Consider the following 88620-nt stretch of genomic DNA (forward strand, 5'->3'; position numbering starts at 1 on the left):
AAACATTTTCTATCTACATCTGTAAAAAATGCCTATTTGATCACTAAGGCATCCAACCTGCAACTCTTTTATACATTTTCGTGGGGATAAATCAGATCCCGAGCACAGCGAGGGATCTCCCTGCAGTTGCACGCACTCCGCTCGGGCTGACGTGGGGAGTTACAATGACAGTTTATTGTTAAATTTCATATCAAATTTGCACATCATTTGACTAAGAATTATAAAATAAATACAATATGCCTGTCCTCGACTAACCAGACTGGCTAAGATGATTGAATTACTGATTGAGGCTGCACACGCGCTGGGTCACTTTTTGTTTGTTGTATTAAGTGGATTGAAACGAATTGGAGAAATTTGCTTTTATTTTACCCGGGATACATTTAGAGCACACTTCAACCTGATTGCTCAAAAGACCGCACCATTTGAGCAGGAAATTCTCAGGAAAACGCCTCCCAAGCCGTCTGACTTAAATATTTTGGGTCAACTTGCGCTAACCATCATTCCGGTAACCATTGTGAGCTGGATATTGGCATTAACCCTTGCACCGCTTATTTATAATTCAAGCCTGCTCCTCATCAGTTTTTTCATCCGGGCAACCAATCTGGCTCTTCTGGATATACCAGAGAAAAAATTACCTTCGCCCGAAGGCAGCATGCCCTGGTATCGGGTAGTTTATGGCCTGCCAGGATTGTTATTCGGCACAGCACTAGGCCTTGTATCAGCCGGAATTATCGGTCTTGCTCGCAGCGTTACCAACAGTTTTAAAACGATTCCGCATAGCTTTGCTTCTGTTGTCAATCTGGCCCTTGACGAAGACGATGAGTTTAAGGAATGGGGATTAAACCAGGACAAACGCCCTTTTGCCCAGAAATATATCCTGGGGGCTTTGGGCCTCCTCCTTGGAGGAATGGCGGGAGTCATTGGATTTGGAGTTGTCGGTATTGGGCGGGTTATTAGTAATTCCTTTAAAACCACGCGAGCTATTTTCATTTCAGAAATCAACCTGGTTCTGGATTCCGAAATTGAGGTAAAGGACAATCGTTCCTGGACGCAAAAATACTTATTAGGGGCGATGGGAATTCCATTTGGAGTTTTTTTAGGCACTGTGGGCTTCCTCACCATTGGTTTTTCTCGAATTATCAGCAACTCATGGCAAACAACTAGAGGTCTTGCGATTTCCGGCGCCAATCAGCTAAGACATTCCGATGAACAATTGTCGGGCGGATTATCAGACGATCACCGAAGTGCTCTGCATCGATACATTCTGGGCTTTCCGGGGCTTATCATTGGTGTCTTTGCCGCCCTATTGGCCATTGGCGTCAGCAGCATCAGGCGGATAATTATTGAAAGTGCCAAAACAACAGCTGCCGTTTTTATTGAAATAAGCCAATTCGCATTGGAAGAAGAGGAGGACGCCCATTCCCTTCTCCCCGATCTTCGACCCGAACGGCGCTTTGTTGATCGCTTCCTGTTTGGCGCTCCGGGGCTGGTGCTGGGTACTATCGCCGGAAGTTTATCTTTCCTCGTAATTATTGCTGCCCGAATAATAAAAAATTCAGCAGAAAGCGCAATCCTTAGCTTTGCCGCAGTGACCAATCTCGCACTGGATAAAGAGGACGAATTGGATGAAGGTAAACTTGTTAATGACAAACGAAGCTTTGCCAATCGATATATTTTAGGTGGATTTGGTCTTCTTTTAGGGACGGCTGCTGGAACACTCGGTTTTACAACCGTCCTTTTGGGCAGAATCATCCATAATTCAATTCAGACAGCAATTAGCGTCAGCGGTTCTGCTTACAAATTAGCCTTCAATCGTCAGAGCAATGCTGTTGAAGAGGATCAAAGACCAGGTTTTCATAAATATATCCTGGGTTTCCCCGGCCTGATAATGGGTTTGTTCACAGGTACACTGGCCTTTACTATCGGCTGCATCCAGCGAGTGATAAGCGAAAGCATCGTCTCACTGCAGGAAGCGTTTATTGTTGTGGTGAATCAGGCATTACCAGAGGCTGTGGAGCTTGACGATAGCAAACGACATCCAGTCGATCGTTTTATCTTTGGAGCTTTAGGTTTAGCCAGCGGGGCTATACTTGGTTTTGCAGGCTTTCTGGCCATTGGAATTGCCCGTGTCATCGTCAGCTCCGCAGAAAGTGCCGCGCATAGTTTTGCATCGGTAACTAATCTGGCACTGCATAAAGAAGACCGCTTTAAAACGTGGGGGTTAAAACAGGACAAACGTCCTCCTCATATCACCTATGGGCTGGGATTTCCCGGTATTATTATGGGTGGAATTGCCGGTATGGTCGGCTTTATTGATGTCGCTTTCGGGCGAATTATCAGCAATTCATTTCAAACGGCGTTCAGTCTCAGCGTTTCAGCAATTAATATCGTAGTGCATAAAGAAATTAAAGCCGGTCTGCAACATGAAACCCGCTCTCCCTTCCGTACCTATGTACTCGGCCTTCCGGGCTTAATCATTGGGGTGATTCCTGCGGCAATCAGTTTTCTAATCGCCGGTTTAAGACGAGTGATTATTGAAACCGCGAAGACCGGTAAAGAAGTTGCCGAACTCATTGTCGATAAAGCGCTTCCCGAAAACTTAAAGAATAAAAAATCAGCGCAGCAACGCCTGTTCTACGATATCTATCTTTTTGGTGCAGCGGGTTTTATTGTCGGTTCAGTCATCGGAGGCATGGGATTTCTTGCCGTCGGAGCAATTCGTGTTATCAGCAATTCACTGGAAAGCGCTTTTCGTCTGACGATAAGCGCTATCAATGCCGTGAATTATGATGAGGAGACTATTGCAGACGATTTGCAGCATGACCCTCGCAGTGGGGCACGCAAGTTTGGCTTTGGATTCCCCGGTTTAATTTTAGGAGGCATCACTGCGTCTATCGCCATACTATTTACAATCGCCAGGCGTATGGTGATTGAAAGCGCTATTTCTGGCAGTGTCGTATATGAAGCCGTGGTCAATGAAGCACGTTCGGTAAGAGTAAAAGATAGCGCGAAAACAGAAAGATCCTTAGTCAATCAGGTTTTAGGGCTGCCAGGCATCCTTGCAGGACTGGCAGTTGGTGCAATAGGTTTCTGTCTGATTGGAGCCAGACGCATACTGTCAAATAGCGCGGCAAGCTTCGTTCATGTCCTGATCTCTACGACTAATCTGGCACTTGATCCAGAAGACGAGAATACTGAATATGGATTAAAGAAGGACTCTCGCCCCTTTTTCCACACCTATGGTTTAGGATTATTTGGAGTAGTTCTTGGCGGGCTCGCCGGCGGATTGTCATTTTTGGCAATTGGCATGGGCCGGGTTATAAGCAACTCTTATACAACCGCAGTCAGTTTAAGCCTTTCAGCCTATTATCTGATAACCCCTGCTAACGGGAAAAAAGCAGGCCTTGATGATGACTCCCGCTCTGTTTTTAGAAAATTCATTCTAGGCTCTCCGGGTTTACTCATCGGAAGTATCAGCGCAGGACTTGCTATCCTGGCTGCAGTGACTCAACGAATCATTGTGGAAAGCGGGCACACCGCGGTTGAAAGCTTTATTTACCTGCAGAACTCCACCGTTCTTCCAGAGGAAGAAATTCCGCCGCCAGCAATTCCGCGTTCGTTCGCCAATCGCTTTATATTCGGTGCTCCGGGCCTCTTGCTTGGCGGAATCCCGGGCGCCTTTTTTGTAACGTTGTCCATTATGTCCCAAGTGGTCGCTAATAGCATTCAAAGCGGGAAATGGACTTACATTGTCGTTGCCAATCTGGGGTTGAGTAAAGAAAATGAATTCGATTATCCCGATAGACAAGAGGAAGCCAAGCGTTCTTTACTCAGTAAAAGTCTTCTCGGCTTACCGGGAATCGTTATCGGTTCGATTTTAGGAGCTATCACCCTGTTAACGATTGCCAGCGCTAAACTCGTCTACCATAATGCGCGAAGTTTTCTAAGCCTTTCCGGCTCGATCCTCAATGGCTCACTTGAATTACCTGTTTTCTCCGGCTTAGCTGGCGATAAGCGTGATAACTTATCCAAATCAGTGGGGGTCTTCGGCTATGGACTCGCTTTGGCCGCTGTCTTACCTGTTGGCGCCACCATTTTATTTTTCAGAAAAGTGGTGCCGGTGATCATAGCACTGGTGCTTGGCTTCGTTTGCGCGCCGTTAGTTGCCGCATTGAAGGGATTAGCTCTGGCCGCGAAAAAGCCGCGTTTTCAGCCAGACGTCCCTGCTGAAGATCTTAGAGAGCAGCAATTTAAAAATATTTACTCCTCATTAACTCCCTGGGGACAGCTTCCAGAGAACAGCCAGATTAAAAGCGATGGAAATGGCCGCAAAGGCGCTGTTTGCTTTACCCGTAAAGCATTAACCTTTAACACCTCAACCATGACAGAATACTGTCTTGATCAGTTGCTGGAAGCCTACCGGCGGAGCGCTGACAAAGAGAATTTCTTTGAACAGGAATTTCCACAGGAAGTTCAGAAAATCAAAGCGCATTATCAGGTATTCAGCTTTATTGAACTACAACAGGAAGTCGAGATGCGTGAAAGACAGATTGACGAGATTGCACAATTTGTAAAGGACTATGTGAACAGAAAGGTATCCCAGGTTCCCAACATCTATTCCAAACCCGAAAATTCCTGGTCCTCAGCATTCTGGGGTAAAGCCACTGCCGAGGAAGTTGAAGCGGATTCCGCTTTGCAATCAGGTGTTTTTATCTAATTTTCGCACACTCAGGTATCACCACTCTCAGCAAGGATGGTGATACTTGGCCTATAATAAAATACAACAGAGAAAGTTAATCGCTTATCAGGTCACTATAAAATTAAAGAAAAATAATTATCAGGGAAGACAATGAACGATTTTTTCTTGGGAATGATGTACCTGCCTATGGGTTTTCGCAGCCTTTTGACGAAAGGTTTGAAGCGTTTTGTTATATTGCCTGTATTGTTCAATTTTCTGCTTTTCTCAGGGTTATTTTTCCTTCTTTATCACTATCTTTTTCCCTATGCCTATTATTACCTGAACCAACTGCCAGCCTGGCTTCATTTTTTAAATGTGCTCTTTTTAATTATCTTTTGCATTAGCTTCTTTTTGCTTTTTCTCTCCATGTTTACGGTGTTTTTTAACATCATTGCGGCCCCGTTTAATGGCTTGCTCGCGGAAAAGGCGCAACTGCTGCTTTATGGACGCACTATTCCAAGCCTGGCCTTTAAAGACATTGTAGTTCGTACTATCAAACGTCAGGTGCAGTTTCTGGCTTATTTCTTGCCACGGTTCCTGGGAATGTGTCTGTTATTCTTTGTTCCGGTAATCCATCCGGTATATCCCTTTCTCTGGTTTTGGTTTAACGCCTGGATGCTAAGCGTTCAATATCAGGATTTTGCTATGGACAATAACCTCGTTGATTTCAGGGAAATGCGGCAAAAAATGAGGGGCAATCGCTTACTAAGCTTAGGTTTTGGCTTTTCAATAAACCTTGCCAGCTTTATCCCCCTTCTTAATCTTTTTTCCATGCCCGCCGCAGTGATAGGCGGTGTGATGCTTTTTTGCGAGCGTCATCCAGAATTTTTTGGAAAACACCTTGTATCTTCTAAATATGAATCATTTGAAAATCAATAATATTAAGGCAATTGTGCATTAGGTATTTAAATTGTCTCATATTTGATCTAAAATTAGGAGTATTACATTCTATAGGTTAGTCCAATGGCAATTCCAGATTTTTCTTCGCCGATTGCAGAAATAGCTAATTTTATCGGCCAAGAGGTCTATAAAAAAGCGTTTCCAACGCATAAAAAAGTCAATACCCCATTTGGTCAAGTTTTAGATAGAACCACCACGATTACGCCAAATACTCCAAGAGCTATACATGGTTTTGATAATGCAAATCGAGCTGCTGCCTTAATTCCTCATATTATCGACCTGATGAAAAGAAACATGGAGGCACTTCCAACTGACTGGCGTCACCAATTAGTGGAACTGAATGATGAAACGGTTAAGGCGCTGCAAATTGCAGCGTTGATGCGAGCAAGCGGGCGCCATTTTCTACCAGGTACTACTGAAAAATTTCAAAATAATCCTGATTATGGTAATGGAACCAACTATGCAGAGTATGGAGAAACCGAGTGTATAGCTATGCTAAAAAAGCTAAACACCCCATCTTCCATTGACTCTGCGGCCATTGCTCATGCCATTGTTGGTAATGAGTATGTGGGGGCCCATAATGCCAATAATCAGGTTGAAAAAATAAAAGCCGAGCACCAGACAAGTAAAAATGATATTTTTTCTTTAATACTCAATGTAGCAAACGTGCTTGAAACTACCAGGGACCGCTCTAAAAAAACTGTGGATCTCAATTGGACGCCCATTTTCAGAGAAATATCCAGGAATCCTCAAGGAAGAGCAGAATGTATGGATTTTGCCCGCCGCCATATTCAGCTTATTAGACAACAGCAGGGTTTTCTGATGACCACGGTTACGATGGACAAAGAAATTATCGCAAAAGGCACAGATAATCCTAATTATTACAATGGTCAGTCCATTCAAGATGCTCACGAGATGTTCGAGGCAGTAAATACTACCCATCATTATGCTCACAGTACAGCAATCGAAGAAGAGGAACAATTTGAGGATAGCAACTCACGTACCCCTCTTTTAACTAAAAATCTTAGTGTTAATGTTGATCCAGAGGAGGTCAGTGAGTTAAAGAAGTTTTATAAATATGCCGTAGCTCAGCAGAGTGCGGGACGCTCAAATCATAAGTTTGAGGCACAATCAGAAAATTATCAGGGCGCGAAAGGTGATTTCCTCAAAACAATTATTCTTATTAAATTAAAAAAGATTTTGGAAAAATGTGAGAATATCGATGCGTTTGAATCTAAATTAAGTGAAATAAAAGGGGAGAGGATTTAAAAATATTAAAAACTTCTCAAGGCTCTTTTTATTCCTTTTTTAATATTAAAACGACTTCTCTAACCGCGTTTGAAAAAATTGAACGTACTTTAAGAGAAAATTTCGAGAATCAGGCTAAGAGCACAGCCTCTGTAGATAAAAGCCTGTAATTCACTTTTGAAAAGCGCCTGTTTGCATGTAGCTTTCTTTAGCCCAGGAAATTATCTCCAGCCTTTAGTCAAATCAAATAGGGATTTTGATCATTGGCTGATGGCCTATCTTCTGACACAAAGCAAGCTCTGCCAAGATCCTGGTTAAATATAATATCATCAACATGTAAATGTTGTTTTATACCATTAACCTGAAAATTGTAATTATCATCCGATAGCAGTAATGTAAGTTTTGGCCCAGGAAAAAAGCTGGGAAACCCATGATGATTATTCCCATGAGCAAGTCCTGAATAAAAAAGATAGGGCTTGGATTGATGCTCGTTAATAAATATTCTGCGTGCATTTTCGTCAAAGATGGCATCCCTTTTTTTGTAATACGCATCCCAATCTTCTTTTGTGGGATGCCGAAAATACTCAGGGCTTCCCTCTCTGGCCTGCTTGCAGTCCAGTGCAACGACTCTGATTCCAGCCTGAATTGCTGCGATAGCAACAGTTCTTGTTTTATGATTGCCGCGAATTACGACAGAGTCTAAAGCGGCGACTCCTTCACTATTCAGGGCGCTATCAAACAGGTGTTGATCCTCATCGTCGGCAAATTCAAAGAAAAATGTCTCTATACCCATTTTCTTAAAATACTGAAAATTGGCGATCAGGAATTCTTTAGGGAAATTATGATCATGATGTTCATTAATGAAAATTCCTGGCGGAAACCCTTCGACAGAACTACTCTGAGTTAACTTTGCGATACATGCATCCAATTGTTTTAATTTCCGTACTTGCCCATCGGCAGCATTAAAAAAACGGTCTTTTGAAAATTTGGATTTCATGATAATGATCTCATTAATTAATGAGCGCTTTATCTTGTATTGGGCAGAAATGATCGGTTAGCGCCATTTAGAATTACTTCCCCAAACACGAACAGTGTCCAGGCAGCGCATCAAAGTTTGTGAGTGCAATTGCTTCATAATTCGAGCACAAATGAATTTAAAAAGACATTATGTAATTAAATTATGCTTAAAATCAAGTTTTTATAGAATTCAAACGCAAAGCTATCCCCCGCTGGCTCCGGGATTGAGATCAAGCGATTGTTCCTCGATAAGCTCTGGATTTGATTTGGTAATTTCTTCCCTGGCGGTTTTAAAGAAGGCATGGCCTGAGCTTTGGCCAAGAGAATGTCCTTTGGCTAGCGCCATTATGCCTAGTATTGCCAATCCGGGTAAGATTCCGGCTGCAACTACAAAGACAACAGCCTTCGCAACAAAATGATTCCAGCGTTCATCCCGATGTTGGCTTAACGACTTGTGACTGGAATCCAGCATCGTATAAAAATTGCTGACTCGTTCGCTATGATCAGGGGTTGACTCTCTATCATTGAGCTTCTCCAACAAGTTAACGGTTATGCTAAATTTTACAAGCAATTTATTATCTACCCCTGGATAATCTTTATTCAGAGCCTGTCTCCAGTTGTTTGGAACAGGCTCATTGGTTTTAGCTTGCTTTTGGATATCTTTCCATAGGTGCTGAAGGTAATTCTGCGTCAGGGGGGAAAGTTTTTTTTCAATCAGGATCAGACACTGGGCTTCTTCAATATCATTATATTTTGCTTTGAGCTGCGTATTGGCAGCTTTTTCCAGACCCAATGCCGCCACATTCACTTCTAAAACAGCGCTTTGTTTTTTAAGCTCTTCTTCAATGATTCCAATATGCTGATCCCTTCGATTGATTTTACCCTCCTGCTCCGCAATTAATTCCTCATTTTGTGCCAGAGAAGCTTGTTGCTCTTCTATTTTCTGTTGTAGCCTGGCAGTAACTTTTTCGAGTTCCCCTACTCGCTCATACTGCTGTTCAACCTCTCTTTCTTTGGCCAGCAGAGCCGGGTCAGGAGTTCCCAAAGCAATAGCCTGATAAGCCACATTGCTGTAAAACGTCTTATTAGTCTCTCCACAAATAGCCTCTACTTTCTTGAGAGGTATTTTTTCTTTGAAAATATAGTCCGCGGTGGACTGCTTCAGAATGGCCTGCTTATCAGATAATTCCCTTTGCATTTCTTTTAGATCGAGATCAAGATTAAACTCCTGGAAATCATCCAGACCGCGGATGAAATCATCCAGGGCCCGGTAAGTTTCCAGACTTTCCAGGATCTTTCTTTCCACAGAAGTACTTTCAGCCCGCTGATTCTCCAGGGTTTCCAGCATCAGCATATTGATTTGATCGATATACGGTAAGACTTGCGGGGACGAATGTCCTGTGCGGTAGGCATCCAGTTTCAGGTAATAGGTTTCAGTCAATAGCGCAAGCTTGCTGGCGGAAAACTGCTGCACTCTTGCAGATGAAATTTCCTGCTGCATTTCACGCAAAATTGCCTGAATTTCTTTTAGCTCTGCATTGTCGAGTTTAAGAACGGGTTCTAATTGTTTGAACAAATTATCCAGATGATAAAAGCGGTCAATCTCTTTGAACACCTTGGAACTTTGCTCAATAAGCATGGCCTGTTTGGTTTGAAGTGTTCCTTTTAATCCTTTTTGCAGCTCATCCAGAATATTCGCGGCAAGCGGATATTTTGTCGCTTCTTCACTAAAGGTTGCAAATGCCTGACTCACCGCATTAAACACCTCGCCACGCTCCTGGGCATTTTTAAATTCATTATTTAAATAGGCCTCACTGACTTCACGAATCAGAAACTTCAGTGCGTCTGACAACAGCTCTTGTCCTTGTTTTTCTTTCAATGCTAAGGCGAATTGATCCTGATGAACTGATTCTGAGATTAACTGCGGCTGGGACAACTGGTGCACATGCCTTGCCATAGTACTAAATTTCCTGGATGCATTTTCAATCATAGCGGCCAAAGTCGAATCTTCACCCAACTTCAGGAGATCATTTAAATAAAGCTGAGCATGTTCGTAATTGAGAAAATTCTCACCTATTGCTTCTGAAGCCACTGTACTTAGAAAAGTATCGTTATGGCCCTGATAGTGAATGATGCGATCATTTTTATTCAAACCGAACAGAGCCCAAATCCCCTGTTCCTGACCCAATACCGCATAGCCCGTATTATCAAAATGTTTGTAGGCCTCTCGATTTTTTACAATTTCGCTATAAGCAGCCAGGTATTCTTTTTCCAGTCTGGCTTTATATTTCGCCGGATCATTCCTTAAGGCAAGCAAGGGCGAAATCAGTTCTTTCATTTCCGCACTAATCGGCGCATTCTTAAGGTCCGTATCGGATTTAAACTCCACATTATTTCTTCGATAAAAGTCCAACAGTTTTAATACCAGCAGATCCTGAACATGTGTGGTCACCCCCTTCTCTTTGGGCACATCTCTGAATTGCTGATCCTTGGCATTCCCCGAGCCGGTTCCATGATGTCCTGGTAATGATGTAAGCTTAAATACGGTGTCTGGTGAATCACAGGCAGGAACGATGGCTTTAAAACAACGAGTCCGTTCATTTTGATACACATATTGTTCATAGTGCTTAACAATGGCCGGTATTCGATAAAAGCGAGGGTCAACCCAGGCAACTGGAGCTCCGTGATAACGGCCGCCAGGTACAGGATCAATAGTGAACATGGAAATTTTAGCGTCCTGGATATGCTTTCCCACATTTTCCAGATTGATCTTGCCTAGCCTTTCGGATAATTGCGTTGTGTTAAAAGCAGCTCGTGTATAGGGACAAGGGCTTTTTTTAATTTCCTCGATGAGATTGACAGGTAAAGGGTCTTGCTTGAATAAATTCTGAATGCGCTCCATTTCATGCGCTGATAAAATTCCCTGAACCGCACCACGACTGTGGGCTGCAATAGCGAAGTCTTTCTCGCCGCGGCTCAGCGCATCAATCATTGCGAGTACTCCGCGAGCGATGCGATCGCCCACTTCAGTACCTAAAGTCGTTGGCCCATCGATAAGAATTTGTTCATCGCTGACTAGATGCTCTACTTCATCGCTCATCAACTCATCACGCGGCGTGCCTGCCACCGCATTGGCACCACCGCTTAAACTTTCACCTCGCGGGTAAAAGGTATTAGTCCTTTGAGTATGTTTTGTATCGGTGCCCAGATAGGTGACTAGAAATGTCATGATGTACTACTGAATTACTATTTGTATTTATTTTAGTACTTTTTATAAAGAAAGACACAAATTAAGGCTGTAGACTCTCCAACCACATCAGAAATAAATTATCTTTATTGGCTTGTCTGATAGACTCAGCATTCACATTTAACCAGCGTTCTAATCGGCCATCACCCCAACTCGTGATAATTTCAGGAAAAATATAGTTTTTTTGACAAATCGTGGGCGTATGGCCTAATAATTCGGCAACTTCTTTTATTATGGATTTAATTATTGCAGCAGAGTCAGTCTCTGAAAATGAGGCGGACAGCAATCGGCAAAAGCTTTCCCGACTGGCAATCCAGGTGCGAAAATCCTTGGCGGTCAAAGGTAAACCAGTTAACGATTGAAGATAATAATTGATATCCTGGGAGGTGATACAGTTGACATTGTTATTTTCATCATAATATTTAAAAATTTCGTAACCAGGAATTTCTTCGCATTTTTTAAGGATTTTAATAATTTTTTTATTATCCAGAACTATTTCCCAGGCTTTGGAATTTTTCCCGGTGAAACTAAAGATAGCCTTGGAGCCATTGATGGAAAGATGTTTTTTTCTTAAGGTGGTAATCCCATACGTTTTGTTCTCTTTTGCATAGATTTTATTACCAATTCTGACCCCTGATTTATCCAGAAGATAAATGATGGCACAAATGATTTGCTTTTTATTTAGAGAAGGCGGTTTTCTTAGTTCATAGGCGATATGACTGCGGATGGTGGAAATAGCACGTCCAAAATCTGTCATGGAGGTGAATTTTAACCTGTCTCTGACCTCTCGCCACAAGGGATGATAATGATATTGTTTTCGATTTCGCGCATCCCGGCCAGTCGCCTGAATGTGCCCATTCGCGAAGGGACAGATCCATACGGAATGATAGGCAGGAGGAATTCTTAATGACTTAATCCGCTGTAATTCATCGCTTTGGGTAACCCGACTGCCATCGGGATAGTAAAATGCATAGCCTTTACCGCATTTTCGACGCCTTATTCCAGGAATTGAATCATTGACATAGCGAAGAGCCGCCATTCTGGCAATTTTTTCGCACTCCTCACTTGAATAAATCGAGTTGTCGCTAATGATATTCTCCGGTAATTCCTTAAATTAATTTTAGGCAATTCAGGCTTATCGGACAAATGAATGAGGACAAAAGGTGCTACTGGTAATGGCAGCCATTACCAGTCATGAAATTATTTCGAGCCGGCAGGAACCCAGGTTACTGTGCAATTGGTATAAACTGCTTCGGGTGCCGCTGGAGAATGATCCTTAATTGTTATATTGGCATCAACAACTAACTTGCCATCGCCTGCGGGGGTTCGCGTAGTCATATGGAACAAGGCATAGCAGCTATCGAGATAGGTTTGATGGTAATAATAACCATCTCCTATTAAAAACCAGTTTTTGGGCCCGTGACTATAGGAATTACTGGTTTGCGTCTTGTTTAATGTCGCGCAATGAGCGAGATCAAAAAAATCTGTAGTTGAAAAACATACTCTTAAGTAAGGGGGTCTGATAATCTCAGAGCTGGGATGAATGTTAAATTCTATAGTTTGTTTGAAATTGCCAGCAAATCCGGTTGTGGCAGCCATGAGTAAAGCGACTGAACTAAATTTCTTCATGATCCTTGAATTACGGCTTAATGGGTGGGATTAAAAATATAACAGCTAACTGAATTGTTTAGCAAGTAGATTCAGCGATGTGCTTAAAGTTCTATATCAGACTTGCAAATTTACTAGTATAATGAATATAAATCATTTTTATGCAAGGATTAGCGATGGAGTATCAAAAACTTAATCCGCTGGCATTGGCTATAACCACGAGTATGCTCGCGGGAATAGCAACTTTCTGTGCAGGCTTGCTGGCATTCTGGATGTATACAGGCAAACCCCTGGTGGCCATGTTTGGGAGCATGTACATTACTATCATCCCCACAATTACCAATGTCTGCATTGGAACTGCTTTAATTATCGTGGCAGGATTCCTGGCTGCTTATATTTTTTCCTGTGTTTATAATCTGGTTCTCGATTTTCTCTGATTCTTAAAGTCTTTTTTCCTGAAAAATTGTTAAGGTGTGTTGAGAGTTGCTCCTACCCTTAACATGTTGGGTCCTTGGCCCATAGCTTCAGGCTAAGAAGTAATGTTATCCCCTCTCCACCGCGCCCAGCGTGGGGGAAATGAATCGCTACGCGACCTTGTTTATAGCCCCCTCACCCTAACCCTCACTGCCATTAAGTTAAGCTCAATTGTATATTAAACTGTCATCCCCGCGAAAGGCGGGGATCCATCTCTGAGCTAGCCACAATGCCGACTGAGGAATAGATTCCCGCCTTTCGCGGGAATGACAGAAGTCCTTAACTTAATGGCAGTGCCTTCGGACTTTAGTTCTGATGAGTAAGTTCTTCCCATTCCTTTTCTTCTGGAATTGGCAAGGTGACCCAAAAAGTAGAACCAATACCAACCTCACTTTCCAGAGATATATTCCCCCCCATTCCTGTAACAATCTGGTTGACTATATAGAGCCCTAATCCAAGACCTCTTACTGCACTTTGATGATTAACTCGTTCAAACTTTTTAAATATCTTTTCTCTATTCTCTGGAGCTATACCAATTCCGAAATCCTGCACCATTATTTTTAATGTTCCAGCCTTATCAACAAGCAGCTGTACATTGACCGGATCCCCTTTTCCATACTTTAAAGCATTAGTAATTAAATTGGTTACTATCTGCTCCATCCTAAATGGATCCCAAGAGCCGACCACTGAAATGCCTTTGTAAGAAACTTTATTATCAAATCTTTTGGTTATTTTTAATAATAATTCATTAAGGTCTATTTTTTGAGGTTTGAAAAATAAAAACCCTTCTGAAATAACTGTCGTATCTAAAATTGATTCAATCAGGTTTTCGAAAGTTTCTATTTGTTCGAGCCAGGTATCGAATAATTTATTGCGCTTTATTTCCTCGAACTTTCCTTGTTCTATTAATATTTTACCTATCTGAGCATTCATTTTACTGCAGGTTAAAGAATTTTTTAATTCATGGCTTAAGAGTGATATCGCCTCTTCCCTTATACAAATCTCCTCTTTCAGCTCTTTTTGACCTTTCATAAGTGTTTTCTGCATTTCAATAGCTATATCAATAACACGAAGAAGTATTGGCTCTACAATTAAAAGCTCATCTTTGAAATTTGTCATTTGTACTCTTTGTTTTCTGAATTTAGTGGGACGTTTTCCAGCTACAGAAAACTGATTTTTTAGCATCTATCTACTTACATTGCAGTATGACGGATTAGGGAAAGTTTAAGAGGCTTATGTTCCGGAATAGAGTATTCTTTGGAGAAAATCGGGAGCTTTTGGGGTTTAGAAAACAAAAGATTTGAGCATCTGGAGATAGATTTTAAGATTCGCTTAAGATAAAAAATTGAATGATTAAAAAAACCGCCTTTTAAATATATAATGGCTGTCAAGTATACCCTTTTATCGAGATTGAATGATTAGAGTATACTAAAACAACAGGCATGTCTCGTTTCATTCTTCCCGAGTAACTATGCTGACACTAGCTCAGGGATGCGCTGGCTGGTTCCGGTAAATAAATATCTACTGACTTTGCGAGATCCGGACGGTCGAAAAAAGTTTTGTATTGTCGTCTATTCCATTGGTCCAAAAAATGATGAAGATGTCCGTCCAGCACGTTTTCAGTGTTTTTGAGCACCTGTTTTGCCATTATCAGAAAATCATCCATGCTTGCAAACTTGCCAGGAAGCGTCAGGAGCCTTCTGCCAATTTTTGCAGGCGTCCATTGCTTCCCTCTGGCAAGGTCTTTTTCCAAATCATAAATCAGCTGGCTAGTAGCGCAATTAATGAGTGCACTAATAAGAAAAGAAAAGCTCAATCCAAGCGGTGATGCCCCTAACAGCAAACGAACAGCCAGACAACTGGTATTAATTGCCATTGCACTGCCAAGAAGATAATTGATTATTGTCAATACAATCTGCTTTTTAAAAGCAGATACAATCTTTGAATCCTCCAATTTATAAGCGCCTATTAATGCTTTACACAGGAATAAAAAATCGTCTCGTTCAGGCTCTTGCTTTATATAACGAAGAAATTGTTTGCAAGAGCGTGCCTGTTCATAGCGGTATTGCTGTTTAATAGCTTCGAAGTGCTTAACCAGCTCGATTTTAAGGGGAGAGATCATTTTGGTATTGTCTATATAAAATTCCTTATATACCGCAATCTCGCTGTTGAATAAAGTATTTAGTCATAATTTAAACATGCCAGCGCTTCTTCTTGCAGCTCTACTTCATTTATTGCTAATGCACTGCAATAATCTAATGAGATTAAATCCCTCACATCTGGAATATACCGTTCGATATAAGCACATAGTAGATCTGCACGAAAATATACCTTATTGTCTCCTCTAATATTAAAGAAAGGAGAATTACATTGGGTATCGTGAAAGGCAAGAGGGTTGGGTTTGTTTTTATTAAATGACTCCAATTCTTGCTCTTTGAATACCAGGGGAGGAGAAATCAATCGCAACATAAAAGGCATCTGGAGCGGGGATTGAATTTCCTAAAGTATGGATTAAGTAATCCTTATTTATCATCGAAATTAATATTTGCCGGAATTGAACATGAATAGTAATGAATTGAAATCATTTTTAATGGTTTATGAGTATCGCTCGTTTTCTCTGGCGGCAAAGCGTCTTTATGTGGCGCAATCCACAATTAGTAAGCGCATTAATAATCTGGAAAATGAATTCAAAGTTAAACTATTTGAAACCAGGGGAAACATGCTTTTCCCAACACTCGAGGGGGAGCAGCTCATACCTTATGCTCGCTCGCTACTACATACGATGTGCAACGCGCTTGATAATTTTAAAAATCCAGACCTCTCTCAGATACCTGTAATTCTGGGAACCTCATCTTATCCCTCATTACGGTTTTTACCTTTATTTATCAATTATTTGATCAAAAATCAGATTTATTTCCCAAATTTTCAAATTAAGCAAATGCCCAAGTTAAATCTGGTATCCGCGTTACAAAACGGATTACTCGACATTGCCTTAACCTCAGAAGACTTAATGATTGACAATGAAATTCTATCTAATCAGCTCGAGGAAGAAGAGGTGTTTTTTATCGTATCGCCTACTCACGAATTGGCAAAGGAAAAAAATACCAGTTTACAAAAGCTATCACAATATCCATGCATTTTAACCGAACGAGGGTATTTTATTCGCGATAATTTGGAACTTACTCTCCTTAGTCAGGGGCTAAGTCTCATTGTGGAGCATGAGTTGCTTTCTTTAGATGCAATAAAACAACTTGTGAAAACTGGTCTGGGTTGGAGTGCTTTACCCGCCCAGTATTTCGATGACGATTTGGTTAAACTAAACATTAAAGATTATTCTCAAAAAATAAAACTAACCTGGTACTGTCACAAAAATCGCGCCAGCTCTAAAATCATTCAATATGTTGGCCAATTGCTAAAAGAATCCCTTGAGCATATTTACCCCAAGGGAAATAGCAGCACGGTTATTGCTCAAACACATTTAGAGATTAGAACTATTCCTGAAAGGAATTCAACGACTTATTAAATGCACCCACTTTAGTTGACATCACTCGGCAAACAAAGCTGGATGAATTACCTCCCAGTCCTCATACCATAGTGAATACTATCGCTTTCATCAGAATCCAAATCACATTGTTCTTTTTGGTCTAGTTCAATCGGTTTAATGCACTCGGGCGGGATATTATCGAAACAGATATAACTGTCGTCGTCTTCCGGATCTGTTTCTACATCGTAATGCTCAGGATCAATATCGATTTCTAAATATTTAACCCCTACGTTAAAACTGTCTTTTATCAGTTCACTATAGAAAGTAACATTACTCTTACTTGTGAAGTGAATACAGGGTTTTTTCCTATAGTGACTTGCTTTTGGTTCAGAGCCGTAAATATGAGCATAGTCGATTTTATGGTCTAAACCATATTTATTTTTGCCGCGCTGATTTATACGTAAGCCTTCGTTTTTGATTTTTTTGTAATTAGCAAGAGCAGTTGCATGGTAAAATTTCATTATAGAGACCTCAAACACCCAATAAGATCTATTTTAATTCTATTTGACTAAATATCATATAGACAAATTACAAATAAAATGCCAGATAAATTGAGTATTTTCTCCCGATATCGAAACCTGGCTTGTGAATACATAGAAATGAGGTGCCTAGATGTTATATTTTAGAGAGCTTTACTAAGTCAGGAAGAGAACCAATGTCAACACGCCCTATGTCTATTAAAAAAATCAATAGACCAAATACCGAGTTCATTAATAAAGCGCTTCCAGGGTTTCACTATTCCGATACATTTTCAGGAGTACTTTCTGCTGACTCAAATCATTCCATTGAAAGCATAGCAAAACTATTTTTTAATTCTTCACCTCAATGGGCACGAAAGCTGCTGCATCTCAGAAACAGGCTAGTAGGCTGGTGCGGTTTGAAAACAAGGGATATACCATTAAATAAAGAGCTCGAGATTAATTTGATCATCGGAAAAAGGGTCGGACTCTTTAAATTGCATGACTTTACCGACGATGAGTTACTTTTTGGGGAAGATGACAAACATTTGGATGTGAGGATGATTATCCAACGAACAACCCGAAGCATTCAGCTAACTACCCTTATTCAATATAAAAATGCCTGGGGAAAGCTTTATTTCACTATAATCAGGGTTTTTCATCAGCAGATTATTAAATCCCAGCTCAGAAATCTGATCACACAATTGAATTATGACGAGAATAAAAAGGTATAGGTCCAGGAAAATCTCTCATTAGATTGACTTATCCCATTAGAGAGTGATATTCTAACACTAGCTTGAAAATGTCTATTTTATACTCTCAAATCGTCGATTTATTCATTTAATCCCTCATTCGTTAGTTTTTAATTTTTGATCTGTTCCGGCTAAAATTCGCCTTTACGGCATTATAAATAAACACTATTAAAGGATACTTATGTCTAAAACAGTAACTGGAGTCGTTAAATGGTTCAACGAATCTAAAGGATTTGGTTTTATTGAGCAAGAAGGCGGCCCAGACGTCTTTGCTCATTTTAAAGAAATTCAAGGTTCTGGATTCAAAACTCTAACTGAAGGTCAGCGGGTACAATTCGTTGTTACGCAAGGTGCCAAAGGTCTTCAAGCGGAAAATATAACAGCTATTTAATTAGTTATGCCCTCATTCCGCTGTAAAGCTTTAGCCGAACCATTGAGATTCGGCTAAAACTTTTTATCGCTTCAATTGCGCGAATAAACAGCAACCATGAGCTCATGGTTGAGACTTATTTTGATCAATATTTTGTTCTTCACTCTCTTTCGGTGACACCTTTTCTGCTACTTGTTTCCATATCGTAAATGTTAAACTTTTTTTCTTCTCTAATGTATGAATAAATTTTTCTTTGGCTTTTTCCAGGTCCTCACAAAAAATAGGGTCTTTATCGAGTTGCTGGATGACAGGAGTAAGCAAATCAGGGTTGGCTTTATATAAATTGGAAAGTATGTAGAAGACAGTTGACGCCTTCGCTTGATCAAGCTGGCTGAATATTTCTTTGAACGCTTCGATTACTGCTGGATTTTTAGCAAATTCTTCGCGATCACTCAGGGAGTCAGGCATTAAATTCTCGGAAGAAATTTCATTGATATACTCAAAAAAAATCTCCGATTGTAATGCCAGTAATTTACTAATATGCTCATCCGTCATCTTGTTCTGAAGACGCAGCATTTCTGTTTGTAAAAGTGATTTATATCTAGATAGACTAGTAGAATAGTAAAGCGTCGCATACAGCGGTTTATAGTCCAATTCCCAATACTTAGGCACATCTATAAATCGGTGTTTGCAGCGTTTATTTAACTCTAGTGCTTCACCAAGAAATTTCCTGGTTATTGTACTGTTCTTAACAAATGTGTTGGCTTTCTTTTTGCCAAGGTATTCTCTTAATCTTGACAAGCCGGGAACCTGAGAAGCCCCTTGTTCCATAAATTTCGTCATTGAATGGACAAGGCGCTCGAAGTGCTTTGGATTACTCGGCATACCGTGGCCTTTATTAATATGAGAATTGAGAACAGCTGCACTCCCTATTGGTGTGGTAACCAGGGTGGCCAGCTCGGCTGTATTTTTCTGACGAAATTTTTTATAAAAATCCAGGGTCACACTGACGACAACATTATTATCATCCATATTATGCAGTAACAAAACAGGTTCAGTGATTTTTTCAATTTCATTATCTTCTGCAGGATTCAGATAAGCAGCGAGTTCTTCCCTTGATAGAAAATCCATTTCGCCCTCCTTTTGACCAGACAGGACTCCACTCCGTGAAATATAACCATCAAATGTTTTTGGATACAGTTCAGCATGTCTCATCGTCATTAATCCACCGAAACTAGCACCTGTGAGAAAAAGAGGTTTATCCCTTAAAGCGGATAAGCGAGTATCAATTGATTCCGGTTTATCTTTGATAACAGTATAAAAATAATTCACACAGGCCTGGATTTTCCTGAAAAGTTCCTCAGGCATCTGCCCTTGAAAGACCTCCAGTTCTAATAAATCAGGTAAGTTCAACATTATAATGACTACATTTTTCTCAAGCAAAGCCTTATTTAAAGCCTTATTTGATGGTGATAAGTTAGAACCCATAGGTGTATAAGCAAATTCCTGTTTATCATTGGTTTGGTGACCTCCATATATTACTACCAGAATTTTTTTTGTTTCATCATTACCATGTGGAAAGCGTATATTGTATCCAATGGGTGTATCGTTAAACTTCAGTGCTGCTCCCTTTCTACAGCTAATATCAGGATACAGCGATAGGTTCTTTAATTCATTATTTAAGTCATAACCATCATTATTGTAGATAACATCAAAAATGACTTTTCCTTCTTCTGCAGAGGAATCCTGCTTGTTGGTGTTTGCTTCGTCCTCATTCTTTTGTTCTGTAAGAAAAACCATTTGAGGTATCCGACTAGTAAACTCTTTATAAAGATACGCTTGAATCTGTATAAAAACTTTTCTATCTACCGGCTTTTTTTCTTCATTCAGTACGCTAAGTAAATAGGATAAATCGGCCTCACTAAACGAAGCGGGAATTTTGGCACCTTTTTCGAGTAATCGGAGAATAAGTTCCTTATCTTTCTTTTCCAGAGCATGAATTAAGGGTTTATGATTAGGAACATTAACATCAATATCACTTCTGGCAAGCAGACGTTTAATACTATCATCCACCCAGGGTTTATATTGGGATTTTTCTTTTATCAGATAGCTTAATAAAGACTGCTGTGCCACCTCCAATCCGAAAAAATTGGATGTATAAACAGTATTTAAGCCAGGATAATTTTCATCGCTAAGCAGTCTCTGGAAAAATGGCTCGGACTTCGTACGAGATTGAAAGCTATTCACTTTCTCATACAATTGAAGTACTAGCGGCTTTGTATCATTTCTGGACGATATATTCTGCTTAAGGGCAGAAAATTTTACCAGGGTAGCGAAGGTATTATCGTCATAGTTTTCAAATAAGTGTTTCTCAAGATCAGGCATTAAGAATTGCAGGACATCAGCATCAACCGGAATCTCCCCTGTTTCCAACTTCTTCCTGACAAAATTTATCGCATCTATCTGTTCTCTACGCTTCAACATTAATAATACAGGCACCCCTAAAACCCCTGACCTGAAATATCCAAGTAAGGTTTCATTTGTTAATTCGTTATTGTTTATAATTTTCCTTAAGGCGAGTGTATTTGATACTTTCGGGCCAGGAGCCTCTTTAAGAAAAGATGCAAATATCGCGGCGGCCTTTTTTTGTTCTTGACTGACCATTTCATCTGGCAGCGTGGAATCTCTTTGAATGGCATAGTGGAGGTAGTCACTGACTCCTGACTCCAGCTTTAACTGACTAAATAACTCGGCAAATTGTTCAATCTCAGGTGTTTGCGCAGTCTTTGGCAATTTTTGGTAGAAAAATTCGATAAGCGGATAAGAAGGTAGGGAGGGCGTTTCAATTTGCGAAAGATACTCAACAAAGACTTTCATTTCCTCTTGTTTGTCTTTAAATCTATCCAAATATAGAATTAAGGAACCCTTCTTTTCATCCTTGTCATTTTTTTCAACCTCTTTTTGTATGCTTAATAAATTAGCCAGCGGATATCCGGCATCTAAAATAGCATTAACTATAATCGTATAGTGATCATCCCAGGGACGTCTCCCCTGACCAGGATATTGGCGTGACTCAAGTATAAGCTTTACCATATCATCGGTTGGCTGCGTACCGCCCCATAATGAAATAATCTTCTCTGCTATCTCAGGAGAATTGGAAGCACGAAAGTGAGAAATAAGGTGTTTTAAATCCATCGTTACCACTGCTTTTCAGAGCACTATGTATTGATTATATACAATTGCCCGCATTTAACACCATGTTAGTCATATTGACTATAATCAAACCAGTTATTTTTATCCTGACGATATACAGCAGACATCTCATTTAAGTGATGGGCTAAAATCATCAATACGTTCTGCCCCAGTGAAGTTAGCCGAACCATTGAGATTCGGCTAAATATGCTTACCTCTTCAATTGCGCGAATAAACTCAAGGTTTCCCCCTTGGAAATCAATCCTACTGAACTTAAATTGCCAAGCAATTGCCCTTGCTCATCATAAAATAGCATTGTCGGAGTGCCATAAATGTGAAACGCTTCGCGAATTTTAGCAACTTCTTCTGATTTCTCACCGATTTCCACCCGCAAATTGACAATGCCTTGCATGGCATCAATAACGTCGGCCTGGCTGAATACCTGCTTATCCATCTCCTGGCAATCGCTGCACCAATCTGCTGAGAAATCTATGAATACCTTATTATGACTTGCCTTGGCATCAGCCAGCCTGGTGTTAATTGCATCAAGCGTGGACACCCTGATAAAGGGAGACTGACTAATCGGCTCGGCAACTGAAACAGGCGTAAGCAGTTGATAGGCTATTGCTCCCGACCCCATCAGCGATAGTAAGGCAAATCCTTGTAGAATCCGCCCTCCCAAGCGGGTTTCCTTACGAAAGGCGCCCAAAATCCATCCCGCAATTAGCAAAACCAGGATCCAGAGTAAATCAGCCCAGAAGCTTGGCACGACACGACTTAACAGCCAGACCGCCATAGCAAACATCATAAGCGCAAACAGTTGTTTGATGCGAATCATCCAGGGGCCCGAAGCAGGTAAAAAACGGCCATAACCTGCACCGACAAGCAACAAAGGCAATCCCATTCCCAGAGCCAGAACAAAGAGTAAAAGCCCTCCCTGCGCAACCTGCCTGCTTTCTGCAATATACGTTAAAATCCCAATCAGAGGCGCTGTTACACAAGGCGATACAACCAGAGTTGAAATCGAGCCCATTAAAGCTGAGGAAATGATTCCTTTACGACCTGAACTCTTGTGAGAAAAGCGCATGAAAGCTGGAAGTCGAAATTCAATGACTCCCAGTAACCACAGGCCCATTAGCGTCAATAAGATACTAAAGCTTCCAATAACCACAGGCTGCTGCATTAAGGTTTGCACTGTTGCCCCAAACCAGGCAGCCAGCATTCCCGCCAGCGCATAAGTAAGCGCCATGCCCAGCACATAGGCTAAAGACAACTTAAACGCTTCACGCCCGCTGTTAGCTCCCTGCCCGGTGATAATACTGGATAATATTGGCACCATCGGTAAAACACAGGGCGTAAATGCCAGCAGCACACCTAAACCAAAAAAGACACTTAGATACAATACGGGACTATTATTCTGGATGAAACCCACGGCAGCCATAGGATTTCCAGCAAAGCCTGTCGCAAAAGCAGAACAAGAGAGTAATGCCATACATAATGACAAAATCAGTTTTTTCATTTTGATTCCTTAATAAATTATTTTCATTATTTTGTAACTCCCTGGTTGTGGATAAGTTTGATGTTTAATTCAATCAAATCGTCTCAACGTCATCCTGAACGCAGTGAAGGATCCCTGAGTCTGGTTCAGCTCTAAGCAGTTTGAGATCCTTCACTAGCTCATGATGACGTACTGGGGGAGTTACATTATTTTGAATAAAAGGAATCAAATCGGCGGGCGGTCAATCTCATCCAGGGGAGAAAGATATTTTGAAAAAATCAGCAGAAAACTTAAGAGACCAATAAGACTTTGCAATAGCATTTGTTGCAGGGATTGAGATTCTTCTTCAAGCCAATAATAAACAGAGCCGCAACCGCTGCTCAAAATCTGTTGAACGGAACAAGGCGTCATTGCAAAGGAATGAGGAGATGCATCCGCGGCTCGAATACAAGAGGGCTGCCTGAGTGGTGCAAGAATGACAGCACTCAAGAGTATCAGCATGATTAGGGAACGAAATTTGTTCATTTGATGACCCTATCATAATTTAAAGGACTAAATCAATGCATGAACAAAAACTATCCCTGGCGCAACTGTGTCATTACTCACAGACACGCCGTCATCTCGAACGCAGTGAGAGATCTCCCAAATCTTGGTTTGTGCCAGCATTCGTAGATCTCTCACTGCGTTCGAGGTGACATGGCATGACACAAGTCAATGCCCGATAGTTTTTTTTATCGACGTTTCCCAGTTAAAGACCAGGAATCACCGTCCAATTCAGGAAGCTAATCGATATTTGTAGACGCAATACTTCATAGGGATGCTACACATATTTTGGGTATAGGATTAAGATTGTCTTAATACTTACTGTTTATAATGGAGCCTCCAACCTCTTAATACAAACGAAGGAGATTTCTATGAAGTCGTCTTACCGAGACCATTTAAAAGCTAAATTCAAGCCCACTTTTTTTGGCATATTTGAAAAACAGGATGCCGCACTCTTAAGCCCTGGCGCTCAGCTTTCAAGCTGAAGGATTTTCCTAAGGCATAAAATGTACCAAGGTTTACATTGTCGCGCTGGACATTTGAAACTCCAATCCTTTAAGGCTAATTAAATAACAAATTACAATCGTTTGGCTCAATAATTAATCAGTGAATAATAATCAAAACAACTCTTGTTTTTGAATATTGACATCAAGAAATTATTTGATTTTAATCGCGATAAGAACGCTTGGTAATTTAGCTGCTAAGGAAACTAATTTGACGATATTTATTGGTATTGCAGGATATTCTGCATCGGGAAAAACCAAAGCAAGTAAGTTAATTCAGGAATATTACGGAGATAACTGTGTCGTTATTTCTTTCGACAATTATTATTTCGGTGTAGACACTCTTCCTGCCGGAATAAGCTTTGATGATCCTCGAGCGATTGATTTTAAATTATTTGCTGAGCATCTTGAGCAGTTGGGAAAAGGTGAGCCCATCCAAATGCCTGTATATGATTTTTCAACGTCACTTCGCACTTCTCAAACCATTAAAGTTGAGCCTAAAAAAATTATTGTAATTGAGGGTATCTTGGCTTTACATGACCCTGCCCTGCGAGCGTTTTACCGCTATAGTTTTTTTATCGAGAGTGATGAAAAAGAATGTTTTGACAGACGTTTGAAACGTGATCAAATGAAAAGGGGGCGTACAGAAGAAAGTATCAGAGATCAATGGCCAAGTGTTGCCTTATCTCATTCTCAGTTTGTTAAACCAACTAAAGAATTTGCTAACAAAGTTATCTCAAATACAAGCGATAAAATTAACTTTGAGCGTGCAGTACGCTGTGAGCTGGGTACTCTTTCAGAATGCCGCAAGTTAATGCCCGATAGTTTTTTTTATCGACGTTTTCCAGTTAAAGACCAGGAATCACCGTCCAATTCAGGAAGCTACAATCGATATTTGTAGACGCAATACTTCATAGGGATGCTATTCGTCTTAAGGATTGTTTTTTACACAAAATGTCTTATTTATGATAAGATGCCTTTTTTCCTCACGGTTAATTTTATGAGACAAGACCAAATTGATATGGCAGCCAGTGTTGGTATTCATTTTCCCAGTATAAAGCCCTTATTTTCCTGTCCACCAAATCCGGAAGTGTTGAAAGCATGGCAAGCCTATCAATGCCAATTTGAGCTGCCGGAGAGCGCATCAATTTCTCAGAAAATTATTGATAATGTCAATTATGTTTCTTTTGAAACGTTCATGACTCAATTACAAGCGACCATTACTTCTTTTAATCAGGCCTGTGATGAGCCTTATATCTTGCTCATTACGCAGGATACCCTGGGTAAACTGGATGAGGGAGCCAGTGAGCAATGGGTTTCTGGCCTTGCCCTGGAAGAGTGTGGCCTACGATGGCCCACAGCAATAGCCTCAAGCTTGAATCTGGACGCCTGCCTTGCCCGGCATCCGCAGGTCAGAAAGATATTAATTCTGGATGATGCCGCATATAGCGGTACGCATATGGCGCGAGAGTTATCCAATTTAAGAAACCTGAGAAATGTGAATTCGAGCTCACAGTATACCTTTTATTTTGGTATACCCTTTATGAGTAAACAAAGCCGAAGGATTGTCGAAGCAGGTCCAGTCTCTTGCCATTCAAATTTCTCAAGTGTGTGTTTACCCCATCAGACGATTCCTATGCTTGAAGATCTGCTCACGGAAGAAGAAAAAAAAGTGGCTCCCATGCTGGATAATCTTCAGTTAACGGTAGGTTTGACTTATTTTGATCACAAAATGCCTGATTATAGATCTGCTTCAACCCTCCTGGAACAAGGAATTTTCTTAAAGCCTACAATGGATTGTCTGATAGAAATTGAACACATAATTCCCGGAAACAGAGCTCCGAGACCAGGTAAAACTCGAATTGAGACTCCAGAGGAGTGGAACATACGTTATAATCAATTTGCAGCCAATCGATATATTCCCTGGATGCCGAAAGTGATTTGTCCCTATAAACTAAAAAATGACGAGGAACAGCAAGCCTTAAGAAAAGCAGTTGACTCGAAACGAGTTGGTAACCGAACCTCATACTCACTACCCGAGCGATTCAAAGTTGCCAGGGAAATTTTAGGTGAAGAAACAGTTCAGGAACATGTGGGCGGCCCCTCTAAGGAATTTTCGCTACCCGAACAAGGGGCCGCTCCCTCCAGGGAATTTTCCCTAAATGATATTCGCCAAAGCTATTCAAAACATGCCTCCTGGTACAGTTTAAGAAAATACAGTTTATTTTTCTTTAATACCACTAAAGACGCAGTGATTGAAAATATGAAAAACCAGGCCAGATTAAAACCTCATGGTGCATCTGAAAAGACGCTCATTGAGTTTGGTCTTATTTAATGCAGGCGATTGCCCGTCTGATTATTAATATTTTTATCACCTGAAAAGCATGTATAATTCATCTTTTCAGGAGATGTTATGTTTGCTTTTAATAAAGTAATTCAACTATTCAAGGGGCCGAAGAGACCGACAACCATCCATGCGGATGCTCAACCTATAAGCGTGGAAACAATACCCACAGATAGTGATTTTATTCGCGAAGGTAGCGGCACAACGACTGTTACAGGAAAAATTGAATACGTACACGTAACTGTTCGCGGCAGTTCCAGCCTGAGAATAGAAGGAGAAGTAGGTCGAGGCTGTACATTTTATAAAGATGGCAATGGAATACTCAGCTTTGCAGGCACTGTGGCAAATGATTTGAAATTAACCGTCTTCGGACAAGGAAACATTGTCTTTACCCAGGAACCACCTCAAGCTGTTATTAATTCAATTGAAAATCCAATAGGTAACGCCCAGATCACTTGTGCAGGAAGGATTTTACCTCAGTTGCAGCCCGGGTATCGTCGACACAATCTGGGGCATCCTGCTGGGCAAACGGTAACTGAGCCATTCAGGCAAACCAGTGTGGCTTTGAGCCGCCTGTCCACCGAACGCTCTTCACCAGCTGAACTGTCAGAAAATGATTTCAATTCAGGTACCAGAAAATATATTGAGGACTATAAAGATCGTGAACTAATCGCTGATCGGATCGAAAAACTTAATCTGACTCCAGAAGAAGAGCATTTATTTAAACGCTTCGAGGATGCAATTTCTCGTTGTTATTTTGATGATGTTCCTGTGAAGTATGGGAACAGTTACTATGGTAAAGCCAATTTATTAGCATGGTATAAATTAAATAAAACGGATCCTGTCACCAGAGACGAAGTAAAACTGGATGCTTATGCATCTGCCTTTCACTTATACGGCGAGTTGGATGATGTGATTATCGAGCTCAATAAACTTCGGGCAGCAAAAAAAGACGCCGTTACTGCAGAATTGCCCCATGATGCTAATGAACAAAAATCTAACGTGGGCCTTTCAATGTAACTTCAAGAGGCCTGACAATATCCGCGGCAGGAATTTTTTCTCTGACGCGGTGCAGTGCCTGCTGCATGGTAACAGAGTATTTACACAGTGCTTTGACTGCTACTTCCCGGTCTTTCTGCTCAGCTGTCGAGGTGATGACATTTCTGTTTTGAACCACAACCCGTAATAGTTTCTGCATTCCAGTATGTCGAACAGGTTCCACTTGGGGCGTTAATCCCTCCAATGCGTGCAGAATATGCTGGCAACGCCATGCAGCCAAATCAAGTGAACCAGCCTGCTCAACTTGCTGTCTTAATAGCGAGCGTATCTCATGCGGAGTGCTGCTCAAGTGACTCAACCATTGCACAATAGCTTCTGACTCATGCAAGCGATTGCCTAATTCCCTGTCGTTAATCCAGGTTATTTGATCCAAAAGAAGATTCATGAATGCATTCATCGTCACATTGACCCATTCACGCAAAGGACTTCCCAGCCTGTATTGGCTCTGCATTTTCATGGACATTTCATAAAACGCGTCAAATGCACTGGAACATCCGGGATTTCGCAGGGCCTCTTTATAAAGGACGAAAAGATCATCAACCATTGAATGATTTGAAAAGCCAATCTGATTTTTTATCTCATCAATCATTGATTGCAGCTGCTCGCTCCCCAGCAGTTTGTGCTGCCATTCACGTTGAACAAACTGGGTTAATTTTAAGTGCTCGCGTGTTTTTGTACTTAAGGAAGCCTCATTGTTTTTATCGATACGTGTTTGCTCCAAAACAATTGCTCGTTTATCTGGAGAAATAATTGACTTGTAGCAGTTAGAGCATCTTAAAAGAAAGGCTTTTTCTATTTCATTTAATCGATGGCAAAGTCATTTTCTTTAGCAGGCTCTGAGTGTCCGCAAAATTCGCAGAGGGCTCACGCTGGCAATCAGCACTATTTGCCAAAGCGTCTATATCTGATTTTGAACTGCCACTAAAAAACATATCCGCCAGCTTAAAGGCACAAACGGAACTCTCCACTATCAAACAGTGCCCGGCATAGGGATGTTCCCAGAATAATGATTGAGGAATAAGCTGATGCATTTCGCGCATCGCCTGAATTGGCGTAACCGGATCAAATCGTCCGCCCCAAATAAAAACAGGAACATTCAGCTTTCTAAGTTCCTCAGCAAAAGCCATCGGTTTACGGTGTTTTTCAAATGCTCCGCAGTCGCCAAAAGAGGAAAAATAATAGGCATTGGCATCCTGGTCAGCTGAGTAATCCCATATTTCTTCGCAAATAATATGGCGCGACATACCCGTCATCGGAAAATCAGGCTGACTCCCGATTATTTTCTCAGCTTCTTCCCTGGAGCCAGTATTCAGAAGCCGCTCCAGAAAAATGCGCGTTGCTCTGGTGCGTCCATCATAACCATAACTGTAGCTAAAAATAGTACGAAGAACAGCGGATCTCAGATCGCTGTATTTTTGAATCACCCGGTCATATAAATTACTGATAGCCTCATCACTACGGATATATAAAGGCATAAATTGCTGCCGGGCAATATCAATGGCCTGGCTGTCATGAAATGCTGAATCTAATATCATCGCCTCAATGGATTGTGGATATTTTATTGCATACTGCTGCCCTAAGAAGGTTCCATATGAAATTCCATAGACAAACCATTTACCGTCCTCTCCCAAAAGATCCTTGCGAATAGCCTCTATATCATCAGCAGTTCTGCTCATTGAATAGATACCCTCTTCATACCAGGCCTTCCACGCAGAAAGAAAAGCTCAATCAAATTATGATCGCCGCCAGGCCCGCCATTGATAACCAAAAGTGTGGGTTTTTGCGGGTCAAAGGAATGAAGGAGCTTATAATACACGTGAATCAGACCCGCAGTATCCTTTCGTTGTTCGGCGCGCAACTTGGTAACAACATAACGATCTTTTTGCACCTGCAGAGGGACAGGTTTCTGTTTTGGCAGTTGAAGTAAATGACAAAGAATAAAGCAGTAAATAGAGATAAATCCGAAAGTTTCTCATAGAGTGCATGTCAGGCATAAATCGATTACAGCATTATATAAACAAGCGCCCCTTTCTCATACAGCTCATTGAAAATTAAAATCTCCCACTCTTTAAGGTTTTTCGCTCATCTGAGTTTAATTGTCGGGCGAAAGCGCCCGACCTACGCTTAAGATTTGTATCAATTATTTCATTGAAAGCGTGGAACCAGCTTTTTCTTCATCAGAGTCGCTGTCAGCAGCAAAATTAAAGCAAAGAAAATCTTCTTTAATACTGCCACCTACTGGAGCAGTAATCGTGATTTCACTGCTCAGTGACTGCAAAAGTTCATTCCTTTTTGTGAACATTTTTTCCATTTGCTCGGGGGAAGTTTTTTTGGAAACTCCAGAGATACTACCAACGGAAAACTGTACATTGCCAGCGACGGGCTCAGTTATTACGCGCTGATGTTTGACTTGTGGTTGCGTTGAAGCTCCTTCCTCACTTTTCTTTTCTACAGTTGTGCTTTCATTCATCTTTTTTTCTATTTTTAAATAACTCATAGCTTCTAACCCTTTTTTAATAAACAAGAACAATGGTTACTTGTACAAACAAGTGGCACCAAAGCGGCTTATTTTAGATGAAAATTGTGTGAAGGGAAGAGTAATCTCAATATTTCAAACATTGAAATTATTGGCTGGTGGTTTGTCGCGGCCTGTGAAAAATAGAATACAAGCCGGGTAAAACCAGCAAGGTTAGAAAGGTTGATGAGATAATGCCGCCGATAACCACTGTCGCCAATGGTCTTTGCACCTCAGAACCGGTTCCGGTTGCTAAAGCCATTGGCACAAACCCCAGAGAGGCGACCAGAGCGGTCATCAGAACGGGGCGTAGCCGCGCCAGGGATCCTTGCAGGATGGCTTCTTTTAAACTGAAGTGTTTTTGCTCGCGCAGTTTATTGATAAACGTAATCATTACCAAACCATTGAGCACCGCAACCCCGGATAAAGCAATAAATCCGACACCCGCTGAAATGGACAAGGGAATATTGCGCAGCCACAGGGCAAACACACCGCCGGTTAAAGCAAGAGGAATCCCGGTAAATACCAGTAAGGCATCGCTGATTCGGCCAAAACTCATAAATAGTAACAGAAAAATACCGAGCAAAGTGATTGGAACGACCAGCTCAAGCCGTCTTGAAGCAGATTGCAACTGCTCAAACTGGCCTCCCCAGCTAATCCAGTATCCACTCGGTATTTTGACTTTTTCATCAATACGTAATCTTGCTTCATTGACAAAGGAGCTCAGATCCCTATTCCTGACATTGGCAGTCACAACGACGCGGCGCTTTCCGCTCTCGCGGCTAATCTGATTAGGTCCTTCGCTGCGTTTCATGGAAGCTACTTCACTTAATGGAATAAAATGCCGCTCATTGTCTTTGGCAAGCGGTAAGGGGATGAATATTTGCCGCAATACATCGGGATCTGAACGTAAAGTCTCGGGTAGACGAACGACAATATCAAATCGTTTATCGCCATCAAAAAACTCCCCGCCTTTTTTTCCACCAGTCGCTATGACAATAGCATCCTGTACGCTTCCAATCTGCAACCCATACCGAGCGAGCGCATCGCGATTAATTTCTACGGTTAGCAGCGGTAAACCGCTCACTTGCTCCACTTTGACATCTGCGGCACCGGGTACTTTTTTGAGTTCAGAACTGATTTGCTCACCAATTTTCAGCAAGGTTGGCATATCGTCGCCGAAAACTTTTACCGCGACATCACTACGAACCCCGGAGATTAACTCATTGAAACGCATTTGTATGGGCTGCGTAAATTCATAATTATTACCGGGAATTTTTTTCAAAGCGCTTTCCATTTCGCCTACCAGAACCTGTTTGGTCTTTTTAGGCTCAGGCCATTCATTGCGAGGTTTTAACATAATGAAGGTATCAGCAACACTGGGCGGCATTGGATCAGTCGCTACCTCGGCAGTACCGAGTTTGGAAAATACTCTTTTGACTTCAGGAAACTGTTTGATTCGTTTTTCAACCAAATCCTGCATGGCAATAGCCTGGGTTAAACTGGTTCCAGGAATTCGCATGGCATGCATGGCAATATCGCCCTCATCAAGGCTCGGAATAAACTCTCCCCCCAGATGGTAAGCAATAATAATACTGATCAGTACCAGAATTGCCGCAGCGCCTATGACCAGTTTTCGCGCTTCAAAACAATAGCCAAGCGCTTTGGCATATACGCTTGAAAGATGGCGGACCAGCCAGTTTTCTTTTTCCTGAATACGCCCGCGAAGAAATATGGCTACAGCAGCGGGAACAAAGGTTAAAGCAAACAGCATGGAGGCCATGAGCGCAATAATGACTGTTTCCGCCATCGGCAAAAACATTTTTCCTTCCACGCCGGTCAAGGTTAAAACAGGCAAATAAACAATGGTGATAATGAACACCCCAAAAATACTGGGTCTGATGACTTCAGTCGTGGCGGTGGCAATGACCCTAAGCCGCTCCTCGAGAGTCAGAACGCGATTGAGCGCATGCTGCTCTTCACCGAGATGCTTCATGCAGTTCTCAACAATGATGACTGCGCCATCTACAATCAGTCCAAAATCCAAAGCCCCAAGACTCATTAAATTGGCGCTGATTTGGTTACTGACCATTCCGGTGATGGTCAGTAACATCGACAAAGGAATAACTGTCGCGGTGATAAGCGCTGCTCGAATGTTGCCTAAAAATAAAAACAGAATGACGCAAACCAGCAACGCCCCTTCCAGAAGATTTTTCCTGACGGTATCAATGGTTGCATTGACCAGCAGGGTGCGATTGTAAACAGTAACCGCTTCAACCCCTTCTGGCAGCGATTTGTTAATTTCAGCCATCTTCGCAGCAACTCGCTCGGAAACACTGCGGCTGTTTTCACCCATCAGCATAAACACAGTTCCCAGGACCACTTCCTTGCTGTTTTCAGTCGCAGCGCCGGTGCGTAATTCCTTCCCTAACGCGACTTCGGCCACATCACGAATCCGCACAGGCGTGCCCTCGAAACTGGCAATTACAATATTTTCAATATCGGCAAGGCTTTGCACCTGCCCCGGCACGCGAATTAAATTCTGTTCGCCATTGGTTTCAATATAACCCGCACCGACATTGGCATTGTTGCGTTGCAGAGCCTCCACCACATCACTTAAACTCAGGCGATAACGAACCAGCTTCATTGGATCCGGAGTGATATGAAACTGCTTTTCATAGCCCCCGACAGTATTTACTTCGGCAACTCCTTCCACATTACGCAGCTGTGGTTTGATGATCCAGTCCTGAATGGTACGAAGTGCGGTGGGATTATAAAGCTGGCTTTGCAACGTATTGGGTTTATTCGTCACCGTATACATGAAAATTTCGCCAAGGCCAGTGGAAATCGGACCCAGCGTGGTTTCTGCCTCAGGCGGTAATTTATCTTTAACTTCGCGCAGCCGCTCATTGATCAATTGACGCGCGAAATAAATATTGGTTCCCTCTTTAAAAACCACAGTAACCTGGGATAAGCCATAACGGGATAAAGAACGGGTATAATCGAGATTAGGCAAGCCGCTCATTGCCAGCTCAACCGGAAACGTGATGCGCTGCTCCACTTCGTAGGGGGAATAGCCGGATGCCTGGGTATTAATCTGCACCTGAACATTGGTAATGTCAGGCACGGCATCAATAGTGAGGCGCTGAAAATTGTAAACTCCAAGCACCACAATGGTTAATGTGAATAACAACACAAACCAGCGGTGTTTCAGAGAACCCTGTATAATTCTTTCAAGCATTCCAGTCCTTTATTCAAAATGCCTAATGGTCATGGCTCGCCCCTTCCTTGCCAATTTCAGCTTTCAGAAAGTAGCTGTTCTGACTTACATAATTCTGACCCGCATCAAGGCCTGAAAGCACTTCGACCCATTGATCATCCTTTTCTCCCAGCGTAATCGGGGTGGCTTCAAAATAATTTCCCTGTTGCACAAATACCACATCCTGGCCATTCATCTGCTGGATAGCGGAAAGCGCCACCGCCACAGGCACTTTTTTTTCTTCAATAATAATTGCACCATTCACATACATTCCGGGTAACCAGGAGCGAGTTTCATTCGGCAGTATGGCGCGGGCAAGTGTGGTTTGGCTGTCCTCAATCCCCAGAGGTGAAATATAAGTCAGAGTGGTGACTGCACTGGCATTGCCGTCATCGCCGCTGACAATAACCTGCATTCCAGGCTTAACCAGCGGAGCATCCTTTCGGTACAGGGTAAAATCCGCCCAGACATTGGCGAGATTGGCAATTTCATAGATAGGCTTGGTATCCTGCGCCAGTTCACCATTGGTTGCATACTTTTGCACTACAGTTCCGGCAATAGGCGCCTTGATCGTGTACTCCTGCAAACTTTCATTGCTCTCAATAACAGCCAGTGTATCGTCTTTCTTCACCTCCTGGCCCAGATTTTTAGTCAAGGACTTGATAATTCCGGAATAACGCGCATAAATGGGCGCGAGGGTATCTCGATTTGGAACTATTTTCCCATACACTTTTAAGCGTGTTTTTATCGTTTTTTCCTGGGCTATAGAAAGCTTAATCTCGGCAGCTTTAAGCAGTTCGGGCATAATTTTTACACGCCCTTCATAGGTCGAATAATGCCAGCTGAATGGTTTATCCTGCCATTGCAGTTGAACTGCGACATCAAATGAATGAGGCTCTGAAATGATTTCCTGGCTTTGTAGAAAATTGTCAATGGGTACAAAACGGATTTTCTCTTTCCTGCCGTTAAAACGAATTAATTGAACACTAAGGACCGCTTGCTTTGGGGAAATCAACTTACCATTTTCATAAAGATAGGCGCGGAAATGAGGAGGCATCGCTCTTTCAAAAATTAAAAGCTCCACTGTGATGCGGCCCTGCTTCAGCAAATGTCCACCATAAGGCCCTTTTTGCAGGGTATTCGCAAATAGCAATGAATTGAATGCAAAAAAAATAATCAGCAAGCTGATTTTCATTAATCTCATTGGCTTTCCTTAACCGGATTTAATCCCAACAGTGCAGTAAGTTGAATTAAGGCTTTATGGTATTCAGCATGGGCCTGCTGGTAATGGCGCTCTTCATCATACAGGCTATTGAGTGCAATGGATAATTCCGTATAGGAATACCGCCCCATCTGATAACCTTCCTGAGCCAGTTTGATCGATTTTCGCGCCAGAGGCAATAAAGAGCGGGTGACGACATCAGCCTCATATTGATTTTGCTCTGCCAGCAGAAATGCGTTGTACACATTTTGACGAAGGTCCAGGCCCGTTCCCTTATACTGATGAGCCGCCTGCGTGTATTGCGCTTCCGCTGCGACAATTTTTCCCTGATTACGATTATAAACCGGCGCTTCAGCAAAAACAGACATCACCGCCGCATTGCTGCCGTCATCAGAAAAATGACGTCCTCCTAACTGAACATTCAAATCAGGCCATACCGATTTTTTAGTCGCGGTAATCCCGGCGCGTTTGGCCTGTAACTGCAACCTCACCTGGATCATTTGCGGACTTTGGGAGATTTTTTTCTTTAAATCCGCCCAATCCAGGGTAATCCCGGGCAAGCCTTTATCCACCAAAGTCTGATCTACTCGTAACTGCTCACCCAGCAAACGCGCCAGTTTGGCCCGCTGTATTAAAGTTTCCCTCCCGGCTTTTTTTTCCTGGATAATCGTTTCTCCTAACCGAATCTGCGCTAAACGCAGATCAAGCTCCGCCCCGGCCCCTGCTTTTACCCGCCGTTCAATAGAGTCGACAATATTCTGATTCAGACGTATCAGTTTTTTGGTGACCTGATGCCATTGATTGGCATAGAGCGCATCCACATAGGCCACACCGACAGCGGCATAGAGTACAGTCTGCTGAACTTTGATCTGCGCCAGTGAAGCCAGATAGTCCGCATAACTTGCCTGCTTGAGATAGCTCAGTCTGCCGCCCAAGGGAATAGGCTGGGTAATCGAAGCCGTGGTTTCCGCAGCTTCATAACTGCTGTAACTGCCAGAGCCGCCAAAATTTTCTGCAGTCAGGGTCAGTTGTGGATTGGGATATAAACCGCTTTGAATAAAATAGCCTCGCATGGCATGGGCTTTATCAATTTCGACTTGTAACTCTGGATTATTGCGACAGGCAATCGCCAAAGCCTGCTTGAAGGTGAGGGTCGATGCAGCCAGTGTCTGATTGAACAGAAAAGCAATTGAAACGCCTAGCCCAAAAAGAAAACGCATCACTTCCCTTATTTATTCGCGATTGATACCTATCCTTGTAATCTATCGCAATTCAGATGCGAATATCAAACCCGGGATTATCTGTTTGGCTTTAAATAGTGTCGTTTCCGCGTAGGCGGAAATCCATCTTGCAAACAAAGTTAGGAATTACCTTGAGAAATAGATTCCCGCCTTCGCGCGAACGGCACGATAGTAGCTTTGTTTGAGCATCCGCTGACTATATAAATAATGAGTTGATCCCTCGGATAAGCCGAGGGACCTGGGTGCCAAGATTAATTCATAAAATCAACCGGTTGCGGAAAGCTGATGAAATTTTTTGTCAATTGCTTTTCCTTTTGCTGATTAGGATTTGCATTCTGACACCAGTCATTCGATTTAGGATGCTTCTGTCCCTTGCTATCGGTCACCAGACAGGATTGTTTGTTGACAATGTCTGATTTATTGCTTGGGCATTGAGAAGGATCCATGTCATCGGTGCAAGGCGCGAATTTGGTGTTGACTACGAAGGTGTAGACATTATCTTTCAAATCCGTGAAACGAACCTTGATTGGATAGTCAGCCACTGTTCCTACTCTGAATCCGGCTATCTGACTGTTATCAGGCATAGTGACATCCTGCTTGTCTTTTTTACAGTCCAAATCATCAGGATCCTGATTCATCACGCAAACCCCGTATTTTTTAATTAGGGGCGTATTGATCTGATCCAGCATCGATTGCGGCACACCGATGGCGACTGAAAATCCATCCCGATAATTGAATTGGTGCTGATTTTCCAAACCATGACTTCCCCCTACTGTAAAGATCAGGCCATCGCCAAGCTCACTCATAAAGCCCACTGCGTCATCCACTGAAAAACCATAGGCATCCATTGAAAGATAACTGTCATCATGAATCAGTTTGACATAGGGATTGAACATGAAAGCCGCTGTGGTTGTGGGTTTTTGATAGTTATATTGTAAATCATGAATGTACATGGATTGTATTTTTGCATGATCCCATCCCGGAATTTTGGTATCTGACAAAGGATTCGCAGCAGCACCACAGCCTTCATTGAAAGGCACCCAGCCATAAATATGTTTAATCGCTTCCCAGTAATTAAACTGTACAGGGTCTGACTTGGGCGTTAATGTGCATTTTCCAGCGGAATACATCTGCAGATACTGGGCATGGTTTTGTTTGAAAAATTTCTGTACCGTTTCCAGATCTTTTTTCAAATCATCAGGACAGCTCACGGTTTCGGTGACATATTTACTGACATCTTCGTCCCAGCCCACACATGATCCCCATAGATTCTGCATGTTCTGCACTGATTCACCAAAATGCAGTGACCTCTTCTCCTCATCAGTACATCCCCCCTGAATACATTTCATAACCGTTAGCACGGGAGGAAAACCCTCCTGAGGTTTAACCGGCACATTATCATCAGGCGGTAACGTTCCAGAACGCTGGGCAAAAATATTATATCCTCCGGGTAATTTCAATTCACTCAGGTTATACACAGGCCAGCCTTTGCCAATAGCACTTTGCAAAAAAGCCTGCAGGTGATCTCGAAAGGTTTCGATAGACTGTACGGAACCGCTGTAACCGATGTAAGGATTGTTTTTAGGCCCAATGGCAATAGGCATGTACACATGATCGACATAGGAAATGTTATAGCCCACGTTTTCAGGCTTTAGTAAGCGAAGCGTCTGTTTGGGGGGAACTATTGAATCTCCAAAGGTATATTCTGATAACTGCGCATAGACATCTTCCGGAAACTGAACGTTACTGGAGTAAAGATATAAATTACATTGAACATTCTTCCCTTCACAGGTTACCTCTGAGGGAACCGTCATCGGGCTGTCCTGCTCCTCGTGTAAGCGATCATTTCTATCCGCCAAAACCACACGCCCGCCATTCCACCAGGTAATATAGCTTCCTTTGGATTCGCTGTATAAAGGAAGAGTAATAGTGACTGATGAATCGGGTGGTATGCCACTGTTTTCATTGACATACAATTTATAAACATAATTGGTGGGATAAGGAGAGCTGCTGCGAAAACATCCTTGAACCCATTCGTTCACTGCATTTTTGCTGGTTGCCAGTACAGGGTAGATAATTTTATCAGTATTATTATATATGGTAATCGTTTTTGGCTTCACCATCAGCGGTTTTCCATCATAATCCTTACATTCAATAATTCCATTTTCAGCCAGTGCAGCACCACTTCCAAATAACAGAGCAGCACCACTTGAAGCAACAAGCAACTTTTTTAACATGATTGGATCCTTTTGCAAGCCTTGTATAAATTTAGCACATAAAAAAGCATTGAAATCAATTTGCATAAGAAAGCGCAGGCTGTGAGGTATTCAATCATCTGCATAGAACAGTGTATTTATCACATCCAATACAGGCTATACACAGAGTTATCCACAGAATTTGTGAATAAATCAATGACGCGACGGCGAATAGAAATAGGCAAAAAGCCATATATATCAAGGAGCATGGAATTGTTTATTAAAAGCTGAGCGAATTGGTGAGTAAAACTAGAATAAAGTTATCCACAAATTAAATGAGCGGATATTTTTTAGCGGACGAGCATTCTAACCAATTTTTTTATGGAGCAACAGTCTTGACATGTAAAAATTCTGATTTTTTTATTTACCAAGCTGTGTCATGCACGTCATCTCGAACGCAGTGAGAGATCTCCCGAGTCTTGGTTTGTGCCAGCATTCGGAGATCTCTCACTGCTTTCGAGATGACGGCGTTCCTGTGAGTATCTTTATTCACGCAGCAATGCCTTTTGGTGAAAATTTAACCGAAAGACTCTAGGAATTAAAAGCAGACTATGGAATAATTATTGTCCAAACTCAATAATTTTTGTCTATGGATATGAAAATAAAAGCAATTTCTTTAATGATGTTTCTCTTTCTTCCTTTTGCTTCATTTGCTGGCAGCTCAACCTGCCCTTTAGCGAGCGGGATCAATGTCAACACCAGCAAGCGCGTTTTAAATATTTGTGAACATGGCAGTGTTGTCAAAACCTTTAAAGTCGCGCTTGGTTTCAAAGGGGTAGGAAAAAAACGAGCCGGAGATAACAAAACGCCGGTGGGCTTATATGGCTTGGCTTATCCAAGAAAATCCAATAAATACGACGTATTTATCCCTATTCTTTATCCTACTTCAAGACAGCGGGCAGCCGGCTACTCAGGCCGTGACGTGGGTATTCATGGACCTGCTCAATCAGCCAGCGCATTGGGTTGGTTTGGTAATTTACCTTTCTCAACGCGCGGATGCATTGCGGTTGGCAAAAATAACTATATCGAATATGTGGCGAAGTGGGTTAAAGCTAATCCTGGTGCGAAGGTATTGATTGTTTAGTGAAGAGCTGCCCGCTTGGGTAAAGCGGGCATTATTGCTTAGAACTGATCCTTTTCGGTGCTGCCATCCAACGCTGTGGTAGACGTCTGATTTTGCATAATGGTATTTTGTACCGCATCAAAATAACCGGTTCCGACAAAAGACTGGTGTTTAGTTGCTCTAAACCCATGTTCTTCCTGAGCTATTTCTCGCTGCTGCATTTGAGAGTAGGCATACATACCCTCTTTAGCATAAGCTCTGGCAATTTCAAACATGCCCAGATTCAGGCTATGCCAGCCGGCAAGAGTAATAAACTGATATTTATAACCCATCTCGAAGAGCTGTTCACGGAATGTGCGTAAATCATGTTCACTTAAATTCGCTTTCCAGTTAAATGAAGGGGAGCAATTGTAGCAAAGTAACTTGCCCGGGTATTTTTCATGAATCGCCTGTGCAAACTCTCTGGCTTCGGCAATATTGGGTTTGGAAGTTTCACACCAGACCACATCAGCATAGGGTGCATACGTTAAACCCCGGCTGATGGCTTGTTCAATACCGCTTTTAACGTAATAAAATCCCTCACTGGAACGCTTGCCTGTCAAAAACACCATGTCACGTTCATCATGATCACTGGTCAATAAGGAAGCCGCGTCGGCATCAGTCCGCGCAATAATAAGAGTGGGCACGCCTTTGACATCCGTGGCAAGTCTTGCGGCGATTAATTTATTAACCGCTTCGCTGCTGGGAATCAGCACCTTGCCGCCCATGTGGCCGCATTTTTTAGCCGAAGAGAGCTGATCCTCAAAATGAACGGCTGAGGCTCCTGCCCTGATCATATGTTTCATCAGCTCAAACGCATTCAGATTGCCGCCAAAGCCAGCCTCGGCATCGGCAATAATGGGGGCATACCAGTCGATAGAATGATCATCATTCAAACAATGGATTTCGTCGGTGCGTTTCAGGGCATTATTTATTGTCTCAACGAGACGGGGTACAGAATCCACAGGATACAAGCTTTGATCAGGGTACATTCTGCCGGAACTATTGTTATCCCCGGCTACTTGCCAGCCTGAACAGTAGATGACCTGGAGCCCCGCCTGCACGGCCTGCACGGCCTGATTACCTGTAAGACAGCCCAAACCAGTTACTGGTTTATTGCTATTCAATAAATCCCATAATTTATTCGCCCCATGTCTGGCAAGAGTATATTCAATCTGAAGCGATGGCCTTAGTTGTACGACATCTTTGGCGCTATAGGGACGTTTAATTCCTTTCCACCGAGAATTATTTTTCCAATCAGTTTCGAGTTCGATAATTTGATCATGCTTATTCATAAGTGGATTCCTTCTGTGCGGTCAAGATTTTATAGGCTGGCAGGGTTAGAAACTCGTCAAAATGAGGCTTGCACACCATTTCCGTAAACAATTTTGTCGCCGTTTCCAATGCATGTCTGGGCAAACCGGTTTGTTGCAAGCTGATAAATTCTTCATCAACCATGTTTAAAAACAAGTCTTTCTTAAAAACAGTATTATTATTAATTAAGGCGTTAAACTTCAGCCATTGCCATAACTGCGCACGGCAAATCTCCGCTGTCGCCGCATCTTCCATTAAATTATTAATTGGCACACAGCCATTACCAGTCAACCAGGCGGTGATATATTGGATCCCCACACTGATGTTATTTCTTATACCTTTTTTAGTAATATTGCCTTTGGGAATAGTGACCAGATCCTCTTGCCTTATGTCTGCTTTTTTTTGTGCAGTGGCAATCTGATTGGGCGTTTTCATATGTGCATTGAATGCTTCCAAAGCAATCGGGATTAAACCGGGATGCGCAACCCAGGTACCATCATGCCCGGCCAGCACTTCACGCTGCTTGTCCGCCAGCACTTTTTTCATCGCCTCTTCATTGGCCTTTTCATCATTGCGGATAGGAATTTGCGCAGCCATCCCACCCATTGCATGCACCCCGCGCTTGTGACAGGTGGCAATTAGCAAATCCACATAGGATTTGAGGAAATGCTGGGTCATGGTGACTTCCTGTCGATCAGGCAATACAAAATCAGGACGATTTCTGAATTTTTTGATAAAACTGAAAATATAATCCCAGCGCCCACAGTTTAAACCCGCTGAATGGTCTTTAAGCTCATAAATGATTTCATCCATCTCAAAAGCCGCACTAATGGTTTCAATTAATACCGTAGCGCGGATGCTGCCTTGCGGAATACCCATATAATTCTGTGCAAAAACGAAGACTTGATTCCATAACCTGGCCTCAAGATGAGACTCCATTTTGGGCAGATAGAAATAGGGGCCGCTTCCTTTAGAAAGCAGTGTTTTGGCGTTGTGATAGAAAAACAGGCCAAAATCAAATAAGGAGGCAGAAATGGGTTGATTATTAACCAGAACATGGGCTTCATCCAAATGCCATCCACGGGGTCTGACCATGAGGGTCGCGGTTTTTTCCTTAAGTTGATACTGCTTACCCGAAACCGCATCCTTATAGTTGATTGTTCCATTGACCGCATCGATTAGATTCAACTGCCCCTGAATGCAATTCTCCCAGGTCGGTGAATTGGAGTCCTCAAAATCAGCCATGAATACATTTGCACCGCTATTGAGTGCATTAATTATCATTTTACGATCGACAGGTCCGGTGATCTCCACACGTCTATCCAGTAAATCTTCAGGGATGTGAGCAGCAGTCCATGTACCTTCGCGTATTGATTTGGTTTCATCCAGAAAATTGGGAAGTACTCCTTGATCATAAGCGGCTTGCTTCTTATGCCGTATTTCCAATAAATTTTTTCTTTGCTGGCCAAATTCCGTTTCTAAAAGAAAAAGGAATTTTTTTACATCATTGCTTAAAAGCGTTTCATATTCTTGAGCATAGTCAGGAATTATTTTTATAGTTGTTATTTCCATGCCAGGTGCCTTAAAAAATAAAGTGTGTAAAACATATAAATTCCACAGCGTTTTTATAAAAAGCTAGTTTATGAGACATATAAAATCAAGCCTGTCATCAAATATTCCCTGTGCTTTGGGCTATATTTAATAGTGGTGCTCTTTAAACGATCACAGGCAACTGATTTTGTCAGGAAGCAGTTCCCTCTAAAGTAAATTTCCTTCATTATTTTGAAACATATTCCATAAGTTCATCTTGAAATAGATATTTGTACTAAGATTTGACAATATGCGTTTCATAGAATAAGGGCGTTATGATGATAAACTTCGGAGCGGGTCCTGCCAAACTTCCACAGCCAGTTCTTCAGCAGATTCAAAATAACTTTTTTAATTGGCAAAACACCGGCGTATCCATTCTTGAACTGGGGCATCGTACGGTAGAATTTGCAGCCTTAGGCGAGAGGCTGGAAGCCCTGGTACGACGATTATTAAGGGTTCCTGCAGAGTATTCCATCCTGTTTTTACCAGGTGGGGCTCAAATTCAGTTTGCCATCGCCGCGATGAATTTGATTGGTTCCGCAAAAACGCTGAATTATGTCGAAACGGGTCACTGGTCGGCCACTGCAATCAAAGAAGCCAAAAAATATACCGAGGTGAATATAGTTGCCTCCAGCAGGGAACAGCAGTTCTGTACCATTCCTGCACGAGAAACATGGGAGATTAATCCAGAAGGGGCTTATTTACATTTTACTGATAATGAAACTATCGGCGGTCTGGAGTTCGACGAAATTCCAGTTGTGGATGGCATGCCTCTGGTTAGCGATATGAGTTCCAATCTCTTTTCACGGCCGCTGAATTTTACAGGGATGGGTGTGATATATGCCTGTGCTCAGAAAAATCTGGGTATCGCCGGAATGAGTGTGGTGATAGTCCGCAGGGATTTGCTCGATCGCGCCCACCCTGCCACACCGGATGTTTTCAATTATGCTGTGCAGCAAAAAAATAATTCAATGCTTTGCACCCCCACCACTTTCGCCTGGTATGTCGCCGTTCTGGTACTTGAATGGCTGGAAAAAGAAGGCGGCGTTGAGGAAACAGGGAAACGAAACCACGAGAAGGCCAGACTATTATACGACTATCTGGATAGCAGCGGTTTTTATGTAAATTTTATTGATCCACGCTATCGCTCCCGAATGAATGTCCCTTTTATTTTAAAAAATGCCGAGCTGGAAAAACCTTTTTTCAAAGCAGCAGAAGAACAGGGCTTGCTCTATCTTCAGGGGCATCGCAGTGTGGGAGGCGCACGGGCAAGTATTTATAACGCCATGACTTTAGAGGAAGTCAAAGAGCTTATTCAGTTTTTAAAACAATTTGCCAAAGATCATGCTTAAGCGAGGACGATTATCCATGCATCCAGCTCAGCCTATACAAAAAATTTTTTTTGATTGTGACGGCACATTGGCATTAATTGAGGGCATTAATGTTATCGCTGAACTCAACGGTGTGGGAAAAGAGGTGGGAGATATTACCCTGAAATGTATGTCCGAAACCGGCATGCGGCCCGAAGCTTACCGACAACGTTTGCATCTGGTTAAACCCACCGCCGCACAAATACGCAATCTGGGCTCACTGTATATAGAGCATGTAACGCCTGGAGCCCGAGAAGTTATAGAATGCCTGAATTTTTTAAACAAAGAGGTTTATATCATTTCCGCAGGCATTAAAGCCGCCATCCAGCCCTTTGCTCAGTATCTGGGAATTCCCGCAGACAATATTTTAGCGGTTGAGGTTTTTTTTGATGAAAATGAACAGTATAAGTGGTTTGATGAAGAGTCTTACATGGTATTTCCCGACGGCAAAAGCCGCCAGATTAATGCCGTTAATCGTCTCCGACCGGGAGCAAGTGCGCTCATTGGCGATGGGGTCAGCGATCTCGAGGCTAAACAGGCGGTTAACCGCTTTATCGGCTATGGGGGATTCAGTATTAAAGAGCGAGTCAGGCAGGATGCGGAATTCTTTCTCGCCTCTCCCAATTTAATGCCCCTGCTGCTTCTTTGTTTAACCGAGCAGGAACATCAGCAAATTCAGTATTTCAATGAAAACTATTACCAGGAAAGCCTCTGCCAGCAAGCGCTAGGAGAGATTTTGATTAAGGAGTTCTGATATGTATAGCATTCAAATTATCGATAACATCTCCCCCAAGGGTCTGGAACTGTTTAATCAGGAAACCTATGAATTAGGGAAGGATTTTAACAATCCGGATGCAATGCTGGTACGTTCCAGCAAATTGCATGACTATCAATTTTCCGAACAGCTAAAAGCGGTCGGTCGGGCTGGAATAGGCACGGATAATATTCCTGTAGACAAGCTCACCAGACTTGGGATCCCGGTATTTTTCGCTCCTGGTGCCAATTCAAACGCGGTTAAGGAACTGGTACTTGCCGCCCTCTTAATCAGCTATCGAAATCTGGAGCAAAGCCACTCTTTTTTAAGCAGCCTGGCAAATGATCGGCAAAGCGATATGCACCAGGAAATTGAATCGCGCAAAAAGCAGTTTGTTGGCCGGGAAATTTATGGAAAAGCACTGGGCGTAGTCGGTTTGGGCAATATCGGTGTCAAAGTAGCTAATGCGGCACTTGCTTTAGGGATGAAAGTCATTGCCTATGATCCCTTTATCACCGTAAATAATGCACTTGCTTTAATGCCGGGAGTCGCTATCGTCAGAAGTTTGCCCGAATTGCTGGGCGCTGCCGACATTGTGACTTTACATGTTCCTTTGATGAGTAACACGACTTATCTAATCAATGAAAGCAATATTCATTTATTTAAAAAAAGCGCAATGCTGATGAACTTTTCCCGCGAAAAAGTGGTTTGCGAACAGGCGATTCTCAAACAATTGAATAATGATTTATTAATGAGCTATGTTACTGATTTTCCTACGGTAGAGCTGGCAAATCACCCGCGGGTTCTTTGCTTTCCGCATCTGGGAGCAAGCACCGTGGAGGCAGAAGAAAACTCTGCCAGCATGGTGGTTCAGAGTATTAAACATTATCTCGAACAGGGCATTATTGAAAATGCGGTTAATTTTCCTCCCACCGTTATGCCTTCACTGGGACGAGCCGGGATTAAACGCATCTTAATTATCAATCGAAATATCAAAGGGATTATTGCCGAAGTCACCAATGTATTATCAACCAATGGCTATAACATCGAACAGATGGTCAATACGTCCATGGGCGAGACCGCGGTTAATCTCATCGATGTGTCCTGTCAAAATGGCATGGACGGCCATCTTCATAATAAAATTCAGACAATTGAGGATGTGATTAAAGTCCGAGTGATGTGATTATTCATGTCATTTTCTCGCGGCTTTGTTGCAACTGAAAACAAATAACCCAAACCGCCGTCTTGGTGAACGAAGTGAAGCAATCCAGACCAAACCTCAAACAAAGTTAGGAGGCGGATTGCTTCGCTGACGCTCGCAAAGACCTTTTTGTGCGCCTATATGTATGCAACAACGCCTTCCAGCTCAGAAATGACAGTCTTTATGCAATAATTCAAACCCTGACAAACAGATTAATTATTGCACACCGTGAACAAATTATGGTACCATTGTCACAGTTTATTTATCAGTGAGAAGTTATGAAAGCTGAATTACTTCAAATAGTCAAAAAATACAATTTTGTTCATTTTGATTTAATGGGAAAAATGTCGATTATCGTTCCAGTAACCGGTTCGGCTCAGATTTCAGAAAACTTCACAGGAGACAACGACAATCCAGTTGCACTCCACCTGTTTGGAGATAATACCTGCCAATCGGATTTAGAACGCCAGACCTTTTTTCGAGGTCCAATCGATTCAGAAACAAATACTCGCAAGGAGGAGCTCTCCTTTGAAAAGCAGTGTAAAAAACTGATTAAGGAATTACAGCCACTCAAAGAAAAGATACAGAAAGAGATCGAGTCCCACCAGGTTCTTACCACGCTTCTCAGACAAATCTTTGATGAAGTACAACCTAGTTCGATTGAAGAGGAGAAAAAGAAGGAGCTTATTTATCTTAATCTCATAGAAGCCACCCTTAAAGAAGCGAAAGAAAAAGCACTGAAATTCCAAGCTTCTAATCCTGGCATCGAAAACATACGAAGAGACCTGCTGCTCGGACAAACACATTTTGCATCCAAGGGGGAATTTGTTGTTAAGCAAAATCCCGACACCGTAAGATATTTTGACCTCCCTAATATCATGGCCCTGACGAATCCAACCGCCGGCACCCTGGAGAAGATTTTAGACTCTAATGCCATTTCAGAGCGCCTCGGTATTATCCCCTTTACCAAGCGTGACCCTGTGCAAGCGCTGGTTTCAGAGGCTGCTCGCCTTTATACCGCTCCCCATAATCCCCCTGAAATTACCCATAATCTCTCAGAAATTACTAGCAATACCCAAGCTTTCTTTCAAGGCATCTACTCACTAATCCTTGAAAGACATCCTGAGGTAATAGGCGAGGCAATTGACTTTGCAACCTTGACAGAAACTTTTAAATTAGGGTACCCAGAGGAGGACTATCCGGCTAACGAATGGGACCTTGAGGGTATCTACTCGCCGACGTATGCTCTATTAAAGGATTTTATTAAAATCGGAGAGCAGCCGGTTACTAATTTTTTACAGCTTTTTCAGCGTTGTATGGAGCAATATATCAAGGAAGACCGTGGATACGAGACACACATGAGAAAAACTTCAACTTATCAATTATTCATTTTGCAAACTTTTCTCTATTTGTGTACCGTTCAATTGCATTTGAAGAGTACCGAACAGGCAAGACAATTCCTCAATTTCATACGCTCTCAAAACAATCTGAACACTTTGGTTGAAGCCTTGTGTGAAGGTAAAACCTCAGCCGAAATCCCTGAACTCCCCCTTTCACCAGCCGAATGGAACTCAGTGATTGATGCAGCCTATAAGATCTCGCTCTATCATATTCATGCTGACCATTATGATGAATTGCGCACCGCCTGTATGCCGCAACAACCGGAAAATTCTCATTATTTCGTCATGGGCGGGCGTCTTTGCTGGAGTACAAGTCCCATTACTGAATCAGGTAATATCAATACTCTGCAAGGACTAACAAAGGCATCAGAAGAACATTTTGAGATTTTTTATAATAATCTCGAAACACTTCGTCAACAAGACTCAATACTGTGCGCAATTAATGATCTTATAAAAAAGCGTGGTGTTGAAGAGGCTTCAATATTTGAGTGCCTTGCTCAGAATTGGGAAAATTTGACTCCTGATCAACGCTCAAGCCTTTTTCCAAAAATGATTGAAAAAGGCTTTTTGCAATGTGCCCAGTATATAATTATACATACCCCTCTTAACCTCGCGCACTTGCAGCTTTCACTAAATCAAAGACCTCGCAATATAGAAATTATTAATCAATTTCTAAATATTAATGATCCCTACGTAGAATCGATGATCCTCAGACAACTTCAAACTGCGATAGATGCTAACGATAACGAGCTTTTAATATTGCTAATACCAAAATTAGACAAGCCAGAAGTAATCAAGCGTTTAGATGGCAGTCTTTTAATCAAATCTGTTCAAAAAGGAAATTTAGCCTTGGTCGAGTTTATTGTCTCCCATCGACCTGATCTTCTTGAATGTAAAGGAGAATACGAACAGACTTCTTTCCTGTGGGCTTGTGCTGCAGGTCATCCAGAACTTGTGAAATACTTAATGGATGCTGGCGCCAATATCCATGTGAAAACACGTCTACCAGAGAACCATTCATTCCACGCCCATCAAAATAGAACCGCAAGACAGTGGGCAGAAGCTAAACTGCTCACAGAGTTACATGAATCCGCAGTAGCCATATTGACATTATTCGATAATTATTACTCGCGCCTGGAAGAAAATTTCAGAACCAATCCCTCTTATAAAGACCGATTTACTAGTGATCATATCAGGCAGGCTGTTGAAAACAGGGATTTCCGATTAATAAACCTTATATTGGATAACCATCCAGACTTAAATGCCAGCCTGGATAATACGACTACCACCGCTATTAATGAACTTCGCGAAGAATTGGAAAGAGAGCGTCTTGAACGATTGGAGCGCGAACGCCAGGAGCAGCTGGAGCGCGAGCGCCAGGCAGAGCTTGAACGTTTACGTCTGGAGCAGGAGGAACGCGAACGTCAGGAACGACTTGCTCGTGAACGCCAGGTACAGCTAGCACTTGAACGCCAGCAGCAGCTTGATCAGGAACGTCAGCAACAGCTTGACTGGGAACAACCAATTCTAAATGCGAGGGAGCAGCGTGCAGAGGAAAGACGACAAGCTGAGCTGCGGGAACAGCAGGAACGAGAGGCAAGAAGAAGAGAAGAACAAGCGAGAATACAAGAAGCACAAAGAAGACAAGAGCTGGAAAGACAGCAGCAGCAAAGAGTATTGCGAAGCAATATACTACAGCAAATCGCTCCGTTTGATAGTTTAGTAGAAGATTTTGCGGGAACGATTAGAAACAACATGTCGAACACAACCAAAGATATTAATTACAGTCGATGCGTTTTGAAGCTAGTCCGCGACTTAAGACAAGCGAAAGATGAGTTTCTCTATCACAGACTAGGGATCAGCATTGATTCATTTAATATCTTTGAAACAAAATGTAAAGAAGCGTTTGACAACTCAAAAACACTGTTGGCCGAACATCGCGGCTGGCATACCTATTCCCTTTTCTGGCGGCGAATTACAGGTGTTCTGGCAGCAATAGCGGTAATCCCGGCATTGATTGTGAAAGCAAAATCACAAAACGGCTACTATGGAACCTTCTTCGCCAGTAAAGAGGATATTAAAACCAACTCGTTAAGAGCGATGGAAAAACTTGAAGATAATTTACCTATGGATAAGTTAAAACAATCAATACCGATACGCGTAAATTAGGGAATTATAATCGCCCGGGTTAATCTTCTTTGCAGCTTGGGCGAAGCAACTCAAAGGCTAAGCGTTAATGTGTATTCCCATCTCCTATCCCCACTATTACAGAATGAGTAAATGGTAATATTTTAATTACCCTCTCAGAATCATTCGCTTTGACAGTCATCCATTGTTTATTTATAAACCTCGCCGAAAGCATAATCTGCAAAAATCCAGTTGCGAACCCCGCTTACTCTGTCTGATACAAGTAAAATACGGAGTAGACTTTAAAACAAATTTGCATTTGAATAGGTGAAAACCATTTTGCCTATTGATGAAGAACAACGCTACGCCCTTTTTAATCGAATCCTTTCCACACAGGCTGATATGCTGGGTTTGAATGATGTGTTCTGGATTTCCTCCATCATTTTCCTGTGTTTGATTCCATTAGTTTGGTTAACCAGGCCTGTAGGCGGCGCTGCCTCTGCTTCAGCAGCAGCAGGCGCGCATTAGCATCAGCATGAAATTTATTAAAGCCCTCTCCCCAACCCTCTCCCAGAGGGAGAGGGGGCAATTTTTATTAACCCCATCTCCCAGAGGGAGAAGGAGCAATTTTATTAACCCCATCTCCCAGAGGAAGAGGGAGCAATTTTATTAACCCCATCTCCCAGAGGAAGAGGGAGCAATTTTATTAACCCCATCTCACAGAGGAAGAGGGAGCAATTTTATTAACCCCATTTTCCAGAGGGAGAGGAAGCACTTTTTATTAACCCCCTCTCCCGCGCCAGGAACTTTAATAGTATGATGACGCCTTCCGGGAGAGGGTTGGGGAGAGGGAAATGAACGAATCCAGGCTAAAGCAACGAGCTCGCAATTTACGCAAAAACAGCACCGATGCCGAGAGGCATCTTTGGTATTATCTCCGAGCGAACAGACTGGGATTTAAATTCAAGAGGCAAGCTCCAATAGGTACATACATCGTCGATTTTCTCTGCTTTGAAAAACGATTGATTATCGAACTTGATGGCGGCCAGCACATGGACAGTCAGATTTATGATATCAAGCGCACTGATTGGTTACGAGCACAGGGATTTAGGGTATTTCGTTTTTGGAATAACGATGTTTTTCAACAAACACAATCTGTTCTCGAAGTCATAGCATCTGCATTACTTTTCAGTACAACATCTCCACCGCAATCACAAAAAGAATAATCGCACCAATCACGTTAAAAACCGCCGATAATCGCTGTGGTGCTTTTTTGGCAATTCCCATCCCGATTATAGTCATAATAAAGGCCCAGGCGCAGATTGAAAGCAGATAAGGCCATAAGGCTTTTCCCGAGAGTCCTACACTGACGCCCACTGCAAGCGCATCGAGGCTGGTGGCAACGGCAACGACCAATAATTTAAAAAATCCATGAAACTTGTCAGCAGAAACTGCTTCATTTCTATTTTTATATTCAATAAATCCTTCATATAACATGTGCAGGGCAACGGCTGAAAGTAATATAAATCCAATCCAGCGAGCAACAGGACCCAGTACCAGGATAATTTGTTCACCGGCAATTGCGCCAATGAAGGCGGCGATTAACTCTGCGCCGGCAGACAATGACGCAAAATTCATAGCATCTCGGGTCTGATGGGGCTTGAGGCCCATTGCGAGAGCTGCCGAAAATGAATCAATACTTAGTATCAAACCTAATAACAGAACTTCAACAATACTTATCATTTATATCCCACATTCTTTTGATGTCATCCCAGTCCGGACCTGTTCACTTACATGACATTATTTCACAAAGCTCTTTCAATGAAGTCTAATTGGCGAAAGAATTATCAGCGATCTGGCTATATTTTGTCAGATTATTCGGATCAGCTAAGGTTTGCATAGACGGTATAAAAAACAACAGGTTTCTGAATGGGGCAATTGTTGGTGTTTCTGTCCGGGATTTCTTCCGAACTATTTTCAGATCATCGAAATTTTTGTCAGGCAAACTACCCAGAGAATCACTATTTTCTTTATCCTCCGATGAGTACAGATTTTTAGCCGAATCTCTCGTTGGAGTTGATAGCTCACTACTAAAAGTGGTAGTTGACTCCAAATCATTGGTTTTTCGTTTATTCTGCAGGAGTAACGCATTATCAAAAACTTGTAGCTCCTGTTTAAAACCCTGCTTAATCGAAGTATTCTCAGGTTCTTTATTAGTTACAGGGTTCATTAATAGGACCCAATCCCCTATAAACTTTGCAAGATAAGTCGGATTCGGTTTAACACTTGAACTTTCAAGTAGCCCAATCACTTCGAGATAAGGACATCCTTTAAGGTAATTTAGCAAATCATCACCGGGTTTATGATGCTTTTGATTATTGATATTAATAGCGATAAAGCCACCAGGACTCAGTCCTTTGATTGCCTGTTGCACCAGTACAAAAAGGAATTTATTCAACCAATTTTCATAAACTGGATATCTGATATGCGATTGATTTTCACCTGGATATTTCTCCAAATCGAAGTAAGGGGGGGATGTAAGCATGAGCTGATTCGGCTGATTTTGAGGACAAAGCTCTTCCTGAGTACAATCCTCCATAGGTTTGGCATGAATGTATACATCAAAGCCCGCTGGCCTGAACTGATCAACCATATTAGAGTACCCTTCCTTTAAATTAGGATTGGGATCAGTAGCAACATAACGCTTCAATCCAATCGCACTCGCTGCAAATGCCCCAATCAACCGGTCTCCCCATCCGCCACACAAATCAAGAAAAGAAGTTACCGAGGTATTGTACTTATTCTTTAAAAGCTGTACGAGAACGCCAACTTTTTTTGGGTTAAATTGATTAGCCCCCCAATTACGAACCAATTTTAATCGTACTTTGGGGGCAGAAACAGCTAAATTAATTTGAAAGTTGTAATGGTCTTCTCTCTTCCTTGCCTTCATTGTTTTAAGACGTATTAAGGCAGAAAACACGGAGACCATGAATTCTTCTGTCCAGGCTTTAGATGGAGATGTGTATTCGCGTTTATTTTTAAGCGATTTACGTGCGCCATTACTAGTTGACAATCGCTGGTTTTGCATAAAGTAATTAGATGCAATATCTCCCTGCAACCTGATCCTGAAGGCGTTGTGTAAATCCAGTTTTTGATTGTCTTTTTTTACTTCGGCAATCAATTGTTCAAAATCAATCTTCGCTTCTTCAAATGTAATTGGGGCATAGGGGAAAGGTATATTTGAATACCGTATTTCTTTAACTAATCGAATCGCTATACATTGCGACATAAGAAATTCAAGACAATCCAGTTTTAACGTTCTGAATGTTTTATCTTTATCAGCATATTTGTCATTAAAGTATGTTTCAAGCAGTCGCAATTTTTCTACCAGGTAGTGATGTGGTATAATAGTTTCATTAGTAAAAAATTGAAAATTATCCAAATGCAAGATACCAAAAAGTAACTGATATAATTTGGAATTGGACTTAACTTCATCGACGTCAATTACAAAATCCTCCCAGTTAACTTTTCTCGAGTTTTGTTTGAGATAAACAAGTCTCGGCAGCTTCTCAAACTGAAACTCGTGTTTTGGATCAAAACTTGTTTCCTCGGAAAACACTTCAACAATTGTAGATATCTCATTTAGAAAAACTTTACCTGTTTGTTGAATACGATGTACTTTTGATTTCAAAATACTAACCTTGCAATAAGTTAACAATAATGGTCCAAATGTATCATATTTGGTTTTAAATGTAAAATTATTGATCAATTCAAGTGATTGAATTTGCTATTGCCGGTGGTCAGGGGTGAGAAGATATCTTTTGAAACATTCATATTTCATTGAGTTCTTTTATTTTTGGATCAGCTAAGCCCTTTAACCTTCTTTGACACAGTGCTCCCGGCAGAATAGCCAGAAGCACCTGGAGCTTTTTTAAACCCTCTTCATTACTTCAGTAGCCATATCAGATTTAATATCGTCTATCCGGCGGTGAGCGATAGTTTCATTGCCAAGCCCCTGTCTCGAGAAGCGAACTTTAACATCGTTCAGCCTGGAGCTGAAAAATACCCCCTGATAACCATCTGAAAAATGTTTGGGTAAGTTCATGTTAAATTCCAGACGAAATTCCCTTAAAGCTTCTACAATCGTTTTCTTTGCAGCAGTCATCAGCCGGTTTTTCATTGCATCGTCAAATGCCGGGCTATACCAGTCCTTAGACTCTGGAGCATCAATTTTGATAAATGATTCCGGCTGTGCATGCCCCAGTATTGAGGGAAGCCAGTTTTTATCCACAAACTGTTCTTTTGAACCAATTTTTTGCTGACAAAAATTACGCTGCAATACACTAACGCCGGTTCCATCATTCGCTTTTCTTTCCATGATGGTTAATTGTCTATCACGAACTACCAAGCCGTCAAACTCCTGGGTAAACTTGCCATCCGGAGAGTTCACCTCAAATGATTTGTAGAGGATTGCTGACAACTCAATCACATAATCATAAATGCTGCGTGTGAGCAAATCATCCTGTTGTGGTGCGGCTTCCTGATCGTCAATCTCCTTTCCTTTATCATGGGGATCCAGAGCAGGTGTTGCCGGTGGCAGATGATTCATCATCGCATCAGTTATATTTTCAAGTGTTTCCTGCTCATCATACTCTTCAAATATAAACTTCACTGGACGTACATCTTCACCTTTAGGAGGCTCATATTTCAAGGGTGAAAGCGTTTTGAAATTACCCAGATTATTAAGCCAGTGCTGCAAGCTCTCTAAATCTTCATCGCTTGCCTGAGCTTCTTCATGTAATTTGACATAAAAATCCTGATAAGCGCGGTAATCTATATCCTCAATCTCGCGCTCTACACTTAGCCTGCTTGAATCAATAAGCACTGATAGCTTGTTCATGTAGGAAACCAACTCAATCGCCAGCTCGTTTTGTTTGATTGAGGCGTTAAGAAGTTCGTGTTTATACTCCTGCTCTTTTTCGGCCCGAGCTTTCTCAGGCTGATCTCTCTGCGCTTGCTCACGATTTTTAATTTCGAGACTGAGCGAACGGCGCATTTCTGAAAAACTCTGTGTTTTGGACCTCTCAATACTCAGGTTAAAGAAAAATGCGTAGTGATCGTCCGCAGCTATCTTCTTAAGTTCTGCACCAGGCGTTGTGCTCAAACTTACATAATCCTTCATTGCCTTTTCATAAGCAGCGGTTATTTCCTCTCTGAGAGCCCTTTGATTATTTCCGGGCAGATTTTTTTTGCTGGTTTCTAATTTCAGGCATTGATCTCCATATTCCTCCACTGCTTCGGGAAGGGGGGGCAATTGGAGAACAGGCTCGACTCGCTTACGTATTGAATCCAGCGCTTTCATGGCTAATCTTAACTCGGCGTCGTTTTTCTCAAAATAGGCAGTTTCTGCATCCAAGGCAAGCTGATCTGATTCAGCCAGCCTTTTTATGCTGTTTTCAATAAAGGGAATTATTGCAGTCATTCTGTCTATTTTATGATTAATTACTGAAGATAAGGAAAATAGTAAATTCTGCTCATCGGTTTTTGCTTCGCTGGTTAATAAACTGGCGTAAAGATTTTTTAATTCGTTGCGGATAATAGCCTGGCCTTGCGATTGCAGCGCATCAACATCAACCGCCAACTGTCGCTCAAGTTCCACACTTCCGTGCTGGGCAAGCACATCATTCCAGTCATTGTCTATTTGTACAGGTTCTTTGACGATAACGTGATAACCTGCCCCTTCAAATAGTTTCAAAGCTTTTTGAAAATCATTGCTTGCAGACGAACCAGGCTGGTCATGATCTTTGAGCAGGATAATCGTGGTATCTCTGGAGTAATGCGTTCTGATATAGCTCAGTGTCGCAGGTAATTCGGTTACTCCAAGCGAGGCCAAAATACTGTATTGCTCACGAATAGAGGGAATTGCAGCAATACTGGCAGCCGTTTCAATTCCTTCGGCAATAAACACAGCATCCTGATTTTCAATATCATTAATTACCGCTGCTTTACCTGGTAAAGCAGGCTTTACCGGACCCAGATACATTTTGCAGTAGTAGCTCTTATCGGCATCAGCAGGCAGCGCTTTGTTGCCTTTAGCATCGAGCTGGACAATCTGAAGGCCAATGAGTTCATCTTTCAGGTTAAAGACGGGCGCAATAAGGTAATCATCAAAGCCGTATTGATCCAGCTTTGGGATTCCCAATTTGCCTTGCACATACTTAAACTGTAGACGGCTGACAACACTTGCAGGAATTTTTCTGGTTGATACCAGATAGCTTTCAGCGGGTGTTCCTGTGATTGGCGTTCCTCGGTTCCATAAACTTTGGGCCAAACGGATACTTGCAAGGTTTCTTGATTCGTTATCAATATTGCTTACAGTGTTCTTAGATTTCATTCACCACTCCTCATCGTTCAATCAATAAAATAATTGTACTTATTTTGAGCAGTTGTGAGAATATATCAATCTGGAAAGAAGTTTTTTCGATCCTGGAATTGCATTTCACAGCAGTATGCAATGAAAGGAATAGAATGAATAAATTTTATACAAAATTGTGATATAGTTAATTGTGAGTCTATCAATCGATAAAGGATTACAAGCTGTGTCATCCGATAATCCCAGGAATTTATTTCGCAAAGAAGCCCTCACCCATCTCTCAGTTCCTGAGCAATTAAATCATGCAATTGTAATAACCGGCAGCAAATCCTGGATTTTATTAGGCAGTTTGAGCCTGCTTGCACTGGGTATTGCACTCTGGTCCATTTTTGGAACGATCAGCACCCGGGTTGAAGGCCAGGGCATTATCCTCCCTAATAATGAAGGACTTTACAATGCTGCCGCACCTGCCGGTGAAGCTTATGTCAGTGATTTACTGGTCAAACTGGGAGATTCAGTGACAAGCGGTCAGCTGCTGGCTACACTGAGTAATCCCGCTTTAAAAGAGCAAATTGCAACCCAGCAGCAAACACTTTCTCTTATCGAGCAAAAATATCAGAATCTGTTAAAAGAGGCGCAAGCGGCTACCAAAAACCGGCACCAGCAGGTTATAAAACAGAATGACTATTTACAAAATGTCATTAAACAGCAGAGTGAAAATCTGATTTATGCCCAGGAATTATTGGAAATTCGCAAAGCCGCATTCAAAAAAGGCCTGATTACCAAGCAGGAAGTGGTTGCCAGCTGGCAGCAGTTTTATGATACAAAGAAAAATATCGAAACGACTAAAAAAGAGTTATTACAAAATGATATGAACGAGAAAGCCTATCTCGAAGAATGGCAGGAAAAAATCCGTGCACTGGATTTAAAAATCAAGGACAAAAAGCAGGAACTCGATGTATTGAAATCTCAATATAAAACAGGCCTGCATGTATACAGTCCGACGAAGGGAACAGTGACTAATATCCAGGTGCAGCTTGGCGATATGGTCAAAGACGGCATGCCCGTTATGAGTATTGCACCCTCGCCAGACCAGCTTGAAGTCATTGCCTATGTTCCTGCGGATCAGGGTAAAAAAATTTCAACCGGAATGAAGGCATTGATTACCCCTACGGTGATAAAAAAAGAAGAATACGGCAGTATAGTCGGTAAAGTGCAGTATGTGTCACCCTATCCCAGTAATTCAGACAGCATGAAGGCTGTTCTGAAAAACACTGAACTGGTGCAGCATCTTACTGAAAAAAACCTTCCCATTGAAATCAGAATATTATTGGAAAAAGACCCTGAGACGCTTAGCGGTTTTCAATGGACCTCTGCCTCAGGCCCTCCTCAGATCATTACCGCCGGAACAATGGTAGAAATCAATATTATTGTTCGCAAGCAAGCACCGGTGACTTTGTTTCTGCCCGCTTTAAAACAATTAGTAGGAACTGATTAGAATGAAGCGCGCAAAAACACCTACCATATTGCAAATGGAAGCCACCGAATGCGGAGCAGCAGCTTTGGCGATTATACTCGCCTACTATGGACGGCATATTCCTCTGGAAAAAATGCGGGTCGACTGCGGCGTATCACGCGACGGTTGTAATGCAAGTATGATGCTAGCCGCAGCCCGCCAGCATGGCTTAACCGCTCAGGCGGCTAAAGTAGATTCTATAGCCAGCCTGCAAGAGCTGAAAGCCCCCGTTATTTTATTCTGGGAATTTAATCACTTCGTGGTTCTTGAAGGGATTTCCAAAGAAAAAATTTATATTAACGATCCCGCCTGCGGCCCAAGAACTGTAAGCTATCAGCAATTTGATCAAGCCTTTACCGGCGTTCTGTTATTATTTTCGCCAGGCACTGACTTCCTGGCTCATGGCAGATCTGCCTCCCTTTATTCAGCTTTAAGAAATCGTCTGCAAGGTCTGGAGAAAGAATTGTTTTTTGTGTTCATTGCCAGTCTTGCCTTAGTTGTGCCTAACCTGATGATCACGGCATTAGCCAAGATTTTTATCGATAATATTCTGGTCGAAAAATTAAACTACTGGATACTGCCTTTTTTTAGCGTTTTTCTGGTTATGATTGTATCAATCGTTTTATTAAGCAGCCTGCAAAATTATTTCCTTTTATTGATAAAACTAAAATTAACGCTGATTAGTACGATTGGTTTTCTATGGCGAATTATGTATCTTCCCATTCAGTTTTTTCAACAGCGTTTTGCCGGCGATATCACAGAGCGAGTTTCTGCCAATGATCGAATTGCCAATCTCTTATCCAGTGAAGTAATGGCTTCTCTGGTTAGTCTGATAACCATTGCTCTGTATGCTGTGGTCATGTGTATTTTAAGCTGGCCACTGGCTCTGCTTGCTTTTACCGCTATGGGTTTCAGCCTTCTTGTCTATCATCATGTACGCCGCCAATTTGAAGATGTCAGCCGTAATTTTTTACAAAAAAATGGAAAGTTGCTTGGTTTGCAGATGCAGGGGCTTGGTTTAATAGAGGATTTAAAAGCCAATGGCCGCGAGAATGATTTTTTTCAGCGCTGGGCATCTGCACATGCGGAAATTATTTCATTACAGCAAAAACAGGCTATTTACAATCAAATATTAACTGTTATTCCGGCCTGTACCCAGTTAGTCGCTTATTCGATTATTACCGGATTGGGCAGTTGGCAGATTATTAATGGACAATTAACCATCGGCAGTCTGATAGCCTTTCAGATGCTCTGGTATCAGTTTTTCGCACCACTGCAAACCCTGCTCGGCTTCGGGGGAGAGTTACAAAAAATCAAGGGGGATTTGGCGCGTCTGGATGACATTCAGAATCACGAGCTCGATCCGCGTTTTAATATAATCTCTGGCAAACACTGCCCTGAAGCGTCCATTCGATTGGATTCGGTATGTTTTGCTTATACTGCGAACAAAACCATGTTAAAGGAGTTGACTCTCTTTATTCCTGCCGGGGAGATGATTGCGATACTCGGTAAATCTGGCGAGGGAAAATCCACCATCGCCCGCTTGATCACCGGCTTATATCAGCCTGCAAGCGGTACCATTTATATTGGCGGCACTGCGTTATCGCAGATAAGCCCGGAAATCTCCGCCCGATTAATCGCTTATGTCGAGCAGGATGTTTTCCTTTTCCCGGGAACAATCAGAGAAAATATTTCATTCTGGAACCCGGCGATTAGTGATCTGGCCATCGAAAAAGCGCTTCATGACGCCTGCATTTATGAGGAAATTATGCAGCGAGGCGGTCTGGATTATGTAGTTTCGGAAAATGGGATGAATTTTAGCGGTGGTCAGCGGCATCGAATTGAAATTGCAAGGGCACTGGCCCAGAACAGTAAAATCCTTATTCTGGACGAGGCAACGTCCAATCTTGAGGCGGAAACTGAAAAACGTATTCTTAAGAATATTCACGAAAAAGGCTTAACTACTTTAATTATTACTCATCGTGAAAGTGCTCTTGAATATTGCAGGCAAATTTACCAACTTGAACAAGGCTCATTGATTCCTACTGATAAAGAGTTGATATGACTGATCATAATAGACTGGATATTTCAGAAATTCTGGTGTTGCTGGAAAACAAAGAAGCCGAAACCGCTCAGCATGATTTTTTGACTGTTTGCGCCATCGTAGCCAACAGTGCCAACATAAAACTTAAGTTTCCGGCACAGACTGGCGATGAAAGCAAAACCAGGTTTGATTTACTGTCTGAAATAGCCAATCTTTCACAATTTCGTTTTCGTGAAATTCAATTACTTGACGAATGGTGGAAATATGATAATGGTCCATTGCTGGCGTTTACCGTAGAAGGAAATGCCTGTGCACTAATACCCACAGGCAAGGGTTATCAATTGCATATTCCGGGTCACGAGGCTTTAGCGATTGGCGAAAAAAATGCAGCAATGGTATTGAATCATGTCTTCTATTTTTATAAGCCGCTGGCGGGCGGCAAAATAGGCGTGAAAGACGTGCTTCAGTATATCTATCAGCAAAGCGGTTCCGATCTCAAACGCTTGCTGCTGGTACAGATTGTATTAGCCACCCTCGCCTTGACTATTCCGCTGGGTACGGGCTATTTATTTTCTGTAGCGATTCCATTTGCCGATACCTCGGCTGTAACCCAGGTGATTATCGCTTTTATAATAAATGCCTTTATAACGGCCAGTTTACAACTCGTAGAAATAATCAGTTTATTTCGCATCAAATTAAAAGCCAATGCTAATATACAGGCAGCTATCTGGGATCGCGTCCTTCGATTTCCAGCGCATTTTTTTAGCCGCTTTCAGATTGGTGATTTAAGCAATCGTATTTCGTCCATCGATATCATCCAGCAGGAACTAACTCTTAGCCTGCTTGTTTCTCTTTCAAATAGTCTGGTTTTCGTTTTTAGCTTGATTCTTTTATGTTACCTAATGCCCGTTTTCAGTCTTTTGCTCATTCTTTTTCTGGTGATAGCAAGTTCCATTTCCTTTCTTATCACCCTGAAACAATTGCGTTTTCTGCGTGGTTATTTTCGTGTCAGCGGTGAAAACCAATCTTTATTATTACAGATTTTTACGAGCATCAATAAGATACGCTGTGCCCATCGTGAGGAGTTAATTCTCAATCTTTGGCTGCGTAAATTCATTGAAAAAATGACCCTTTTTTTTAAAAGCAGTAAATTGACTGTCATTGATAAAATTATTAATCTGGCTTTCAGTTTATTGAGTACTTTTTTTCTTTATCTTTTTGTGGTGAACATGGACAGCTCACTAAACTTAGGCCTTTTTATTTTATATAACGCGGCATTCTCACAACTGTTCATTGCATTCATCGGCCTCTGGAATAGTATCAATCAAATGGTGAGGATCATTCCTGTATTTGAACGAACCAAGCCTGTCTTTCAGACTGAAACCGAGAATTATCGAAAAGAGAATTGCAAGCTCAATCTTAAAGGTTCTCTTGAATTACGTGATATCCAATTTAAATACAGTAAAAATGAGGGCGCTATATGCGACGATTTGTCCTTTAAAATGAAGCAAGGCGAATACGTCGGCATTCTGGGAAAATCAGGTGTCGGCAAATCAACCCTGCTGCGTTTACTTCTCGGATTTGAAAAACCTCAGAAAGGACAGATTCTGTTTGATGATATGGAGTTATGCCGTTTGAATTTACAGCATTTACGCAGTCAGCTTGGTGTGATTTTGCAAACCAGTGCCTTAATGCCTGGCAGTATTCTCAGCAATATTATCGGTATTAATTCAAGCCTGACCGAAGAAGATGCCTGGCAAGCAGCTCATTTGGCAAATATTGCCAGTGATATCGAAAAAATGCCGATGGGAATGCGAACCGTAATCACAGATCGCAGCGGTGCTGTATCCCTGGGCCAACGGCAGCGCATTTTAATCGCTCGCGCTTTAGCCAAAAAACCACGAGTTTTGATTTTGGATGAGGCAATGAGCGGCATGGATGATGAGACATTAAGCCTGCTCAAACACTGTGTTGAATCCCTGAGCATAAGCCGTTTGGTAATAACCCATCGCCCCGAATTTTTAAGCGGAGCCGATACCATCTATATTCTTGAGAAAGGAAAACTACATAATGCAGGAAGATTTGAGGAATTATGCAGCTCGCAGGCGTTTAATAAATTCAGGGTGTTAAAGGCCAGTTAGGCAGGACTGGCTTTCAAGCTGAATTAGGGATTGACACCGACAGGGGTAAGATTAATACCCGGAATATTATTGCCTGGAATTTGCTGAATTACTTTTGCAAAAACTGTGGCTGTCTGAACAGACGCGGTGACGTTATGTGTGTTTCCATTATTTTCTAGCTGCCAAATAATACCAGGACTTGGGTCTCCGCCACAAATAACTTCAACATCCTTGTCTTCCAAGAGAGAAATACTCATTGCTCGATCTCCAAAAAGACAATTTGCATTTAAAGTATAGATAGGAAATATAAAATCACCGCGTGCTGTAACAATTGGTTACAAAAATTTACAAATATCCGCCATCCCACCCAACTTATAGTCTTTGCGAACGAAGTGAAGCAATTCAGATGTAAGGAGCAGGCTTCGCTAACGCTCGCAAAGACGGTTTTTTCTGCACCTTCTTTTAGGGGTTAATAGTATTAAATTCCGGCTCAGAAAGGGGTAACAATTCCGCTAATTCCTGTTGTCTCAAACGAAATAAATTCTCCAGGGTATCGCGGTCTTTTTTTGCATTACAAGCCTGAGTCCAGGGCATAAACAAAGCGCCGACAGCACTCTCGCCCCGAACAATACTTAAATCCTGGCCAAGGAAGGCAAATAATCGGCTTATATTAATATCTCCCTCTTCCTCAAAATAACTGAGATACTGCAAAGGCGGCCTTGTACTGGTCTTTATCCCTGAATCTGGCACTTGTCCCCAAAGAGGGTCCTGGCGAAATATTTCTAATAAAAAATGCCGCGGCGCGTTTCTTTGTTTCAGGCCCACCTCATTAAACGATTGGGTTAAGACATCCTCTTGTATCTGCCCTATTTCGGAATGATTTTTATGTATTTCTTCACAAATGAGCAAATACTGATCATATGCATTCAGGAGCGGTCCTATGTCATATAATTCGTTTTGCTCTTCTTTTTGCCGTTTAAACAATTCCAGACGTCTGGGATCCTCTTTTATCAGCTCATAAAACATCGACCACATATGGCTGTCATAATTTTTAAACGCCAGTTTTAATGGACTGATATACTCAGGACACGCCGCTTGATAAATTGCTTTGTATTTCTCACCAGTTATCGGAAGAATTAGCTGATTTTCAGGGTCATAAATCACATGCTTAAACATCAACTCCGGATTGACTTTAATTATCTTCTCAACACCATCGTAATCCGATTCGGCAACTCGTTCGATTAGCCGATAACTGTCTGTTGCCTTATATTGTCTCTCAAAGCATTTAAATTGTTCAGTCAAATCGGGTTCTACTACTTGCTTAAATAGCGCTAGCATACGTTGATTATTGGTTTCCAGAGCGTATCGGAGGGGGCTTGTATATAGAACGCAATGCACTTTTTGAGGAAGGGTAAACCGATAATTAACAGAACGAAATATCGCAGAAGGACAGGAGTGGGCAATTTTATTAGCGCGAACGTAATCACCAAGCTCAAAACAATGAAGCAGTTCATAAACAGAGCCAACAGAGTTTTTAACCTGACTATTCGCTCTGAAGAATCCAAACCATTGACAACTTCTGCTTAAACTATGGGCCGTATCCCAATCCAGAGGCATATTGATTAAAAACGACTCCGCAGGCAGCTGTAGTAATGGCGAAATAAATTCACCCACCACTTCTGTTTGTTTTTCAATCAAATCATTCATATAATTCAGTGCTGAATAGCTTGCCGAATCTAAGTTAAGCTCAATTGTATATTAAACTGTCATCCTCGTGAAAGCGGGCGTTGCTGCGCAATAGAATCAATCACCTAGCCTATCGTCTTTGCGAACGAAGTGAAGCAATCCAGATCGGAACTTGAACAAACCCAGGATCTGGATCTGCTTCGCTAGCGCTCGCAAAGACGTTTTTTTGTTCACCTATCTTATTTACGCAACTACACCTCAGGAATGACAAAAGTTTCCAGAAAGAATTATGGTCAATTTAAACTATGGAATCGATAACATCCGCAAAATATGACGGGGCTTCTGTCCTCGCATACCAGGCAAGGACGAGTGTATTCTCATAATACTGACCTGAGTTCAGAGCGATTAATTGTTCTTTCTCCAGAAAAGGCTGGCACAGTTCGGCTGATAAAACGCCATAACCATAGCCCTCAGTAAATAAACTGAGCAATGATTCGTTAATATTCACAAAATGGCGTTCTGATTGAGTATATTCAAGCAGATTATAGTGTTTCAGATAACTAAGCGTCATCAGATCAGACTCATCAAAATCGATAATTCGCTCTGTTTGCAAAATATCTTTAAGATCACGCCCAGCCCAGGCGGAAGTTGCCACCAGGACATAACGCTCTGGCTGAATTGCTTTTACTTGCATTTCTTTAAACAGATGCTGCGGTTCAATGATTACAAAATGACTGCTGCCCGTTTGCAGCGAGGCAATTCTCTGGGCAGAATCATTAATGTGGAAGGTAATAAGTAAGTGAGGATATTTTTTTAATAAAGGCCGGCAGGCAGGAATTATCCGTGAGGACATGATACTGGTGGGACCGCTGATGCACAATCGAACAGTCGACTCCATCCCCGCCCCATGAATATTCGATAAGGCAATGCCTTCGAGTTCGGAAGAAGCCTGACAATAACGAAGCAAAGCCTCACCTTCCGAGGTCAGCAAGACACCATGATGGCTGCGTATAAACAGGGTCGTCCGTAATCTGGTTTCCAAAGCGCGTATACGTTGAGTAACCGCCGTCTGGCTTAAATGCACCGCCTTCGCCGCTGCATGCATGCTTTTATGCTTTGCGACAGCCAAAAAAACCTGTAGTTGAGGATCCAGTAACTTCATTTATCCTTTTCTCTCAAATAACCTCTTTAAGCTTACTGACTGTCGCTTGTCTATTCCGAATAAAATTCATACCTCTTGTATTCGGTAGAATATGTTTTCCAATTTCTACCAGATAAAATTGCTCCAGGCCAGGAATAATATACTTCACACAATGAAATCCGCTATCAAGTTCAGCAAGATTTGTCTTATAAATAGAAAAATTCTGCTTGCGAATACTTTGAATAATGGTCTCTAATTGATGATTTAGCGAGGAAGCTCCCTTATAATCAGGAAGCGAATCAAAATGCTTTATTTGAAATTGGGCTGACAGACTGGCAATGTCTGCCTTGGCACATTGGGCCAATAATGGTTTTTCTGCGAGATTACCCAGAGTTTTCTGCTGATTTTCCAGCAAGTGATCATTAAATAAATGCAAAGGCTGTAAAGATTCCAACAGCGCACGCTCCAGAGCATAGTCCTTATAAAGCGAAGTACCACAACCAATGGGTTGAACAGGCATCGATTGTTTAGTCAGGCTGACCAGAACGCTTGGGATACCTATGTCGCTGGTGATGTCCACAAGAAGAAGTTCCTCATCATATTCCCGCTCAATCTGATTGATCATTTCTTTTAAATACTCAGGCACTGAATTTTTGTCGATGATCGAAACAGGCGCATGCAACATAAACGCCTGGATAAGGAATAAAGAGTAAGCGTCACGCTCTATCGCTTCATTCAGGGCATGAATACTGGCCTCCTCCTCACTGGTGCCTGAAGCGATGCCCGAATCACAAGCCTGCCAGGAATAAGGCTCGTAATTAAATATATCCTGAGCAGCCGGGCTTTTGGCATAGCGTGGATCGATTAAATACAATGGATAATACAGTATTTCACCAGTGGAAATTTCCGCAAATCTGGCAAAGGGCATTTCGGCTGTTTCCTGATATATTTGAGGAGCCAGGAGTTGATGCGTTTTCAAAGGATCTGCAATCAGGGGATTACTTAAAGAAAAATAGTTATTCTGATGTTTTTGACAAAAATCAAACACCGCATAATGTTCAAGTGCCTCAAAACAGGCGCTTACTATTGATTGAATCCCGATTCCTTTACCGCAACCATAAAAAATGGAATGGGATTGATTATCAGTTAATTTGCAATGAGAGGTTTTAATCTCAGTGCCATATTGCTGTAAATCCGCTTGTAAATTCAATAGATTAAGCGTTGACTTTGCTTTTTCCAAAGCCATTCGGGATGGCATTTGCCTTTCATAATTCATTTAAAATACTCCTTGCCCGCTCCTTAATCGCCACACATTTTGCATCGCGTATTAGACTGAAATTTTCAAGCTCGGGAATTAAGGTATAAGTAATCGCCACCCCCGTGGATGACTGGTAAAGATCAGCGATATAAATATTCGCCTGACAGGCCTCTAAACGTTCGATCATCAATTGAATTTGCTGACTCAAGGTGTTTGGCATACAATAGGAAGGAACCTCATCCCAATCCTTCTCTACACTGATTTTATTATCTACCAGCACTTGCAGATCGCCGATCATCGCCTTTAACAGCAAAGGGCTATGCTCAAAAAATCTGGCATTTTGCTCACGATAAGCCCTGGCATTGTCATTAAATCGCTCTTTATACTGTACTGATTCATACAGGGCTTGTTTCAATGCCGCCTCTTTGGAAAGTGAAGCGCCAAACCCCTGTGGTTGCAGCAGCATTGTCTGCCGGGTAAAACTGACAACGAAGGCTGGAATAGAATTATCGCTAGTGATATCCATCACTAATATATTCTCATCATAATGCTGCTCAATAGCCGCTATGATTTCGGTGATGGATGGAGGCAAGGTATTCTTTCGAATTACCCTTGCTGGAACTGGATTGTGATGAAGCACTGTTTTTAACAGGAACAAAGAATAGGCATCCCGCTCTACCCATTGATTAATACCGTGAATGATTGCCTCTTCGCGGGTCGCACCAATAGCAAGCCCGATATCATTACTAAGTGAAGCGATGTGCTCATCAATAAAAGTATAAATTAAAGCCAATGGGTAATACATGCTGCTTTTATTGTTGAGATGGTGCAATTTAACCCAGGGGTAAGGATTTTTCTGGTAGCTTTCTTCCAGTAAACGTTTGGGCATTAGTTGATGCTTAGTCAGAAAACTCGTGGATGGCGAATTCGCGGTGGAAAATAAATACTGGTTTAGTAAATTATTTTTATACAGACTGATGCCAATTGATTTTTCTAAGGATTCAAACAAGGCTTTTACTTTGGCCTGTGGCTCACTGCCGCTTGCTCCGCCCAGAGAGGATAGTTTCAACTGATTGTTATTGGCAGCACAAAGATAAGTGCTTAAATGAATCCCCTCATGTTTCAAATTGCCTATACATTGAAAAGCCGGCGTAATCTGATTTTTCTCGGCTTCATCAAGGCCAATTAATAACGCATCATCGAGGTTGTAAGCGCGCTGTTCAACCCGTAAATTATTCATAATAACTTCCTTATTCCCCGTGAGCCTGGCTTACGGACTGGGGCCTTGGCCCAGAGCCGTCAGGCTAAGAATATCCGATCCCCTCTCCACCGCGCAGCAGTTGTATATAAACTGTCCTCCCCGCGAAGGCGGGGATCCATCTCTGAGCTAGCCACAATGCCGACTGAGGAATAGATTCCCGCCTTTCGCGGGAATGACAGAAGTCCTTAACTTAATGGCAGCAGCTTACAGTGTTTCGTCAACCGTATCAGGATTTAACAATTCCTCGAGCTCTTTATACTTTTCCATATCAAACTCGCCGTACGTAACCAGGACCCGCAAATTTTGTGCGTCCATAGTCTTTATCCAGGGTTTTATAAACAGTGATTGTTTCTAAATTACTCTTGTTTTCAAATGCGTCCATTATATTTCCTTATTGTTTTTTTATGTCGCCCGAGAATAATAAGCAAATTAGAACGCTTACTAATAATGAAAAGAATCAATTACGTGATAAGAAATTTTGATTAGTCAATCACCGAATTCCGAGCAAAGTAAATCTATTCGCGAGAGTCTTCATCAAACTGTGTCAAGCCATGCCACGCCCTGCACTGTGCCTGTGAGTAAGGACACAGTTTAATGGACACTCCCCTCTCCGCCGTATCCAGCCATGCTCCAATCTTATTATTCTTGCTAATTATATCTGTCGAGATCGGCTATGCTAAGCTCTAGTGATAAAAGCCGGAGAAAAGCAGTGTTTCGTCCACTCATTGATGATTGTATTGACTGCATCATTTTTATCGCCGCTGGGTATGCGCTTGTAGAAATTTTTCATTATTCAGTCACAGCACAGTGGTCGGTAGTTGGTGCGGCAAATCAAAGTTTTTTATTAGTCGCCATTATGCAAGCTCTGTTTTCCTTAACGGCGGGAACCCGCTTTGATCAAATCCTGGTGCAAGAGGCCATTCAAAGTCCTTTTATTTCTACCAGAAATTTAAGAATATTTCGTTGCTCTTTGTATATGTTCTGTATTCTTTTAAAAAGCAATTTAAAATCCGGCATTTTGGCACCTCGCTATCGTAAAAAAGTGGGTACAATTAACTTTCCTAAATACGCCACATTATCCGATAAAATGATCTCCTTTTTTTATGTGTTTTTTACCTGGCTGTTTATTATTTTATTTCTTTTCTGGGGTATCATAGAAAATCCAGGCTTCTCCTACAAACATGGTAAATCCTATTATATGGATAAATGGTGGCAGGAAACAAAGGCTCCGTTTCAGGAACTGGCGGATTAGCCTTCCCGCTGCAGCTGATAAATTTTGCAGCCGATTCGTCAGACAGCCGCAGTATATGCCTTTAAGCAATCGCCTGCTTCGTTATTGAAAGACGCGCCTCTGGATTCCCAGAATCCGTAATATCCACCTGTAACCCAATGCGTTACAAGATTTTTTATCCCCACTGTCAATATTGAAAATAAAACATTTAAAAATCGTATACCGGCCCCATCCCTGTGCTCAGCAATTGTATTCTGCCGGTTTTCTTCATTATAGCGTTCGGCAAATTGATTAATACGGCTATTGTTATCAATACCAGGACCATTGCTGTGCAAAAATTCATATAACTCATAAACTGCTTTGTATTTATTGATCAGCTTCTCCTCTGAACATCGGTTTTGCGCAACTAAAGTAAGGGGTAATGGATAATCAATAAACAGTCCGTTAACATTCATCTTATTTAAAAGATGCTGCATGTATTTCTCGCATGCTTTGTTCAGTTTCGTAAGCATCGCAACTGATTCAGCGGTATTGTGTTCGGGAGGCATCGAGGATTGGGAAAAACCTGGAGCCGTTACTTTTTTAGCCTGCTCAAAAACGTATTTTCCTTTTTGTGGGTGGAGAGGCTGGGTGATAGATTTTTCCACTCTATGCCGCAAATCCTGTTCCATTTTATACGCAATCCAATTGGTTGCAGGATCGAAAATTTTGAATTCTTTATTACTTCCCACATGATATTCAAGTAACATATTCAGAATATCCATCCCCCAAGAGTGCATGCAGGCATCTTCCGGATTACTAATCACATCAGAGAGCCGCACATTTCTATGAGGGAAAGGAGTATAATAACCCCGCTCAATCATTGACTTATAATCAAACTGCTCCTTTGGATTGCCAACTGTGGGTATCCATTTAGCTGGAAAATATAAGAAATTTCCGTCGCGATTGCGCATTTTATAAAGTGTTCGGTTAGTAATGAATAAAGAATAAAGCGCATCTCGTTCTTCAACTGGAAGATCAGCCACTTCCTGGTAAAACTCTGCAAGCCTCGGGCTATGATTGGCTTGAATTATATTTAATAAAGTACCTCTTCCAGCCTTCTCATCCTGAATATTTAACACCTCTTCTACATAAGTTTTTAACAACTGTATCAAGTGAGGATATTGGTCCAAAATATAGGCATTATAATGAACGGCATTTTCTTCAAAATGTATCGCTGCATTAAACTCGGGAATCTGATTCAGAATATCCTGTCTTGTCATTGGATCGGTCAAACGGCAATAGTGGCCTGATTTGAGCTGTTCCTGAAGATCGGAGAAAAGATAAACCCTTTTACCTCCATCAGTATCAGTAATTAAAACCAACTCACCTTCGCCAAACTCATGTAAACTTTTGAAGTCTGTAAAACTGATACAATCCGCATTTCGGATCTCATTCTCTTCAAATACTCTGCCATAGCGATCTTTCATTAACTTACTCTGTCCATATAGACTAAAATATGGTCATTATAACATTTATGCGAGCAAAAAGACACAAGCCGGTCATTTCTCTGCATGTTTAATTGGAAATCGAATCAAGCCTCGATGTATTGCTTAGCCCACTGCCTCAGCTCTTTTCGATTGATTTTGCCTGTAACCCCATAGGGCAACTGATTCACAATCTGAACATGGTCAACCTGTTTTTCTTTGGGTAAGGCTTGATTGGCAAAATCAAGTAATGAGTAGGCAGCATGATCCGAAACTCCGTCTTTCAACAACACAAAAACAATAATTGTGTCGTTTTCGACTCCTTTCAGAGCGACTGCAGCCGCTTCTTTAATCTCAGGATTCTGATAAAACACATTTTCAATCTCCAGAGGAGATATCAGCAAGCTCCCGCGTTTAATAATGTCTGCTTTTCGGCTAACAAACCAATAGCAACCATCGGCGTCGAGATAAGCCAAATCGCCGGTGTGAAACCATCCCTGTTTTATAATTTGCTGAGTGAGTCCTTCATTATGCCAGTAGCCAGCAGTCATGCTACCAGTTTTAACAATAACCTCACCTATGCTATGAGGTTCAACCACGGCAAGCCCTTTTTCATCAATCAGCCGCATTTCAACATTCACAATCGGCAAACCAATTGAACCTAATTTTTTCTTCCCATACGGTGGATTCATGCAATAAATCTGTAGTTCAGACATACCGCAACCTTCTGTAAGTTCTATATTAAAAATGTCTTTAAATCGTTTCTGTAAGGCCGGGGCTATCGCCTCCCCTCCTGAAAAGCAAAAATTTAAAGCATTATTCGCAACATAGTCCTTCTCAGCCTGAGTCAGCAATTCCAGATACAGCTTTGGAAATCCATACATTTTAGTAATTCTGTTTTCTATAATACTTTTCAACGCCCGCAGCGGTTCAAAGGTTGACAGCAATACTATAGTCGCTCCCACTTTATGAAATGGAAGAATCTGCGAGCCTAGTCCAATCAGATAACATAAGGGAAACATGACCAGAGTACTATCATCGGCATTAATCTGAATCTGTTCAATCTGATTGTTCGTGCCCTGCATCAACCCTCGATGTGTATGCAATACTGCTTTGGGTAAACCAGTTGTGCCAGACGTGTAATAAATTAAGGCCGCATCGTCTTCCAAGGGCTCAGGAAACTGAATGGATGGCGATTTAACGAGCAGGTTTTTGAAGTCCCTGGTTTCTGGATAATCACTTGCACCCTGAATCAGATAACAGCGCTCAATACCATCAAGTGCGCTCTTATTTTTTATCAGCCTCTGATAAAATTCTGCGTTCGTGATTAAGACCCGCGCCTTGCAGAAGGAAAATACATTATTAATCATCGCATCATCGAAATTGATATTTACAGGCAGTGCGATGGCGCCCATCATAAAACAGGCATAATAACTCAATACGATTTCCATGCAATTGGGTAGTAAAAAGGCGATACAATCCCCTTTCTTTATATTTTCTGCCAGAAATGAAGCAGCCAGCCGATTTGATAATTGATGTAATTCTGAATAAGTGACTTTCTGCTGCTCAGTAATTAATGCGATCTTGTCAGGAAATTCTACTGCTGATTGAGTTAAAAGAGTGCCTAGCATACGTGCTCCTGAAAGCAGGTTCCTTTTGTATTACTAGTATAGAGTATCCTCCCCACCTGCCATGTCATCTCGAACGCAGTGAGAGATCTCCGGATACTGGCACAGACCAGGATTTGGCAGATCTCTCACTGTGTTCGAGATTACGGTGTCCCTGTGAGTAATGACACAGTTTAATGAACACTCTCGAAAGCTAAGGCAGTCTCGAAGTTTAAAAAAAACTATGCCATCCCATGTCATCTCGAACGCAGTGAGAGATCTCTGGATCTGGCACAAACCAGGGTTTGGGAGATCTCTCACTGCGTTCGAGATGACGGCGTTCCTGTAAGTAATGACACAGTTTAATGAACACTCTCGAAAGCTAAGGCCTGTGTCGAAGTTTGAAAAAAAACATGTATACTTTAAGGATACTTTTTATTTGAGAATATTATGCCCTTATTGTCGATAAAAGTTCCAGCCTATGTGAAGGGAAACATCTCCGCGGCTGTGCACGCTCAGGTTAAAGAGATGCAGGGATATACCGAGAAAAATTTGCATATATCGATCGCCTGTATCGATTATAATCCTGCGAATGAGACATTAATTACGGAATTTATCGGCAAAACCGAAGCTGTTTTGCAAAATGCGATTCCTGAGAGAATAACCCTTCAGGCGCCTGCATTGTTTAATAATTTTTATTTTGGATACTCCCTTAGGAAGAGCAGTAATGAGGCCCTGGAGGCGATTTATATTCATCTTAAAGACATAGTCGCTGAATTAAGCAAGAAGTATGGTAATAACGAAATCCGGATGATTGACTGGAAACCCTATCAAGCCCATTTAACGGTTTTTGGCCAATTGACCGAGAAAATCGCATTGACTTCGGCAGATCTGGTCCTGGCTGAACCTTTTATTCCTGGCGCTATCGTGCTGCGAAACAATGAAACCGTGCTTCATCAATTTAAAGCGGGAATGAACAGCGAAGCCTTAAAGAAAACTGCAGATGAAATTTTGCAGGCGGCAAAAGCTGATTTTTCAGCCTTTGAAGTAAACCAGGGAAATATTGATTTTCTGAGCCTGCGCAAGCAGTTTGATCGTGCCGAATACTACTATAAGAATCTGGACCTGCCTAATGAACGCCTGGAGTGCTTAATAAAAGGGGGACAATTAAATGAACTTTATTGGCAAAGAACATTTAACAGTAAAGGATTCCATTCTCAAGATCCTCAACGCTTTAATTATCGGATTCGACGCGTCAGTTTTGCACTGGAAATTGTTCGCACCCTCTCCGCACTGGATGTCAATAATCTGACTATAAACTCAATTTCAGCGCCCGTTCTGAAAGAAGCCCAGTCCTATCTTGAAACAACCCGCAAGTTCTTAAATTCAGTCAGGAAAGATTCTAATTACCGGCAGGAACTGAAAAACAATGATCTGGATGATGCTCAGGAGTTAATCGAAGCGGCTTTATTTAAATTAAGAGGCGAAGATCCCTCTGCCGCCAAATGCCTGGTCATGTGAGCAGGCAAAAATTCTTTTGCCCGTCATAATGGCAATCCAATTAATTATCAGATAGATAGAACAAAAAATTGATCTGAAAATAACAAGGCCAAAATGTCAAGACTGGTTCTTCAGGAAAAAAGAAGGTAAAATGCGTTTTCTGCAAAAAATATCCATGATAAAGTATGTGGATAAGTTTAACCTCATACCTTGGTTCAAGCTATCCAATAATTGCTTACTCTCATGTTAACACCTTGTATTTAAAGGCGTTTCGGAATTGAATCCATACCCTGCGTCTTATTGATTTATCCACAAAATCTGTGGATAACTGTGTGAATAGCCTGGTTAAAACCGTTCATTCTGAATTGCATTATTCATTACCACACAATTACGACCGCTTTCTTTAGCCTGGTAGAGTTGAATGTCCGCCAATTTGACCAGTTTCTCCGGAGAAATGGCTGGATTATCCGGCTGCCAGTATGAAATGCCGCCGCTGCAGGTCACAACATTCCTGACCGAACCATGCGTGAGAGTATCTGCCAGACGGCTGCGTACTCGATTAGGTAAGAGTGCGGCATCATCAATCGGCACATGCGTTGACAAGGTAATGAATTCCTCTCCTCCGTAACGAAAAAAATAATCATTGGCACGCAGCTCGGAGCGAACAATATTAGCGAAAGACTGCAATACCTCATCTCCACCATGATGACCGAATCGGTCATTAATGCTCTTGAAATGATCAATATCATAAATACAGCAAATCACATTGTATTTTTCGCGCTGCGCACTGACCAGTTCGTTCGCCAGGTGCTTCCACAGAAAGCGGCGATTGTAGCAGCCAGTTAGCAGGTCAATTAAACTGTTTTTTTCAAATTTACTGGCCATTGACATCAGCGTTGCATTCAAATGCGCTTTGGCTGAAACATCCTGAATCACCACCAGAGCCATTTGCTCCTCCTCCTGATGAATCGGTAAAATTTCAACATTTTGCTGCATCATATCGAGATCAAGATAAGCCTCTTCATTTAAAGGAATTGGAATAATAAATTTGTTAAGAATATTGGATAAAACCTGCGGATGTTCATAATTTAGTACTTGATCCAGGGCCCAATTGAAACGAACACTGATTTGATCCTCATAGAAGGATTCCAGAGTCTGGCCGATTGCCTTTTCAGAATCAATATTGGTTTTCCGTTCCATCCATTGATTCCAGGCATGAATCCGGCGATCCTGGCCAAACAGAATTAATCCAATAGGAATGGCATCAAAAACCTCTCTGAACAGTAGTCGATTTGCGTTCTCACTAATCATTAATCAACTCCTTGATGCTCCTTAACAGCTTGATTACTGAGTCTTCGGTTAAAATTATAAATAAGCTGCCGGATAACTTATCATTTGATGTTTCCAGTTTGGTAGAGATTGCAATGATATTACTAGTTGATTTGGAGATTTGCCTGCAAAGGCTTTGTAATAAATTATAAAGATTATTTTCATTGTAAACAGGCAGACTTAATTTTACCGTTTGTGACAGCATATTCATAATGACGCTTAAACAGGAACTAATAATAATATTGCCAATTTCCAGCATGGCTTCCTGCTCACAAGCCCGAACTTCCTCCTGAGTGAGTTGGGGCGCTTCCCCTATAACGGTAACAGTCAATACATTCGCCTGCTCGCGCTGGAATACTAAAGCGGCAGAGCCTACCAAATCCTGTGAGATATTTTGATAAACATAAGAAAGTACTTGTTCATCATTAAAATCATTTTCTTCTGTTAAGTCATTGATATTAATAAACGTAATTTTGGGAATGGAAATTTTAATCGTTGAATTCAATAACAGAGACAATTGCTTCGCTGCTTTACTCATACCAATATTACCAATTTCAATCAGCGCATCTTCCTGCTCTGCTGTCAGGCTTATCATGATAATCTCTCTAGTAACGCATGCACTTCTTCCGTTGAAACAGGCTTTTCCAGTACATCAAAAAAGCCCAAAGCCTTTACTTCATTAATTATAGCCTGTTGGGTATTGGCGCTTAGCAAAACATAATGGGTATTGATACCGCGATCCATCATAATTTTAGCGATTTCACTACCGGATTTTTCTGGCATATTATAATCGAGCACAATCAAAAACGGCTGTTCGGATTCCGCTTTTTCAACTGCATCCTCCCATTGGCTAGCCTGAATCACTTCATAATCAGGATCGCCAAAAAGACAGGCTCGAAACAGTGCTCTTGCTGTGGCACTGTCATCAACAATCAGAATTTTTTGACCCATGACATTTTCCCTCCCTCATAAGAGTTTAGTTAAAAATTCCGGAATTTTCTCCAAATCGATAGATAGGTCAGTGGCCTTGATAGAAAGAGCTACGGCAGGCATGCCAAATACTACGGATGTTTCTTTTGATTGAGCAAATGTAATACAGTTGGCCTGACGCATCTCTAAAAGCCCTGGCGCACCATCACCTCCCATGCCGGTTAATAGTCCGCCAACGGCAGTTTCAGGATAATTCTTTGCCAAAGACGAAAATAAGGGAGTAATGGATGGTCTAAAATGCCCTATCGGCGGTGAGCTTTCTAAAATAGCGATTGGTGCCACTTCTCGCTTAATGAGTAAATGATGATTATCCGGTGCAAAATACACATGACCTGGAAGTAATTTTTGATTATTTTCAGCAATCTCCAAAACCAATGACGTCTTATGTTGCAGCCAATGAACCAGGCCCGGTAAAAATCCTTCAGTAATATGCTGGGTGATAACCAGGGGCACGGGGAAGCTTCCAGGAAGCGCGGAAATAATATAATTGAGCGCCTCAGGGCCTCCCGTCGAGGAACCCAGGGCAATAATCCTGATAGCTGATAAATTAGAACCTGGTGACTGAATTCTGGGCTCTGCAGGTGATGGAGAGCGACGGGAAACCACTTTTACTTCAGATAATGCCCGAACTGAATTGACAATGTGCTTTTGAAGCTTATCAAAGCCATCATTGAGAACCCGCTGCGGCTTTTCAATGATGGAAAGCGCACCCGCCTGTAGAGCACTAAATGTTAATTCGGTCTGGCGCTCATTGGCATGAGAGCTGATGATAATGATTGGAGTAGGACATTGCTGCATGATGGCACGAGTTGCCTCAACCCCATCCATAACGGGCATATAAATATCCATAGTGATTAAATCTGGTTTCAATTCTTTGACAAGTTTGATTGCCATTTGTCCATTTTGAGCGCAACCAACAATCTCGATGTCTGTTTCAGCGCTGAGAATCGCGTACAATAATTGCGTGGTCACATTGCAATCATCCACAATCAGAACCCGGATAGGCTTTTTCATAAGAGTGATTCCATGACGTCAATCAGTGAATGCGTGTCAAATTCGCTTTTTACCAGAAACGCATTGGCACCTGCTTCCAGTCCTCGCCGCTTGTCCTCCTCGGAATGAAGTAATGAGACAATAATTACCGGGGTATGAAACAGCTTCTCACTTTTTTTAATTAATTCTGTCAGCTTAAAACCATCCATTTTTGGCATGACAATGTCGGTGATCACTGCATCAAAGGATTTATTCTGTAAAAGTTGCCATGCTTTTTGACCATTATCCGCACTAACAGTTTCATAACCTGCTGCTTCGAGAGCATTAGTACACAAACTACGGGTTGTTAATGAATCATCAACTATCAAGACTCTCTTTTTTGAGATCTCTCGCGACTCTTTGCTTTGTGGGTCATGTTTAAACCAGCTTTGTTCATCGGCCTGGACCCGCTGCATTAATTTTATCGGATCAAGCACCAGAACCAATTCGCTCTCTCCGGTTAAAGTCACTCCGATGAATTGTTCCAATTTGCTTAGGGGGTAAGGCAGGGGTTTGACTACGCAATCCTGTTCATCGAGAATGGCATCCACTAATAAAATCAGCGGCTTATTATTAAAATTAAGCAAGAGACCATAGTATAGGCTATTGCGGTCAATAACTGCCTTTTCAGCATAAAGGAGATCCTGCAATATTTTGATCGGAATGGGCCGGTTATTTACTATCAGCACAGATTTGTTATCAACCTGCTGAAGCTTATCCGGCTCAATTTCATAAAGCGCGTCCAACGAAAGCGTAGGCAGCATGAAAGTCTGCTCATTACTTTTAAAAAACACACCACGAGTAGTCGCCAGAGTTAGCGGCAAATTAAATATAAAACAGGTTCCATGACCTGGTGTAGTTTTAACTTGAATCGTTCCCTTGATTTTTTCGATGGCATTCTTAACCACATCAAGGCCCACACCGCGCCCGGACAATTCTGTTATTTGCTTTTGTAAAGAAAATCCCGATAAAAAGAGACAATCAAGAAGCTGTTCTTCATCAAGACTGTTTACTTCATCCTGACTGTAAAAGCCCGACTCTACCGCATGTTTTCTAATCTTATCAAGATTAATTCCCTGTCCATCATCACAACAGCTCAGTTTGATTTTTCCCGAACTTTGAGTAACCTGAATTGATAAAATCGCAGGATGCGGCTTATTTAATTCTTTTCGCTTTTCATCCGATTCAATGCCATGATCAATCGCGTTTCGGACCAAATGAACCAAAGGCTCTCTGATGGCATCAATGATTGTTTTATCCAGCTCGATATCTCCACCCTGCACCTGCAACTCAACCGCCTTATTCAGACTGGCAGCTACATCTCTTACCGTTCGATTTAAAGGAACCAGCAGATTGGATATGGGCAGCATACGCATCGCCCTTAAGTCATCCTGTAAAGACTGAACAGCCCGGCTAAACTCCCCTAGAAACTGCCCGCTGTCTCTGGAAATTGTGCCCAGTTCCTTCAGTAAGGGAGCCAGATCCAGATCGGTTTCATTGAGTCTACTTAAATAATAATCAATACTCTTAAACCAGTTCATTAGTTTTAAACGGTAGGTTATAAATTCATTCGCTTTTGCACTCACCCGTTCCAGCCTTGCCAAAGGTAATTTGATTAACTCACTTTCCCCCGCGTCCGTATGACTATGAATGGTTTTTCTACCCGATAAGGGTTTCAGATAATTCTCAATATCAATCGTTTTCGCATTACAATGGTCCTCGAGGGCCAGAAGTGTATTATCAGCGACCTCAAGGCAGGCATTAATCTGACTAATGTCTGGGGTATGATGAGTTTCTCGCCATTTGCTGAATAGGTCTTCCAGTCGATGCGCCATTGAAGCAATCGCATCTACCGATGAACAGGCAGCCGCCCCTTTCATATTATGTGAATAGCGAAACAGTCTTTTTAAAATCTCCTCTACTTCTTCGGCGCTGTGCGCTTTTTCCAGTGAAAGCAGGTCATTGATCATCGACTGATGAAGTTCCTGTAACTCCGTTTTAAAAGTCTCCAGTAACATCTGGGCTAGTTTGGGATCTATAGGCATCACTGCCTCCCTATTCTTTATCGTCTTTCTGATAAATTCTGGCTGTATCGTTAAGTGAATTGGCCACTTTACTGAGTCCGATTATCGCTTGTTTGGTTTGTTCGGTCGCAGAAGTGAAGGAATGAGTCACCTTGTTGATTTCGCGAACGCTGATATCGACCTGTTCAATAGCGACCGATTCCTCACGTACTGCCGAGACAATCTGTAAAGAAGCCAGAGAGCTTTCTTCAATCACATTTCCGAGAGCATTGATAATATTGCCGGTGCTTCGCACCTGACGAATATTTTCATCAACGCTTTTATTACCTTCTTCAGTGACCATTACCGCTCTTTCAGCAGTTTGCTTAATATCAAGCAGTATCTTTTGTACGCGCTCGGTTGACAGTTTTGATTTTTCAGCTAACTCTTTCACTTCCCCTGCCACTACGGCAAATCCCTTTCCGGTTTCGCCAGCCTTGGCAGCTTCAATGGACGCGTTAAGCGCCAGCATTTTAGACTGCTTGGCAATGTCGGCTACCACCTCGGTAATTTCACTAATCTGCTGTGATTTATCATTGAGACTGAGAATAGTGGTGGAAATCTGCTTCATTTTCTCTTGCAGTATTTTCATTGACGCATGCATTGCTTCAATCGCTGATCGCCCGTTTTCACCTTCCTTTCTGGTTGCTGTTGCAGAATCGCCCAGCTGTTTTGCCTTCTCTAATGTGTGCTGGGTGGTTGCCTTTATTTCCTCAAGTGTCGCACTAATTTGCGTTACCGAACTGGCTTGCTCAGAGGCGCTGGCGGCTTGAGAGATGGCAGAGGCTTCAAGCTGATTGATCCCCACAGAAAGTTCATTGCTATTGGACAGGATTTCCTGACCGACATCCTGCAGATTCCTGGTTAATGCAGCCAATTGTTTGTCTTTGTTTTTCCGTTCAGTTATATCAGTTGCCACCTTGATTACTTTAACTGCTTTTCCTTTTTCATTTAAAACAGGATTGTATGAGGATTGTAACCAGACTTCTTTTCCATTTTTTCCTAAACGTTTGTATTCAGCCTGGTCATACTCCCCCTGATTTAATTTCCTCCAGAACTCTCTGTATTCCAGGCTATCCCTATCGCCTGGTTCAACAAATATACTATGATGCTTTCCTTTAATTTCATCCAGCGAATAATTCATGAGATCGAGGAACTTCTGGTTAGCATCAATAATCGTTCCATCCATGTTAAACTCAATGATGGCCTGTGATTTGGAAATGGCATCAATTTTCGCTAATAAGGCCTGATTAATATGGTTTTCATATTGACTATTCCTATGCCACAATAATAAAGATAAGCCATTGATCAGCAAGCTGATAATTAACAAGGCCTCTAATAGTTGAATATAAAATTCAATTTTTTCTAAGTCAGGAGAGCTGTCATGTAGCCTGCTCAGAACAAATATATTCAACAACATACTGATTAACGAAATTAAGAAGATCATGATAAGTATTAGTGAAAAACGTTTTCTAAACTGAAACTGATTTTGCTCTTCCATTGCTATTCCTTAAAGTTAATTCCATTCCACTTGTTCCAGATTAAGCAGATCAATAATCGATTTCTTATCTAAAATTGCTATGTTATTTTTATAGATGCCACGCACATAAGACTGCCCCGTTTCACTCAATGTCAGCTGAACTAATTCAACTGTTTCATCGTAACCGATTTGCCCAACGATAGTATCCGCACTCAAGGCAATGCGATAATGATCCTCGCTTAATAATATGAAGTGACTAAATGATTTTGCAGGCTTTCCAATTAATAGCTGATGTAAATTGACTACTACCCAAGCCTCGGTATTATGGTATAAAAGACCTGAAAATAAAGGATTTACTCCTGGTACAGGGGTAATTTTATGGCTTGGGATCACTTTATCAATCGATTCGTAAGCCAGGGCATATTGTTGCTCCTCTCCCACATAGAATACTAATAAATTACTTGTAGCGTTTGCATTAAGATCCCTCTCCTTCCTGGCCATCAGCGCAGCTCGATCTGCCAGTATTTTTTTTGCTTTTTCATCCAGAAAAGGCTCATTCATCATGTTGTCCTTGATAATATGAAATGCTTGCCTGAATTGCGTTAATTAAATGGGTTTTGGGTTCATTCGTATAAAAAATTAATTCATCATCATCTTGTGTGCTGGCAGAACGCAATGCCTGATTTAACCATTTTATTCCTTGTTCATTTTGTTTCATCTGCAAATGAAGCAAGCCAAGATGATAAGCGGCCTCCGGGAATAAGGGTTTAATATAGAGCGCTTTCTGAAACGAAATGAGTGCATTTTTATTTTCTTTTTGATCGACTTCCACCAGGCCAAGTAAAAAGTGACTCATGGCATCCAGGGGGTCAATTCTAATGGATTTTTCAAGTGAAACCTGAGCCGCATTGATATCACCCAAAGCAATTAATGCCTGAGCCTGACAACGGTAAAGCAGTGCTGTTTCGCCTTTAAGAAACAAATTATCAATTTTATTTAATGCCTCTTTATAATGGGTATTGGTTAATAACTCCTGAATAAGTTGAAGCGAATGAGTGCTTTCCTGGGAGCGGGCCTTGTATGAGAGAGTCTCTTTTTCTATTTTCGCCATAGCTAAACCAGCTTTCTTCGGCTGCTCTTTTATCTGGGTTATTTTTTTTAACCGATATACTCCTTGAGTCATTTGTACAGAAAAATGATGCTGGCAATGGGTTACTAAATCGGCAGGCCCAAGAAACAAAATACCTCCTTCAACCAGATGCTCATAAAAAAACTGGAGAATATTTTCCACATGGCTTTTTGAAAAATAAATAAATACATTGCGGCAAAAAATTAAATCGAAGCTCTTAAATAATTTTCCCGGTTTACGAAGATTGAAATATGAAAAACTGACCCGATTTTTAATTTCTTCATTCAAATAATATAATGAATCGCGTTTGATAAAATATTTTTCTCGCAGCTTATCTTCGGTAGCGCGCAGCCTGGACTCATTAAATACTCCAGATATCCCTTTTTCAAGTGCGCTGTAACTTATATCCGTAGCTGCAAGCTCAATAGTCCAGCGATTAATATCGGGAAGCAGTTCATTCAATAAAATGGCAATTGAATAGATTTCTTCGCCTCTGGCACATCCAGCACTCCAGATACGAAGGCTGAGTGTTTGTTTCATCCTTTTTTTATTAATTAATTGTGGGAGCAATTCGTTTTTTAAATAGGAAAACAGGGGGGAATCACGAAAAAAATAACTTTCCTGCACCGTTAAAATATCAATGGTTGACTTAATGAGCTTGTCATCTCCTGCTTGTAAAGCATTAAGATATTCTGTTTCACTCAAATTTAATGAATCCATTAAGCGTCTGATCTCCTGGACACCTGACTCCATCTGCTGCTCAGATAAAAGAAGGCCAGAATGAGCAGCAACCCATTCTTTCAGAATAACAATCCACTTATTCATGAGCACGTTCCAGGCAAGGTTGAGGCCAGTGCAATAATTGCTCCAAATCCAAAATCCAGGCTGATGACGTTTCATCCTTGATAATTCCTTTGACATAAGACCAGGTTTTAGGCGGCTGCTGTATAAGCTGTTCATTGATATCACAGACTTCCATCACTTCAGAAACAAATAAACCGACACATTGAGAAGATAAAGAACAGAGAATGATAGGGGTGTCCAAATCGTAGGCGACTTTTGATGCTTCAAGCAGTTCGTATAAATGATACACAGGAACCGCTTGTCCATGATAGTTAAGAATACCTGCCAGAGCGGAATGCTGTTGAGGAATGTGTTGCAACTGGGCGATAGGCAAAATGAGATAAACAAAATCCAGAGAGACTAAAATAATCTGCTCCCCTAACCTGAATTTAAGGTAATAAGATTCCGGCTTCTCGCTCATCCCTGGCTCCGCTCTTTCTATAAAGAATAGCCCAAGCCGCCATCTTTTACATTATCTGGCATAAACCACAGGGAGATCCGACCAGCGAGTCGTGTAGCAAGGGGACATTAATTCCCGCTTCATCGCCCAATCTTTCCGAAAGCCTTCAGCAGCCAGTCTTACAGTTCGTGAACCGTATTTGGCATTGATGCTGTCTATCAACTTCATCAAGCTATGAGAACGTTCCAGCTCCTGGTCAGAGGGTTGATTAAACAAATCGGGCTGATAATGGCTTTTACTTATTAAATCAGAAAGCAAAACACCTGACTTCTGATAATAAACTCCTTTACGGTAAATCTTTTTCAGACAATGTTTTGCCCATTTAGTGATAACACGCACATCATCTGTGGGATTTATCAAACGAAACCCGATCGAATTTGAATACTGTTTCAAATCTTCGCGAAATGGGCTTGAGCGAATGAAAACCGATAAATAATGCGCCCTCAAGCCTTGCTTTCTAAGCTTGGCCGATGCAGTCGCCGAGTGATGGCTAATCGCCTCCTGGATTTGCTCATAATCGGACTGAAGCCCCCCGAAAGAGCATGATGTCATAATGGACTGCCTGGGTTCAGGCTCCTCCAATTCAAGGCAGGAAACGCCATTCAATTCTAAAACCGTACGTTGGAGGACGACACTAAATTTTTTTTTAATTAAAAAGTGATCAGCCTTGGCCAGATCTTCGGCTGTATAAATGCCTATCTGGTTCAATCGTTTCACTAATTGGCGCCCTACTCCCCAAATCTCTCGCGCATCCATTTGTTTAAGCCATAATTCTGCACTGCCATTAATTGAGTAAACCGGCGTTTTAAGGATTTTTTTTCCTACATGATTGGCTGCTTTTGCCAGGGTTTTAGTCGGCCCGATTCCAATCGAAACAGGAATACCGACCCATTTGAAAATAGTTTTTTGTAAATTCTGACAGAATTCTGTAACCTGAGACGCAGGCAGCGTGCTCAAATTTAAAAATGCTTCATCAATTGAATAAATTTCCGTGTCCGGCCAATGGTCTTCGATAACTCTCATTACGCGATTGGATAAATCCCCGTATAAGGCATAGTTTGAGGAGAATACCTGAACCCCCATTTTCTTGCATAGACCCTTGACTTGAAAATAAGGTGCCCCCATTGCAATACCGAGAGCCTTGGCTTCATTGGAGCGTGCAATCACGCAGCCATCATTGTTACTCAGAACAACAATTGGGGTGGTTTGTAAATCAGGGCGAAACAGCCGTTCACAGCTGGCATAAAAGTTATTACAATCGATGAGTGCAAACATAGAGCCACCTCTTTAATGGTTAACTCCAATCCTTATGGGTATTTTGAATTTTGTACATAATTCAAATGTAGTCTAAATCTTCTATCCTGTAAACTGAAATTAAATGAAAACAAATACCCTAGTAAACAGCATAATCGAATTGCTAAAAGAGGCCACGTTTGTCTCATATCGAACAACCAAAACCCCAATTACACAAATAATAAATTTAAAGTTTTAATTTTAACCATATATCATATATAATGATCGGTTTTTATTAAGATAAACCACTTATGCAACTAATTACAAAACTGACTCCATTTCAAATAGATGCGGCTGCCTTGTGGTGGAGACTGCATTTGCAGGGCATTTTGAATGCTGATGCTCCTGAACTATTGAGCCAAAAGATGAATTTGGAATACAAGAAACTGAGAAAACAATTTACTAATAAAGCAAATAGCGTTCGTAAAGATTGGCCAGCCCTTTTTGAAGAAGTGATCCGTGACTTATTAACAAAGCAAAATGAAGAAGGAGACGCTCATTTATGTTCCCTGGATTTAGATATTAATGGGATCCAATCCTCTAGCTTTCTGGTCAACGTGATTAGAGAACTTAAAAGCAGATATAATATCGAACTCAATATTTTTATGTTTCCTATTCAGAATATTGAAATGAGGTTCATTGATAAGCATTTCATTATGATTAATGAGCAACGCAGCCACGCTGCTTCATTTATTCAGTCTTGCATGGCAGCAGAATTAATGCATCGGATTTTAACAACCGATAATATTAATCTGAATGAGTTAGGCAATGAATTAAAGAAAAATAAACACTATTCTGCTTTTACTCCCGCGTGGCGCATCTTTAAATACTTTGAACGCCTCAAGACCTGCTTTGGAAACAGTCAGCAGGAAGCCATTAAGTTAGAAATGATGCGATATCGAAATCATGTCTTGTTTGAATTTGATTCGGTTTCCGTCCATCGTTATGCCAATGAAACTGCTGATGAGGCAATGATACCATTTTACACAAGAGCTCCTGGATTTGGTCATAGCCGGGTTACTATACCCTTTTTCAAACCCGCTATAACTGAAAATACCGTATCGCAAGCTATTCCTGGCAATACTATAAAGCCTGCAATATGGTTCTCAGAAGAACATTATGCCTCAGATGATAATCTTGCAGTCCTGCGTTCGTCGCAATGAGAACTGTTGATAAGCGCCATCCTGCTTCAAAAACGGGTCTCCATACATACAAATTACACATGAAAGAATATGTTGCTTAAGCCGGCTCTGATAATTGTCTATTAAATATTCAATTGATTATGAGGAATGCAAGACGTTAAAAACATTACCGGCTGGCATCTCCTCTTTAATTTCGAGATTATCAGAAAAAAGGCTGTGGAGAATTTTCTATCCCTTATTCAGATATTAATTTTTTAGCATCTTTTAAAAGAAGTAATAATTGATTTTCTCGTATTGGAGAAGGCTCAAATCCAAACCGTTTATAAAAAGCGTTCGCTTTTTCATCGATAGCATGAACTAATAAAGCTCTCACACCGCCTTGCTCTGCAATTTGCAAGGTTTTTAATATCGCATCTTTAAGCATTCCTTTTCCAATACTCCTTTCCTGATATGTATGATGTACAGCTAATCTTGCTAAAATAACAACAGGAATTGGATATTTTCCCATACCTTTTTTTATACGCTCAGATGCTTCCCCAATATCCACCTGCCCTACTGTAAGACTGTAAAAACCAACCACAAGGTTTTTATCAGTAACGATGAAGGTGTTGGCAGAACCGGACATTTTTGCTTGAAAAGCATATTTTTTTAACCATTCATCTAATTCAGGATAATTACTATTAAAACCCATTAGATCATGATCTTTATTTAAAATTTCAGGTTTTTTTAACGTCATTTTGATCCCAGGGAGATGATGAAGAAAATAAATCCTTGAGTCCTTCATTCTCTTGCTGGGGGCGATTTAGAATTTCGGAAAACTTATTAAAAACATCCTCGGAAACCATAAAGAGCCTTTGATCTAAAATGACTTTTTCAGCAGCTTGATAAGCGCTATCCATTATAAAATCGGTCAATGATTTATGGCTTATATCGGAGGCCATCCGAATTATTTTAGCTTGCGTTTCAGACGCCCGAAAACCTAATCGAGAATTTTTTGCACTCGCAGTCCTTGACTGCGTACTTTTCTGTGTACTTTTGACCCTTTTTTGATCTTTAGCTACAGGTGCTTTTGTATGTTCCACCTTTCTGGCATCTGTCATCATATTTCTCAAAACAAATCTCCTTAAGCATATGTTAGTACAATTGACACACATTATCAATGAAAGCTTGCAACTGAATTATCTGTTTAGCACATCAGACTAAAAATAAATTTATAATTATTTCATATAGATATGATAAAAATGAATCAAAATAAAGCAGTGTTAGGATGTCAAGACTGGTTCTCTCTAAAAAAAGAGGTTAAAATGCCTTTCCGCAAAGTCCTATTCAGAGTGATAATTTTGTGGATAACTTATTCTCCCTATTTGCCATCTGGTTATTCAAACTCCCCGAACTGCTCTCAAAACCCTTATATTTTAAGGCTTCTATTACTCATTAATATCTATCGGCTTAGCCCAGTTATCGCCAAAAACTGTGGATAACTGTGTGTATAGATGCAATAAATTGAAAATAAAACAAGTGATTTTCGTTAATTCGATTTAGGATGTTGTCATTCCCGCGCCAGGTAGGAATCTATTCGTGATTTGGCACTGAGCCAGGATTAGATTGCCTGGCTAGTGATAAAGCGTGTTATCTCTGATGTTGGAAAAATAAAATATTGTCGCCATACTCAGAGGCCAACAGTTCGCTTTCTAACATTAGGCTGCCTACATGGTATTCATTGCCCTGGTATAGACCATAAACTTCGTAGATAGGGCCGATAGAGACTTGTGACAGTGAAACTCTGAAGTCATCGCGTGAATCAGCTGGAATGATATTTTGCACCTCAGTGGCCGGTTTAAAATAAATTCTCTCAGGATAAACCGGAATTCCCGCAGGTTGGCCATCCCTATCCCATGCCGCTAAACGCCATAGACCCAATTCATTGGCAGGATCATGGGTCCATTCAAAAATTAACTCAATTGCCCGAAGAATCTTGCCTTTAGGATGCTCTATTTTATTTGAGAAATCCTTCGCAAAAAAATTCCAATCACCTCCCTGGCCTTCCAAAGAATTAATGGCATGGATGTTAACGGATGCATGCTTATCAATTAAAAATTTAACCGCCATTCCTGGAACAAAACTGGTATCAGTCGCAGGCATCGCCATAGACAAGCGTGCTTCCAATAGCTCCTGTTTTATAAATCCCTGTGAATGGATGATCGTTTGTTGGAATGAATCGGATTTTTCCTACGGAACCATTTGAATGAAGAATTTTTGCTCTTCCTTCAGGCTCTTCATCACTTTCGTGATCAAAAGAGGGTCTTAAATTGAAAAATCCTTTAATGGTAACAAGCAGTTGTTTAAAGCTATTCTCTGTAAGTTTTGGTAATGGATTACTCGCGTGACTTTTACTCACTTCGCTCCACAAGAGCTCCTGTTTTTCTTCAGCAGACAAGCTCTGATAATTAGCGGGTAATTGAGCAAAAGATATCGAGTTAATAAAAAAAAGGCTTATAAAAAAATACAATAAACGACAACGCATTGCTTCCTCCTTGAGATAGAATCATGGATTCTACTGATAAACCGGAGTTGTTGCATAAATGAAGATGATGCACAAAAACCGTCTTTGTGAGCGTCAGCGAAGCAAATCCAGCTCCTAACCTTTGTTCAAGTTTCGATCTGGATTGCTTCACTTCGTTCGCAAAGACGACAAGTTGGCTGCTTAGCCCTATTTTTGAAACAACTCCGTATAAACCACAGAACATAAAAAAACTTAGAGTAACCGAACAAAAAGAATAAAGAAACCAGAAGATCCCTCCTGCTTTGTCTAATCCAGATTAATTGTATAGGAATGAGAACCCGTTCCATCATAAATCGTATCGATATAGCGAATACCCGTACAGGACGCCTTAACCGTTGGATGATTAATAAACGGCCCATCCTTGATGTCTAGCAAACACCAATGATGACTATCGTATGCAACCGTGACATGAGCGAAACCGCTTTGACATTGCGAGCCATCCTGTATTTCAAAACTGCGTGGTCCAACTGGAGTTAGAACCACCTCTGCATCATGATGAGTCTCTACAATAGCAATGCCGGGATGACTGATATCACTTAAACGAAAATAATCTTTATAGTTACACCAGGTCAGTTCTCCAGCATGAGCAGTGGTCATTAAACTGCTGGCAGCAAGTATTAGCCATTTCTTCATTGTAAATATCCTTATTGGTAAAACAGATTGGATTATATTGGATACACTTGTGGAAACAAGCAAAGATTTCTGCGGGATAAATTTGGTAACTCCGAGGTACGTCATCCTGAACGCAGTGAAGGATCTCCTGAATCTGGCTCAGCTCTAAGCAGTTTGAGATCCTTCGCTACGCTCAGGATGACGTACTTCGGTGACTAAATTTGAATTTGAAGATACCGCTTATCAAGACAGAGTAATCTCGATAAGCGTCACTGCCATTAAGTTAAGCTCAGTTGTATATTAACTGTCTTCCCCGCAAAGGCGGGGAGCCAGCTATTATGCCAATTGAGGAATGGATTCCCGCCTTCGGGGAATGACATAATTCCTTAACTTAATGGAAGTCTCGATAAGCGGGAGGATCTGGTTTATTTAACCACTTGTATTTGCATTAAATCATTGTCCGATGATTTATCCTGAACTTCTTCACTTACTTTCGATTTGGCTTTGAAGAATGGCAGGCAGCTTAACAAAGGATTCGATTTTTTCTTTTCAGGTAACTCTGTTTTTTCCTTTTTCAGTTCAGACGGTAAATCCAGCTTGCCGAATTTTTTTGCATCTGAATTTTGCAGTAACAGATTCTGAATTTTGTAAGAGTTTGGAAAAAGCGCCTGTGCATCAACGCCCGTCTTAAGCGATACCATTACCCAGTTTGAGCCGTCAGGGGAACGTAATTTATCGTTCGAACCAGCGGAGATTAAATTATATTCACCCTTAACTATGTGCTTTTTCTTGGAAGCACGTAATTCATCTGCAAAAAAATCCAGGGTGCTGCCGCTCAACAATAAGTAGTTAACATTGTCAGGAGAAATCGGTTTTTGTTTATGTAAACCAGACTGATAATAATTCGCAACTGATTTATAGAGAGCACTAAAAGCTTCTGCTTCTTCCTGTGTCTTAAATAAAACCCCTTTGCGTCCCTCTGTTTCTTCATCCGTACACAGCCAGTATGGGCTCTTTTCGTCTGAAGATTCCTCAGCATTAATGGAGGAGTTGAATTGGCCATGTTTTCCAGAGCCAGCCCTGAGCTCAGCGTTAGCCGCTAATAATTTTATACAGCCATATTCACCTGATTTTTCAACGACTAAAGGAAGAACGTCGTTTACTCCAGCTATTAACATTGACTCTTTCGGAGCTTTCGCCTCGACTTGCGGCAAGGTTAATCTAAGCGCTGTATTTTCTTGCAGCCATTTATCGGATACTGAAACGGGTTTTATAAACATAGATATCTTTCCAAAATTAAAAAGGCACCCATTATATCACCAAAAAGGGCAAAATATCTACATCATGGTGATTTAACATTCCAATGCACCATTTATATTTGAACCCCGCTCGTAACTCCCCACGTCATCCCGAGCACAGCGAGGGATCTCCCCTGCAGTTGCACAACATTCACATGATCGTATGAATGATAGTTGGAAACCATGAATATTAAAACTAAATCGCAATTATTTCACTCGATTGAGTGAAATATTCATTATTAACGCTATAATCAATGATATATTACTAAAAATTCACTCGTTATAATGAAAAACAATATGAACAACCCCCACACACTGACAATAGGCTTGGCAATCGA

Annotated in this window: 69 protein-coding genes and 1 pseudogene; 23 read left to right on the plus strand and 47 right to left on the minus strand. The window is 41.6% G+C overall.

Annotated elements, in window-relative coordinates:
- Positions 1–268: 268 nt before the first annotated feature.
- The 3 genes and pseudogenes from E1O89_RS12990 (at position 269) to E1O89_RS13000 (ending at position 7056) form a co-directional block, all read left to right on the plus strand.
- A complete protein-coding gene (locus E1O89_RS12990) occupies positions 269–4717 on the plus strand; it encodes a hypothetical protein (protein ID WP_133140514.1) in 4449 nt (1482 codons plus the stop codon).
- Positions 4718–4849: 132 nt separating this feature from the next.
- Positions 4850–5617 carry a sulfate transporter CysZ gene (cysZ, locus tag E1O89_RS12995; RefSeq protein ID WP_133140515.1) on the plus strand — a complete coding sequence of 256 codons (768 nt, stop codon included), beginning with the start codon at positions 4850–4852 and terminating at the stop codon, positions 5615–5617.
- A gap of 84 nt (positions 5618–5701) precedes the next feature.
- A pseudogene (locus E1O89_RS13000) lies at positions 5702–7056 on the plus strand (SidE phosphodiesterase domain-containing protein).
- Positions 7057–7124: 68 nt separating this feature from the next.
- Here E1O89_RS13000 and E1O89_RS13005 read toward each other — a convergent pair.
- The 4 genes from E1O89_RS13005 to E1O89_RS13020 all read right to left on the minus strand — a co-directional run bounded on the left by E1O89_RS13005 (position 7125) and on the right by E1O89_RS13020 (position 12779).
- Positions 7125–7883 carry a hypothetical protein gene (locus E1O89_RS13005; protein WP_133140517.1) on the minus strand — a complete coding sequence of 253 codons (759 nt, stop codon included), beginning with the start codon at positions 7881–7883 and terminating at the stop codon, positions 7125–7127.
- 222 nt (positions 7884–8105) lie between these two features.
- Complete coding sequence (locus tag E1O89_RS13010) at positions 8106–11132, minus strand: hypothetical protein (RefSeq protein ID WP_133140518.1); 3027 nt, start codon at positions 11130–11132, stop codon at positions 8106–8108.
- Positions 11133–11193: 61 nt separating this feature from the next.
- Positions 11194–12189, minus strand: a complete 996-nt coding sequence (locus E1O89_RS13015) for a DNA topoisomerase IB (protein ID WP_133140519.1) — start codon at positions 12187–12189, stop codon at positions 11194–11196.
- Between the two features lie 161 nt (positions 12190–12350).
- Entirely contained in the window at positions 12351–12779 is a 429-nt protein-coding gene (locus E1O89_RS13020; RefSeq protein ID WP_133140520.1) for a hypothetical protein, read from the minus strand.
- A 155-nt stretch (positions 12780–12934) separates the two neighbouring features.
- On the opposite strand from E1O89_RS13020, the gene E1O89_RS13025 reads away from it, so the two are divergent.
- On the plus strand, positions 12935–13195 hold the full coding sequence (locus tag E1O89_RS13025) for a hypothetical protein (RefSeq protein WP_058506229.1): 261 nt from the start codon (positions 12935–12937) through the stop codon (positions 13193–13195).
- Between the two features lie 343 nt (positions 13196–13538).
- Here E1O89_RS13025 and E1O89_RS13030 read toward each other — a convergent pair whose 3' ends face one another.
- The 3 genes from E1O89_RS13030 to E1O89_RS13040 form a co-directional block, all read right to left on the minus strand.
- Positions 13539–14351 carry a sensor histidine kinase gene (locus tag E1O89_RS13030; RefSeq protein WP_262337522.1) on the minus strand — a complete coding sequence of 271 codons (813 nt, stop codon included), beginning with the start codon at positions 14349–14351 and terminating at the stop codon, positions 13539–13541.
- Between the two features lie 361 nt (positions 14352–14712).
- Entirely contained in the window at positions 14713–15354 is a 642-nt protein-coding gene (locus E1O89_RS13035) for a hypothetical protein (protein WP_133140522.1), read from the minus strand.
- 59 nt (positions 15355–15413) lie between these two features.
- Positions 15414–15701, minus strand: a complete 288-nt coding sequence (locus tag E1O89_RS13040) for a hypothetical protein (protein WP_133140523.1) — start codon at positions 15699–15701, stop codon at positions 15414–15416.
- A gap of 91 nt (positions 15702–15792) precedes the next feature.
- Between E1O89_RS13040 and E1O89_RS13045 the strand changes: the two genes are divergently transcribed.
- Positions 15793–16755, plus strand: a complete 963-nt coding sequence (locus E1O89_RS13045) for a LysR family transcriptional regulator (protein ID WP_133140524.1) — start codon at positions 15793–15795, stop codon at positions 16753–16755.
- 47 nt (positions 16756–16802) lie between these two features.
- Here the strand turns inward: E1O89_RS13045 and E1O89_RS13050 are convergent, their stop codons facing one another.
- Positions 16803–17237, minus strand: coding sequence for a hypothetical protein (locus E1O89_RS13050; protein WP_133140525.1), 435 nt, complete (start codon positions 17235–17237; stop codon positions 16803–16805).
- 194 nt (positions 17238–17431) lie between these two features.
- On the opposite strand from E1O89_RS13050, the gene E1O89_RS13055 reads away from it, so the two are divergent.
- Both E1O89_RS13055 and E1O89_RS13060 read left to right on the plus strand, forming a co-directional pair.
- Positions 17432–17968 carry a DUF2867 domain-containing protein gene (locus E1O89_RS13055; protein WP_133140526.1) on the plus strand — a complete coding sequence of 179 codons (537 nt, stop codon included), beginning with the start codon at positions 17432–17434 and terminating at the stop codon, positions 17966–17968.
- 199 nt (positions 17969–18167) lie between these two features.
- Positions 18168–18377, plus strand: a complete 210-nt coding sequence (locus E1O89_RS13060) for a cold-shock protein (RefSeq protein ID WP_112219126.1) — start codon at positions 18168–18170, stop codon at positions 18375–18377.
- Between the two features lie 102 nt (positions 18378–18479).
- Here E1O89_RS13060 and E1O89_RS13065 read toward each other — a convergent pair whose 3' ends face one another.
- From E1O89_RS13065 to E1O89_RS13075, 3 genes are all read right to left on the minus strand, one after another.
- Complete coding sequence (locus tag E1O89_RS13065; RefSeq protein ID WP_133140527.1) at positions 18480–21551, minus strand: alpha/beta hydrolase family protein; 3072 nt, start codon at positions 21549–21551, stop codon at positions 18480–18482.
- A gap of 208 nt (positions 21552–21759) precedes the next feature.
- Complete coding sequence (gene dsbD / locus E1O89_RS13070) at positions 21760–23067, minus strand: protein-disulfide reductase DsbD (protein ID WP_133140528.1); 1308 nt, start codon at positions 23065–23067, stop codon at positions 21760–21762.
- Positions 23068–23271: 204 nt separating this feature from the next.
- Complete coding sequence (locus E1O89_RS13075) at positions 23272–23571, minus strand: hypothetical protein (protein ID WP_133140529.1); 300 nt, start codon at positions 23569–23571, stop codon at positions 23272–23274.
- A gap of 678 nt (positions 23572–24249) precedes the next feature.
- On the opposite strand from E1O89_RS13075, the gene E1O89_RS13080 reads away from it, so the two are divergent.
- The 3 genes from E1O89_RS13080 to E1O89_RS13090 all read left to right on the plus strand — a co-directional run bounded on the left by E1O89_RS13080 (position 24250) and on the right by E1O89_RS13090 (position 27456).
- Positions 24250–24993 carry a uridine kinase gene (locus E1O89_RS13080; protein ID WP_165483160.1) on the plus strand — a complete coding sequence of 248 codons (744 nt, stop codon included), beginning with the start codon at positions 24250–24252 and terminating at the stop codon, positions 24991–24993.
- Positions 24994–25092: 99 nt separating this feature from the next.
- Complete coding sequence (locus E1O89_RS13085) at positions 25093–26427, plus strand: hypothetical protein (RefSeq protein WP_133140531.1); 1335 nt, start codon at positions 25093–25095, stop codon at positions 26425–26427.
- A 78-nt stretch (positions 26428–26505) separates the two neighbouring features.
- Positions 26506–27456: a hypothetical protein gene (locus tag E1O89_RS13090; RefSeq protein ID WP_133140532.1), complete on the plus strand. Its 951-nt coding sequence runs from the start codon at positions 26506–26508 to the stop codon at positions 27454–27456.
- On the opposite strand, the gene E1O89_RS13095 is transcribed toward E1O89_RS13090, so the two are convergent.
- From E1O89_RS13095 to E1O89_RS13125, 8 genes are all read right to left on the minus strand, one after another.
- Positions 27434–28216, minus strand: coding sequence for a hypothetical protein (locus tag E1O89_RS13095; protein ID WP_133140533.1), 783 nt, complete (start codon positions 28214–28216; stop codon positions 27434–27436). The genes E1O89_RS13090 and E1O89_RS13095 overlap by 23 nt on opposite strands.
- 76 nt (positions 28217–28292) lie before the next feature.
- The gene (locus E1O89_RS13100; protein ID WP_133140534.1) at positions 28293–29171 is read right to left on the minus strand and encodes an alpha/beta fold hydrolase; all 879 of its coding nucleotides are present in this window, start codon (positions 29169–29171) and stop codon (positions 28293–28295) included.
- Positions 29168–29383, minus strand: coding sequence for a hypothetical protein (locus E1O89_RS15490; RefSeq protein ID WP_165483161.1), 216 nt, complete (start codon positions 29381–29383; stop codon positions 29168–29170). Before E1O89_RS15490 ends, E1O89_RS13100 begins: the two co-directional genes overlap by 4 nt.
- 252 nt (positions 29384–29635) lie before the next feature.
- On the minus strand, positions 29636–30019 hold the full coding sequence (locus E1O89_RS13105; RefSeq protein WP_165483162.1) for a hypothetical protein: 384 nt from the start codon (positions 30017–30019) through the stop codon (positions 29636–29638).
- Positions 30020–30119: 100 nt separating this feature from the next.
- Positions 30120–33251, minus strand: a complete 3132-nt coding sequence (locus tag E1O89_RS13110) for a CusA/CzcA family heavy metal efflux RND transporter (protein ID WP_133140536.1) — start codon at positions 33249–33251, stop codon at positions 30120–30122.
- Between the two features lie 22 nt (positions 33252–33273).
- Complete coding sequence (locus tag E1O89_RS13115; RefSeq protein ID WP_262337526.1) at positions 33274–34464, minus strand: efflux RND transporter periplasmic adaptor subunit; 1191 nt, start codon at positions 34462–34464, stop codon at positions 33274–33276.
- A gap of 5 nt (positions 34465–34469) precedes the next feature.
- A complete protein-coding gene (locus E1O89_RS13120; RefSeq protein ID WP_133140538.1) occupies positions 34470–35711 on the minus strand; it encodes a TolC family protein in 1242 nt (413 codons plus the stop codon).
- Positions 35712–35983: 272 nt separating this feature from the next.
- Positions 35984–37969 (minus strand): hypothetical protein, encoded by a 1986-nt coding sequence (locus E1O89_RS13125; RefSeq protein WP_133140539.1) that lies wholly within the window; start codon positions 37967–37969, stop codon positions 35984–35986.
- A gap of 613 nt (positions 37970–38582) precedes the next feature.
- Between E1O89_RS13125 and E1O89_RS13130 the strand changes: the two genes are divergently transcribed.
- Positions 38583–39071 (plus strand): murein L,D-transpeptidase family protein, encoded by a 489-nt coding sequence (locus E1O89_RS13130; RefSeq protein WP_133140540.1) that lies wholly within the window; start codon positions 38583–38585, stop codon positions 39069–39071.
- A 38-nt stretch (positions 39072–39109) separates the two neighbouring features.
- Here E1O89_RS13130 and aceA read toward each other — a convergent pair whose 3' ends face one another.
- Both aceA and aceB read right to left on the minus strand, forming a co-directional pair.
- A complete protein-coding gene (gene aceA / locus E1O89_RS13135; RefSeq protein WP_112219188.1) occupies positions 39110–40384 on the minus strand; it encodes an isocitrate lyase in 1275 nt (424 codons plus the stop codon).
- Positions 40377–41975 (minus strand): malate synthase A, encoded by a 1599-nt coding sequence (gene aceB, locus E1O89_RS13140; RefSeq protein WP_133140541.1) that lies wholly within the window; start codon positions 41973–41975, stop codon positions 40377–40379. Before aceB ends, aceA begins: the two co-directional genes overlap by 8 nt.
- Positions 41976–42268: 293 nt before the next feature.
- Between aceB and serC the strand changes: the two genes are divergently transcribed.
- The 6 genes from serC (at position 42269) to E1O89_RS13170 (ending at position 50071) form a co-directional block, all read left to right on the plus strand.
- On the plus strand, positions 42269–43345 hold the full coding sequence (serC, locus tag E1O89_RS13145) for a 3-phosphoserine/phosphohydroxythreonine transaminase (RefSeq protein WP_133140542.1): 1077 nt from the start codon (positions 42269–42271) through the stop codon (positions 43343–43345).
- A gap of 16 nt (positions 43346–43361) precedes the next feature.
- Positions 43362–44117, plus strand: coding sequence for an HAD-IB family phosphatase (locus E1O89_RS13150; protein WP_165483163.1), 756 nt, complete (start codon positions 43362–43364; stop codon positions 44115–44117).
- 1 nt (position 44118) lies between these two features.
- Positions 44119–45300, plus strand: coding sequence for a 3-phosphoglycerate dehydrogenase family protein (locus tag E1O89_RS13155; RefSeq protein WP_133140544.1), 1182 nt, complete (start codon positions 44119–44121; stop codon positions 45298–45300).
- A 296-nt stretch (positions 45301–45596) separates the two neighbouring features.
- On the plus strand, positions 45597–48887 hold the full coding sequence (locus E1O89_RS13160) for an ankyrin repeat domain-containing protein (protein WP_133140545.1): 3291 nt from the start codon (positions 45597–45599) through the stop codon (positions 48885–48887).
- Between the two features lie 285 nt (positions 48888–49172).
- The gene (locus tag E1O89_RS13165; protein WP_133140546.1) at positions 49173–49373 is read left to right on the plus strand and encodes a hypothetical protein; all 201 of its coding nucleotides are present in this window, start codon (positions 49173–49175) and stop codon (positions 49371–49373) included.
- Positions 49374–49699: 326 nt separating this feature from the next.
- A complete protein-coding gene (locus tag E1O89_RS13170; protein ID WP_133140547.1) occupies positions 49700–50071 on the plus strand; it encodes an endonuclease domain-containing protein in 372 nt (123 codons plus the stop codon).
- Here E1O89_RS13170 and E1O89_RS13175 read toward each other — a convergent pair.
- The 3 genes from E1O89_RS13175 to E1O89_RS13185 form a co-directional block, all read right to left on the minus strand.
- On the minus strand, positions 50034–50588 hold the full coding sequence (locus tag E1O89_RS13175; RefSeq protein ID WP_262337523.1) for a manganese efflux pump MntP family protein: 555 nt from the start codon (positions 50586–50588) through the stop codon (positions 50034–50036). The genes E1O89_RS13170 and E1O89_RS13175 overlap by 38 nt on opposite strands.
- A gap of 85 nt (positions 50589–50673) precedes the next feature.
- Positions 50674–52536, minus strand: a complete 1863-nt coding sequence (locus tag E1O89_RS13180; RefSeq protein ID WP_133140548.1) for a hypothetical protein — start codon at positions 52534–52536, stop codon at positions 50674–50676.
- A 240-nt stretch (positions 52537–52776) separates the two neighbouring features.
- Complete coding sequence (locus tag E1O89_RS13185) at positions 52777–55239, minus strand: toprim domain-containing protein (protein WP_133140549.1); 2463 nt, start codon at positions 55237–55239, stop codon at positions 52777–52779.
- 205 nt (positions 55240–55444) lie between these two features.
- Between E1O89_RS13185 and E1O89_RS13190 the strand changes: the two genes are divergently transcribed.
- From E1O89_RS13190 to E1O89_RS13200, 3 genes are read left to right on the plus strand one after another with little or no spacing between them, the layout of a single operon-like run.
- Positions 55445–56716, plus strand: a complete 1272-nt coding sequence (locus E1O89_RS13190; protein ID WP_165483164.1) for an NHLP bacteriocin system secretion protein — start codon at positions 55445–55447, stop codon at positions 56714–56716.
- A 1-nt stretch (position 56717) separates the two neighbouring features.
- The gene (locus tag E1O89_RS13195) at positions 56718–58799 is read left to right on the plus strand and encodes a cysteine peptidase family C39 domain-containing protein (RefSeq protein WP_133140551.1); all 2082 of its coding nucleotides are present in this window, start codon (positions 56718–56720) and stop codon (positions 58797–58799) included.
- Positions 58796–60919, plus strand: a complete 2124-nt coding sequence (locus E1O89_RS13200; protein ID WP_133140552.1) for an ATP-binding cassette domain-containing protein — start codon at positions 58796–58798, stop codon at positions 60917–60919. Before E1O89_RS13195 ends, E1O89_RS13200 begins: the two co-directional genes overlap by 4 nt.
- A gap of 23 nt (positions 60920–60942) precedes the next feature.
- Here E1O89_RS13200 and E1O89_RS13205 read toward each other — a convergent pair whose 3' ends face one another.
- The 5 genes from E1O89_RS13205 to E1O89_RS13225 all read right to left on the minus strand — a co-directional run bounded on the left by E1O89_RS13205 (position 60943) and on the right by E1O89_RS13225 (position 66223).
- Positions 60943–61155: a hypothetical protein gene (locus tag E1O89_RS13205; RefSeq protein ID WP_133140553.1), complete on the minus strand. Its 213-nt coding sequence runs from the start codon at positions 61153–61155 to the stop codon at positions 60943–60945.
- A 205-nt stretch (positions 61156–61360) separates the two neighbouring features.
- Complete coding sequence (locus E1O89_RS13210) at positions 61361–62605, minus strand: hypothetical protein (protein ID WP_133140554.1); 1245 nt, start codon at positions 62603–62605, stop codon at positions 61361–61363.
- A gap of 277 nt (positions 62606–62882) precedes the next feature.
- Entirely contained in the window at positions 62883–63746 is an 864-nt protein-coding gene (locus E1O89_RS13215) for a LysR family transcriptional regulator (RefSeq protein ID WP_133140555.1), read from the minus strand.
- Positions 63747–63759: 13 nt separating this feature from the next.
- Entirely contained in the window at positions 63760–65001 is a 1242-nt protein-coding gene (locus E1O89_RS13220) for a YcaO-like family protein (protein WP_133140556.1), read from the minus strand.
- Positions 64991–66223 carry a YcaO-like family protein gene (locus tag E1O89_RS13225; protein WP_133140557.1) on the minus strand — a complete coding sequence of 411 codons (1233 nt, stop codon included), beginning with the start codon at positions 66221–66223 and terminating at the stop codon, positions 64991–64993. The genes E1O89_RS13220 and E1O89_RS13225 overlap by 11 nt, the downstream gene beginning before the upstream one ends.
- Positions 66224–66917: 694 nt before the next feature.
- Here E1O89_RS13225 and E1O89_RS13230 point away from each other — a divergent pair.
- Positions 66918–67496: a hypothetical protein gene (locus tag E1O89_RS13230; RefSeq protein ID WP_165483165.1), complete on the plus strand. Its 579-nt coding sequence runs from the start codon at positions 66918–66920 to the stop codon at positions 67494–67496.
- A 38-nt stretch (positions 67497–67534) separates the two neighbouring features.
- Here E1O89_RS13230 and E1O89_RS13235 read toward each other — a convergent pair whose 3' ends face one another.
- Both E1O89_RS13235 and E1O89_RS13240 read right to left on the minus strand, forming a co-directional pair.
- Entirely contained in the window at positions 67535–68944 is a 1410-nt protein-coding gene (locus E1O89_RS13235) for a hypothetical protein (protein ID WP_133140559.1), read from the minus strand.
- A 104-nt stretch (positions 68945–69048) separates the two neighbouring features.
- Positions 69049–70572 carry a class I adenylate-forming enzyme family protein gene (locus E1O89_RS13240; protein ID WP_133140560.1) on the minus strand — a complete coding sequence of 508 codons (1524 nt, stop codon included), beginning with the start codon at positions 70570–70572 and terminating at the stop codon, positions 69049–69051.
- A 426-nt stretch (positions 70573–70998) separates the two neighbouring features.
- On the opposite strand from E1O89_RS13240, the gene E1O89_RS13245 reads away from it, so the two are divergent.
- A complete protein-coding gene (locus tag E1O89_RS13245; RefSeq protein ID WP_133140561.1) occupies positions 70999–72069 on the plus strand; it encodes a hypothetical protein in 1071 nt (356 codons plus the stop codon).
- Between the two features lie 324 nt (positions 72070–72393).
- On the opposite strand, the gene E1O89_RS13250 is transcribed toward E1O89_RS13245, so the two are convergent.
- Genes E1O89_RS13250 through E1O89_RS13295 form a run of 10 tightly spaced genes read right to left on the minus strand, consistent with a single transcriptional unit; the run spans position 72394 to position 82649 of the window.
- A complete protein-coding gene (locus E1O89_RS13250) occupies positions 72394–73359 on the minus strand; it encodes a sensor domain-containing diguanylate cyclase (protein ID WP_133140562.1) in 966 nt (321 codons plus the stop codon).
- The gene (locus E1O89_RS13255; RefSeq protein WP_133140563.1) at positions 73352–73972 is read right to left on the minus strand and encodes a chemotaxis protein CheC; all 621 of its coding nucleotides are present in this window, start codon (positions 73970–73972) and stop codon (positions 73352–73354) included. The genes E1O89_RS13250 and E1O89_RS13255 overlap by 8 nt, the downstream gene beginning before the upstream one ends.
- Complete coding sequence (locus tag E1O89_RS13260; RefSeq protein WP_133140564.1) at positions 73969–74328, minus strand: response regulator; 360 nt, start codon at positions 74326–74328, stop codon at positions 73969–73971. The genes E1O89_RS13255 and E1O89_RS13260 overlap by 4 nt, the downstream gene beginning before the upstream one ends.
- A 15-nt stretch (positions 74329–74343) precedes the next feature.
- Complete coding sequence (gene cheB / locus E1O89_RS13265; RefSeq protein WP_133140565.1) at positions 74344–75381, minus strand: chemotaxis-specific protein-glutamate methyltransferase CheB; 1038 nt, start codon at positions 75379–75381, stop codon at positions 74344–74346.
- A complete protein-coding gene (locus tag E1O89_RS13270) occupies positions 75378–77444 on the minus strand; it encodes a response regulator (RefSeq protein WP_133140566.1) in 2067 nt (688 codons plus the stop codon). Before E1O89_RS13270 ends, cheB begins: the two co-directional genes overlap by 4 nt.
- 10 nt (positions 77445–77454) lie before the next feature.
- Complete coding sequence (locus E1O89_RS13275) at positions 77455–78963, minus strand: methyl-accepting chemotaxis protein (protein WP_133140567.1); 1509 nt, start codon at positions 78961–78963, stop codon at positions 77455–77457.
- Positions 78964–78978: 15 nt separating this feature from the next.
- The gene (locus E1O89_RS13280; RefSeq protein ID WP_133140568.1) at positions 78979–79506 is read right to left on the minus strand and encodes a chemotaxis protein CheW; all 528 of its coding nucleotides are present in this window, start codon (positions 79504–79506) and stop codon (positions 78979–78981) included.
- Positions 79496–80896: a CheR family methyltransferase gene (locus E1O89_RS13285; RefSeq protein WP_165483166.1), complete on the minus strand. Its 1401-nt coding sequence runs from the start codon at positions 80894–80896 to the stop codon at positions 79496–79498. The genes E1O89_RS13280 and E1O89_RS13285 overlap by 11 nt, the downstream gene beginning before the upstream one ends.
- A complete protein-coding gene (locus E1O89_RS13290) occupies positions 80889–81335 on the minus strand; it encodes a chemotaxis protein CheW (protein WP_133140570.1) in 447 nt (148 codons plus the stop codon). Before E1O89_RS13290 ends, E1O89_RS13285 begins: the two co-directional genes overlap by 8 nt.
- A gap of 51 nt (positions 81336–81386) precedes the next feature.
- Positions 81387–82649 carry a Y-family DNA polymerase gene (locus E1O89_RS13295; protein WP_133140571.1) on the minus strand — a complete coding sequence of 421 codons (1263 nt, stop codon included), beginning with the start codon at positions 82647–82649 and terminating at the stop codon, positions 81387–81389.
- A 269-nt stretch (positions 82650–82918) separates the two neighbouring features.
- Between E1O89_RS13295 and E1O89_RS13300 the strand changes: the two genes are divergently transcribed.
- A complete protein-coding gene (locus E1O89_RS13300; RefSeq protein ID WP_133140572.1) occupies positions 82919–83830 on the plus strand; it encodes a hypothetical protein in 912 nt (303 codons plus the stop codon).
- A gap of 214 nt (positions 83831–84044) precedes the next feature.
- Here the strand turns inward: E1O89_RS13300 and E1O89_RS13305 are convergent, their stop codons facing one another.
- The 6 genes from E1O89_RS13305 to E1O89_RS13325 form a co-directional block, all read right to left on the minus strand.
- Positions 84045–84545, minus strand: coding sequence for a GNAT family N-acetyltransferase (locus tag E1O89_RS13305; RefSeq protein WP_133140573.1), 501 nt, complete (start codon positions 84543–84545; stop codon positions 84045–84047).
- Positions 84526–84912 (minus strand): DUF1778 domain-containing protein, encoded by a 387-nt coding sequence (locus E1O89_RS13310; protein WP_262337527.1) that lies wholly within the window; start codon positions 84910–84912, stop codon positions 84526–84528. Before E1O89_RS13310 ends, E1O89_RS13305 begins: the two co-directional genes overlap by 20 nt.
- 526 nt (positions 84913–85438) lie before the next feature.
- A complete protein-coding gene (locus tag E1O89_RS15690; RefSeq protein WP_262337524.1) occupies positions 85439–85975 on the minus strand; it encodes a hypothetical protein in 537 nt (178 codons plus the stop codon).
- Positions 85938–86333, minus strand: a complete 396-nt coding sequence (locus tag E1O89_RS15695; RefSeq protein WP_262337525.1) for a hypothetical protein — start codon at positions 86331–86333, stop codon at positions 85938–85940. Before E1O89_RS15695 ends, E1O89_RS15690 begins: the two co-directional genes overlap by 38 nt.
- Before the next feature lie 285 nt (positions 86334–86618).
- The gene (locus E1O89_RS13320) at positions 86619–87005 is read right to left on the minus strand and encodes a hypothetical protein (protein ID WP_112219229.1); all 387 of its coding nucleotides are present in this window, start codon (positions 87003–87005) and stop codon (positions 86619–86621) included.
- Positions 87006–87409: 404 nt separating this feature from the next.
- The gene (locus tag E1O89_RS13325; RefSeq protein WP_133140574.1) at positions 87410–88264 is read right to left on the minus strand and encodes a hypothetical protein; all 855 of its coding nucleotides are present in this window, start codon (positions 88262–88264) and stop codon (positions 87410–87412) included.
- Positions 88265–88620: the final 356 nt, after the last annotated feature.

Source organism: Legionella genomosp. 1 (genome assembly GCF_900640215.1).
In the GTDB taxonomy this organism is placed as follows: Bacteria; Pseudomonadota; Gammaproteobacteria; order Legionellales; family Legionellaceae; genus Legionella_C; species Legionella_C quinlivanii_A.

Coding starts and splice junctions, on each gene's coding strand:
- E1O89_RS12990 (WP_133140514.1), top strand. CDS start 269: ATGATTGAATTACTGATTGAGGCTGCACACGCGCTGGGTCACTTTTTG.
- cysZ (WP_133140515.1), top strand. CDS start 4,850: ATGAACGATTTTTTCTTGGGAATGATGTACCTGCCTATGGGTTTTCGC.
- E1O89_RS13005 (WP_133140517.1), bottom strand. CDS start 7,883: ATGAAATCCAAATTTTCAAAAGACCGTTTTTTTAATGCTGCCGATGGG.
- E1O89_RS13010 (WP_133140518.1), bottom strand. CDS start 11,132: ATGACATTTCTAGTCACCTATCTGGGCACCGATACAAAACATACTCAA.
- E1O89_RS13015 (WP_133140519.1), bottom strand. CDS start 12,189: ATGGCGGCTCTTCGCTATGTCAATGATTCAATTCCTGGAATAAGGCGT.
- E1O89_RS13020 (WP_133140520.1), bottom strand. CDS start 12,779: ATGAAGAAATTTAGTTCAGTCGCTTTACTCATGGCTGCCACAACCGGA.
- E1O89_RS13025 (WP_058506229.1), top strand. CDS start 12,935: ATGGAGTATCAAAAACTTAATCCGCTGGCATTGGCTATAACCACGAGT.
- E1O89_RS13030 (WP_262337522.1), bottom strand. CDS start 14,351: ATGACAAATTTCAAAGATGAGCTTTTAATTGTAGAGCCAATACTTCTT.
- E1O89_RS13035 (WP_133140522.1), bottom strand. CDS start 15,354: ATGATCTCTCCCCTTAAAATCGAGCTGGTTAAGCACTTCGAAGCTATT.
- E1O89_RS13040 (WP_133140523.1), bottom strand. CDS start 15,701: ATGTTGCGATTGATTTCTCCTCCCCTGGTATTCAAAGAGCAAGAATTG.
- E1O89_RS13045 (WP_133140524.1), top strand. CDS start 15,793: ATGAATAGTAATGAATTGAAATCATTTTTAATGGTTTATGAGTATCGC.
- E1O89_RS13050 (WP_133140525.1), bottom strand. CDS start 17,237: ATGAAATTTTACCATGCAACTGCTCTTGCTAATTACAAAAAAATCAAA.
- E1O89_RS13055 (WP_133140526.1), top strand. CDS start 17,432: ATGTCAACACGCCCTATGTCTATTAAAAAAATCAATAGACCAAATACC.
- E1O89_RS13060 (WP_112219126.1), top strand. CDS start 18,168: ATGTCTAAAACAGTAACTGGAGTCGTTAAATGGTTCAACGAATCTAAA.
- E1O89_RS13065 (WP_133140527.1), bottom strand. CDS start 21,551: ATGGATTTAAAACACCTTATTTCTCACTTTCGTGCTTCCAATTCTCCT.
- dsbD (WP_133140528.1), bottom strand. CDS start 23,067: ATGAAAAAACTGATTTTGTCATTATGTATGGCATTACTCTCTTGTTCT.
- E1O89_RS13075 (WP_133140529.1), bottom strand. CDS start 23,571: ATGAACAAATTTCGTTCCCTAATCATGCTGATACTCTTGAGTGCTGTC.
- E1O89_RS13085 (WP_133140531.1), top strand. CDS start 25,093: ATGAGACAAGACCAAATTGATATGGCAGCCAGTGTTGGTATTCATTTT.
- E1O89_RS13090 (WP_133140532.1), top strand. CDS start 26,506: ATGTTTGCTTTTAATAAAGTAATTCAACTATTCAAGGGGCCGAAGAGA.
- E1O89_RS13100 (WP_133140534.1), bottom strand. CDS start 29,171: ATGAGCAGAACTGCTGATGATATAGAGGCTATTCGCAAGGATCTTTTG.
- E1O89_RS13110 (WP_133140536.1), bottom strand. CDS start 33,251: ATGCTTGAAAGAATTATACAGGGTTCTCTGAAACACCGCTGGTTTGTG.
- E1O89_RS13115 (WP_262337526.1), bottom strand. CDS start 34,464: ATGAAAATCAGCTTGCTGATTATTTTTTTTGCATTCAATTCATTGCTA.
- E1O89_RS13120 (WP_133140538.1), bottom strand. CDS start 35,711: ATGCGTTTTCTTTTTGGGCTAGGCGTTTCAATTGCTTTTCTGTTCAAT.
- E1O89_RS13125 (WP_133140539.1), bottom strand. CDS start 37,969: ATGTTAAAAAAGTTGCTTGTTGCTTCAAGTGGTGCTGCTCTGTTATTT.
- E1O89_RS13130 (WP_133140540.1), top strand. CDS start 38,583: ATGAAAATAAAAGCAATTTCTTTAATGATGTTTCTCTTTCTTCCTTTT.
- aceA (WP_112219188.1), bottom strand. CDS start 40,384: ATGAATAAGCATGATCAAATTATCGAACTCGAAACTGATTGGAAAAAT.
- aceB (WP_133140541.1), bottom strand. CDS start 41,975: ATGGAAATAACAACTATAAAAATAATTCCTGACTATGCTCAAGAATAT.
- serC (WP_133140542.1), top strand. CDS start 42,269: ATGATGATAAACTTCGGAGCGGGTCCTGCCAAACTTCCACAGCCAGTT.
- E1O89_RS13150 (WP_165483163.1), top strand. CDS start 43,362: ATGCATCCAGCTCAGCCTATACAAAAAATTTTTTTTGATTGTGACGGC.
- E1O89_RS13155 (WP_133140544.1), top strand. CDS start 44,119: ATGTATAGCATTCAAATTATCGATAACATCTCCCCCAAGGGTCTGGAA.
- E1O89_RS13160 (WP_133140545.1), top strand. CDS start 45,597: ATGAAAGCTGAATTACTTCAAATAGTCAAAAAATACAATTTTGTTCAT.
- E1O89_RS13170 (WP_133140547.1), top strand. CDS start 49,700: ATGAACGAATCCAGGCTAAAGCAACGAGCTCGCAATTTACGCAAAAAC.
- E1O89_RS13175 (WP_262337523.1), bottom strand. CDS start 50,588: ATGATAAGTATTGTTGAAGTTCTGTTATTAGGTTTGATACTAAGTATT.
- E1O89_RS13185 (WP_133140549.1), bottom strand. CDS start 55,239: ATGAAATCTAAGAACACTGTAAGCAATATTGATAACGAATCAAGAAAC.
- E1O89_RS13195 (WP_133140551.1), top strand. CDS start 56,718: ATGAAGCGCGCAAAAACACCTACCATATTGCAAATGGAAGCCACCGAA.
- E1O89_RS13200 (WP_133140552.1), top strand. CDS start 58,796: ATGACTGATCATAATAGACTGGATATTTCAGAAATTCTGGTGTTGCTG.
- E1O89_RS13205 (WP_133140553.1), bottom strand. CDS start 61,155: ATGAGTATTTCTCTCTTGGAAGACAAGGATGTTGAAGTTATTTGTGGC.
- E1O89_RS13210 (WP_133140554.1), bottom strand. CDS start 62,605: ATGAATGATTTGATTGAAAAACAAACAGAAGTGGTGGGTGAATTTATT.
- E1O89_RS13215 (WP_133140555.1), bottom strand. CDS start 63,746: ATGAAGTTACTGGATCCTCAACTACAGGTTTTTTTGGCTGTCGCAAAG.
- E1O89_RS13220 (WP_133140556.1), bottom strand. CDS start 65,001: ATGAATTATGAAAGGCAAATGCCATCCCGAATGGCTTTGGAAAAAGCA.
- E1O89_RS13225 (WP_133140557.1), bottom strand. CDS start 66,223: ATGAATAATTTACGGGTTGAACAGCGCGCTTACAACCTCGATGATGCG.
- E1O89_RS13230 (WP_165483165.1), top strand. CDS start 66,918: ATGCTAAGCTCTAGTGATAAAAGCCGGAGAAAAGCAGTGTTTCGTCCA.
- E1O89_RS13235 (WP_133140559.1), bottom strand. CDS start 68,944: ATGAAAGATCGCTATGGCAGAGTATTTGAAGAGAATGAGATCCGAAAT.
- E1O89_RS13240 (WP_133140560.1), bottom strand. CDS start 70,572: ATGCTAGGCACTCTTTTAACTCAATCAGCAGTAGAATTTCCTGACAAG.
- E1O89_RS13245 (WP_133140561.1), top strand. CDS start 70,999: ATGCCCTTATTGTCGATAAAAGTTCCAGCCTATGTGAAGGGAAACATC.
- E1O89_RS13250 (WP_133140562.1), bottom strand. CDS start 73,359: ATGATTAGTGAGAACGCAAATCGACTACTGTTCAGAGAGGTTTTTGAT.
- E1O89_RS13255 (WP_133140563.1), bottom strand. CDS start 73,972: ATGATAAGCCTGACAGCAGAGCAGGAAGATGCGCTGATTGAAATTGGT.
- E1O89_RS13260 (WP_133140564.1), bottom strand. CDS start 74,328: ATGGGTCAAAAAATTCTGATTGTTGATGACAGTGCCACAGCAAGAGCA.
- cheB (WP_133140565.1), bottom strand. CDS start 75,381: ATGAAAAAGCCTATCCGGGTTCTGATTGTGGATGATTGCAATGTGACC.
- E1O89_RS13270 (WP_133140566.1), bottom strand. CDS start 77,444: ATGCCTATAGATCCCAAACTAGCCCAGATGTTACTGGAGACTTTTAAA.
- E1O89_RS13275 (WP_133140567.1), bottom strand. CDS start 78,963: ATGGAAGAGCAAAATCAGTTTCAGTTTAGAAAACGTTTTTCACTAATA.
- E1O89_RS13280 (WP_133140568.1), bottom strand. CDS start 79,506: ATGATGAATGAGCCTTTTCTGGATGAAAAAGCAAAAAAAATACTGGCA.
- E1O89_RS13285 (WP_165483166.1), bottom strand. CDS start 80,896: ATGAATAAGTGGATTGTTATTCTGAAAGAATGGGTTGCTGCTCATTCT.
- E1O89_RS13290 (WP_133140570.1), bottom strand. CDS start 81,335: ATGAGCGAGAAGCCGGAATCTTATTACCTTAAATTCAGGTTAGGGGAG.
- E1O89_RS13295 (WP_133140571.1), bottom strand. CDS start 82,649: ATGTTTGCACTCATCGATTGTAATAACTTTTATGCCAGCTGTGAACGG.
- E1O89_RS13300 (WP_133140572.1), top strand. CDS start 82,919: ATGCAACTAATTACAAAACTGACTCCATTTCAAATAGATGCGGCTGCC.
- E1O89_RS13305 (WP_133140573.1), bottom strand. CDS start 84,545: ATGACGTTAAAAAAACCTGAAATTTTAAATAAAGATCATGATCTAATG.
- E1O89_RS13310 (WP_262337527.1), bottom strand. CDS start 84,912: ATGATGACAGATGCCAGAAAGGTGGAACATACAAAAGCACCTGTAGCT.
- E1O89_RS15695 (WP_262337525.1), bottom strand. CDS start 86,333: ATGCGTTGTCGTTTATTGTATTTTTTTATAAGCCTTTTTTTTATTAAC.
- E1O89_RS13320 (WP_112219229.1), bottom strand. CDS start 87,005: ATGAAGAAATGGCTAATACTTGCTGCCAGCAGTTTAATGACCACTGCT.
- E1O89_RS13325 (WP_133140574.1), bottom strand. CDS start 88,264: ATGTTTATAAAACCCGTTTCAGTATCCGATAAATGGCTGCAAGAAAAT.